General features: G+C 38.4%; 102 protein-coding genes, 12 tRNA genes, 3 rRNA genes, 1 other RNA gene and 2 other annotated features (1 of these 120 running past the window's edge). Of the genes, 26 read left to right on the plus strand and 92 right to left on the minus strand.

What is annotated here, in order from left to right; genetic code table 11:
- The 25 genes from BN986_RS00005 to spoIIE form a co-directional block, all read right to left on the minus strand.
- A tRNA-Ala gene (locus BN986_RS00005) sits at positions 1-73 on the minus strand.
- A 25-nt stretch (positions 74-98) separates the two neighbouring features.
- Positions 99-175 (minus strand) — tRNA-Pro (locus BN986_RS00010).
- A gap of 1 nt (position 176) precedes the next feature.
- Positions 177-253: transfer RNA gene (locus BN986_RS00015), tRNA-Arg, on the minus strand.
- A gap of 3 nt (positions 254-256) precedes the next feature.
- Positions 257-345, minus strand: a tRNA-Leu gene (locus BN986_RS00020).
- 6 nt (positions 346-351) lie between these two features.
- Positions 352-426 (minus strand) — tRNA-Gly (locus tag BN986_RS00025).
- Between the two features lie 23 nt (positions 427-449).
- Positions 450-534 (minus strand) — tRNA-Leu (locus BN986_RS00030).
- Positions 535-537: 3 nt separating this feature from the next.
- Positions 538-613, minus strand: a tRNA-Lys gene (locus BN986_RS00035).
- A gap of 15 nt (positions 614-628) precedes the next feature.
- A tRNA-Thr gene (locus BN986_RS00040) sits at positions 629-704 on the minus strand.
- 4 nt (positions 705-708) lie between these two features.
- Positions 709-784, minus strand: a tRNA-Val gene (locus tag BN986_RS00045).
- 11 nt (positions 785-795) lie between these two features.
- Positions 796-911 (minus strand): 5S ribosomal RNA (gene rrf / locus BN986_RS00050).
- A 234-nt stretch (positions 912-1145) separates the two neighbouring features.
- Positions 1146-4068: ribosomal RNA gene (locus tag BN986_RS00055) — 23S ribosomal RNA — on the minus strand.
- A 190-nt stretch (positions 4069-4258) separates the two neighbouring features.
- Positions 4259-5820, minus strand: a 16S ribosomal RNA gene (locus tag BN986_RS00060).
- The 16S, 23S and 5S rRNA genes sit together here with 9 tRNA genes alongside, the layout of an rRNA operon.
- A gap of 459 nt (positions 5821-6279) precedes the next feature.
- The gene (lysS, locus tag BN986_RS00065; protein ID WP_040977614.1) at positions 6280-7761 is read right to left on the minus strand and encodes a lysine--tRNA ligase; all 1482 of its coding nucleotides are present in this window, start codon (positions 7759-7761) and stop codon (positions 6280-6282) included.
- A gap of 101 nt (positions 7762-7862) precedes the next feature.
- On the minus strand, positions 7863-8363 hold the full coding sequence (gene folK, locus BN986_RS00070) for a 2-amino-4-hydroxy-6-hydroxymethyldihydropteridine diphosphokinase (RefSeq protein ID WP_040977615.1): 501 nt from the start codon (positions 8361-8363) through the stop codon (positions 7863-7865).
- The gene (gene folB, locus BN986_RS00075; RefSeq protein ID WP_040977616.1) at positions 8360-8725 is read right to left on the minus strand and encodes a dihydroneopterin aldolase; all 366 of its coding nucleotides are present in this window, start codon (positions 8723-8725) and stop codon (positions 8360-8362) included. Before folB ends, folK begins: the two co-directional genes overlap by 4 nt.
- A gap of 50 nt (positions 8726-8775) precedes the next feature.
- A complete protein-coding gene (folP, locus tag BN986_RS00080) occupies positions 8776-9540 on the minus strand; it encodes a dihydropteroate synthase (protein ID WP_081922140.1) in 765 nt (254 codons plus the stop codon).
- 239 nt (positions 9541-9779) lie between these two features.
- Positions 9780-10709, minus strand: a complete 930-nt coding sequence (gene cysK / locus BN986_RS00085) for a cysteine synthase A (RefSeq protein ID WP_040977618.1) — start codon at positions 10707-10709, stop codon at positions 9780-9782.
- Positions 10710-10913: 204 nt separating this feature from the next.
- A complete protein-coding gene (gene hslO / locus BN986_RS00090) occupies positions 10914-11786 on the minus strand; it encodes an Hsp33 family molecular chaperone HslO (protein WP_040979071.1) in 873 nt (290 codons plus the stop codon).
- 17 nt (positions 11787-11803) lie between these two features.
- Entirely contained in the window at positions 11804-12574 is a 771-nt protein-coding gene (locus tag BN986_RS00095; protein WP_040977619.1) for a type III pantothenate kinase, read from the minus strand.
- A 143-nt stretch (positions 12575-12717) separates the two neighbouring features.
- On the minus strand, positions 12718-14772 hold the full coding sequence (gene ftsH / locus BN986_RS00100) for an ATP-dependent zinc metalloprotease FtsH (RefSeq protein ID WP_040977620.1): 2055 nt from the start codon (positions 14770-14772) through the stop codon (positions 12718-12720).
- A 311-nt stretch (positions 14773-15083) separates the two neighbouring features.
- A complete protein-coding gene (gene hpt, locus BN986_RS00105; protein ID WP_040977622.1) occupies positions 15084-15638 on the minus strand; it encodes a hypoxanthine phosphoribosyltransferase in 555 nt (184 codons plus the stop codon).
- A gap of 15 nt (positions 15639-15653) precedes the next feature.
- Complete coding sequence (tilS, locus tag BN986_RS00110; RefSeq protein ID WP_040977623.1) at positions 15654-17042, minus strand: tRNA lysidine(34) synthetase TilS; 1389 nt, start codon at positions 17040-17042, stop codon at positions 15654-15656.
- Between the two features lie 155 nt (positions 17043-17197).
- Positions 17198-18139 (minus strand): serine/threonine protein kinase, encoded by a 942-nt coding sequence (locus BN986_RS00115; RefSeq protein WP_040977624.1) that lies wholly within the window; start codon positions 18137-18139, stop codon positions 17198-17200.
- Positions 18102-18839: a vWA domain-containing protein gene (locus BN986_RS00120; RefSeq protein WP_040979072.1), complete on the minus strand. Its 738-nt coding sequence runs from the start codon at positions 18837-18839 to the stop codon at positions 18102-18104. The genes BN986_RS00115 and BN986_RS00120 overlap by 38 nt, the downstream gene beginning before the upstream one ends.
- 111 nt (positions 18840-18950) lie before the next feature.
- Positions 18951-21413 carry a stage II sporulation protein E gene (spoIIE, locus tag BN986_RS00125; RefSeq protein ID WP_040977625.1) on the minus strand — a complete coding sequence of 821 codons (2463 nt, stop codon included), beginning with the start codon at positions 21411-21413 and terminating at the stop codon, positions 18951-18953.
- Positions 21414-22145: 732 nt separating this feature from the next.
- On the opposite strand from spoIIE, the gene BN986_RS00130 reads away from it, so the two are divergent.
- A tRNA-Met gene (locus BN986_RS00130) sits at positions 22146-22219 on the plus strand.
- Positions 22220-22396: 177 nt separating this feature from the next.
- Here the strand turns inward: BN986_RS00130 and BN986_RS00135 are convergent.
- The 25 genes from BN986_RS00135 to metG form a co-directional block, all read right to left on the minus strand.
- Positions 22397-22792 (minus strand): S1 domain-containing RNA-binding protein, encoded by a 396-nt coding sequence (locus BN986_RS00135; protein WP_040977626.1) that lies wholly within the window; start codon positions 22790-22792, stop codon positions 22397-22399.
- Between the two features lie 70 nt (positions 22793-22862).
- Positions 22863-23243, minus strand: coding sequence for an FtsB family cell division protein (locus BN986_RS00140; RefSeq protein WP_040977627.1), 381 nt, complete (start codon positions 23241-23243; stop codon positions 22863-22865).
- Between the two features lie 299 nt (positions 23244-23542).
- Positions 23543-24133 carry a spore cortex biosynthesis protein YabQ gene (gene yabQ, locus BN986_RS00145; RefSeq protein ID WP_040977628.1) on the minus strand — a complete coding sequence of 197 codons (591 nt, stop codon included), beginning with the start codon at positions 24131-24133 and terminating at the stop codon, positions 23543-23545.
- A complete protein-coding gene (yabP, locus tag BN986_RS00150) occupies positions 24130-24432 on the minus strand; it encodes a sporulation protein YabP (protein WP_040977629.1) in 303 nt (100 codons plus the stop codon). Before yabP ends, yabQ begins: the two co-directional genes overlap by 4 nt.
- Positions 24433-24493: 61 nt before the next feature.
- The gene (locus tag BN986_RS00155; RefSeq protein WP_040977630.1) at positions 24494-24754 is read right to left on the minus strand and encodes an RNA-binding S4 domain-containing protein; all 261 of its coding nucleotides are present in this window, start codon (positions 24752-24754) and stop codon (positions 24494-24496) included.
- Entirely contained in the window at positions 24741-26222 is a 1482-nt protein-coding gene (gene yabN, locus BN986_RS00160) for a bifunctional methyltransferase/pyrophosphohydrolase YabN (RefSeq protein ID WP_040977631.1), read from the minus strand. The genes BN986_RS00155 and yabN overlap by 14 nt, the downstream gene beginning before the upstream one ends.
- Positions 26223-26311: 89 nt before the next feature.
- Complete coding sequence (locus tag BN986_RS00165) at positions 26312-27919, minus strand: putative polysaccharide biosynthesis protein (RefSeq protein ID WP_040977632.1); 1608 nt, start codon at positions 27917-27919, stop codon at positions 26312-26314.
- 297 nt (positions 27920-28216) lie between these two features.
- Complete coding sequence (spoVT, locus tag BN986_RS00170) at positions 28217-28750, minus strand: stage V sporulation protein T (RefSeq protein WP_040977633.1); 534 nt, start codon at positions 28748-28750, stop codon at positions 28217-28219.
- Positions 28751-28991: 241 nt separating this feature from the next.
- Positions 28992-32510 (minus strand): transcription-repair coupling factor, encoded by a 3519-nt coding sequence (gene mfd, locus BN986_RS00175; RefSeq protein ID WP_040977634.1) that lies wholly within the window; start codon positions 32508-32510, stop codon positions 28992-28994.
- 236 nt (positions 32511-32746) lie between these two features.
- Positions 32747-33055, minus strand: coding sequence for an anti-sigma-F factor Fin (locus BN986_RS00180; protein ID WP_244444910.1), 309 nt, complete (start codon positions 33053-33055; stop codon positions 32747-32749).
- 98 nt (positions 33056-33153) lie between these two features.
- Entirely contained in the window at positions 33154-33717 is a 564-nt protein-coding gene (pth, locus tag BN986_RS00185) for an aminoacyl-tRNA hydrolase (protein ID WP_040977636.1), read from the minus strand.
- A gap of 121 nt (positions 33718-33838) precedes the next feature.
- On the minus strand, positions 33839-34477 hold the full coding sequence (locus tag BN986_RS00190) for a 50S ribosomal protein L25/general stress protein Ctc (protein ID WP_040977638.1): 639 nt from the start codon (positions 34475-34477) through the stop codon (positions 33839-33841).
- Positions 34478-34609: 132 nt separating this feature from the next.
- Complete coding sequence (locus BN986_RS00195) at positions 34610-35563, minus strand: ribose-phosphate diphosphokinase (protein ID WP_040977639.1); 954 nt, start codon at positions 35561-35563, stop codon at positions 34610-34612.
- A 26-nt stretch (positions 35564-35589) separates the two neighbouring features.
- Positions 35590-36957 (minus strand): bifunctional UDP-N-acetylglucosamine diphosphorylase/glucosamine-1-phosphate N-acetyltransferase GlmU, encoded by a 1368-nt coding sequence (gene glmU, locus BN986_RS00200; protein WP_040977640.1) that lies wholly within the window; start codon positions 36955-36957, stop codon positions 35590-35592.
- Between the two features lie 155 nt (positions 36958-37112).
- Complete coding sequence (locus BN986_RS25585; RefSeq protein ID WP_052400555.1) at positions 37113-37640, minus strand: hypothetical protein; 528 nt, start codon at positions 37638-37640, stop codon at positions 37113-37115.
- Between the two features lie 515 nt (positions 37641-38155).
- Positions 38156-38458 carry a septation regulator SpoVG gene (spoVG, locus tag BN986_RS00210; RefSeq protein ID WP_040977642.1) on the minus strand — a complete coding sequence of 101 codons (303 nt, stop codon included), beginning with the start codon at positions 38456-38458 and terminating at the stop codon, positions 38156-38158.
- 309 nt (positions 38459-38767) lie between these two features.
- Positions 38768-39586 carry a pur operon repressor gene (purR, locus tag BN986_RS00215; protein WP_040977643.1) on the minus strand — a complete coding sequence of 273 codons (819 nt, stop codon included), beginning with the start codon at positions 39584-39586 and terminating at the stop codon, positions 38768-38770.
- Between the two features lie 65 nt (positions 39587-39651).
- Positions 39652-40503 (minus strand): 4-(cytidine 5'-diphospho)-2-C-methyl-D-erythritol kinase, encoded by an 852-nt coding sequence (gene ispE / locus BN986_RS00220; protein ID WP_040977644.1) that lies wholly within the window; start codon positions 40501-40503, stop codon positions 39652-39654.
- A gap of 277 nt (positions 40504-40780) precedes the next feature.
- Positions 40781-40957 (minus strand): small, acid-soluble spore protein, alpha/beta type, encoded by a 177-nt coding sequence (locus BN986_RS00225; protein ID WP_040977646.1) that lies wholly within the window; start codon positions 40955-40957, stop codon positions 40781-40783.
- A 287-nt stretch (positions 40958-41244) separates the two neighbouring features.
- Positions 41245-41508, minus strand: a complete 264-nt coding sequence (gene veg / locus BN986_RS00230; protein ID WP_040977647.1) for a biofilm formation stimulator Veg — start codon at positions 41506-41508, stop codon at positions 41245-41247.
- 311 nt (positions 41509-41819) lie between these two features.
- A complete protein-coding gene (gene yabG, locus BN986_RS00235) occupies positions 41820-42695 on the minus strand; it encodes a sporulation peptidase YabG (RefSeq protein WP_040977648.1) in 876 nt (291 codons plus the stop codon).
- A 94-nt stretch (positions 42696-42789) separates the two neighbouring features.
- Positions 42790-43674 (minus strand): 16S rRNA (adenine(1518)-N(6)/adenine(1519)-N(6))-dimethyltransferase RsmA, encoded by an 885-nt coding sequence (gene rsmA, locus BN986_RS00240; protein WP_040977649.1) that lies wholly within the window; start codon positions 43672-43674, stop codon positions 42790-42792.
- Entirely contained in the window at positions 43667-44233 is a 567-nt protein-coding gene (rnmV, locus tag BN986_RS00245; RefSeq protein ID WP_040977650.1) for a ribonuclease M5, read from the minus strand. Before rnmV ends, rsmA begins: the two co-directional genes overlap by 8 nt.
- 40 nt (positions 44234-44273) lie before the next feature.
- Positions 44274-45041, minus strand: coding sequence for a TatD family hydrolase (locus BN986_RS00250; protein WP_040977651.1), 768 nt, complete (start codon positions 45039-45041; stop codon positions 44274-44276).
- Between the two features lie 80 nt (positions 45042-45121).
- A complete protein-coding gene (gene metG / locus BN986_RS00255) occupies positions 45122-47137 on the minus strand; it encodes a methionine--tRNA ligase (protein WP_040977652.1) in 2016 nt (671 codons plus the stop codon).
- A 532-nt stretch (positions 47138-47669) separates the two neighbouring features.
- On the opposite strand from metG, the gene BN986_RS00260 reads away from it, so the two are divergent.
- Positions 47670-47945 carry an AbrB/MazE/SpoVT family DNA-binding domain-containing protein gene (locus tag BN986_RS00260; protein ID WP_040977653.1) on the plus strand — a complete coding sequence of 92 codons (276 nt, stop codon included), beginning with the start codon at positions 47670-47672 and terminating at the stop codon, positions 47943-47945.
- A gap of 95 nt (positions 47946-48040) precedes the next feature.
- On the opposite strand, the gene rsmI is transcribed toward BN986_RS00260, so the two are convergent.
- The 18 genes from rsmI to dnaX form a co-directional block, all read right to left on the minus strand.
- On the minus strand, positions 48041-48922 hold the full coding sequence (gene rsmI / locus BN986_RS00265; protein ID WP_040977654.1) for a 16S rRNA (cytidine(1402)-2'-O)-methyltransferase: 882 nt from the start codon (positions 48920-48922) through the stop codon (positions 48041-48043).
- On the minus strand, positions 48919-49194 hold the full coding sequence (locus BN986_RS00270) for a GIY-YIG nuclease family protein (RefSeq protein ID WP_040977655.1): 276 nt from the start codon (positions 49192-49194) through the stop codon (positions 48919-48921). Before BN986_RS00270 ends, rsmI begins: the two co-directional genes overlap by 4 nt.
- A complete protein-coding gene (locus BN986_RS00275) occupies positions 49184-49927 on the minus strand; it encodes a tRNA1(Val) (adenine(37)-N6)-methyltransferase (protein WP_040977656.1) in 744 nt (247 codons plus the stop codon). Before BN986_RS00275 ends, BN986_RS00270 begins: the two co-directional genes overlap by 11 nt.
- A gap of 100 nt (positions 49928-50027) precedes the next feature.
- Positions 50028-50387: a DNA replication initiation control protein YabA gene (gene yabA, locus BN986_RS00280; protein ID WP_040977657.1), complete on the minus strand. Its 360-nt coding sequence runs from the start codon at positions 50385-50387 to the stop codon at positions 50028-50030.
- A gap of 12 nt (positions 50388-50399) precedes the next feature.
- Positions 50400-51224 carry a PSP1 domain-containing protein gene (locus BN986_RS00285; RefSeq protein WP_040977658.1) on the minus strand — a complete coding sequence of 275 codons (825 nt, stop codon included), beginning with the start codon at positions 51222-51224 and terminating at the stop codon, positions 50400-50402.
- A 4-nt stretch (positions 51225-51228) separates the two neighbouring features.
- Entirely contained in the window at positions 51229-52218 is a 990-nt protein-coding gene (gene holB / locus BN986_RS00290) for a DNA polymerase III subunit delta' (RefSeq protein WP_040977660.1), read from the minus strand.
- A 177-nt stretch (positions 52219-52395) separates the two neighbouring features.
- On the minus strand, positions 52396-52827 hold the full coding sequence (locus BN986_RS00295) for a YaaR family protein (RefSeq protein WP_040977661.1): 432 nt from the start codon (positions 52825-52827) through the stop codon (positions 52396-52398).
- Between the two features lie 46 nt (positions 52828-52873).
- Positions 52874-53203, minus strand: coding sequence for a cyclic-di-AMP receptor (locus BN986_RS00300; protein ID WP_040977662.1), 330 nt, complete (start codon positions 53201-53203; stop codon positions 52874-52876).
- Between the two features lie 193 nt (positions 53204-53396).
- Positions 53397-54038 (minus strand): dTMP kinase, encoded by a 642-nt coding sequence (gene tmk / locus BN986_RS00305; protein ID WP_040977663.1) that lies wholly within the window; start codon positions 54036-54038, stop codon positions 53397-53399.
- Positions 54038-55459 carry an aminotransferase class I/II-fold pyridoxal phosphate-dependent enzyme gene (locus tag BN986_RS00310; RefSeq protein WP_040977664.1) on the minus strand — a complete coding sequence of 474 codons (1422 nt, stop codon included), beginning with the start codon at positions 55457-55459 and terminating at the stop codon, positions 54038-54040. The genes tmk and BN986_RS00310 overlap by 1 nt, the downstream gene beginning before the upstream one ends.
- A 329-nt stretch (positions 55460-55788) precedes the next feature.
- Positions 55789-55986: a sigma factor G inhibitor Gin gene (locus tag BN986_RS00315; protein ID WP_040977665.1), complete on the minus strand. Its 198-nt coding sequence runs from the start codon at positions 55984-55986 to the stop codon at positions 55789-55791.
- A gap of 114 nt (positions 55987-56100) precedes the next feature.
- A complete protein-coding gene (locus BN986_RS00320; protein WP_040977667.1) occupies positions 56101-56364 on the minus strand; it encodes a pro-sigmaK processing inhibitor BofA family protein in 264 nt (87 codons plus the stop codon).
- A gap of 97 nt (positions 56365-56461) precedes the next feature.
- Positions 56462-56668 carry a hypothetical protein gene (locus tag BN986_RS26585; protein ID WP_148417049.1) on the minus strand — a complete coding sequence of 69 codons (207 nt, stop codon included), beginning with the start codon at positions 56666-56668 and terminating at the stop codon, positions 56462-56464.
- 48 nt (positions 56669-56716) lie between these two features.
- Positions 56717-56986 carry a DUF1648 domain-containing protein gene (locus BN986_RS26590; RefSeq protein WP_052400557.1) on the minus strand — a complete coding sequence of 90 codons (270 nt, stop codon included), beginning with the start codon at positions 56984-56986 and terminating at the stop codon, positions 56717-56719.
- An 88-nt stretch (positions 56987-57074) separates the two neighbouring features.
- Entirely contained in the window at positions 57075-57287 is a 213-nt protein-coding gene (locus tag BN986_RS00330; protein WP_040977668.1) for a YaaL family protein, read from the minus strand.
- 81 nt (positions 57288-57368) lie between these two features.
- Positions 57369-57965, minus strand: coding sequence for a recombination mediator RecR (gene recR, locus BN986_RS00335; protein WP_040977669.1), 597 nt, complete (start codon positions 57963-57965; stop codon positions 57369-57371).
- 108 nt (positions 57966-58073) lie between these two features.
- Positions 58074-58388: a YbaB/EbfC family nucleoid-associated protein gene (locus BN986_RS00340; RefSeq protein WP_040977670.1), complete on the minus strand. Its 315-nt coding sequence runs from the start codon at positions 58386-58388 to the stop codon at positions 58074-58076.
- Positions 58389-58413: 25 nt separating this feature from the next.
- A complete protein-coding gene (gene dnaX / locus BN986_RS00345) occupies positions 58414-60123 on the minus strand; it encodes a DNA polymerase III subunit gamma/tau (RefSeq protein WP_040977672.1) in 1710 nt (569 codons plus the stop codon).
- A gap of 268 nt (positions 60124-60391) precedes the next feature.
- On the opposite strand from dnaX, the gene BN986_RS27575 reads away from it, so the two are divergent.
- Positions 60392-60481 (plus strand): putative holin-like toxin, encoded by a 90-nt coding sequence (locus BN986_RS27575; protein ID WP_222860954.1) that lies wholly within the window; start codon positions 60392-60394, stop codon positions 60479-60481.
- A gap of 1035 nt (positions 60482-61516) precedes the next feature.
- On the opposite strand, the gene BN986_RS00350 is transcribed toward BN986_RS27575, so the two are convergent.
- From BN986_RS00350 to tadA, 4 genes are all read right to left on the minus strand, one after another.
- Complete coding sequence (locus BN986_RS00350) at positions 61517-62542, minus strand: NADH:flavin oxidoreductase/NADH oxidase (RefSeq protein WP_040977673.1); 1026 nt, start codon at positions 62540-62542, stop codon at positions 61517-61519.
- A gap of 198 nt (positions 62543-62740) precedes the next feature.
- A complete protein-coding gene (locus tag BN986_RS00355) occupies positions 62741-63184 on the minus strand; it encodes a hypothetical protein (protein WP_040977674.1) in 444 nt (147 codons plus the stop codon).
- Positions 63185-63381: 197 nt separating this feature from the next.
- An RNA gene (gene ffs / locus BN986_RS26025) (signal recognition particle sRNA large type) lies at positions 63382-63647 on the minus strand.
- 65 nt (positions 63648-63712) lie between these two features.
- Complete coding sequence (tadA, locus tag BN986_RS00360) at positions 63713-64204, minus strand: tRNA adenosine(34) deaminase TadA (protein ID WP_040979074.1); 492 nt, start codon at positions 64202-64204, stop codon at positions 63713-63715.
- 103 nt (positions 64205-64307) lie between these two features.
- Between tadA and BN986_RS00365 the strand changes: the two genes are divergently transcribed.
- On the plus strand, positions 64308-64835 hold the full coding sequence (locus BN986_RS00365) for a cysteine hydrolase family protein (RefSeq protein WP_040979075.1): 528 nt from the start codon (positions 64308-64310) through the stop codon (positions 64833-64835).
- Positions 64836-64895: 60 nt separating this feature from the next.
- Positions 64896-66188, plus strand: coding sequence for a glycoside hydrolase family 18 protein (locus BN986_RS00370; protein ID WP_040977675.1), 1293 nt, complete (start codon positions 64896-64898; stop codon positions 66186-66188).
- 47 nt (positions 66189-66235) lie between these two features.
- On the opposite strand, the gene BN986_RS00375 is transcribed toward BN986_RS00370, so the two are convergent.
- The 4 genes from BN986_RS00375 to BN986_RS00390 all read right to left on the minus strand — a co-directional run bounded on the left by BN986_RS00375 (position 66236) and on the right by BN986_RS00390 (position 71370).
- The gene (locus tag BN986_RS00375) at positions 66236-66751 is read right to left on the minus strand and encodes a type 1 glutamine amidotransferase domain-containing protein (RefSeq protein WP_040977676.1); all 516 of its coding nucleotides are present in this window, start codon (positions 66749-66751) and stop codon (positions 66236-66238) included.
- 249 nt (positions 66752-67000) lie between these two features.
- Positions 67001-68716 carry an acetate--CoA ligase gene (gene acsA / locus BN986_RS00380; protein WP_040977677.1) on the minus strand — a complete coding sequence of 572 codons (1716 nt, stop codon included), beginning with the start codon at positions 68714-68716 and terminating at the stop codon, positions 67001-67003.
- Positions 68717-68990: 274 nt separating this feature from the next.
- Positions 68991-70229, minus strand: a complete 1239-nt coding sequence (locus BN986_RS00385) for a dicarboxylate/amino acid:cation symporter (protein ID WP_040977678.1) — start codon at positions 70227-70229, stop codon at positions 68991-68993.
- A 907-nt stretch (positions 70230-71136) separates the two neighbouring features.
- On the minus strand, positions 71137-71370 hold the full coding sequence (locus BN986_RS00390) for a helix-turn-helix domain-containing protein (RefSeq protein WP_040977679.1): 234 nt from the start codon (positions 71368-71370) through the stop codon (positions 71137-71139).
- Positions 71371-71525: 155 nt separating this feature from the next.
- Between BN986_RS00390 and BN986_RS27835 the strand changes: the two genes are divergently transcribed.
- Together BN986_RS27835 and BN986_RS00400 are read left to right on the plus strand one after the other, a co-directional pair.
- On the plus strand, positions 71526-71897 hold the full coding sequence (locus tag BN986_RS27835) for a helix-turn-helix domain-containing protein (protein ID WP_040977680.1): 372 nt from the start codon (positions 71526-71528) through the stop codon (positions 71895-71897).
- Between the two features lie 106 nt (positions 71898-72003).
- Positions 72004-72471, plus strand: a complete 468-nt coding sequence (locus tag BN986_RS00400) for an ImmA/IrrE family metallo-endopeptidase (RefSeq protein WP_040977682.1) — start codon at positions 72004-72006, stop codon at positions 72469-72471.
- Positions 72472-72654: 183 nt separating this feature from the next.
- Here the strand turns inward: BN986_RS00400 and BN986_RS00405 are convergent, their stop codons facing one another.
- Positions 72655-73572, minus strand: coding sequence for a DMT family transporter (locus tag BN986_RS00405; protein WP_040977683.1), 918 nt, complete (start codon positions 73570-73572; stop codon positions 72655-72657).
- Between the two features lie 326 nt (positions 73573-73898).
- Here BN986_RS00405 and pflB point away from each other — a divergent pair, with 326 nt between their 5' ends.
- The 3 genes from pflB (at position 73899) to BN986_RS00420 (ending at position 78240) form a co-directional block, all read left to right on the plus strand.
- Positions 73899-76154, plus strand: a complete 2256-nt coding sequence (gene pflB, locus BN986_RS00410) for a formate C-acetyltransferase (protein ID WP_040977684.1) — start codon at positions 73899-73901, stop codon at positions 76152-76154.
- Positions 76155-76241: 87 nt separating this feature from the next.
- On the plus strand, positions 76242-76982 hold the full coding sequence (gene pflA / locus BN986_RS00415) for a pyruvate formate-lyase-activating protein (RefSeq protein ID WP_040977685.1): 741 nt from the start codon (positions 76242-76244) through the stop codon (positions 76980-76982).
- Positions 76983-77301: 319 nt separating this feature from the next.
- Positions 77302-78240 (plus strand): ATP-grasp domain-containing protein, encoded by a 939-nt coding sequence (locus BN986_RS00420; protein ID WP_040977686.1) that lies wholly within the window; start codon positions 77302-77304, stop codon positions 78238-78240.
- A gap of 55 nt (positions 78241-78295) precedes the next feature.
- On the opposite strand, the gene BN986_RS00425 is transcribed toward BN986_RS00420, so the two are convergent.
- The 3 genes from BN986_RS00425 to proC all read right to left on the minus strand — a co-directional run bounded on the left by BN986_RS00425 (position 78296) and on the right by proC (position 79622).
- Positions 78296-78368: transfer RNA gene (locus BN986_RS00425), tRNA-Arg, on the minus strand.
- A 122-nt stretch (positions 78369-78490) separates the two neighbouring features.
- A complete protein-coding gene (locus BN986_RS00430; RefSeq protein WP_040977687.1) occupies positions 78491-78778 on the minus strand; it encodes a TIGR04104 family putative zinc finger protein in 288 nt (95 codons plus the stop codon).
- Between the two features lie 25 nt (positions 78779-78803).
- Complete coding sequence (gene proC / locus BN986_RS00435; RefSeq protein ID WP_040977689.1) at positions 78804-79622, minus strand: pyrroline-5-carboxylate reductase; 819 nt, start codon at positions 79620-79622, stop codon at positions 78804-78806.
- 89 nt (positions 79623-79711) lie between these two features.
- Positions 79712-79919, minus strand: a binding site (T-box leader).
- A gap of 156 nt (positions 79920-80075) precedes the next feature.
- Between proC and BN986_RS00440 the strand changes: the two genes are divergently transcribed.
- Positions 80076-80822, plus strand: a complete 747-nt coding sequence (locus tag BN986_RS00440) for a GTP pyrophosphokinase (RefSeq protein WP_040977690.1) — start codon at positions 80076-80078, stop codon at positions 80820-80822.
- A gap of 92 nt (positions 80823-80914) precedes the next feature.
- Here BN986_RS00440 and BN986_RS00445 read toward each other — a convergent pair.
- The 5 genes from BN986_RS00445 to guaB form a co-directional block, all read right to left on the minus strand.
- Positions 80915-81007, minus strand: a tRNA-Ser gene (locus BN986_RS00445).
- A gap of 339 nt (positions 81008-81346) precedes the next feature.
- Positions 81347-82285, minus strand: coding sequence for a hypothetical protein (locus BN986_RS00450; protein ID WP_040977691.1), 939 nt, complete (start codon positions 82283-82285; stop codon positions 81347-81349).
- A gap of 101 nt (positions 82286-82386) precedes the next feature.
- A complete protein-coding gene (gene serS, locus BN986_RS00455) occupies positions 82387-83664 on the minus strand; it encodes a serine--tRNA ligase (protein WP_040977692.1) in 1278 nt (425 codons plus the stop codon).
- Positions 83665-83737: 73 nt separating this feature from the next.
- Positions 83738-83969 (minus strand) — a binding site (T-box leader).
- A 67-nt stretch (positions 83970-84036) separates the two neighbouring features.
- Positions 84037-85365 (minus strand): D-alanyl-D-alanine carboxypeptidase family protein, encoded by a 1329-nt coding sequence (locus BN986_RS00460; protein WP_244444911.1) that lies wholly within the window; start codon positions 85363-85365, stop codon positions 84037-84039.
- Positions 85366-85799: 434 nt separating this feature from the next.
- A complete protein-coding gene (gene guaB / locus BN986_RS00465) occupies positions 85800-87272 on the minus strand; it encodes an IMP dehydrogenase (RefSeq protein ID WP_040977694.1) in 1473 nt (490 codons plus the stop codon).
- A gap of 256 nt (positions 87273-87528) precedes the next feature.
- On the opposite strand from guaB, the gene BN986_RS00470 reads away from it, so the two are divergent.
- Complete coding sequence (locus BN986_RS00470) at positions 87529-88479, plus strand: YaaC family protein (protein WP_040977695.1); 951 nt, start codon at positions 87529-87531, stop codon at positions 88477-88479.
- Positions 88480-89406: 927 nt separating this feature from the next.
- Positions 89407-90207, plus strand: a complete 801-nt coding sequence (locus tag BN986_RS00475; RefSeq protein WP_040977696.1) for a VLRF1 family aeRF1-type release factor — start codon at positions 89407-89409, stop codon at positions 90205-90207.
- Positions 90208-90393: 186 nt separating this feature from the next.
- Here BN986_RS00475 and gyrA read toward each other — a convergent pair whose 3' ends face one another.
- From gyrA to dnaA, 7 genes are all read right to left on the minus strand, one after another.
- Positions 90394-92901 carry a DNA gyrase subunit A gene (gene gyrA, locus BN986_RS00480; RefSeq protein ID WP_040977697.1) on the minus strand — a complete coding sequence of 836 codons (2508 nt, stop codon included), beginning with the start codon at positions 92899-92901 and terminating at the stop codon, positions 90394-90396.
- 85 nt (positions 92902-92986) lie between these two features.
- Positions 92987-94912 (minus strand): DNA topoisomerase (ATP-hydrolyzing) subunit B, encoded by a 1926-nt coding sequence (gyrB, locus tag BN986_RS00485; RefSeq protein WP_040977698.1) that lies wholly within the window; start codon positions 94910-94912, stop codon positions 92987-92989.
- 302 nt (positions 94913-95214) lie between these two features.
- The gene (gene remB, locus BN986_RS00490; RefSeq protein WP_244444912.1) at positions 95215-95529 is read right to left on the minus strand and encodes an extracellular matrix regulator RemB; all 315 of its coding nucleotides are present in this window, start codon (positions 95527-95529) and stop codon (positions 95215-95217) included.
- Positions 95530-95691: 162 nt separating this feature from the next.
- On the minus strand, positions 95692-96816 hold the full coding sequence (gene recF, locus BN986_RS00495) for a DNA replication/repair protein RecF (protein ID WP_040977701.1): 1125 nt from the start codon (positions 96814-96816) through the stop codon (positions 95692-95694).
- 3 nt (positions 96817-96819) lie between these two features.
- Positions 96820-97041, minus strand: a complete 222-nt coding sequence (locus BN986_RS00500; RefSeq protein ID WP_040977702.1) for an RNA-binding S4 domain-containing protein — start codon at positions 97039-97041, stop codon at positions 96820-96822.
- Positions 97042-97951: 910 nt separating this feature from the next.
- Positions 97952-99088, minus strand: a complete 1137-nt coding sequence (gene dnaN, locus BN986_RS00510; protein ID WP_040977705.1) for a DNA polymerase III subunit beta — start codon at positions 99086-99088, stop codon at positions 97952-97954.
- A 368-nt stretch (positions 99089-99456) separates the two neighbouring features.
- Positions 99457-100800 carry a chromosomal replication initiator protein DnaA gene (dnaA, locus tag BN986_RS00515; RefSeq protein WP_040977706.1) on the minus strand — a complete coding sequence of 448 codons (1344 nt, stop codon included), beginning with the start codon at positions 100798-100800 and terminating at the stop codon, positions 99457-99459.
- A 1053-nt stretch (positions 100801-101853) separates the two neighbouring features.
- Between dnaA and rpmH the strand changes: the two genes are divergently transcribed.
- The 13 genes from rpmH to BN986_RS00580 all read left to right on the plus strand — a co-directional run.
- Positions 101854-101988 (plus strand): 50S ribosomal protein L34, encoded by a 135-nt coding sequence (gene rpmH / locus BN986_RS00520; RefSeq protein ID WP_040977708.1) that lies wholly within the window; start codon positions 101854-101856, stop codon positions 101986-101988.
- Positions 101989-102172: 184 nt separating this feature from the next.
- Complete coding sequence (gene rnpA, locus BN986_RS00525) at positions 102173-102520, plus strand: ribonuclease P protein component (protein WP_040977709.1); 348 nt, start codon at positions 102173-102175, stop codon at positions 102518-102520.
- A gap of 109 nt (positions 102521-102629) precedes the next feature.
- Positions 102630-103397: a membrane protein insertase YidC gene (yidC, locus tag BN986_RS00530; protein ID WP_040977710.1), complete on the plus strand. Its 768-nt coding sequence runs from the start codon at positions 102630-102632 to the stop codon at positions 103395-103397.
- Between the two features lie 229 nt (positions 103398-103626).
- Positions 103627-104238 (plus strand): RNA-binding cell elongation regulator Jag/EloR, encoded by a 612-nt coding sequence (gene jag, locus BN986_RS00535; RefSeq protein WP_040977711.1) that lies wholly within the window; start codon positions 103627-103629, stop codon positions 104236-104238.
- Between the two features lie 384 nt (positions 104239-104622).
- Positions 104623-105999, plus strand: coding sequence for a tRNA uridine-5-carboxymethylaminomethyl(34) synthesis GTPase MnmE (mnmE, locus tag BN986_RS00540; protein ID WP_040977712.1), 1377 nt, complete (start codon positions 104623-104625; stop codon positions 105997-105999).
- 34 nt (positions 106000-106033) lie between these two features.
- Positions 106034-107920 carry a tRNA uridine-5-carboxymethylaminomethyl(34) synthesis enzyme MnmG gene (gene mnmG / locus BN986_RS00545; protein ID WP_040977713.1) on the plus strand — a complete coding sequence of 629 codons (1887 nt, stop codon included), beginning with the start codon at positions 106034-106036 and terminating at the stop codon, positions 107918-107920.
- A gap of 314 nt (positions 107921-108234) precedes the next feature.
- The gene (gene rsmG, locus BN986_RS00550; RefSeq protein WP_040977714.1) at positions 108235-108951 is read left to right on the plus strand and encodes a 16S rRNA (guanine(527)-N(7))-methyltransferase RsmG; all 717 of its coding nucleotides are present in this window, start codon (positions 108235-108237) and stop codon (positions 108949-108951) included.
- A gap of 826 nt (positions 108952-109777) precedes the next feature.
- Positions 109778-110635, plus strand: a complete 858-nt coding sequence (gene noc / locus BN986_RS00555) for a nucleoid occlusion protein (protein WP_040977715.1) — start codon at positions 109778-109780, stop codon at positions 110633-110635.
- A gap of 452 nt (positions 110636-111087) precedes the next feature.
- The gene (locus BN986_RS00560) at positions 111088-111861 is read left to right on the plus strand and encodes a ParA family protein (RefSeq protein ID WP_040977716.1); all 774 of its coding nucleotides are present in this window, start codon (positions 111088-111090) and stop codon (positions 111859-111861) included.
- Positions 111842-112681: a ParB/RepB/Spo0J family partition protein gene (locus BN986_RS00565; RefSeq protein ID WP_040977717.1), complete on the plus strand. Its 840-nt coding sequence runs from the start codon at positions 111842-111844 to the stop codon at positions 112679-112681. Before BN986_RS00560 ends, BN986_RS00565 begins: the two co-directional genes overlap by 20 nt.
- A 916-nt stretch (positions 112682-113597) precedes the next feature.
- The gene (locus BN986_RS00570) at positions 113598-114557 is read left to right on the plus strand and encodes a metal ABC transporter solute-binding protein, Zn/Mn family (RefSeq protein ID WP_040977718.1); all 960 of its coding nucleotides are present in this window, start codon (positions 113598-113600) and stop codon (positions 114555-114557) included.
- Positions 114550-115323, plus strand: a complete 774-nt coding sequence (locus tag BN986_RS00575) for a metal ABC transporter ATP-binding protein (RefSeq protein ID WP_040977719.1) — start codon at positions 114550-114552, stop codon at positions 115321-115323. Before BN986_RS00570 ends, BN986_RS00575 begins: the two co-directional genes overlap by 8 nt.
- Positions 115298-115343, plus strand: the 5' end (the start) of a protein-coding gene (locus BN986_RS00580) for a metal ABC transporter permease (protein ID WP_040977720.1). It continues 875 nt past the right edge of the window; 46 of the gene's 921 nt are visible here — the first part of the coding sequence; it begins with the start codon at positions 115298-115300; its stop codon lies beyond the right edge, outside the window. Before BN986_RS00575 ends, BN986_RS00580 begins: the two co-directional genes overlap by 26 nt.

A 115343-nucleotide genomic window follows, 5' to 3' on the forward strand; every position in this document is an offset into this window, starting at 1 on the left:
TGGAGCCTAGCGGGATCGAACCGCTGACCTCCTGCGTGCAAGGCAGGCGCTCTCCCAGCTGAGCTAAGGCCCCATGCATAATTAATTCATTTATATAATGGTCGGGAAGACAGGATTCGAACCTGCGACCCCTTGGTCCCAAACCAAGTGCTCTACCAAGCTGAGCTACTTCCCGATGGCGCGCCTGAGAGGAGTCGAACCCCTAACCTCTTGATCCGTAGTCAAACGCTCTATCCAATTGAGCTACAGGCGCTTATGGTGCCGAGGACCGGAATCGAACCGGTACGGTAATCACTTACCGCAGGATTTTAAGTCCTGTGCGTCTGCCAGTTCCGCCACCCCGGCAATATTTGGAGCGGAAGACGGGATTCGAACCCGCGACCCCCACCTTGGCAAGGTGGTGTTCTACCACTGAACTACTTCCGCATATTGCTTTTAGTTTAAAATTATGGTGCGGGTGGAGGGACTTGAACCCCCACGCCCGAAGGCACTAGATCCTAAGTCTAGCGCGTCTGCCAATTCCGCCACACCCGCAAATGGTGAGCCATGAAGGATTCGAACCTTCGACCCTCTGATTAAAAGTCAGATGCTCTACCGACTGAGCTAATGGCTCTTGCAAAAGAAAAAATGGTGCCGGCCAGAGGACTTGAACCCCCAACCTACTGATTACAAGTCAGTTGCTCTACCAGTTGAGCTAGGCCGGCGTTATGGTGGAGGATGCAGGGCTCGAACCTGCGACCCCCTGCTTGTAAGGCAGGTGCTCTCCCAGCTGAGCTAATCCTCCGGATTTAATATGTCTGGCAACGTCCTACTCTCGCAGGGGGAAGCCCCCAACTACCATCGGCGCTGAAGAACTTAACTTCTGTGTTCGGCATGGGAACAGGTGTGACCTCTTCGCTATCGTCACCAGACTTAAAGGGTATCTGTTATTCGGTCTTGTCCACAATTATTTCTATCAGGAAGAATGATCGTAATCCCGTGACATGGACTGTTTTAACCGAATATCCTTATTAATTATGTAACTTGAAGATGTTTCCTGAAAAACAAGGACAAGTTATATTATATGCATTTTAGAATAAAAATGCAACACTTTTTTTAATTTTGCACCCTGAAAACTAAATAAGAGTAACGTGACATAAAAAAACTTAGATAAGTCCTCAATCGATTAGTATCCGTCAGCTGCACGTGTCGCCACGCTTCCACCTCGGACCTATCAACCTCATCGTCTCTGAGGGATTTTACTCACTTCAAGTGATGGGAAGTTTCATCTTGAGGGGGGCTTCATGCTTAGATGCTTTCAGCACTTATCCTTACCACACGTAGCTACCCAGCTATGCTCCTGGCGGAACAACTGGTACACCAGCGGTGTGTCCATCCCGGTCCTCTCGTACTAAGGACAGCTCCTCTCAAACTTCCAACGCCCACGACGGATAGGGACCGAACTGTCTCACGACGTTCTGAACCCAGCTCGCGTACCGCTTTAATGGGCGAACAGCCCAACCCTTGGGACCGACTACAGCCCCAGGATGCGATGAGCCGACATCGAGGTGCCAAACCTCCCCGTCGATGTGAACTCTTGGGGGAGATAAGCCTGTTATCCCCGGGGTAGCTTTTATCCGTTGAGCGATGGCCCTTCCATGCGGAACCACCGGATCACTAAGCCCGACTTTCGTCCCTGCTCGACTTGTAGGTCTCGCAGTCAAGCTCCCTTCTGCCTTTACACTCTGCGAATGATTTCCAACCATTCTGAGGGAACCTTTGGGCGCCTCCGTTACCTTTTAGGAGGCGACCGCCCCAGTCAAACTGCCCGCCTGACACTGTCTCCGAACCGGATAACGGTCCTGGGTTAGAATGGTCATACAGTTAGGGTGGTATCCCACGGATGCCTCCACGTAAGCTGGCGCTCACGTTTCAAAGGCTCCCACCTATCCTGTACAAACTGCACAAACATTCCATATCAGGCTACAGTAAAGCTCCACGGGGTCTTTCCGTCCTGTCGCGGGTAATGCGCATCTTCACGCATAGTATAATTTCACCGGGTCTCTCGTTGAGACAGTGCCCAAGTCGTTGCACCTTTCGTGCGGGTCGGAACTTACCCGACAAGGAATTTCGCTACCTTAGGACCGTTATAGTTACGGCCGCCGTTTACTGGGGCTTCGGTTCAAAGCTTCGCTCCGAAGAGCTAACTCTTCCCCTTAACCTTCCAGCACCGGGCAGGTGTCAGCCCCTATACTTCGCCTTTCGGCTTCGCAGAGACCTGTGTTTTTGCTAAACAGTCGCTTGGGCCTATTCACTGCGGCTCACTCACAAGTGAGCACCCCTTCTCCCGAAGTTACGGGGTCATTTTGCCGAGTTCCTTAACGAGAGTTCTCCCGCTCACCTTAGGATTCTCTCCTCGCCTACCTGTGTCGGTTTGCGGTACGGGCACCTATGATCTAACTAGAGGCTTTTCTTGGCAGTGTGAAATCAGGAACTTCGGTACTCTATTTCCCTCCCCGTCACAGCTCAGAAACATGTCAGACGGATTTGCCTATCTGACTTCCTCGCATGCTTGGACGCACATCCATCGGTGCGCACTCCTTATCCTCCTGCGTCCCCCCATTGCTCAAACAATCATGAGGTGGTACAGGAATATCAACCTGTTGTCCATCGCCTACGCCTATCGGCCTCGGCTTAGGTCCCGACTAACCCTGAGAGGACGAGCCTTCCTCAGGAAACCTTAGGCATTCGGTGAAAGAGATTCTCACTCTTTTTTCGCTACTCATACCGGCATTCTCACTTCAAAGCGCTCCACCAGTCCTCACGGTCTGACTTCACAGCACTTTGAACGCTCTCCTACCATTGTTCGTAAGAACAATCCGCAGCTTCGGTGATACGTTTAGCCCCGGTACATTTTCGGCGCAGCGTCACTCGACCAGTGAGCTATTACGCACTCTTTCAATGATGGCTGCTTCTAAGCCAACATCCTGGTTGTCTGTGCAACGCCACATCCTTTTCCACTTAACGTATACTTTGGGACCTTAGCTGGCGGTCTGGGCTGTTTCCCTTTCGACTATGAACCTTATCACCCATAGTCTGACTCCCAAGTTAAAGTAACTGGCATTCGGAGTTTGACTGAATTCGGTAACCCGGTAGGGGCCCCTAGTCCAATCAGTGCTCTACCTCCAGTACTCATGATCTTGAGGCTAGCCCTAAAGCTATTTCGGAGAGAACCAGCTATCTCTGTGTTCGATTGGAATTTCACCGCTACCCACACCTCATCCCCGCATTTTTCAACATACGTGGGTTCGGGCCTCCAGTCAGTGTTACCTGACCTTCACCCTGGACATGGGTAGATCACACAGTTTCGGGTCTACGACCGCATACTCCTTCGCCCTATTCAGACTCGCTTTCGCTACGGCTCCGTGTCTTCCACTTAACCTTGCATACAATCGTAACTCGCCGGTCCATTCTACAAAAGGTACGCCGTCACCCATTAACGGGCTTCGACTACTTGTAGGCACACGGTTTCAGGTTCTATTTCACTCCCCTCCCGGGGTGCTTTTCACCTTTCCCTCACGGTACTGGTTCACTATCGGTCACTAGGGAGTATTTAGCCTTGGGAGATGGTCCTCCCGGATTCCGACGGAATTTCACGTGTTCCGCCGTACTCAGGATACACTCCGGAGAAAACGCTTTTTCGATTACAGGGCTGTTACCTTCTATGGCTGACCTTTCCAAGTCGATTCATCTAAAGCATTTTTTTGTAACTCCAATGGAATGTCCTACAACCCCAAGAAGCAAGCTTCTTGGTTTGGGCTCTTTCCGTTTCGCTCGCCGCTACTTGGGAAATCGATGTTTCTTTCTCTTCCTCCAGGTACTGAGATGTTTCAGTTCCCCGGGTATGCCTCATCTACCCTATGTATTCAGATAGATGTCCTGTTCCATTACGAACAGTGGGTTCCCCCATTCGGAAATCCTCGGATAATAATGTTTACTTACAACTCCCCGAGGCATATCGGTGTTAGTCCCGTCCTTCATCGGCTCCTAGTGCCAAGGCATCCACCGTGCGCCCTTATTCACTTAACTAAAGTTTTTGAATAAGCTCGTTGATTACAACATGTAATCATTTGTGTCGCTATATTATAGCTTCTTTGCCTTATTTCTAAAGTTTGATGTCGTTGTTACTCTTATTTAGTTTTCAAGGTACAAATAGAGAGAATTACTCTCTCAAAACTGAACCAAACAAACCAGTACAAATTCCGTTAATTATCCTTAGAAAGGAGGTGATCCAGCCGCACCTTCCGATACGGCTACCTTGTTACGACTTCACCCCAATCATTCGTCCCACCTTCGGCGGCTGGCTCCAAAAGGTTACCTCACCGACTTCGGGTGTTACGAACTCTCGTGGTGTGACGGGCGGTGTGTACAAGACCCGGGAACGTATTCACCGCGGCATGCTGATCCGCGATTACTAGCGATTCCGGCTTCATGTAGGCGAGTTGCAGCCTACAATCCGAACTGAGAACGGTTTTATGGGATTTGCTTCACCTCGCGGATTCGCTTCCCTTTGTTCCGTCCATTGTAGCACGTGTGTAGCCCAGGTCATAAGGGGCATGATGATTTGACGTCATCCCCACCTTCCTCCGGTTTGTCACCGGCAGTCACCTTAGAGTGCCCAACTAAATGCTGGCAACTAAGATTAAGGGTTGCGCTCGTTGCGGGACTTAACCCAACATCTCACGACACGAGCTGACGACAACCATGCACCACCTGTCACTTTGTCCCCGAAGGGAAAACTCTATCTCTAGAGCGGTCAAAGGATGTCAAGACCTGGTAAGGTTCTTCGCGTTGCTTCGAATTAAACCACATGCTCCACCGCTTGTGCGGGTCCCCGTCAATTCTTTTGAGTTTCAGCCTTGCGGCCGTACTCCCCAGGCGGAGTGCTTAATGCGTTAACTTCAGCACTAAGGGGCGGAAACCCCCTAACACCTAGCACTCATCGTTTACGGCGTGGACTACCAGGGTATCTAATCCTGTTCGCTCCCCACGCTTTCGCTCCTCAGCGTCAGTTACAGACCAGAGAGTCGCCTTCGCCACTGGTGTTCCTCCACATCTCTACGCATTTCACCGCTACACGTGGAATTCCACTCTCCTCTTCTGCACTCAAGTCCTCCAGTTTCCAATGCACGTTTGCAGTTGAGCTGCAAGATTTCACATCAGACTTAAAGAACCGCCTGCGAGCGCTTTACGCCCAATAATTCCGGACAACGCTTGCCACCTACGTATTACCGCGGCTGCTGGCACGTAGTTAGCCGTGGCTTTCTGGTCGGGTACCGTCAAGGTACGATCAGTTACTATCGTACTTGTTCTTCCTCGACAACAGAGTTTTACGATCCGAAAACCTTCATCACTCACGCGGCGTTGCTCCGTCAGACTTTCGTCCATTGCGGAAGATTCCCTACTGCTGCCTCCCGTAGGAGTCTGGGCCGTGTCTCAGTCCCAGTGTGGCCGATCACCCTCTCAGGTCGGCTACGCATCGTCGCCTTGGTGAGCCCTTACCCCACCAACTAGCTAATGCGCCGCAGGCCCATCTGTAAGTGACAGCAAAAGCCGCCTTTTAACTTATCATCAGGTGATGTTAAGTATTATCCGGTATTAGCTCGCGTTTCCGCGAGTTATCCCAGTCTTACAGGCAGGTTGCCTACGTGTTACTCACCCGTCCGCCGCTCGTTCCACGAACGTCCCTCCGAAGAGTTCTGTTCGCTTCCCGCGCTCGACTTGCATGTATTAGGCACGCCGCCAGCGTTCGTCCTGAGCCAAGATCAAACTCTCCATAAAAGTGTTTGAATACTTTAGCTTTCAGAAGTCTACTTCTGACTTAAATGTTTAAGAAAAACGAGGTTGTTTTTCTTCTTTCGTACTGGTTGTTTTGTTCAGTTTTCAAAGAGCAATTTGTTTGCCGCTGTTTCAAATTGGCGACTTTATTAATTTATCACATCTGCAATTCGTTGTCAACAAATTTTTAAAATTATTTTTTGTGTTAACCTGTTGAATCGTTTGTGTGATGCGTATTGCGTTATGCAACGATAATTAATTTATCATGATTCCAAACTGAAAGCAAGTCTTTTTTAAAATAAATTTACATCAGATAAATATTTCTATAATTCATTTTATTGAAGCATCTTAACAAACCCTCTGTAAACCGCTGTTCATAAAGCTTTTTACTCCATCATACATAAAAAGCACTGCCAGAATAGATTCCTTCCGGCAGTGCTTTTAACACAACAACATCATAAATTAACGGTTTTTCATTTGCGGGAATAATAGTACATCACGTATGGAAGGAGAATTTGTTAATAACATAACCAGACGATCTACTCCAATTCCTAAACCACCAGTAGGCGGCATACCATATTCCAACGCTTCTAAGAAGTCTTCGTCCATATAATGAGCTTCATCATTTCCTTGATCTCTTTCTTTCACTTGCGCTTCAAAACGCTGGCGTTGATCAATTGGATCATTCAATTCGCTAAAGGCATTAGCATGTTCTCTTCCTACAATAAATAACTCAAACCGATCCGTAAAACGATCATCCTCTTTATTCTTTTTAGCAAGTGGAGAGATTTCTACAGGATGCCCAAAAACAAACGTAGGTTGAACAAGTGTCTCTTCTACTTTTTGCTCAAAAAACTCGTTTACGATATGCCCGAATGTCATGGAATCCGTAATTTCAACATTGTGTTCTTTTGCTAATGCACGTGCTTCTTCATCTGATAGATGTTGCCAAAAGTCTACACCTGTCTCCTGTTTAACCGCATCTACCATATGCAGTCTTGTCCATTTTGGTTCCAGGTTTACTTCATCTTCACCATATTGAATAGTTGTTTTTCCATACACTTCTTTTGCAATATGCGCGATGAGGTTTTCAGTAAGGTCCATAATATCATGGTAATCGGCATATGCTTCATATAACTCAATCATTGTAAATTCAGGGTTATGCCTTGTCGATACTCCTTCATTACGAAATACACGACCAATTTCATATACTTTTTCCAAGCCGCCGACAATAAGGCGTTTCAAATGTAATTCAATGGCAATACGCATATATAATTCACTATCTAATGCATTGTGATGGGTAATAAAAGGACGTGCCGATGCTCCCCCGGGAATACTATGCATCATCGGTGTTTCCACTTCTAAATAACCTTGGCCATTTAAATATTCACGCATGGATTGAATAATTTTACTGCGGGCTACAAAGGTGTCTCTGCTTTCTGGATTAGTAATAAGATCCAGGTAGCGTTGACGGTAACGTTGTTCAATATCTTTTAACCCATGATATTTTTCTGGTAACGGACGTAATGATTTCGTTAATAGATGGAATTCTTTTGCTTTAACAGATAATTCCCCAACTTTTGTTTTAAACATCACACCTGTAACACCAACAATGTCACCTAAATCTGCTGATTTAAATACCTCATATGCTTCTTCTCCAATTGCATCTTTACGGACATACAATTGAATCTGTCCACTTAAATCTTGAACATGCGCAAATCCTGCTTTCCCTTTTCCACGCTTTGTCATTAGACGTCCTGCAACGGTTACCTCATCTGTAATTTCCTCTAACTCTTCTTTAGAATATTGATCGTATTTTTCAACTAAATCATTGGATAAATGCGTACGTTCAAATTTTCCGCCAAATGGGTCTAACCCTTTTTCAACATATTCTGTAAGCTTATCGCGTCTTACCTGCATATGTTCATTTAATTCTTCTGACACTGCTACCACTCCACTTCTCAAATAATTAATATCCTATCTTCTAACCCAATTATTCATACAACAGCTGATTTATCTTTACGAAAAATAACCTTCGATGCTTTTTATATCTCTTCCTTCCAGAGCCTGACATCTGTTCGATCCTTCTCTGGAATTTCTTTTAAGTAAGCTTCTACAGATTTCTCATGTACAGGTATAATAAAAGCCGGCGCGATTTCTCCTAACGGGATTAATACAAAAGCACGCTCATGCATGCGAGGATGCGGTATAATCAATCTTTCTACTCTACTATTTTCATGATTAAATGTCAAAATGTCAAGATCAATGGTTCGCGGACCAAATCGAATGTCGCGTTTTCTGCCAAGCTCCCTTTCAATCTGTTGACAAACATCAAGCAGATTCATGGATGACAAACTTGTTTGAAGCTCTAATACCATATTTAAAAAATCTGCTTGATCCTGATAGCCGACCGGGGCCGTTTCATATATAGAAGATTTTTTTTGGATGGATATATATTCATTTGCCTCCAGTAAGTCTAATGCTTGCTTCAAATATTCTTCTCTCGGTTCAATATTTGTTCCGAGTGCAATAAATGCCTGGTTCATTTCGTTCTCTCCCTATAAATTTCTACAGCTACCGATTCATAATAGCCTGGTATCGGTGGATCTGGTTTTGTTACGTGAATCGTACATGCTTCCAGGGACTCAAAGGAAGAAAAAAGTTCCTCTGCGATTTCCTCTGCCAAAGCTTCAATCAGATGAAAACTTTTTTCCTCTACGATATACTTTACCTTTTCATACGCTTCCCCATAATGTATGGAATCCTCCATCGCATCTGATTTTCCTGCTTTCCTTAACGGCAGATAAAGTTCAGCATCAACATAAAAACGTTGTCCCAATGTGTTTTCCTCAGGTAATAGCCCGTGGTATCCATAAAACTGCATTCGTTTCAAAACGATTTTATCCATTCTTGCCCTTCCTTTCTACTACAACCAGTTTTTCTCTATATAAATATTATCTATAACTCTGTATGGTAAATTGCATCCGCTACTTTTGCCGCTTCCAAGTTAGCTTTTACATCATGCACACGAATAATTCGTGCGCCTTTAGCAATTCCAATTACTGTAGTTGCTGCTGTTCCAATGTCTCTTTGATCCGCGGAAACATCTAAAATATCACCGATAAATCTTTTACGGGACGCTGCCAAAAGTACTGGGTAACCAAATGTATTCAGCTCTTGCAGCTCTTTAATCATATATTGATTTTGTTTCATCGTTTTCGCAAAACCGATGCCCGGATCGAGAATAATCTGGTTATCCTCTACACCTGCTTTTTTAGCAATTGAAATACTCTCTTGTAAATCAGCTTTCACATCCGTCATAAAGTCACCATAATCCATGTCCATCCGATTGTGCATAAGAACCATGGAGACCTGGTAACGAGCTGCAATTTCTGCAATTTCCGGCTCTCTTTTCGCTCCCCAAATATCATTTATAATAGAGGCACCGGCTTTTACAGCCTGCTCTGCTACCGCTGCTTTAAATGTGTCCACGGATATAGGTATCTGCAGAGAATCTTTTAAAGCCTCAATGACCGGGATAATTCTTTCTATTTCTTCTTCCGCGCTGACAGGTGTATGTCCTGGCCGGGTAGATTCACCGCCAATGTCAATGATATCTGCCCCGTCTTCTTCCATTTTCTTTCCTTTAGCAACTGCCTTTTCAATATCTGTATATTGTCCGCCATCTGAGAAGGAGTCAGGGGTGACATTTAATATCCCCATAATATGCGTCCGTTTATTTAAAGCTGATTGAAGTTCTTTTGCTTGCTTCACTTGTTTTTCCGCCTCTTTTCTCTCAAAAAGTATCTATTCTACATCCTACCTTAAGAAGTTAAAGAAAAAAAGTAGTAAGCGCTCGTGAAAAAAATAATAATAAAATCATATCCCATTCTTACCTACCACTATTTTACATAAAAAAGAAACCAGTATATCTTTATACTGGTTTCTTTTTTATGCCTATTTTATTCTTCGTCTTCAAATTGATAAAGCGCTGTAGACAGGTAACGTTCTCCGTTATCAGGAAGAATAGCAAGAACCTTCTTGCCCTTTCCTAGTTCTTTTGCTACTTTTAACGCTGCGGCAACGGCTGCTCCTGAAGAAATACCTCCAAGAATCCCATTCGTTGTGGCAACTTTACGAGCTGCTTCAAAAGCTTCTTCATTAGCGATTTGCAGAACTTCATTATAAATAGCTGTATCTAGTACTTCCGGTGTAAAGCCTGCGCCAATTCCCTGAATTTTATGCGGGCCAGGATTTCCTCCTGAGAGTACAGGTGAATCCTTTGGCTCAACAGCATAAATTTTCACATCATTGAAATGGTCTTTAAGTACTTTTCCGGCACCAGTAATTGTTCCACCTGTTCCAATTCCAGAAATGAAAGCATCTAAACCGTCTGACATTTGCTCTACAATTTCTTTACCCGTTGTTTTTGCATGAATTTCCGGATTCGCAGGATTGTTGAATTGCTGCGGCATAAAGTAGCCATTTTCTTCTTGCAGTTCCTTCGCTTTAGCAATTGCACCCTTCATTCCTTCTGCTCCCGGAGTTAAAACTAACTTCGCTCCATAAGCTTTTAATAAATTACGGCGTTCCTTACTCATGGTATCCGGCATAACAAGTATTGCCTGATATCCTTTTGCAGTAGCAACCATTGCTAAACCAATTCCTGTATTACCGCTAGTCGGCTCAATAATTGTATCGCCAGGTTTTAATTCTCCTGATTTCTCTGCAGCCTCTACCATTGCTGCAGCAATACGATCCTTTACAGAACTTCCCGGGTTCATAAATTCTAGTTTGGCATATACCTCTGCACTATCCTGATCAGCAATATTGTGAAGCTTTACAATAGGTGTTCCACCAATTAAATCTGAAATATTATTTGCGACTGTCATATAACCCCTCCTAAAACCAAGTAATTTTATATGATTTATATATAATGTATTTCTTTATTCGCAAAATGTCAATCCTAAAAACAAAAAAAGTGCCTATTTTTTCTATTCCACAAATGCTCACATATTAATCATCCAATTTGATTTATACAAAAACGGTCCATCATACCTTTTTTGTATCATGCTACCGCTAGTCGAATACCTTTTCTAAGATTGCTTAAGTTCTTCTAATTCTTCTTCAGTAAAAGTATATTGTTCATTACAGAAATGACAAGTTGCTTCTGCTCCGTGATCTTCATCAATCATTTGCTGAATTTCATCATTACCCAGTCCAACAATCGCATTTGCGAGTCTTTCTTTAGAGCATTTACATTGAAATTCAATTGGCATTTTCTCTAAGATATTTACATTATCTTTATCAAACAAAGTGTATAGAATTTCTTCTGGTGTTTTCCCTTCCCGAATAAGAGTAGATATGGCAGGGAAAGACTGAATACGGTCTTCTAATCGCTCAATCACTGCTTCATCTGCTCCCGGCATGACTTGCACAATAAAACCGCCAGCAGCTAAAATACTCAAGTCTGGATTAACAAGAACCCCTGCTCCTACGGCTGAAGGAACTTGCTCGGAAGTTGCAAAATAGTATGTGAAATCCTCGCTTATCTCACCGGAAACAATTGGCGTCTCACCCGTGAAATAGTCTTTCATCCCTAAATCCTTGATAACACTAATATTTCCCTCTGTTCCAACTGCTTTTGCTACATCCAGTTTGCCGTTTTCATTTAAATCAAAATCTACATGAGGATTAGTGGCATATCCACGTACATGACCTTTTGCATTTCCGTCTGCAACAATAGCCCCCATTGGTCCATTTCCCATCACTTTAACAGTAATAGAGTCATCTCCTTTTAACATGGCTCCCATCATGGCTGTCACTGTAATCGTACGGCCAAGTGCAGCAGAAGCTGTTGCCCATGTATCTTGTCTTTTACGGGCTTCCTCTACTGTATGCGTTGATGTAATCGCATAGGCACGAATCATATCATTATACGTTGTTGCTTTAATTAAATAATCCTTCACAATCATCATTCCTCCGTTTATTGATAATACGTTTTATAAATAAGATACAGCCCATTCAGCGTAAGATAAGGTTCGACAGCATCAATCGTTTCTGATTCATGTGCAATGAGCTTAGACAAACCGCCCGTTGCGATAACTGTTGAGTTTGTCCCTTTTTCTTGTTGGATTCGTTTGACCAGTCCGTCAATTTGACCAATATACCCATAAAACACACCAGATGTCATTGCCTCGACAGTAGAAGAACCAATTACACGTTGCGGTTTTTGAATCTCAATTTTCGGCAGCTTGGAAGCTCTCGAATTTAAGGCCTCCATCGAAATATTTACACCAGGTGTAATAATTCCTCCTGCATATCTTGCTTCTTCATCCACATAACAATACGTTGTCGCTGTTCCAAAATCAATAATGATTAATGGCGCTCCGTATTTTTCAATACCCGCAATGGCATTAACGATTCGGTCTGCTCCAACTTCAGATGGGTTTGGATAATTCATCTTAATTAGCTTATCATAAGAAGTTTTCCCGATAACCACGGCTTCTATATTAAAATAGTCTCGGCTCATTTTTTCTAAAGCAAACATAATAGGTGGTACAACAGAGGAGATAATCACGCCGGTAATCTCTTTAAAATGAATTCCTTTATATTCGAATAAAGAATGGATAAGCATGCCAAATTCATCTTCCGTCTTATACCGGTCAGTTTTTATCCGCCAGTGATGAATTAATTTATCATTATCAAAAACACCCAAAACTGTATTGGTATTTCCTACATCAAGAACAAATAACATCTGTCACCATACCTTCCTTTGTTTCTCTAAAATTTAATATAACATACTTCTTTTCAGGAAAAACCAAAAAAGCATGCGTACGAACCAAAAAGAAGCAGCCTTTCTATTCCTTTGGCTGCTTCTTATATATCTTTTCCAATCCTTTAGTTTTTACGATCGGAATCGGAGTCATCTTCCTTATTATTATCAGTGTGATCTGTTTCTTTTTCCTCAGAACCACTGCCCATAATTGGGTCATTAATGTAAGAGTCGGATTTCTTTTCCGCTTTTTCTTTTGCTTCCTCAAAAGAAAGGCCTTTTTTATCCTCATCCTCTTTTTCTTCCTTCGAATGGATGCTTACTTTCAAATCATCTGATTCTTCTTCTGGTTCTGGTAACGTTCCATTTTCAAAAAGAGATTTAATTTGTTTTGCATCCAGTGTTTCCACTTCTAATAATGTCTTTGCAATTAATTCTAACTGTGCTTTATGTTCCGTCAGAATTGTTTTTGCACGATCATAACAATAGTTAATGAAATTCTGCATTTCCTGATCAATTTCTTGTGCAATTGCATCAGAATACGTTTGTTCATTCTGAATATCACGGCCAAGGAATACATTTCCTCCACCGCCGTTGGTAAATTGAAGCGGGCCAATCTTATCACTCATACCAAATTCGGTAATCATCTTATTCGCAATACCTGTTGCACGCTGGAAGTCATTCGAAGCGCCTGTACTAACTTCACCAAATATGATTTCCTCTGCAACACGTCCGCCCAGCAAGCCGGTGATTTTATCAAACAGCTCTGGTTTGGTCATGAAGTAACGATCTTCTCTTGGAAGCATGACCGCATATCCGCCTGCTTGCCCCCGTGGAACAATGGTAACTTTATGCACGACGTCTGCATCATCTAAGACCATGCCGATGATTGTATGACCACTCTCATGGTAGGCAACAATATTTCTTTCTTTTTCAGAAATGACTCTGCTTTTCTTAGCCGGACCTGCGATAACCCGGTCAATTGCTTCATCAATATCTAGCTGGCTGATTTTCTTACGATCAGCTCTTGCTGCAATTAATGCTGCTTCATTAAGCAAGTTCTCTAAGTCTGCACCAGAGAATCCCGGAGTACGCATAGCGATTGTTTTTAAATCCACGCTTTCTTCCATTGGTTTATTTCTTGCATGAACACCTAGAACAGCTTCACGGCCTTTCACATCTGGACGGTCCACCATGATTTGTCTGTCAAAACGTCCCGGACGCAATAAGGCTGGGTCAAGAATATCTGCACGGTTGGTTGCAGCGATCATGATAATACCTTCATTCGCTCCAAATCCGTCCATCTCAACCAATAGCTGGTTTAATGTTTGTTCACGTTCATCATGTCCGCCACCAAGACCAGCTCCACGCTGACGGCCAACGGCATCAATTTCATCGATAAAGATGATACATGGTGCATTTTTCTTCGCATTTTCAAATAAATCACGTACACGGGATGCACCAACCCCAACAAACATCTCTACGAAATCTGAACCACTGATGGAGAAGAATGGTGTTCCTGCTTCACCGGCAACAGCTTTCGCTAATAATGTTTTACCTGTACCTGGAGGTCCAACAAGTAGAACACCTTTTGGAATACGCGCTCCTACTTGAGAGAATTTTCGTGGGTCTTTTAAGAATTCTACAACCTCAACAAGTTCTTGTTTCTCTTCATCAGCACCAGCGACATCTTTAAAGCGGACTTTTTTCTTATCTTCGGAGTACATTTTTGCCTTACTTTTACCGAAGTTCATCACACGGCCGCCACCGCCGCCACCTTGTGCTTGACTAAGGATGAACAGTAAGAATAGACCAATCAATAAGAACGGAATAATTCCAGTTAAAAATGTAAGCCAAGGACTTGGCTGCTCTTCTTCTTCGACCGTTAATTCGCTTTGTTCGCTCGCGCTATTTGTAATTTGTGAAACAAGTGCTTCATTATCCGGTACTTGAGCAACAAATTCTGTCTCATCGTCCACTAACGTACCCGTCAAACGAATGATACCGTGTGACGGTTGAAAGGTCAGTTCCTGAATTTCACCATTATTTAAAGCATTCATAAATTGCTGTACATCATACTGCTCCTGATCTTCACTTGGATTATTAAATACTCCAATTACACCAATAATGATAATAAATAAGAGCATCCAAACGAAGACCTTACGAAATATCTGATTCATTGCTTACCTCCTCCCAAATGGGGAAAAACTATAGTAAATCGTATCATAGTAAAATCGCTTTACACAAATAATTTAACCATTTTTGACGAATTATTTTTTTAGAATGTTCAAGAAGTCCAAAAAATTTAACTGTTCTTTGTGATTACGTACTTTTATGAAATAAAATATTGCAAAATTCCTGATGATACCCTCTTAAGGTTATTCTTTCACATTCATTTCCTGAGAGCAAAGGAAATAGCTGTATTTTCCAGTGATTTTATTGCAGGCTGTTTCTTCTTTCCAAATGCAGCTGCCCTATTTTACAGATAACCTCAGCCTCCATAAATTTCTGGTTTAAGAATGCCAATGTAAGAAAGGTTTCGGTACTTTTCTGCATAGTCTAAGCCGTAGCCGACAACAAATTCATCTGGAACTTCAAAACCAATCATGTCTGCTTTGATATCTGCTGTTCTCCCAGCAGGTTTATCCAAAAGCGTCACAATCTTGATAGAGTTGGCTTTACGGTATTTAAAGAGGTCTACTAAGTAACTTAATGTCAGTCCGCTATCAATGATATCCTCTACGATAATTATATCGCGACCCTCTACTTTCGTATTCAAGTCCTTTAGGATTTTTACTTCTCCTGTGGAAGAAGTTCCACCATCATAACTCGATACATCCATAAAATCCATTTCTAAATGTGTTTCTGTGTAGCGAAGAATGTCTGACATAAATGGTAATGCACCTTTTAACACTCCGATAGCTAAAGGAAACCTGCCTTCGTATTCTTCTGTTAATACAGCGCCAAGCTCCTTACATTTTTCTTGAATTTCTTCCTCACTGACTAAAATCTTTTCAATCTCGTCATGAATTGTTCCTTGTACCATTTTTTCTCCTCCTAATTATCGTCTCGAACTAAACGTTAACTTTATATTCATTCCTTTACCATGTTGCGCAGTCTCCGCTTTTTTTAGACCGACGACCCAAAGGATGTCCCCTTTATCATCCACTATAATTGGCCAATTATCCCGTAAATTTTTTGGTATTTTAGCATCAATAAAAATATCCTTCAGCTTTTTTGAACCATTTAATCCTCTTACAGACATACGATCTCCCGCTTTTCTTACTCGGATATGTAGTGGTAATGAAATAGAATCTAACGGAAAAACAAAAGTTGCTTTATCCTCTGCTGAGGCTTCTCTAATCATAGTTGCCTCGACTCTTGTTCCATCAAACCATTGTACTTCACCTGGAACGTTCAATAAAGAGGAATGAGCTAGCTTCGTGGATGGTTGATGACCAAATTGCAGATAAATTTGTCCATATATATTTGTCATACGGAGCCTTAATGGAAAATCTATACTTGAGCTTCCATTCCGGCGCCTTATTAGGTCAAAAAAGTTTACTTCGTGGGTATAGGATAGGTCTTTAGGTAAGGTTCCATATAGATAGTTTAATATTAGATGAAAGGCCCTTCTTTGTAAAGCCTGAGAAAACTCTAAAAAAGCTTCTGCAGCAAAACAAATTTCCCGTTTACCCTTGCCAAATTCCACGACTTTTTCTACCATTTCTTTTGCTTGCTCCTGCAAATAGTTTTCATCCTGAGATAATGTCTCACTAAGGGTCTGTATTGTCTCTGAAATATTTGGATTTTTTTCCTTCAGTAACGGTACAATATTTTTACGGTAATAGTTTCTCGTATACGTATCATCTGCATTTGTTTTATCCACCCGATAGCTTAATTGATACTTTTCCAAATAAGCAAGAATGTTATTCTTTGTTACAGCTAATAAAGGACGAATAATTTCACCACCTGCAAAGTCACGACGCACAGGTATTCCTTTTAAAGCATTCGATGTCGCAATTCTTACCATACGCATAACCATTGTTTCAATTTGATCATCGGCATGATGACCAAGAGCAAGAATATCAGCATTTTTTTCATACATTAGCTCTTGATACACGCTATAACGCAGTTCCCGCGCGGCGACCTCTTCACTGGTACCCTTTGCTTTTTGGTATTGCCTGACATCTACCGCTTTTGCCACACAAGGTATTCCCCATTCCTGGCAAATTTCTTTCACAAACTGGCAATCTTCTGCAGAATCTTCATAACGTAATTGATGATCTACTGTCACAACCACGAGGTTTAATTTCCATTTGGGTGGAAGTTTATGTAGAAAATGTAAGAGCGCAATCGAATCCGGTCCTCCTGAAACTCCGATAAGAACCTTTGCATGCTTTTGAATTAAATGATGCCTTTCGATAAATGCACACACTTCCTTTTCCATTTTATTCTTCCCCCATCCAAATCTTCCGCCTATCATACGGTTATTCTAAATCAGAAAAAATCTGTATGTTGACTATGCTTCTATCATACTCCTTTTTAAGAAACGGTTCAAAAAAGAGGATGCCAAAAAACATATTTTCGTTTCCTTTTTACAAATTAAGGTAACAACATAGAAATAATCCAAAAAACAGACGCCACTAAAGAAATACTAAATGACTCTTTTACAGGGTAAGCCTTCTTTTGCTGTGTCTGTTTACGATATTGACTGCGCCTGTTTTGCACCTGTTTTATTTTATTCATAACATCTTTTTTCATTTCTGTTGCGGTATGGTATTTCCCTTTTAGTGCTTTTTTTAAGACAGGGTGTAACAATTGTAAATCTTTTGCACGATATAGCTTCTTCTCCAATAATTTCTCGGAAGGTTCTCCTGCTATACGATCGAAACGTCTCGGATAATAAATATGGAGAAACACCATCGCAACAGCGAATAAATCATAGCTCGGCTCTGCTTTACGCGTCCCCATTCCCCAATATCCACGGTCAAAAAACTCTGTATATTCTTTAATTGAACGCCCCATCCTTGTTGTACCACCTACATCAACTAACCGAATTCTTGGTGGATTCGACTCAACAAGAATATTATCCGTTTTTAAATCGCCAAAGGTCCAACCAGCCTGATGAAGCTGATCCAGGTCCTCTAATAGCTGGACCATCAATACCCCAAGCCATTTTTTCCCTCTCGTTTGAATAAAAGCACCTAACGTTTGTCCCTCCATGTATTCCATCACATAAAATGAATACACTCTTCCATTTGGCGCCGTCCAATCATCCACATCCAATAAAGAAGGCCCAAGGCGGTACCCTTGAACCTTTTTCAATGCTTTAAGTACATTGACTTCTACCGTTACAGCTGCATCCTGTTCACTCATTTTCAAGGCAACCGGACGCCCGTGGTGCATGCAAAGATACACAGCTCCAATCGCCCCTTCACCAATTTTGCGTACCACGGTGTAAGATTGATGATGCCACTTCCCTATTACCTTTTGCTGAGCATGTAGATTAATACCCGGTTTCTTCCATGTCGAATGGTTCTTCATCCGAATTCCTCCGTAGCTGCTTCTTGCTAAATTGATACATCGCTGCACGTAATGCTGGTCCAGTTGGAGTGATACCGCCACTTGTCAATTTGGGAAAGACTTTTGAAATCCCATCCAACCTTGGCGACCAATCAAGCACAATTTCAATATCATTACGTTTTCCTGGGAATCGATAAATACAAAAACGGTTTTTCCCAACACGTGCATTTAAACTCATCGATAAATCAAAAAGTGCTTCCTTCACGGTTTCTAACTTGTCGCGCATGCTTGCACTGCTATCAACAAGTACAACCACCTCTAAATCACTGGTTTCGCCTAAATCCTCTACGACTTCCATAATTTCTCCGCGTTTTTCAGGATCGAGCTCCTCCATCGACTGCTCTTTTCCTAGGATACTACGCAATTCCTTATTGACAAACCCTTGCAACGTTTGTGTCATTGCTTGTCTTGTTACTATTTGTACGGTTTGTGATAATCGCTCACTATAAACAATTTGGCTAACACCACCACCAGAAACAGCAATATCCTCTACTTCCTGAAGACCTTCTGGCTGCTCTGTCTGATCATCATCTAAAATACCAATGACATTCACAGTAATTCCTTGTTGATTTGCTAAGTTGGCAACTATAGCAGGATCTTCACCTTTATTGGAACAGCCGTCTGTTAATAGCAAAATTTGTTTTAATGTTCCCGCGTTCATTTTATTTATACCTCCCTCATCTTCCATTACCATCATCACCAAATAATACTTTTGATATACGTATTTTTGAGTGATTTCATTAAGAAAAGGGAGCGTAAATGGAAGGCATCTCTACATAGAAAGCACCTTCCCCTGATGAATTGGAACATTTGCCCATTTCGGCGTGTTCTTCTTTACTTTAGCAACTAATACAGTCATATCGTCGTTAATATCTCCTGACCTGGTACGAATCACCTCTTCTAATAGTAAATCAGCTATTTCTTGTGGATCTTCTGTATCCATTTCTTTAATCTTTCTTTTTATCCAAATATCGATATTTTCTACATCTTTCGGTCCATCAAAGATCCCATCACTCATCATAATCAATAAGTCATTCGCCTTTAATTGCTCGCTGACAATATCTACGTCAAATTCCTTGATAATTCCCATTGGCAAATTACTAGCCTCAATTTTTATCATGGAGTTCCCCCTGCGGACAAAGCTTGGTGTCGAACCAATCTTTAAAAATTCAGCAGATGCATTATGCAAATCAACAACTGCTAAATCGAGCGTAGCAAACATCTCATCTGTGGTACGTAAAGCAAGAATAGAGTTGATGGTTTTGATGGCTACTTTTTCTCGTATCCCTGTCTGTAAAATTTGTTGCAGTAAGCGCAACGTTTCTGTACTTTCTTCCTTCGCCCGTTTCCCATTTCCCATTCCATCACTGATAGCTATTGCAAACTTACCAGCACCAAGTTCAATCGTGGTAAAGCTGTCTCCAGATACTAGCCCACCTCCTTTAGCTGCATTTGCTGCTCCTGTCTCAATGGCAAAATCTCTTGCAGAGCTAAAGACAAAATGACTATAGCCGTATGGAAAAGAAGAGATATCCTCCTGTTTTACAACAATCATTTCATCGAGTAACTCGGAAAGGATCGGAGCAATCAATTTTTCTCCTTCTCCGTGATATTCATAAAAACTTGTCGTCAATTCAATATCTACATTTCCTTTCTCTAATTGATAGATATCTAGCCGGACTAATTCGATCCCCATCTGCTTTAAAGCCTGTATGATTTGCGATTCCTGCAACTCATGATGCTGCCGCTCCTTTAATATTTCTTTAGCAAAATCATTCATAACGTCGGATACACCTTGAAGCTGGTCAGATACTAAGCGCTTACTTTCTGTCACCTGTTGTCTAAGTTGTTGATTCGCTTCATAAAAACTCATTTCTGACCGCATAGCATCCATAACCTGACGCGATTTCACACAATGGTTCTCAAATTCCTTTACGATATTTCGGTTAGGATCCTGACCGGCAGTTATATTCTGCTTCATGATTTCCATCAAAGAATAGGTTTTATCAAACTCCTTCTGCCAGCACTTATTTTTTAAAAAGCATCCTTGGCATGTTTTTTCTGTTACCTGACTTAAAAAATAATCTGTATCCCGTTTTTCATCTCTTTGTTCATCACTTAACGTTCTGTCCGTTACAGCAAAACTTTTAGATAGCGCTTCAAAAACACTTGAAAATTGCTCCACTCGTTTCGCTGTCACATTGCGAACCTTTTGAGAATACTGTTCCTGCTCATTGGTATATGCTTCTGTTCCTGGTATATAGCGAGCTATCTGTTCAAACCATGATGCTGGTGTAATTAGAAATAGCATCACTGCGATAAGTGATTCTGTTAAAGATGGTAATAGAGCAACACTTTCACCATAAACACCTATTAAGCCTGTCCCAATTAGAAGACCTAATGCTGTTCCCGGCTTCTTGCCTTCCTTCAATAAACCTCCGAGCACACCCGAAAATGCCAGCAAACTCATTTGATAAAGATTTGCAACATTAGCTAAAGATAAAATCATCCCTGCGACTACACCAACCGTCGACCCAATTGCTGCCCCACCGATAAATGCAAATACTAAAACAAAATATCTTGAAAAGACCTGCTCTAATGATGCTCCATACACTTCCCAACCAATAAATCCAGTTAATACAGAGGCAATAAGAATAATCAAGCAGACAATTTCTTCACTTTTTAAGGCAGGTTTATAACGTTTTGGTGATAATAGTGGAATACTTTGCATAAATATAAGTACAAGAATTGCTCCAAGTATTCCTTCAACAGCTAACATCATCCACTCAAAGGATGTGATGGTGTCTTGAATCGAATATAGAAACATTCTTGGCAAACTCGTAGCAAAAAAGACAGTAATAGGCAGCATCCATTGCTGGTTTTTGATAGACTTTGTTGCTGCCGATATGAAGATAAATAAGATAAAAGCAAGAAAGATATACATTACATGCTGCATAGAGTAGGTCAGTGCTCCTAAAATAACTGCAATCATCGACCGGAATGATTTTTCTCGATGGACAAACCACATACTTGCAATAAATGCCACGGCAAATGGAGATACCGTCTGCAAGATGACAGCTCGTCCTAATAAGAAACCAGTAATATAAAATAGCCAGCCTTGTGCGATTAGTATGTGGTTTACCTTCGCAGTAATCTGTTCTCTCCATTTTCTCTTTTTACTTGCTTTCTCGATTGCAATGCTTCCCGATTCCGCCCTTGGAATTGAACCTATCATTTTATCCACTCCTATCTTTCCAACTAGTAAAACACAGGTCACATTCTTTTTTTGTCAAAAAAACATGGCGATTTCTAAAAATCGTTCGACGTAATTTGGGCAAGTTAACAACATTTTACAAAAAGGGTCCAACCTAAAATAACCGTATATTTTCATTTAAATTGTAGAGGCAGCATCATTTTTCACCCTTAACCTGTACTTTTGATTATTTTAAAGCGCTGCAATTTTTTAGATATCACTACATCATTTGTAGAAAAAATGAGGTAACATGCAGTTCTTTTTTACACGATAGGACAGTATAAAACGAAACTTCATTCAGTGGGAGTTTTTCGACGCACAACTCTTTACGATGGGACGAGTAATCGCAGTCCCAGTCCCAGCCCCAGTCCCAGGACGTCGCTAACTTAGTCTGCTTCCTTCATTCTCCCACTAAATTAGCCTTAGTGATTCAGGGAGGTAGCGCCCGTTATCTCCCGCCTAAATAAATTTATTTTCGCTCTTTATTTTGAGGCGGGAGTTTTACGGGCGCTTCTCCGTGATAAAAAAAGATAGATTTAAGAAACTTCAACTAAGTTTCCCGGTTCTAAAGGAAAACCGTGGATTTATAGATTGAAAAAAGTACACGCAAAGAGACCTAAAAACAAGTTCTAAAAAACAAGCTTAGAAAATATAGGAAGAAACTATTGACACTTTGTTTTGTCTGTTGTATGATTTTTCTTGTTGGTTTCACATGGCGGCGTAGCTCAGCTGGCGAGAGCGTACGGTTCATACCCGTGAGGTCGTGGGTTCGATCCCCTCCGCCGCTATCCTAAATAAGTTAAGAAAGCAGAGAACTTTCCTATCATGTAAAAAAGCTCATTTTCCTAAAAAGGTAAATGAGCTTTTTTTTATGTTTTATTATACTTTTCTAAAATGCAAAAAAGCAGGAAACCGTGTCCTGCTTTTTCATCTATCCTTAGAGCATTATTAATAGACAGCAACTACTATCCTCTTCTAGCACCTCGCCCGCCACGCTTGGATTCTGTGTGCTTTTTCAAAGAGGCTAAACGATCCTCGGAATCCTTAAGGAAACGATTCATTTTGGACTCGAAGTTCTCTGTGCGTTCTTTTTGACTCTTTTGACTTTTTTGACGTGCTTGTGGGCGATCTTTCGCCTTTCTAATGGACAGGCCAATTTTGCCATCCTTTTCAACATTAATGACTTTAACGGTTACTTCATCTCCAACTGTTAAATGCTCATTAATATCTTTAACATAGTTGTCAGCAACCTCACTAATATGAACGAGGCCTGTTTTTCCCTCTTCTAACTCCACAAAAGCTCCAAAATTAGTGATTCCGGTTACTTTTCCTTGCAGCTTGCTGCCTACTTCAATTGACATAAAAGAAATGCTCCTCCTTAAAAGATTAAATGTTCTTCAATATATAGTATATTAATCAAAATAAAAAGTGTCAATATGATGGGTCTTCATCTGGTAATTTAAATATTAATTCTCCTTCATTTGAGAAGAAATAATTAGTCCTGGCAATTTCAAGGACATAATCTTCATCTTGCAGGAGTTCAATTTCATTATTTAAATTAGATTCTTCCTGCTTTAAATCTGCAAGTTGCTGTTCTAACTGTTCATATTCGTCCATTTTATCTGCTTGCGTTGCCCGTTGACTGAAATGGTATATGGACATACTTCCTACGATAACAGCCACAACTAATGCATACAGTAACAGCCTTCTGGTAAGGCGCTGTTTTTTTCTATTCTGTCTCTCTATGTACGCATCGTACTGGTGCACGGATTTAGATTGAAGCTTTGTTACTTTCTTCTTTCTTTCCTCCACAGCTTTTACCTCCTTCGATAAGAGTGAATCCATTTAAGAGATGCTTAAAAAGACTACTTAAAATAACACAGATAAAAACGGAACTTCTAGTAAGCCTGTCCAGCCCTGGGGCGGTTGTAGAATTCATCCCAACACATATAAGCTTATTAGCTTCTATTCGCGTTAAGGGTTATGATTACCTCTCCTGCGATTGAAAGCATATACTCCGCTACTCCACACCGCTGCACGATCTCCTACTTCCCATACACAAATATTATCGGTAGGACAGGTAAACACGAGAGCTTGGCCAGCTGCTCATTTTAATCGTTCTTTTTAAACACGTATTTATAAATTATATTCTTCATTTTACTATAAAATCCTGCTATTTGCAGAAAGAAATTTTGAATAGATTGTGGGAAAAGCCGAAAAAGTCCTTTTCCTATCCATCGGAAAGGAGTAAATAAGAACAGGCATAGCCATGTTATTATTTTGAGAATTCCAATCAGGATTGCTTTTATCATACGATAAAAAGTCAAGAATATCCACTGCAAAGGGGAAATAAACAAAAAATTTATCAATTTTTCTATACCCCGATAAATCGTTTTAAAAACATGAATTAAATATTCTAATATTTTTTTGTATACTTGTTTCGCCAATGCCTGATAAATAGAAAAACCAAGAAGGCACGCTAACACAATATAAAGTCTGAGCTCTCCCTGGTTAACCCGATATAAGATATAAAATAAAATTCCTGCCTGTGTCATCCAAAATAATATTTCTAAAAAATAGGTTAAAAATAGCCGTCCCTTCCAATAAATTGCGAAGCGACGGAAGGTTTCCTGAATAACACCTAAATAAAATCCACTTAAAATCATCGTGATGAGTGTTAAAAATTGTGTTGTTAAAGTCATCGGAATATCTTGCTAAAGAATCCTTTAGCTTTCTCCTGCTGCTGATCATCTACATAGGAAAGCTCGTATATTTTTCCTTTAATGGAAACAACACCTTCTGTCACGTCTAAATTCTTCAATTGCAAATTCTGCCCGCGAATAATTAAATAACCCATGACAGTCTCTAAAAGGAATGCTTCATTATCAAAACTGTCTACTTCTTTGACACCGGTAATTTCAAGGTTTTTTCGTTTGTCTACTTTTACCGTATGTTCTGGTTCCGTATGATTTCTTACATCTCTATTCTCATAATAATTCATATAAAAACCCTCCCTGTCATTAATAGCTTATGACGGGAGGGACAAGTATAGAACTATATTTCTACTGCTCTAATTTCTCTTCTTTCACAATGGTAAACAATGTATCTGCTTCGTCTTTACGGACATTTTCCCGCAAGGAATTTACTTTAACAGTAACCAGCTTTTGTCCAAAACGAATGACAAGTTCATCTCCTTCAGAAAGTGTCGTAGAAGCTTTTGCCGGACTGCCATTTACCGTAATTCTTCCTTGTTCTGCTACTTCTTTTGCTAATGTGCGGCGTTTAATGATACGGGATATTTTCAAAAATTTATCTAATCTCATCTTCATTCTCCTCTCGCAGCTTTATTTTTTTCGCTTCTTCCCAATAATCATCCATCTCCTGCAGAGAAGCGGTCTCAGGCGTCTGATTATTTTCCCGAAGCTTTTTTTCTATATATTGAAAGCGGTCGTTAAATTTCCGATTAGCACGCTCTAACGCAATCTCCGGGTTTACTTTATAGTATCTGGAAATATTCGCTAAGACAAACAATACATCTCCAAGCTCTTCTTCTATATCCGACCATTCCTTTTCCTGAACTGCTTCCATAACCTCATTCATTTCTTCCTTCAGCTTCTCCCAGACTTCATCTACATGGTCCCATTCAAAGCCGGCCTTCCCTGCCTTGGATACAAGCTTATATGCTTTTGCCAAGGCAGGCAAATGCGCCGGTATGCCGTCTAATACAGATTCTCTCTCTTTTCCTTTTTCCTGTTTTTTCAGCTCTTCCCAGTTCTGTAAAACAGCTTCTTCTGTATCTGCTACAGTTGCTTGAAATACATGCGGATGCCGATAGATCATTTTATCGGAAATCGACTGAATCACATCATCTATCGTGAAATAACCATTATCCTCGCCAATTTGACTATGTAATAAAATATGCATCAGCAAATCGCCAAGCTCTTCCACAATATGGTCGTCATCCTCTTCATCAATCGCTTCAATCAGCTCATAGACTTCTTCAATCGTATGATGGCGCAAGGATTCATGGGTTTGCTTCTTATCCCACGGACAGCCATCCGGCCCACGCAGAATTGCCATTATCTCTCGTAAAAATGAGAAAGTATGATGAAGGTATCCTTCTGGAACAGGGGGAATATATAACGTGGTTAAATTGCTTATTTCTATTCTATGGTCCAATTCCTCTAAAGGAACTTTTTCCATTTTTTCCGCGATACTCCCTGTTGCTTCTACGATATAGATCTCATAATCAGGCGGCAAATCTTCTAATAAAGTCAGCTTAACCTCTGATGCGATAAACGTATCATATACTTGGCAAATAAATAAATGATTGCGTAAATTAAGCTGATTGCGCCTGAAATCTGTTCCGTCTACAAATTGAAATCCCTCAATAGGGTCAATCTGAAGCGCTGTAAACATGTCATCTAAGTAACTTTGTCCGCCGGTAATCGACACTTCTACTTCCTTTTGCTTTAAAAGCAGCTGAACCGTTTTCTCTGCCAGCATAGGGTGGCCCGGGACAGCATAAATCACTGAACCGTCGCTTGTTTTAGCTGTTTCCACCAGTTTTTCTGTAATACGATGATAAATAGCTCCAAATTGCTCTTCCTCTTCATAAAGTGAATCAAAGGAAATAAAAGAAACCCCTTCCGCCTCTAACGCTTCAATTACGGGATGATCCAATGTCCTTGCATAAATGGTTTGCTGTGCTTGATTTAATTTTCGATATACACCGAGCGGCAGCTGATCCAAATCTCCTGCCCCCAGTCCAATGACCTCTATTTGCTTCAAGGGTATTTCCTCCTTTTATAACATGAAATTCATTTCCGTTCATTCCGTTTAAACCAATTTACTGCTTCCTGTCTGTTTTGGTGGAAGTTTTACAGACGTTTCCCTCGATAAATACGTAACAGGAATGCTGATTTTGGTAGTATACGAATCTGTGCTTCAGTTAATCCACCGGTCTTCAGTAATACAAAGAGGAAAAGACCTGCTCCCGATACCGAAATAAACAGAACATATACCAGCAATAGCCACCTGATATGCATCACAAATCCAGAAAATATACTTTGCATGATCAAAAGATAAATAATCATTGATACGCTCGCTATCGCCAAACTTTTCCATGATATGGAACGATATAGCGGCATGCCTGGTAATTTTCGATATAACTCCATAACTACGAGCAATAATAACACACTGAGACTCAAGACCGTTGCTATACTCGCTCCATACACACCGTAAAGCGGTATAAGAATAAGATTACTGCATACCTTTACCATAAATGAGATACCGATAAACACAGCTGTCCGCACAATCATTCCCAAGCTCTGCAGAATCGACGAACCAATAATAGAGATTGTAGACATGGCAATAGATAAGATTAATAACCGTAATTCACCTGTCCCTTGCACATTTTTATAAAGTAATTGATTGACCTCTGGAAAGATAATAAATAATCCTAAAACAGCGCCTATTGCAATAAAAATACCAACATGCATGGCAGTTTGAATGTAGTTCATGACTTGTCTTCTTTGCTCTTTTAATTTCTGATAGCTAATTGCTGGTATAATTGCTAAAGCAATCGATGAACCAATAATCGTCACTACTTGAATCAGCGGCTGTCCCCGATCAAACACACCTTTCATTTCTTTAGCAGCTATCTCTTCTACACCATCGGCCATTAATTTTGGTACAAATGTGAAAGCATCTGCAAGCTGCATAAATAAAAGCGTCATATGATTCATAGCAGCAGTAATCCCAAACAATAGCAGGGTTTTCACATATTTTTCCCAAGGGATTGCTTCCTCCGTGGAGGGAGCTTGTACGGCTGGATGAGCATTATTTCGATTTTTATAGTAGAAGCACAATAGCACAACAAGTGCACTAATTCCTCCCAGCAAGGATGCGAGCACTGCTGTTGTCCCAATAGCATACATTTGAAAAACGCCTAGGCTGACCAGCCACGCCCCTGTAATAATCGTACATACTCGAATAAGTTGTTCACCAATTTGCGAAAGTGCAGTAGGAGCCATCTCGTACCTTCCCTGTTGTATACCTCGAAATAAAGCCAAAACAGGTACAATTAAAAACATCGCAGCCGCCAACTGATACATCTCAATAAAATCCTCATCACCAGCTAGTTGAGCTAATAATGGGGCAGAAAAATAAATCAGCGCTGCAAGCAGGATATGGAAGCTGCCTAAAATAAGGAGAACGGGACGGTAGAACCCTTTCCAAGACAGGATATTTCCTTTTTCTAATTCAGTCGCTGTTAACGAGGAAATAGCTGAAGGGAATCCATATAATGCAAGCATCGTTGCAATTCCTAACAACGGATAGAGCTGCTGATATATATAAAAACCAATATCTCCAGTTAAGTTTTGCAAAACAATACGATATACAGCACTAAATACTTTACTTATTAAGCCAGCGATACTTAATAAAAGCGCACCTTTGACCAACTGACTTGTTTCATTATCTGACATTACGAATTTTTCCTTTTCCAAATGAATTTCTCTCAGTATATCACATCAGGAATAAAAGCACTTTATCATTTATACAACGGACTCTTTTTAATACGTGTTCAAAAAGTGCGATAAATAGGACCAAATCGGCTAAATTCGCGACGTCCTGAGACTGCGATTACTCGTCCCATCGTAAAGAGTTGTGCGTCGAAAGTTCAAGGCGGCGCAGCTTTGAGGAAAGTTCATACTAAAAAAGAAGCCTTTACTCTAGATTGGAGGTAACCTAGAGAAAGCTCCTTGTTGCAGTAAACGTTTAGTCTATTCCATTTGTTTTGCAAGGAAAACAGACGCTGTTTCTGCAGCCTTCTGTTCTACTTTATTTAACTTGTCATCTTGAGAAAAAATCATTACACAGCCGATTGGATCTCCATTGGCAATGATAGGATGAATCGTATAAGAGTGCAGACTCTGTTCCTTGCCATCTACAATTTCTATCTGAGACTTATCACCTTCATACACAGGGGAACGTCCTTCAATAATATTCGTAATCCGGCTGCTTAACGGTTTATTTAGATATTCTTTTTTAGACTCTCCTGCTATAGCAATAATTTCATCTCTGTCTGTGATCATAATTGGTGCTTGTAAAGATTGAAACAAGGCTTCAGCGTACTCTTTTGCAAAATGTCCCAGTTCGCTAATTGGTGAATATTTTTTTAAAATAACCTCTCCTTCCCGATCCACAAAAATTTCGAGAGGGTCTCCTTCGCGGATACGCAAGGTTCTCCTGATTTCTTTTGGTACTACCACTCTCCCTAAATCATCGATACGTCGAACTATTCCTGTTGCTTTCATCTAAGTATCCTCCCTTTCTGAATGATGATTCTGAACTGGAAGAAAGGTCTTTTCTTCCATGATTCATCACCGGTTGTTGTTATAGTATTAATCAACCAGAAATAACTATACATTCCAATTGAAATTTTTGTTATTTTTATTGAAATATATAAGAAAAATCATCCACTTCAAGCCTTTTTTCCATAAAAAAAGCTGCTCTCCTATCATAAGAAAGCAGCTATTTCACTGATCTATCGTATCTTTAACGATTCACATCGCTTAATTTTTTAATAAATTCAATTACCGTATCGTGGCGCTTATGGGCTTTATTATCGCTCCATTTAATGCCTGCTTTTAAGTTTTGATTTTCTGTGCCCAGGCTGACTTGACGATCGAACTGATTAGCTACCTCGAACAATTTAGACCCGTCAATTTCTTGGCTTCTTTGTTCATCAATCAGCATGGTAATTTTCTTCGGTGCTTCCGTAATAGATTGAACACGCTGCTTTTTCGCATGCATTCGCATGATGCTTACCGTAAATAAATTCTCAACTTCTGCAGGATAATCTCCGAAGCGGTCAATTAATTCATCTCTCAGGTCTTGAACTGCTTCTGGACTATCCAGATTTTGGAATTGTTTATACATTTCAATTTTTTGCTTCTCATCCTTTAGGTACTCATCCGGAATATATGCATCAATTTTCAATGAAATCTCTGGTTCAAATGGTTTGATGTCCTCGACTTCTTTTCCTTCTTTTCGGGCATCAATGGCATCTTTCAACATTTGAGAGTACATATCAAAACCTACAGAGTCAATAAAGCCATGCTGCTGCGCACCGAGTAAATTCCCTGCACCACGAATGGACAGGTCACGCATCGCAATCTTAAATCCAGACCCGAGTTCTGTAAATTCTTTAATTGCCTGTAATCTTTTCTCAGCAACTTCTGTTAGCACTTTATCACGCTGATATGTGAAATAAGCATAAGCTACACGGTTGGATCGTCCGACACGTCCTCTCAACTGGTAAAGCTGACTCAGCCCCATATGATCTGCATGATTGACGATCAAGGTATTTACATTCGGAATGTCCACACCTGTTTCAATAATAGTCGTGCTGACTAAAATATCAAATTCTCCTTCAATAAATCCGAAAATAACATTCTCGAGCTCTGACTCATTCATTTGTCCATGCGCAATAGCTACTCTTGCGTTTGGCACTAGCATACCAATATCGCGAGCAATTTTTTCAATATTTTCCACCCGATTGTGCAAGAAGAAAACCTGCCCGCCTCTAGACATTTCCCGATCAACTGCTTCCCGGATAAAGGATGGATTATATTCCATCACATAGGTTTGAATTGGAAATCTGTTTTCAGGTGGGGTTTCAATCACAGATAAATCTCTGACCCCAAGCATCGACATATGCAGTGTTCTTGGAATAGGTGTTGCTGTTAACGTTAAAACATCGACATTGGTTTTTAGCTGTTTTATTTTTTCCTTATGCTTCACGCCAAAACGCTGTTCTTCATCGACAACAAGCAAGCCTAAATCCTTATACTTCACATCTTTTGATAACAGACGATGTGTTCCTACAACAATGTCCATATTTCCATTTTCTAGACCCTTTATCGTTTCATTAGATTGCTTACGCGTCCGGAAACGACTTAATAAACCAATATTTACCGGATAATCCTGAAATCTTTCACGAATGGTTTCATAATGCTGCTGTGCCAAAATCGTTGTGGGTACAAGGATAGCAACTTGCTTTCCATCTGCCACTGCTTTGAAAGCGGCGCGAATAGCAACCTCTGTTTTCCCATATCCTACATCTCCGCAGAGCAGACGGTCCATTGGTTTTACTTTTTCCATGTCTTCTTTAATTTCTGCTATACAACGCAACTGATCTTCTGTCTCCTGATAAGCAAAAGAAGCTTCAAATTCACGCTGCATTTCAGAATCTGGAGAAAATGCATATCCTTGCCGGGCTTCACGTTCTGAATAAAGCTTGATTAAATCATCAGCAATGTCTTCCACAGAGCGTTGTACTTTCCGTTTTACCTTTGTCCACTCTGTACCGCCCAATTTATATAGCTTGGGTTCCTTTCCTTCTGAACCAACAAATTTCTGAACTAAATCAATTTGATCAATTGGCACGAAAAGCTTATCGTCACCGGAGTAACGAATCAGCATGTAGTCCTTATGCAGCTTATTGACTTCTAAAGTTTCAATTCCAAGATATTTCCCGACACCATGATTGGCATGGACAACGTAGTCGCCTACTTTCAGCTCTTGATAGTTCTGAATTCGTTCTGCATTCGTGATCTTTGGCTGTTTCCTGGAACGTTTCACCTGCTTTTTGAACAGCTCGTTTTCCGTAATAATTGCGAGTTTATGCATTGGGAATTCAATTCCCGAATGCAGATGACCCACGATAATTGTCGGCTTTTGTATAGGCAGCTTTAATACTTTTTCCACCTGTGTCTCAATATCATAATCTTCTAAAATAGAATGCACTTTTTGCGCGCGCTGTTCATTCGGTGTGAGAATAACAACAGAATAATCACCCTTTTCCCAACGCTTCAATTCATTTTTAAATAAAGGCATCTGCCCATGAAATTCCTGCATGGTTCTTGTCGATAGATTAATAACGTTTTGCGGATTGGTATTGGGAATATGTCGCATAAATACAGACATATATACACGGGAATGCGAAACACCTTCTATCAGTGTATTCCAACCGAAAGAAAATTGACTGCCCCGGACCATTTTATTTCCTTCCAACAGTCCGGTATACCATTCCAGTTCCTCATGGTCTAAATTAGTCGCTGTTTCTTGAATACGGCTCATTTCATCAAAAAAGACAACACCGTTCCGTGGCAAATAGTCTAATAAACTAGCGGGCTCATCGTATATATAGCCAATGTATTTATACATCCCCTGGAAACGGTTTAATTGTTTAAATTGATCAATATCCTGTTCAATGACCTCCACGAGTTCTTCTTTGTCATCCGGTTTTTTGACTTTTTTCAATGTATCTGAAAGCGCCTCTTCTATTCTTTCTGCTGCTTTCACCATTTCTTGTTCATCTATTAATAACTCCGTTGCAGGGTCAATCGTTACCTCTGCTACTTTGTCTAAAGAACGCTGTGACTCCGCATCAAAATAGCGGATAGAGTCTACCTCTTCATCAAATAGCTCAATACGGATTGGATGCTTCTCCGTAATCGGATAAATATCAATAATCCCGCCCCGCTGACTGAATTCACCGGGAGCTGTAACCATCGATGCACCCTCATATCCCATTTCCACGAGAGAACGCAGATAGGCCTCTACTTCAATGTCTTTTCCTACTTGAAATAGAAGCTGATATTTATCCCAATATGCTTTGGGAGGCAGTATCCTTTTTAATGCAGCAACAGGTGCTATTAATATTCCTTTATCCTTCTGTATCCAGGCAGTCAATGCTTCAATCCGCTGTGCACGCAGTTCTGGACTGGCAACAGCCATTTCAGAAGCTATTAACTCGTTGACAGGGTAAAGATATATCCCTTCCTCGTTGGTCAGCTCTGCTAAATCATCATATAGCTGCTGAGCTTGGGCGAGTTGATGTGTAACAATTAATAAAGGACGGTTCATGGATTGGTGTATGGTGGACAAGAGCAAGCTTCTGGCAGAACCACTTAAACCAGCTACCATCTGCTCTTTCATGCCAGCAAGCAATCCATCCATAATAGACTGAATATCTTCCTGTGATTTTAAATAATTATGAATTGCTTTCATTCGTATTTCCCCTCTAAATTGTTAAAGTATTTTATAAAACATGAGAAAACTACACTATCGGATTGGAAAATATACCGTGTTAGTGAATGTTTTTCGGCAGGCGAATAATCATAGTCCTCATAAAGGCGCTGCCTCACCGTTTTTTAAAGGCTTTATTTGCAACATTTTCTCTATAAAATGGTATATACGGTTATAGGTCCATCAAGAAAATGATTATCAGACTGGGACCCATTCAATTATTGTAAAAAATGGTCCAATTCATGATAATCAGGATGCGCATCAAGAGCCTGCTGACAGTATTCACAAATGACTTCTAAGCGGAAATAGCCATCTTTTTCAGAGACTACCATTTCTGCCATATCCTGTTCCTCCAAAAGCTTGAGAAAACGTAAGGATATATCGATTTCTGTATGATTCAATACACCAAGCTCTTTTCCGCAATGTCGACAACCATAGTAGATAACCATCTCATTCACCTCGATTAAAATACAAAAAGTTAGAGCGCAGCCTGTTCTTCGTTTAGAGAGGATATCTGCACTTTTCATTTAGTTTTAACCGAGAGGAATAAGAATATACCCTGCTTCCATTTCGTGTTTAAAAAGTTCGGTAAAAAGGAACTTCTCCCTAAAACCAAAGGTATGCTTTATTGGTTAAAATCATTCATTACTTCTATAAAAGGTTTGCCGCCTGCCCATGCTTCAATAGCATCAGCTGCTTCTTGAACACTTTGTTCAACGGCCTCTTTTTCATCTTTTGGGAACTTTCCTAATACATAATCTACGACAGGCATTGCATTTATCGGGCGTCCTACTCCTAGACGTACTCGTTTAAATTCTTTCGTCCCTAAATGATCGATCGTGGAACGAACACCATTGTGACCGCCATGGCCGCCTTTTTGCCGTAATCTGATTTTCCCAGTTGGTAAATCTAAATCATCATAAATAACAACAATATCATCTGTCTCTATATCATAATAATCCATCAACGGACGAATAGACTCGCCTGATAAATTCATATAAGTTTGGGGCTGTAATAATATCATCTTTTCTCCATTGAAATGTTCTATAGCATAATCACCATGAAATTTGGAGTTGTTTAACTTCCAGCCATGCCGATCTAATAGCGCATCAATTGCGCGGAAGCCAATATTATGACGTGTCTTCTTATATTTTCTTCCTGGATTTCCTAGTCCAACAATTAACTTCATCACCATACCCTCACTTTTTCCGAAGCCCTTTTTCTTTTAAACGCAATAACCCTTCTTTACGCATACCTGTATGGTATGCGTAAAGAAGGGAGGTATTACTTCTATTCGATTAACTTAAAAATTAATTTTCCTCTGAGTCAGATTTTTCTTTGATAACTTCCGGTTCTGCATTTTCATCTTCTTCTGTTTCTGTATCTAAATCTTCTTCTGTAGTTGGAGGAACAACGGAAGCAATTGTTGTATCCGGATCATCTAAAAATTCATAGTTCCCAGTTACTTCCAAATCAGAAATAGATAAATTTTCGTTTACATCCAGGTCAGAGACATTTACCACGATTTCCTCAGGAATATCTTTTGGTTTTGCACGAACTTGAATTTCATAAAATGGCTGCTGTAGTACGCCGCCTTCTTTTTCGCCTTTTGATTCACCTTCAAGACGAACAGAAACATCAACGTCCATTTCTTCAGCCATATTTACGATATAGAAATCGGCATGAAGTAAATCATCTTTGATCGGATCTATTTGATAATCATGCAGCATCACCTCTACTGTGTCGCCACCTTCGACTTGAAGTGAAATAATTGCATTTCGTCCTTCATCCCGAACGGTTTTCACTAAGTCAACGCTATCTACAGAAACGGTCTTAGAATCTTTATCCTTCCCATAGACAACCGCTGGAATTCTGCCGCTTTTTCTAATTTCGGTTGTTGTTGATTTTGCAAGATCTTCTCTTTTTTGTGCGTTTAATTTTACTGCCATTCGTATCACCCTCCAAGTTTATTAAAAAAATAATATGAAACATCGTTACTGCGTATGTTGCATTATTTCTTTTTCTAAATAAAATAAAACGGTCAATATAATACATACCCTAAATTGGAACAAGTTAAACCCCTAATCAAAAAGAATACTTACAGATTGCATTTCATGAACACGGACAATCGCTTCTCCGATAAGGGAAGCAACCGATAATTCCGTAATTTTATCAATTCTCTTTTCTTCCGGCAAAGGAATTGTATCCGCGATAACTAATTCTTTAATCTTTGAGTTGTCAATACGCTCAATTGCGGGGCCTGAAAGAACGGGATGTGTACAACAAGCATATACTTCTTTTGCGCCACTTTCAATTAATGCGTTCGCTGCTAATGTAATTGTACCAGCAGTATCGATTAAATCATCTATTAAAATCGCTGTTTTGCCTTCGATATTACCAATGATATTCATTACCTCAGAAACATTCGGTTTTGGACGGCGTTTGTCAATAATACCAATTGGTGCCTTTAGACGATCAGCCATTTTTCTTGCCCGGACCACTCCACCATGATCCGGCGAAACAACAATCACATCATCCAAATCTTTTTGCTCAAAATAAGTTGCTAAAATAGGAACACCTTGTAAGTGATCAATTGGAATATCGAAGAAGCCCTGAATTTGTGGTGCATGCAAATCAAGTGTAATCATGCGATTTGCTCCTGCTTTTTCAATTAAATCAGCTACTAATTTGGCTGTGATTGGTTCACGAGATCTTGCTTTACGGTCCTGACGCGCGTAACCATAATATGGCATAACGATGTTAATGGACTTTGCAGATGCACGTTTTAACGCATCAATCATAATAAGTAATTCCATAATATGCTGATTTACAGGGGAAGAAGTGGATTGTATAACGTAAACGTCAGATCCACGCACACTCTCCTCTATATTAATTTGGATTTCTCCATCACTAAATTGTGTTACTGTACATTTTCCTAATTTCGTTCCGATTTGAGCTGCAATTTTTTCTGCTAAGGCTGGATTCGAATTCAAAGAAAATACTTTCAACGAAGCGTCCTTATAGTTGGATGACATTCCTTTAACCTCCATGATTTTGTAATCTATTTTTTAAACTTTTTTGCATATCCTTCTTTATTTGTCTGCTTGGATCTTGCAATGGACAATGCTTCATCTGGCACGTCCTTTGTAATGGTCGATCCCGCTGCTACATAAGCGCCCTTACCAACTGTAACTGGAGCAATTAAATTTGAGTTGCATCCAATAAATGAATCATCTTCAATGGTTGTCAGGAATTTATTTTTTCCATCATAATTTACTGTAATTGTACCACAACCGACATTTACACGCTCTCCTACATTAGCATCTCCAATATAGCTAAGATGGGAAACCTTACTATTATCGCCAAGATCAGTTTTCTTTAGCTCTACAAAATTGCCGACTTTGGTATCATTTCCAACATTGGAGGCTGGACGAATATGAGCATATGGTCCAATATTCACCCGATTCCCAATACGACTATCTGCAGCAATACTAAATCGAATAATAGTATCTTCCCCAACTTCGCAATCTTTCACCTCTGTATGCGGACCAATTTCTGAACCAGCCGCAATAGACGTTTTACCTTTTAGAACAGTTCCTGGATGGAGGCACACGTCCGCAGCAATTTTTACATCTGGATCGATATATGTATTATCTGGATCCACAATAGTCACACCGTTACGCATATGCAGCTCATTAATACGCCTTTTCATAATTTTTTCCGCTTCACTTAAAGCAACACGATCATTAATACCTATTGTTTCATTAAAATCTTCTGCCACAACTGCGCTAACACGCCCGCCTTGGTCACCTAAAATTTTAATAACATCAGGTAAGTAATACTCTCCTTGAGCATTGTCATTAGAAACTAATTTTAAAGCTTCAAATAATGCTTTGTTGTCGAAGCAGTAGGTCCCTGTATTAATTTCTTTTACTTCTAATTCTGCTTCACTAGCGTCCTTATGTTCGACAATTTTCTCCACTTGTCCTGCTTTATTGCGAATTACTCGACCATACCCAGTTGGATCATCTGCGATAGCTGTCAGGATACTTGCTTTAGAATCCGTTTGTTCATGATGTTCAAACAATTTTTGGAATGTTTCTGCACGAATCAAAGGGGTATCGCCGCAAGCTACAATCGTTACCCCTTCCTTATCCTGCAATAATTGGTCAGCCTGCATCACAGCATGCCCTGTACCTAGTTGTTCCTCTTGCACTACAAAGTCACTGGACTCTCCAAGCTGAGTTTTTACTTGCTCTGCGCCAAAACCAACAATGGTAACCAGCTGATCTAATTTCGTTTGTTGCAATTGATCCACAACATGCTGTACCATTGGTTTGCCAACTACAGGATGAAGCACCTTATATAACTTTGATTTCATCCTTGTTCCTTGTCCTGCTGCTAAAATAACAGCAAATCGATTCGTCATTAGGAAACCTCCATCATCTCTAAATATCCATTTAAAAATATATCGTAAAAAAATCTTTATTTCAATAAAATTAAAGGTTTTATTTCTAATGTCTATGTTATCATATTTTTATTTTTTTCGTTGCATCGCTTTACCAAAACACGAAAAAAATTTCATCAGTAATCCAATAACCTTAGATAAAGTAAGACATCCTTATTTTCCTTTAGTACAGCTTGGTAGCTTTTAATTTTGCTTTCTACTTTTAATTCTTGTTTCTCTCTCTTACTGAAAAGATTCATGATTTGATATATAACTTCTCCGGCTAACAGCGCCAGCCCTCTTGATCCCAACTGGAACCCCATCGTATCCTTTTCTGATAAACTTGTTCCTGCAGCACTCTCCACTTGTCGTGCATAATCTCCTTTTACGATAATATAAGGTTCTTTTCTTTTGAATGCAGTCAGCAGTTCCTCTTGAGTATACACCTTAAAAGGGGTTTTTTCTTTTTCTAACATTTGAAGTTCTTGATGCACTGTTTCTGTATCTTGATCCACTGTAATGGATAGTGCCTTAATGATTTCGGCATGATACGAAGCTGCCTCCTGATTCAAATTCAATTTTTGCGTTTTTTCCATATTTGACTGCTCTATGACGTCCTGGCGCGTCTTATCATATTTTTGAAGATATACATCAATCAATCCCATTCTGGCGTCCTCCCTTTCTTTTTTATTCTTTTCCCTATCAACAAATGAATTAATACTGTTATGCAATAACTATAACAGCTCCATAAATTTTATACATAAGAAAAAACGCGTACATCCGTTCATCTTTTAGCGGATGCATGCGTTTTTTTCTTATGACTACGGTTATTCTTTATAAAGTGAAACTTCCTTCAGTGTTTTTTTCGACGCACAACGCTTTACGATGGAGGAGTAATCGCAGCAACGGTTTTAATAGACCGAGTAATCGCAGGTCTCATTGTTGTCAGGTTAGTGCGACCACTGCGACGGGTTATGGTGGGGTGAGTAATCGCAACCCCAGAAAAACACTACGCTTTCCACGTGCCCCGAGCTCATCTCCTCGGTAAAAAGAAGAACACTTTTTCCCTGCGGGGTCTTCCCACTGGGACTGCGATAAAAGATATATTTTTCTTACAAAAAAGAAGGCAAACCTTTATTCAGATTTCTACCTTCTTGTCCATTTACCATTTAATATATCTTTAGGAAACGCCAGCTTCTTCTTTGTAGCCTAATCCTTCTTCTTCGTTCTCACGTTCGCGATGATACTCCTCTAAAACAGCTTCTTGAATTTTTGAGCGTGTTCCAGAATTAATAGGATGAGCAATATCCCTAAATTCTCCATCTGGTGTGCGCTTAGACGGCATCGCAACAAATAATCCACTATTCCCATCAATAACACGGATATCGTGGACAACAAACTCGTTGTCTAATGTAATTGAAGCAATGGCCTGCATTCTTCCATCTGTTTTTACGCGGCGTAATCTAACGTCAGTTACTTCCACGATGTTTCACCACCTTTTTCCTAATTCAAAAATCACCCTTTATACTTATATTACTTCAACATAAATTACAAAAATCCTTCTTATAAATACCAATAAATTAAAATATTTTAAATTCACTCTCCCGTATACCTAAAAATTATTTTGTTATCGACATTTTTAGTCATTATTATCCACCTTTTTCTTCCAAACACGAATATCGTCTAAACAACGGGAATAAGGTGGTTTGGTAATATATGTAAAAAAAGACCTTAATCTGTATATTAAATTAAGATCTGTTCCAAATGCTTATCCGTTATTACATTCTTTTATTTATGACTCCATTTGATAATTCCCTGGCTGTACAGAAACTTGATGATTCTGAATATCAACAGGAGAAATTTTTAACAAAGAGGTATAATCCGTAATTACTCTTTCGTCTTCCTCATCATCAGCTTCTGCTAATACACCAACAGCTTGTACTGTTGCAGAGAATTCTTCTAAAAGGCTCTTTATTCCTGTGATTGTGCCTCCAGCTTTCATAAAATCATCTATAATACACACTTTAGAACCATCAGGTAAACTACGTTTTGGCAACACCATTGTCTGAATTTTCCTAGATGATCCAGAAACATAGTTAATACTTACAGAAGATCCCTCTGTTACTTTTGGATCCCTACGCGCTATAATAACTGGAACATTTAAAAAGGAAGCTGTTGCATATGCTAAAGGAATTCCTTTTGTTGCAACTGTTACAATCGCGTCGATCTCTAAATGTGCAAAACAAGAAGCAAAAACACGGCCAATTTCACGGACCGTAGACGGATCACCAAGGATATCACTCATATATAGATATCCTCCTGGAAGTATACGGGCTGGATCTTCTAATTTCTTCTGAAGCGTAGATATAAATGCTTCACTCTCTTCCACAGAGCTGGTAGCGATATATTTCACGCCCCCACCTGCGCCAGTTGTTCTCTCCAAATATCCTAATCCTTTATTTTGAAATACCTCATGTATAATATCTAAATCCTCGCTTATGGATGACTTTGTGGTGTCACAAAGCTCTACAAAGTAAGGCAATTGAATATGTTTCCTCGGGTTTTCCAGAAAGTATTCAGTTAACACAACCAATCGATTACTTCTTTTCAAAATCACACCTCAAATCCGAATGTTCTTAATATAATATAGCATTTTCATATGAATTTTAGCAATGCTTAGCCTAACATTCGAATTAATTGTACGTCCTTACAAAAGCCTCGCATGCTGTTGTAGATTCGCAGCGCTTTTCGATGATGCTTCAATAATCCAAACACGGTTGGCCCGCTTCCGCTCATCATCACACCTTCTGCTCCTGCAAGTCGCATAGCTTCTTTCAGCCTTGCAACCTCTGGATGCATAGAAAAAGTTATTGGCTCCAGTGCATTTCCTAAATGATTACATAGCTTTAAAAAATCACCTTCATCTAAAGCTTCTAACACTTGTTTCGTATTCGGGTGCTGTAATTCAGGGATTTTAATTTGTTCAAATATCGTATAAGAAGATACACCAATATCTGGTCTAGCAATAACAACCCAGCAGGCAGGCGGTGCAGGTAGAAGTTCAATAAACTCTCCATATCCTTTTGCTACCGCTGTTTTACTATGCACACAAAAAGCAATGTCCGCTCCTAATTTTGATCCCAAATCAGCTAATTCAGTTAAAGGTATATTTAGCCCCCATAATCGGTTTAGCCCCCGTAAAACAGCTGCAGCATCTGCACTTCCACCAGCTAAACCTGCTGAAACTGGAATGGATTTATCGATTCGGATGTGAACACCTTTTTTTATTTTATATGTTTCTTTAAATAAGACCGCTGCTTTATATGCTAAATTTCTTTCATCACTGGGAACATAACGGCTTTCCAAAGATAATTGTATCTTATCTGTAGGTAACTCCTGTAATTCTAAACGATCTGCTAAATCTATTGTTGTCATTACCATTTCAACATCATGATAGCCATCTTCCCGCTTATTTAATACATCTAATGACAAATTTATTTTAGCAGCCGCTTTCTCCATTACAAGCATCTTCAATCACATCCTCAAAGCGTTGGAAATTCGTTCACCTTTTTGAAACCTTACTTACGTCCGTAAAAATATGTTTTATTGTATCATAATCAAAACACTGAGGCTAATTTTGTATAGGTAATGAAAACTTTGGGCTTTCAAGTTCTAACCTTGTCTTATCTGCACTTTCATCGACGAAAAGGGATTACTTCCTGAAACAGTGAATAGAACTACGCTTCTTCGTCTCACCAAAAAATTAGTTAAATCATTCTTCTATAATGAAAAAAAGCAAGCCCGATCAGGACTCGCTTTTTTTCATACTCTCTTCTGCCATTTCTATCGCCCGTTTCACCATATTACCGGCATCACGAGCTTTTATTCCTCCCCAGCCTTCCTGCTGTACCGTATCGTAAAACCCTAATTCTTTCGCTATTTCTTCTTTCATTTGCGTGGACATAATCCCTCGTCTACCCATATAAAAGCTCCCCTTTACGAATGAATGTATTTCTCGATCGGCAATCATAGCTTATGTATTTTCTCTTCATTCACCCGGTAAAGAATTAACCAGGAAAACCATTTCTTGCTTTATTTTTTCCATCAGAAAAACTTGGAAGAGCTCGCACTTTACTAACCATTAGGATATATTTACTTGTTGAATAAAAAGAGCTATAGCAAATGTTGAAGCGGGGATATCGAATCATCATTCGCTATAATTGCTTTATACTTTCTAAAATTTTAAAAAAGCAGTAGACAAGTGCTTGTCTACTGCTTAAAAATTACCGCTGAACTTCCTTCAACAAAATTCAGCTCTACCGTTTCTGTCAATATGTCTGTATAGCTGTATGAAACTCGTTCGAATGCATTCTCGTCCTGGTCAAGCTCAACAATGAAAACAGAGGGATATGTCTCCGCTAGAACACCGCATCTTTCAACGGTTTTCCGTCTTCCACCATTCGCTCTGAGCCTTAACCGTTTACCTACCTGACCATCTAGACCTTGCTTAATTTCGATCAACGTTTTGCCCACTACACTCCACCTCACATATATTTATTTTAGCATATATGCCGATGAAAAGTCAAGTAAAACAAATAATTATATCAGCATATGTTTTTGGTTGTCAACTATTTATTTTGTCTATTTCTGATATTATTTGTCATACCTCTATTTTTATACATAAATTGTCACAAAAAAATGTATAATAGGCTGATTTTATAAAAATTACAAAAAAACAACTAATCTAAATGGTCTAATTAGTTATTTCATTTCATTGGAAAGAAGGAGGAAAAAAAGCATACCTGTGATTCCATTAACTCCTCCTTTTCAAGCATGAGTTTCTACTATATTTCACTTTCATTTTCATTGATTAAGTAAGGCATGCCTGTTCTTAATAACCCTCTTGTCTGTATTCCTCCCAACCCTTTTTCTCCAGTTAATGTGTTACGCAGCGCCTCCCATACAGATACACTCTCCATAAATGAAGTGTAAGCTACTTTTGCAACAATATACACTGGGTCCAGCGCATGTATATTAACTCTAGATGGGGAACTGGCAAAATTAGATCCAGCACGAATTAATGACTCAAAATGGGATTGGCATGCTCCCGCAAAAATAACGAGCTGATCCAAATTAGGATAGATACTTCTGGCTTCTCGTACAGCTTCTACAAAGTATTTTGAATGACGGTATGCACTTAAATCATTCTTCGTTCCTTTATTATGTGAATAGGCATCGTGGCCAGTAATTACCATTATATCTGGTTGAATTTTCTCCAATAGATCTTTTATTTGAAATGACATTTCAGTCTCTACTAAATGAACGCCATGCACTTGCAGCCCAATACGTTGATATAATTGGATACACTTTCTTAAATAAGATGGGTCTCCATCGATATGAAGTACCTTTGCTGGTAACTGGAAATAATTCGCAGAATCTGTATAACCCTCTGTCGCTTCATAATTTCTTTTTTCTTTCATCATTTGATAATCCTGACGAAATAAACGATAGGACGATTCTTGTTTTTCCCGGTCCATCGCTTTTCTTTTTTTATGCTCTCTTTGGTCCACTATCGTTAAATCGGATAGAGTCGCGTCTGCTTTTAATCGGAGTTCTTCCCCATGAAGGATAGCAACTCCTTTTTTTATCTCTGCCACACGGAATAATAAATCATGATGATATGATTTTCTTGTTACTAACGCACCATTCTGTATATCCATCGCTGCACCTCTCACCTTTTACTCTTTCTCATTGTATGAATAAAAGCACAGCTCTGTTCCATCTAAAAAGCTAATCAAAAGATATATCTTTTGATTAGCTTTGCGGCATTTCTTTATAAATAAGGTTGGATAAGATTGCAAATTCCTCCATGGTTAATGTTTCGCCACGTCTGCTTCCATCTATCGCTGCTTTTTCAAGAAGTGTTTCTAGTTGCTGTTTTTCCAAATTCTCCTGCAAGAACCTGTTTAAATTATTACGGAGAGTTTTTCTTCGTTGAGCAAAGCTTGCTTGGATCAATTCAAAGAAGAAATCCACATTATCTACATGAACAGGCGGTTCTTTACGCATCACAAGCTTTAAAACACTGGAATCCACATTAGGCTGCGGCATAAACACTTGCTTTGGCACATTTAATACGACACTTGCCTCCGTATAGTATTGTACAGCAATACTAAGCGAGCCGTAGCTTTTTGTATTTGGCACAGCTGCCATTCTATCTGCTACTTCTTTTTGAATCATCACAGTCAGGCTTGTAACTGGAAGCTGATCACGAACAAGCTTCATCAAAATTGGCGTCGTAATGTAATAAGGAAGATTCGCAACGACATGAATATCCTGACCTTCCTCAAAATGTGTTCGAATCACTTCTTCCACGTTTGCTTTTAAAATATCATGATGAATAATTTCTACATTATCGTAATCTGCTAACGTCTCTGCTAAAATAGGAAGCAGGCGCTGATCAATCTCAAATGCAACGACCTTATCTGCATGAATAGCTAATTGCTCTGTTAAAGCACCCATTCCAGGACCAATTTCAATGGCTCCTGTTTCTTTTGTAATCCCAGCCTGATGAATGATATTTTCTAATACATTCACATCAATTAAGAAGTTTTGCCCTAAGCTCTTCTTAAAAGCGAAACCATATTTGTTCAGCAGTTCTTTCGTTTTCGATGGGGTGGCAATATATTTTTTAGTCATCCTGCTCCTCCTGCTCTATAATTTCCATGGCTTTATCAACTTGTTCCTTGGAAATCTGGAATTGGGTAAGGCGTTTTAACAGTTGCTTCCCGTTCGTATGACCAATATGCAAAAGTTCTCCTAAACGTTTTCTGCGCCCGGAAGCTTCCTTGCCTCCAATTAATCCGTAATTAATCAGATTCTCTTTCGTAATATCATTCTCCCAAACGTCTGCTAATTCATAGACATCTGCAAGTGCTTTTTGAATATCCTCCACAGAAGCATGTTCAATTCCTAAGCTCTTATTTCTGGAATGCTTTGCTTTTGCTTGATCCCTACGTAAAAAAGCATGTTTACAACCAGGAACAGCCTGATTAACCAAGTGTCTGATCCGTTCACCCGGGTAATCCGGATCTGTAAATACAATTACTCCGCGCTTTTCCTTTGCAAGGCGAATTTTATCGAGCGTTGCCTTATTTACTGCAGAACCATTTGTTTCAATCGTATCCGCATCCACAGCCAGCCTGATTCGTACTGTATCATCTCGTCCTTCTACTACAATCATTTCTTTTATCTTCAATCGATTTCCTCCACTTTATTCTACAATACGAGGGAATGTATTATTTAATTTTAAAAAATCGTTTCGCATTCTCTGTGGTAATATTTCCAATCTCTGCTACTTCCATTTCACGTAATGCCGCAATATCTTCTGCTACACGAGCAACATAAGCCGGTTCATTTCTTTTTCCACGGTATGGATGCGGCGCTAAAAATGGCGCATCCGTTTCAATCAGTAATCGGTCTAAAGGAACCTGCTTTGCCACTTCTTTTGGTAATGGAGCATTTTTAAAAGTTACTGGACCGCCTAAGGAAATATAAAAATTCATATCCAGACATGTTTGGATATATTCGACAGAATCATTGTAACAGTGCATAATACCACCAACTTCTGCAGCATTTTCTTCCTGCAGGATAGCAATAATATCCTCAGTTGCTTCCCGGTTATGAATAATAATCGGCATATTTACTTTTTTTGCAAGTGCTATTTGCTGACGAAAGACTTTCTTCTGCACATTTTTTGGTGATTTATCCCAATGATAATCTAAGCCCATTTCTCCAATTGCTACTACTTTAGGATGTTCTGCCAATTCTTCAATCCATGTTAACTCTTTTTCTGTCATATCGATTGCATCAACAGGGTGCCAACCAACTGCAGCATAAATATTCTCATTCTCTTCAGCGATCTGTATAGCAAGCGGAATGGTTTCATGATCAAAACCAACCACAACCATATATTCCACACCTGCATCTCTTGCACGTTGAATCGTCTCTTCTCTATCTTCAGCAAACTGCCTTGCATTTAAATGAACGTGTGTGTCAAATAACATTTTAATCATCCTTTTTGGTTCTCTTCTATCGAAAAGGAAGGAGCTGACATGATGACAGCTCCTGTTCCATTTATTATTGATTAAGAAATCGGTGATCCGTTTGGTACACTTTCCGGCGCTGGTACGATTTCTAATTTCCCATCTTTCTCTGCAGAAAGGATCATTCCTTGACTGATCTCCCCACGCATTTTACGCGGCTTAAGGTTCGCCACGATAACGACCTTTCTACCAATCAATTTTTCCGGTTCTGGATAATATTCCGCAATCCCTGATAAAATTTGTCGATCTGCCTTATCTCCGGCATCTAAGCGGAATTTTAATAATTTATCTGCGCCTTCGACTTTAGTGCAGTCTTTTACCTCTGCAACTTTTAGCTCAACTTTATCAAACACATCATATTTGATTTGTTTTTCTTTAGTGGAAACAAGCTCTGTTTCATTCGGATCCCAATCTGTTTCTGCTTCTTCATCCACTGTAGCAGCTCCGCCCATTTGAGAGCGAATATAGTCAACTTCCTCTTCTACATCTAAACGAGGAAAAATTGGTTTTCCTTTTTTCACAACCGTAATGCCTTCCGGGAAATTGCCAAAATGAATATTTTCCCAAGATAATGCCATTTCCGGATCTAAACCAAGCTGCTCAATAATTTTCTTCGGTGCATGTGTCAGACAAGGCTGCAGCATCGTTGCAACCACACGCAAGGTTTCTGCTAAGTGTGCCATGACACTTGCCAGTTCAGCACGCTTTTCCTCATCCTTGGCAAGAATCCACGGCTGCGTTTCATCAATATATTTGTTTGCGCGGGAAATCAGCGTCCATACTTTCTTCAAGGCATCACTAAATTCCATTTGATCCATGTATTCCTGATAATCTTGAATAACAGACGATGCTGTCTTCTGTAAATCCGCATCTTCTTTATTAATAACACCTTTTACAGTAGGTGCTTTTCCATCAAAATATTTATTAATCATCGCTACCGTACGATTCAATAAGTTTCCTAAGTCATTTGCTAAATCATAATTCATTCTGGAAATAAAATCCTCTGGAGTAAAGACACCATCGCTACCAAAAGCAACTTCTCTCATTAAATAGTAACGTACAGCATCTAAACCATAGCGTTCGACAAGCATTTCAGGATATACTACATTCCCTTTAGATTTCGACATTTTTCCATCTTTCATCAACAACCAGCCATGTCCAAAAACTTTTTTAGGAAGTGGCAAGTCTAAAGCAATTAACATAATTGGCCAATAGATGGTATGAAAACGAACAATTTCCTTTCCAACCATGTGTACATCAGCCGGCCAATATTTTTGAAAGTTCGCGTCATCATCCGTACCGTATCCTAATGCAGTAATGTAGTTAGCCAAGGCATCAATCCATACATAAATAACGTGTTTTGGATTACTTGGAACCTTGACCCCCCACTTAAATGTTGTTCGGGATACAGCCAAGTCCTCCAAACCTGGTTTAATGAAGTTATTAATCATTTCATTTTTACGAGATTCCGGCTGAATAAAATCCGGATGATCTTCGTAGTATTGCAATAATTGATCTGCGTATTTACCCATGCGGAAGAAATAAGATTCCTCTTTAATCAGCTCAACAGGATGTCCGCTATCTGGCGATTTTCCACCAATAATATTTCCATCTTCATCTTTTTCAATATCTACGAGCTGTGTTTCCGTATAAAAAGTTTCATCAGGCACGGAATACCAGCCTTCATATTCATCCAGGTAGATATCTCCTTGTTGTAAAAAACGTTCAAAAATATCCGCCACAACTTTTTGGTGTTGATCATCTGTTGTACGAATAAATTTGTCATGACTTATTTCAAGTGTCTTCCATAAATCTTGCATTCCAGCTGCCATTTTATCAACATATTCTTGAGGTGATATGTTCTTTTCCGCTGCTTTTTGCTCAATCTTTTGACCATGTTCATCACTTCCTGTTAAATAAAACACATCAAACCCGAGCATACGCTTATATCTAGCCATCGTATCACAAGCTATTGTTGTATACGCATTACCAATATGTAATTTTCCGCTTGGATAATATATTGGTGTTGTAATGTAAAAAGTACTTTTGCTTCCCATCCGTCTTATGCCTCCTAGATTTCTTCCTATTTAAAAAATCTTACCTCGGAATATACAAATGCCGCTTTGCTTTCTCACACCATCTTTATTTAAGTGGATATATGCTATGCAACAAGCATTGCCACCTCATCCGAAAAAGATTCAAAATTAACTTTTTTGTTGATTTATTCATATATTTTACACCATAAACCTAAAAATGTTCACTCTCCATTGTAGCTATTATAACGTAATTTGCCAAATTGTGTACCTATTCACCTATTCTTTAGAAATTACACAAGAAATGATATATAGAAGAAACACTCTATCGTCTAAAACGATAGAAATGTATCAAATTCCTGAATATTTATAAAAAAGAGTTAAAACTTTTCCTTTTACAGTAAAATTGTATTGACAATACCAAATATTGTTGCTATTCTAAGATTATTAGTAACGACGGGGAACGACATTTTTTGTAAGTTATCTCACTATTTGAAAAATGTATAGCTCATTTATTCTCAAAATTCTATTAATCTACTATTGGAGGAATGAAGAAATGAAATCTACTGGTATTGTTCGCAAAGTTGATGAACTTGGTCGCGTAGTTATTCCTATTGAATTACGTCGTACACTTGATATCAAAGAAAAAGATACAATGGAGATATACGTAGATAACGATCGTATTGTATTGAAGAAATATCGTCCAAATATGACTTGTCAGATCACTGGAGAGTTAACAGATGACAATCAGACGCTGGCTGATGGCAATCTTATTCTAAGTCCTGAGGGCGCAAAAATTTTGCTGGAAGAAATTCAAAATCGTTTTAAATAATAATTGTTGTTTAAAAGGCGAAAAAGGGGTGACCTCTTCTGATTTCAGAGATCACCCCTTTTTCGCCTTTATAATATATGAAGCAATGGAAAGTCCTATTCAATATGGTAATTTTGATAAACTTCTCTTTTTGGTAAATTCCTATCTATTGCTGTTTGCTTAATTGCTTCTTTGCTTGATAAATGGTCCTTATACATTAATGCCTCTACATGTTCTTTCACGGATAATGCTTCCCACCAACTGGATTCTTGTCGAAATTGTTCTAAAGCAGACTCATTTTGTCCTTCGATGACAATAACAAACTCTCCACGCATCTCATTTTTCTTACTCCATGAAAAAAGTTCTTGAATGGTACCTCTAACAAATTCTTCAAATTTCTTAGAGATTTCTCTTCCTATTGCTGCCTGTCGCTCGCCCAGAACCTTTTCCATCACTTCCAACGTATCCTTGATCCGGTAGGGAGATTCATAAAAGATTAAAGTAGAATTTAAAATTTTTAATTTCTCCAGAGTTTCTTTTTTGTCTTTTTTCTTCCTGGGAAGAAAACCATAAAATGTAAAAGGTTGTGCCGTTAAACCAGAACCAACCAGTGCTACAAGAGCTGCATTGGCACCTGGTAAAACGATGACATGCAGCCCTTCCCGAATAGCTGCTTGTACCAGTTCTGAACCAGGATCAGAAATCGCTGGCATTCCCGCATCACTAACAACAGCAATGGATTCTCCATTACGGATCTTATCTAAAAGCTGTTTTTCTCTTTCCTGATGATTATGTTCATGATAGCTGACGAGAGGGGTATGAATCTCAAAATAATGAAGCAGTTTTTTCGTATTTCTGGTGTCCTCTGCAGCAATCAGCCTACATTCCTTTAAAACCCGGATAGCCCGGAACGTCATATCCTCCAAGTTTCCGATAGGCGTTGGGACGACATATAGTGCAGCATGTTCCTCAGATTGATAACTATTTTGGATGTTCATTCATCGCACATTCCTTTCTCATAGCCTTGAATCATTACCAGCTTCTCTTCACGAGTCAGCCTTTTCACTCTATACTCCGCACGCAAGGCATCTGATTTATTTTCAAATGTACATGTATACATAATTTCAAAAGGACCTCTGCCTCTTGTATATTTTGCCCCTTTTCCCGCTTCATGCATACGGATTCGGTATTCTAAATTATTTGTATATCCTGTATATAGTGTCCCGTCCTTACATTTTAAAATATATATCAAATGTTCTTCACTGGCCATATATAACTTCCTCTGCCTGTTGTGTGTAAGAACCATCCTGTTCATAAATGTAAAATGGCGGCAGAATTTTCACATCTGCTTTCCCATCACGGGTTCCTTCAACCAAAAGCATATTTGCTTCTTTACCCTGTTTAGGATAAACAAATTGTATTCGTTTAGGTTCAATACGATATTTTCTAAATTGCTCTATGATATCAACTATACGTCCCGGACGATGTACCATTGCCACTTTTCCTCCAGGTTTGACATACCTTTTGCATGCCTTCACAACGTCTTCTAATGTACAGTGCAGTTCATGTCTGGCGATAGTAAGGTATTCATTTTGATTGTGCTCTGTAGGAGAAGGCGTTTTAAAATACGGAGGGTTAACAGTAACCGTATCAAACGAACTGTGTTCAAGCGTCGTCTCCATTTCTTTTAGATCTCCATGAATCATTTGTAATTGATCATGTAAATTATTTAAAGCGACATTTCTTTTCGCCATCTGAAAAATTCGTTCCTGAATCTCCACACCTGTCATTTCTGCATTGGATTTTTTTGAAAGCAATAAAGGAATAACACCGTTTCCTGTGCACAAATCTAGAATCTTTCCTCTTTTTTTAGGGATCGAACTAAAATGAGCTAATAATACTGCATCCAATGAAAAAGCAAAGGCAGTCGGACTTTGAATAATTTTCATTGTTTCATCTGCTAATAAATAGTCCAATCGTTCATCATCATATAGCTCCACCATCGATTTATCACATCCTTATCTTCACTCTGAAAAGTCGTGTCAGAAAAAGAGCTGCCTTCATAAGGAAGACAGCCATCCAATACGATACACTTATCGCAGCTTATTTCGTTTTATCAAAAAAATCTAAGCAAAAAATACAATCTTCATTTCTTCTCGGACTGCCAAATTCCAAGCTGCAAATATGAAAACCTTCTTCGTAAAGACGAGCTAAATTATCATATCCTTCTCCTGGAAAGATCCCTTTTTGCTGTTTAGAGTCACTTTGTTTTTGCTCATTTTCCACAGATTCTTCTGTAAAATTATCCAGGTGATTGCGCAAATGATGATTTTCGTGAGCTAACCGGTGATTTTCTTCAAGCAAATCACTTAGCTTTCCTTTTAAATCACCTAATTGCTCATATAATTCACCAATTTGCTTCTCCATATCGGAAACTTGATCAAATATCTCTCTGTTTCCCACGATTGATCACCTCTATTCTGTGACTTGTGCTACAATTCCTTTTTCAATTAATTCATCTAATGTATACTCCACAACACGTTCTTTGTCTAAAAGTTCAATTTGAATCATTTTCTCTAATATATTCAAGCCAACAACCTTTCCTTCTCCGTGTGGTGTCGGCATTGTTTCTCCAATATCAGGTAAGTCTCTTTTTGCAGTTTCATACTCATCATTTTCATATTTTAAGCAGCACATTAATCTTCCACATAAACCGGATATCTTTGCTGGGTTTAAAGAAAGATTTTGATCCTTTGCCATCTTTATCGAAACTGGTTCAAAGTCTCCTAAAAATGTTGAGCAACAAAGCATACGCCCACAAGGACCGATTCCTCCAAGCATTTTTGCTTCGTCTCTGACTCCAATTTGTCTAAGTTCAATACGTGTTTTGAACATCGATGCAAGATCTTTTACAAGGTTTCTAAAATCAACTCTTCCGTCAGCTGTAAAATAGAAAATGATTTTATTACGGTCAAACGTATATTCTACATCTACTAGATTCATATCTAGCTGATGTTGCGTAATTTTATTGGTACATATGTCAAAGGCTTTTTTCGCCTGATCTTGATTTTCTACAACGGTTCGCTTATCCTTTTCATTTGCAACCCGAATTACTTTCTTTAAAGGTAAAACTACGTCTTCTTCATCTACTTGCTTTTCCGTGATGACTACTTTTCCAAATTCTATTCCTCTTACTGTCTCCACAATCACATAGCTATCTGGAGTTACCGGATAAGAGTCTGGATCGAAATAGTAGATTTTACCAGCTTTCTTAAAACGTACGCCAATAACTTCTAACATTTTTTCACCTCTGTATTTGAAGCGCTAGTTGTTCAATAACCAATGTTGGCTGAACATTTGCCTTTAATTTTCTTTTCGCCATTAAAATCTGATTTAAAATAGTCAATAATTGAGCTTGCGAAAAAGTGATGAGCCTCTTTTCCAGCTTGGATGGATCATTGGATAATAGTATCGTATTGGCGTCTGTATATATATGTTGATGTAATATATCTTTAAATCCTAGTATTAATAAGTCCAAACCTCGTTCTTGACTTTCTCTGTCTTTAAAATGAGGTATCCAATATTGATGGATATATGTGTAAATATCCTCAGGCTGTGTAGTATACATTTCTACCCATTGTATCACTATTTTTCGCGCCCCTGCAAACCAATCATCTTGGGCAAGTTCAAGTGCTTCGGTTAAACTATTCGTCAGTACGCTCAAAAGCTTAGCGTCCATCTCATTTAACCCTTCTTGCTGTAATTTTTCTTGTAAGGTTCCTGGTGCAAGCGGTTGTAAATCAATAATCTGGCAGCGTGATCGAATGGTGGACAGCATAGCATGACCATTCTCTGTAAGCATCATAGCAGTTGTTTCTATGCTTGGCTCTTCTAAAAATTTCAATAGACGGTTGGCAGCATTTACTGTTAATGTATCTGCATCCTTAATGATATAAACTTTCTGATTTGATTCCATTCCGGAATACGTAAACTCTTTCTGCAAATTTCGTACCTGTTCTATCTTAATAGAGGCTCCGTCTGGCTCAATCCAATGCATATCCGGATGATTTCCAGAGTCAATCCGCTGGCAATTGATACAGTTATTACATGGATTGACTCCCTGCCGATTCATACAAAACAAATATTTTGCCAGCAGAAGTGCCATTTCTTTTTTGCCGGTTCCTCTATCTCCTTGGAATAAATAAGCATGGGAGATACGATTTTTATTTATACTGTTCATAATGGTTCGACTTGCCACAGGTTGTATTTTTTCGATCTCTTCCCATGTCTGCATAATTACTTCCACCTTTAAACATAAGCTTCTTCTATTCATGTCACAAAAAGCTAAGCTTCTTCTTGTTCCGTTTTTTTGTCCTTTGGGAACACATATTTATGGGTACCATAGCCGAAATTCCTTTAAATCCATTGTTTCTCTACTATTTTTCTATCATGCAAAACAGGGCTTAATAACTCATGTATAAATATTAACTAACAACCCTTTAATCTCTCCAATTAATCCAAGAATATCAATGGTTTTCTTTTCTTCATCCATTAAATCTTCTGCTAATTGGGCAATTTTATCATCGATGACTTTTACCAAAGACAATTGTCTGCTTCCTTGCATGCTAAAGCTTTGTTTTTTCTCTAAAAGATACCCTTCTGATGTTGCTTTTTCCAGAAAACCTTTTACCATTCGCTTAAACTTCACTAATTCACGAAAGGAACGATAACGGCTCAGTTTATCACCCTGTTCCGCAATCTGCTTCACCATTTGCGTGAATTCCTGTGTTTTCAGCTGTTCCGATTGGGATTGAACAAGATTTTGAAAAGAGGTGTTATTTGTCTGCGCCGGGCGCTTCAAGTTGCCATCTCTTGGTGTTAATATCTCACTGGAAATCTTCATTGTTCTCCCCCTCTCGTTTGGTCATGTGTAAAAGCGATTCTATCTTTTAAAATTGGTAAAAGGACTCGATAGGCAAGATAAACACCGTAGCTCCGCCAACCTCTACTTTCACTGGTTTTGGAATATATGAATCGGCATTTCCTCCCATTGGAGAAATTGGTGCAACCATCTGTTCACGATGCGAGCAATTATCACGAATGATTTCAAGCGCATCATTCACATACTCATCCTCACAACCAATCATCAGCGTTGTATTTCCTTCCTTTAAAAATCCGCCTGTTGTTGCTAATTTTGTGGTTTGAAATTTATTTTCCCCTAATGCGTTTACTAAGCGATTAGAATCTTTATCTTGAATAACAGTAATAATTAACTTCATGATTGATCAGCCCCTTTTGGCTTATTTATTTTAGAAAATCTTGTATTCGCTCACTTTTTACTTATACAAGAATGTACCGACTTCAATGTCCCAAAAATGTCTTCTGTAGGACGAGTAATCTTAGTAATGTTGTCAGTTAATGCGACCGCTACGGGCGTAGAGAACAGTCAAAATTCCTTAAATATATCGTTTTTTATACCTCTCTATCGTGTAAAAAGGTAGTAATTCTTTCTAACACATCGTGATAGACTACTTCAAGCGAACGTTCCGCATCCACTGTTTGAAAACGCTCTGGAAAACGAGACCTAATTAACTGATATCCCTCATACACTTTCTCATGAAATTCAAGCGTTTCTAAATCCAAGCGATTTTTCTCTCTATCTGCATTTGCTGATATGCGCTCCAGCCCTTTTTGAGGGCTAATATCAAAATAGAAGGTTACATCCGGCATACAATCCTGAATGACAAATTTATTGATAGCATATACCTCATCTACCCCAATACCTCTTGCATATCCTTGATATACCAGACTGCTATCTACAAAGCGATCACATAATACAATTTTTCCTTTTTCTAATGCAGGAAAAACCTTTTCTACAAGGTGTTGCCTTCTTGCTGCTGCATATAATAATGCTTCTGTTCTTTCTTCCATTTCAAGATGGAGAGGGTCATGAATAATCTCTCTAATCTTCTCAGAAATATGGATACCGCCTGGTTCTCTCGTTTTGATTACCTCTATTCCCTGTGCCGTCAGTTCTTCATAAACTTGATTTAGAATGGTAGTCTTGCCAGCTCCCTCGCCGCCTTCAAATGTTATAAACAAACCAGTTGTCATCATCGTTCCCCTTTATTTCTATATATGCGTAGCCTCGAGTCCCTATGCTGTATTCGAACACCTTGTTCCACTAATTTTTTTAATTGCGTTATATGAACCTCTTTGATTTTTTCTCCTTTTAAAAGAAGTGGAATACCGGGCGGGTAAGGTATAACCGCCTCAGCAGCTATTTCTCCTACACTTTCCTCCATTGAGACCTGGTACGTTGAATAATAGTGCATTTCTTGATAAGACAAATCTAATTCCTGAATCTTTTCTGGAAAAAAATTTGTCCTCTCTATTGTAGCATGATTTGGTGATTTTTTTAATGGATGGCCCATTGTTTTCAACCTTTTTTCTAACCTATCTGTTTGTTCAAACGGAGCAAGCCCATGAACAAATAAAATTTGCTCTTCTGTAGCAAGTTCCGGGAAAATCTCTGCTTTTTCGAGTAACTGCACCACCGATTTTGTCGAAAAAGAATGTTTCACGTGGAACGTTAGCTTTAATGGATCAGCTGATGGAACAAACTCCCAAAAAGGAAAAGCAGAAAGGATGTTTTTTATATGTTCGACACTTTTTATCGTTTTTAGTTGATTTTCTTCTGAAAAATTTGCTAAAAAGTACCTTGCTATATCTAAAGAAGCCATAAGCACATACGATGGACTGCTCGATTGAACAATTTGTAAATAATGCGCCAGCTGAGATAAATTAATACGTGATGTCATAACATGTAAATAGGAGCCCATTGTCATTGCCGGGGCCATTTTATGAGCGGAATGTACCACAGCATCAGCCCCTAACTGAATCGCTGATACAGGAAAAGCATCCCCCAATGAAAAATGAACACCATGCGCTTCATCTACTAGTACAGCTATATTATGCTGGTGGGCTTTTTCAATCATTGCTTTCAGGTGATAGGTTTGCCCGAAATAATCGGGATATGTAAGGATTAATGCTTTTGCCTCCGGATGCTGTTCTATAGCTGCTGCTACCGTTTCGTAGCTTGGGCTGGTAAATCTTTGTACATTTTCTTCCCAATCCGGTGCTAAAAAAACGGGCTTGGCACCTGCTAACTCTACCCCATTCATGACAGATTTATGGCAATTACGCTGAACAAGAATTTTATCTTCCTGCTTACAAGTGGCAAGTATCATCGCCAAATTTCCCACTGTCGATCCACCAATGAGAAAGAAAGTGTGCTGCGTCTTAAAAAAATCTGCTGCTAAGCTTTCCGCTTCCGCAATGACACCTGTAGGAGCATGTAAATCATCCATTCCTGTAATTTCTGTTACATCCCACCGGAGCAGCTGTTGAAACTCCGCGAGGTAGGCAGACGCAAATACTTGTCCATGCTTATGACCTGGCACATGGAAAGAGATTGGATTATTTTTTGCAAATGCTTGTAAATGCTCTGCTAATGGCATACGCTGTTGATCCATTTGTTTGCCTCATTTCTTTTTATATCTAAATAAACAAACCAATTCATTCAAACTGATTTGTTTATTTTATATTTCACTTTATTATAACAAGCAGAGATAGTGGAATAAAAATTAAAAGAATAACTACAGTATATAATGAAATCCTATTTCTACCAGAATAGCTAAACTGGTACACAGACCCTGAATAGCTTGGGATTGATCGTCTTCGATGTGCTTATATTTAGTACTTAATCATTTTACTGCATCAAAATCTTTAGGGGCTAAAATATATACTTTTCCACTATGAAAAAAAGCCTTTGCACGCAAAGACTTGTTAAAAGGGGATTATTTTAAGAGTGTAATGTTGATTGATTAATATTTTTTAACTTTGAGAGATAGTATTGATACTTTTCTTCCCGCGGTTCCGTATGAATCATATTATGCTCACATTCCTTACATAGAAACATAGCGTACAAGTGAATCCCATCTTCCTTTGGTTCCTCACAAATTCCACAATATTCATATTCTTGAACCTTTTGCTGTTTCATTTCTCCACCTCCGTTAAAAATAGTATCTCCTAATCTAACGGATGTTATACCTGAAAAATATATTATGAAGCAATATTACTAGTGGAAGAAATATAAGGGCAGCCAAACAGCGTCTCAAAGAATAAATAAATGAATAGCTGCAAGAGAACCAACACCAAATACACCAAGAAATCCAGAAACCAGAACCGTAAATAGATTAATTGGAATATGCAGACCCACAGCCCCTCCAAATACATTCAAGAAAAACAGCAATAGTACGCCTATCCCTATCCTAACCGTTGCTTTTCCAACATACTTCATTGGTTTTACTGGCGCACCTACGATAAATAAAAGAATAATTAATCCAATAATCGTTCCAATAAATAGTGTTGAACTCATCCCTCTCCCCACTTTCCATACATCGCTTTTACCTATTTCTATGATTGGAGCGAAACGATTAGAACAGATTTAACAAGTGGATAAGTCTATTTATATTCTATTCCGTCTCATTGGCAGATTTCTTCTTCAACTGCTGAGAACGAATGATAAATAAAGTTATCGTCCCTGCAAACAGAAGAATAATAAATAGTAAAGACCATGTATTCATATAAGACGGAAAGCCTTTCGCAACACGAATACTATTTAAAGTGATTATAAAAGGAAAAAGAATGGCTATTTCATTTTTTAACAAATTCACTAACATTCTAGAATTGATATATTGATCTTTCACATTTGCTTCTGTTAGATTCCTCTAATTAAATAAATGTGGAAACCTCTCCAGAATGGTCATTCCAATCCATAACAGTAACCCAATGGCTAAAGGAATGAATAGCTCTTCTCTTCCTCCCCATCGTGTTACTTCACCAGACGCATTATAATGACCCGGTATCTGACTTGGAATGGAACTCCATGTGAAAATAATATAAAAAATCACCCCGGCGAAACTCACGAAGCCAAGAGTATTGAAAACTTTTTCTATAAAGGTTATTTTTAATTTAAGAATTGGCGGATTGTTTTCCATAATAAGCATCACCTCTTCTTTTTTGGGGCAGTAAAAAAGAATCAAGCAGCTTAACACATACATGATTCTTTTACAAAATTAGATTCTTTTAAAACCGTGTCGCCTTCACATTTCGAATTCGAGCTTCCTTTAACAGCATCATATATTTCGATCTTGCTATTAAAATTTCTCTCTCTCCATTTTGCGAAGGATCGATACTTTTTCGAACAAAATCTTGAAGCTGTCTCCACTCGCCTTCCACTTGATATAAAGCATTTAGAAGCTCTTGGTCCATATCTTTTTTCTTTAATTTCTTTGCCATATTTCCCACCAAACCTCATTATAAAAATAGATTTCATCCTAAGAAGAATTTATCCTCTTCACAGATAATTAGAAATAAAAGTTAGACATCTCTTCTTCCTTCTAACGCTTTTGACAACGTCACTTCATCCGCATATTCTAAATCACCGCCGACTGGCAGCCCATGGGCAATGCGTGTTGTACGAATCCCTGAAGGTTTTACTAAGCGAGAAATATACATTGCTGTTGCTTCCCCTTCGATATTTGGATTAGTAGCAAGAATTAGCTCTTCCACTTCTTCATCCTTCAAGCGATTGATTAAATCTGGTACATTAATATCTTCTGGGCCAATCCCATCCATTGGGGAAATAGCTCCATGCAGGACATGATATTTGCCTCGAAACTCTTTCATTTTCTCCATGGCAATGACGTCTTTCGGATCCTGGACAACACAAATAACCGATCCATCCCGGCTGGTATCCTGACAAATCGCACACGGATCTTGATCCGTAATATGCCCGCAAACCGAACAATGGGTAAGCTCCCGTTTCGCATTTACTAATGCATTAGCAAAATTCATCACGTCATCGTCTTTCATATTTAACACAAAGAAAGCCAGGCGTGCGGCTGTCTTCGGACCAATTCCCGGTAATTTGGAGAAACTATCCATTAGCTTCGTTATCGGCTCTGGATAATACATACTTTCTTACCTCCTCATGAAAACCCTCAATTAACAAATTCTATCCTTGGCGAAAATAAGACGCCTTGGCAAACAAGCCAGACGTCTTATCTTTAAATGAAAAAGGAATTAGAACATTCCTGGCATATTCATTCCTTTTGTAAATTGTCCCATCGTATCATTTGTTTTTTCATCGATTTGTGTTAACACATCATTTGTAGCCGCTAAAATCAGGTCTTGCAGCATTTCGATATCATCCGGGTCAACAACCTCTTCTTTGACCTCTACATCTGTAATTTCTTTTTTGCCATTTGCACGGACAGTTACCATACCGCCACCAGCTGAAGCTTCAAAAGACATTTCATGTAATTCGTCCTGTGCTTTCATCATTTTCTTTTGCATTTTCTGCATTTGCTTCATCATGTTATTCATATTTCCCTTCATGGAAAATACCTCCTTTTAGTTTAAGTTAATCATGAATTTCTAAAAGATCATCACCAAAGAGCTTTCGAGCCTCATCTACAAGCGGATCTCCTTCTGGTTTCTTTGGTTCATCAGGTTTTTCTTGCTTTTGAATATATTCACTACGCAAATCATTCCATTCTTTCTCCGGAATTGGAATAATCGTGCGATGTTTATCTAAATTACCTAATATGGATTCTACCATTTCTCGATGGTCAAGGAATAAAGAGCAGTGAATCTCATATTTAAATGCAACAATTAGTGTATCTGCGGATGCCGCTGCAGGTTTGCTGTCCTGAATTGTAGCATGTGCAGGTGCGTTCGTTGTTTTTAATTGATTTAAGAAGTTTGCCCATTGTGCATGAACATCTTTCAGCTCTTTTTTCTCTGCCTTCCCTAGTGTATCACGAATCCGATCAAATGGAATCTTATATGTGTTTCGTGTATTTCTAGAATTAGGACGGCGTCTTTCAGGTGCAGAAGCTGAACCTCCAACCTCCTGCTGCTGCGGCGGAGCTTCTTTTAATTTCGCTATATCGCGCTCCATCGCCTGCAATTTCTGCTGAAGCTGCCCGACAACAGCTGACTGTTCCACTGCTTCTGACTGGATTTGCCCCGGTGCTTGCGTTTTTCCAAATTGATCTGTAATGGATAACAGCGCCACCTCAATAAAAATTTTCGGACTGTTGGACCATTTCATTTCCTGCTGGCATTGATTCAGTTCTATAATCGCATGCTGGATCCAACTATTTTCAACCTGTTCAGACAATGCTTCAAAAGCTTCATTTGCTACAGCCCGCTCTAATAAGTTACCCAATCCTGGCGAACTTTTATATAAAAGTAAATCACGCATAAAGTAGATTAGATCCTGCACAAACTTCCCTGGATCTTTTCCTGTTTGAATCATCTGGGCCAATCCATTAAGCACTGTCTGTACGTCCTGCCCAATCATTGCACGAACAATCTCCGTAAGGACCTCTTGAGATACCCCGCCGGTTACGGCAAGCACATCTTCTAACTCCACCTGTTCCTCACTATAGGAAATAGCCTGATCTAAAATACTCAAAGCATCACGCATACCGCCTTCTGCTGCTAATGCTACAGACTCTAAAGCTTCCTCTGTAACAGAAACATCCTCTGCATGCATAATTTTCTGCATTCTATCCACAATGGCCTGGTTGGAGATCGGTTTAAAATCAAAACGCTGACAACGGGAGATAATCGTTAATGGTATTTTATGCGGTTCTGTCGTTGCAAGGATAAATACCACATGCTTCGGCGGCTCTTCCAATGTTTTCAAGAGCGCATTAAATGCATTGACAGATATCATATGCACCTCATCAATAATATACACTTTATAAGGCACAGCGCTTGGCGCATATTTTACTTTATCGCGGATATCACGGATATCATCAACACTTGTATTCGATGCTGCATCAATTTCAATGACATCAGAAATAGAACCATCCTGAATTCCCCGGCATGCCGCACACTCATTGCACGGTTCATTGACGGGTGCATGCTCACAATTGATCGTTTGCGCAAAAATCTTTGCAGCACTTGTTTTCCCTGTTCCTCTTGGGCCAGAGAATAGATAAGCATGCGAGAATTTATCTTGGGTAATGGCATTTTGTAACGTTCTCGTGATATGCTGCTGTCCTACAACATCTTCAAATGTTCTTGGTCGCCAGACGCGGTATAAAGCTTGATAACTCATGATTTCGATTCCCCTTATTTGTCTCGTTTCTATTATACCCGATTAGAGGGTTGAATGAAAACCTTGGAATAGATTATCTGGAAGTAATTTATGCATGCAGATAATTATTAAAGAAATTAATTTTTATAAAATTTATTAAGGGATAATAAAGATCTACAACGAAAATATAGAACTAATGTTCCTATTGTGGTATAATACCTATAAATACGCACAGTGAAAAGTTTAACAACGGAAGGTACCATCTCCTATAGGAAAGGAGGTGATGCCTATGGCTACTTTTGAAGCCCTTTCTCTGATGATTAGTTTTGGCTTGCTTATTATAGCCATTCTTTCGTTTCACGATAAAGACCAAAAGTAAAACCACCCTTCGCTTGCCGGCAAATAGGGTGGCTTCGTCACTTTAAAGCAGCCTTCCCTCTCTAAGAGAGAAGTAACTGTGTGTATGATTAGGGGAGTATGCTTTAGCATACTGCCCCTTCTTATATGATATGCTTTTCAACAAAATTATATCACATACCTTGTTTCTAGTACAATTTTACTTATTAAAAGATTAAATGAAGTTCCAGCTGTTATCCGCTAGTTCTTTTGCTAATTAAAATATATATTTTATTTCATCATTACTCAACTTTTGCACCTAAAAATAAGCATATATATCTTGCTATTTCAGGAAGAACATATTCTCCATTACCATGCAGCATGAAAAATAAGTTCTATTTGATCAAACATCTATTGGGTGAGTTGTTTTCCACGTATAGAACACTTACTAGCGGAGGCGGACCGTTTTGACTCCTGAGGGATCAGCACCATCTGAAGATCCACTTTTGCCAAGCGTTCTTGTTGGCAAAAGTTAGCTGAAGAGCGTGCCCCTAGGCAGACTAAAGTCGCAACGTCCTGGGGTTGGGGCTGCGATTACTCGCCCCATCGAAGAGCTTTTGCGATTACTCGCCCCACCGAAGAGCTTTTGCGGTTACTCGCCCCTTCGAAAACATTTGTACGTCGGAAAGCAAAACGGTCCGCCGCAGCGGTGCTTTACACTTCACCTTCTATTCATTATTTAGGGAGTCATCAAAGGAACGATCAACTCCCGTTTCTATGGAAATGAAGTTACTTTTAATATACGAAAGTTGACTTCATTATATGGATGTTCATATAGCTTATGTTCATCAATAACAAATCAACCGTTGATAAATGACTTAAGGTCGCAATATGATAAGGAAAAGTAAGTGGATGAATCATTAAAAAATGGAATATACACTACGATTAAAATAAACTTAGAAAAACAATGTGATAATGAAGTTATAGCTTCATTATCACATTGTTTTTCTATACGTGGCAGATTCATTTTTATTTATAGTACCTTATTTGACTTTAAAACAAGCAAATCATGATATGTTCACTTCCTCGGATAAGCCCGCTTATATTGCCTTGCCGGTTCCATGGTATCTCCAAGCTGTTCACTTGCCCGAATTGCCCAATAAGGATTTTTTAACATCCCGCGGCCGATAGCAATTAAATCCGCATCTCCATTTCCAATAACAGATTCTGCTAGTTCAGGGTCTTCTAAGATTCCTACAGCAATGATGGGCATATCCAGTTCTTCTTTATATCTGCGTGCAAAAGGAATCTGATATCCGGGGTTGGTTGCTGGTTTTTGTTTTCCAGGAGGTGCTTCTCCCCCACTGGAAATATGGAACATATCGATACCAGCTGCTTTGTATTTTTTGGCTATTTCTAATGAATGATCTATATCGTAGCCGCCATCCATATATTCAACAGCTGAAATCCGCATTAACAATGGCATATCCTCAGGAATGACATCTTTAACCGCTCGGATAATTTGTACCCCAAAGAAGGATAACTCTTGATATTCATCCTCTCGCTGGTTGATTAGCGGAGAATGGAATTGATGAATCAAGTAGCCATGTGCTCCATGTATTTCAATCGTATCGAATCCAGCTTCAACTGCCCGTTTTGCTGCATCCTGAAATTGTTGAATCGTATCCCTGACTTCTTCTGTAGTTAAGGCGCGGGGCATTTTACTGTCTTCCGTAACAGGGATTGCCGATGGGGCAACTGGCGGGTTCGCATCTTCCGCCTTTCTGCCGGCATGCGCAATTTGAATACCTATTTTAGCACCTTGCCGGTGAACAGCATCAACCATTTTTTTATAGGCTGGAATTTGTTCGTCTGACCAGAGACCAAGATCATTATCGGTAATACGCCCATCCGGGTCTACATCTGTCATCTCAACTAAGATTAAACCAGTACCGCCCACTGCACGTGATGTGTAATGAACAAAATGCCAGTCATTTGGAATCCCGTCCTTAGCATCAACGGAATATTGACACATTGGAGCCATAACAACTTTATTTTTTAAGGTTAAATTTTTTAATGTAAAAGGTTGTGTTAATTGAGCCATTTTCGCACCTCACTTATAAATTTCGAAGTAATTCATAGCATATGCTTTCTTATTATTTCGTGCAAATAATCTGTTTATCATGGTAATGAAGCTTTTCAACCTGTACAACCAAAAACGAATGGGAAGAATTACAATAATCTAGGATAGAGGAAAAATAAGCCATTCGCTTGCAAAAGCTTATTTTAATACACATTACATCTAATTTTTTAGTCTATCTATTCCCCAAAATACGGTACTTGGGTAAAAACTGATTAGTATAAAAGCTCCAATATCATAATTATTCGTCATAACAGGACTAAATCCAGAACCAGTAATAAAGCTGATAAACCATATAACTGCAAATCCGGAAAAAAGATATAAAAGAAACCTGACAGTTTCTTTAACTTTAGAATTCTTTAATTTACATACTATCTTGTCAATAAATATGGACACTGTAATTCCTATTATAAAAACAACAGGGCCAACGTATACGATAATAATAAGGAATGCAAATAACATTATATTCTTTAAATATTCCAATAAGTTTGTATCGGCAGATTCCGTTGAATAAGCATAGAGCATAAATACAAACGCACAATTAATTGTTGTTATTATTGCAGGCAACCATTTCTTACGTAATATGGTTTTTATTTTTTCAGACATCCGGCATCTCCTCATTCTCTTTTTCATATAGTGAAAATTATCCTGAGGTAAACGCTGTAGCAAGATTGATTTCAGCTGCAAAAAATCAGTCTAAACAAATCCATTCACAAATGGAATAACAAATACCTTCAAGCAAAATCCTATAATTAGAGATAAAAAAAAGAACTGCATTCACAGTTCTTTTTCTTTCATATGTAACGTGCACCTGCTTTCGATGGAATGACCATATGCGCTACATAAGTTCATGGCTCAGCCCAGGTTTCCCTGCGGCACACAAGAATAACCACTTACTGCTGCTTCCTTCCGGACCTGACAGGGTTCATGGGTTCCTGTTGCGCAGGACCCGAACGTCAACACCAATCCCTTATGTCAGACCATACAGTCATCCCACCTGGAGCAGGAATTCGGCCTCGCTATAGCGGATTGCGAGTACAGGGCACCGCTACCTCCCCGCTTAGCACGTAATTAATATTATAGCTTCCATGTCCTAAAAATGCAATGAAAAATGTATCTTTTTCGATACACGCTCTATTCTTCAGCTTCAGAATCCAAGTCATTCTTTTTCTGCCGCAGCTCTTTAAAAAAATTCTTTAAAACCGTACTGCATTGTGGCTCAAGCACACCAGATTTCACTTCGACCTGATGGTTAAACCGCGGCTCTTCTAATAAATTCATTAAGGTTCCAGCGCATCCGGCCTTTGGATCACTAGCCCCGTAGACCACACGTTTAACCCTTGATTGTACAATTGCTCCGGCGCACATGGGACACGGCTCCAATGTAACATACAAGGTGCAATCCTCTAACCGCCAGCTGCCCACCTTTTGATTTGCATCTTGAATAGCAAGTAGTTCTGCATGAGTTAACGTCGTCTGCATGGATTCACGTAAATTAAAACCTCTGCCGATAATTTCTCCATCCTTCACGACCACTGCACCAATGGGAACTTCATTTAGGATCCACGCCCTGCGTGCCTCCTGCAGAGCAGCTGCCATATACTTTTCATCTTGACTTACAGACATTTCTTCTATCATTTTTATCACATCACTTTATTCTCGTTTTAATAATTGTTTAGCGGGAATACTATATAAACCTAGTTCTTTAAAAAAGGAGAAGCTCATGAATATAACAGCAGAGAATACAGCACTTGTATTTATCGACTTAATCAATGATTTTAAATTTGACGGCGGCGACAATCTTCTTGCAAATACAGAAGATATTCTTCCAAATTTAATAAATCTGCGCCATTTTGCCAAAGAAAAATCGATACCCATTATCTACGTTAACGATCATTATGGTTTATGGCAAGCAGATTTCCGGGAAATTATCAAATATTGTAAAAACGAAAAGAGTGCAAACATCATTGATAAAATCAAACCGGATGATGACGATTATTTCCTAATTAAACCACAACACTCCGCCTTTTTTCAAGCTCCCTTACACGCTCTTTTAACAGATTTAAAACGAACGCATCTCATTTTAGCAGGAATTGCTGGTGATATTTGCATTCTGTTTACAGCAAAGGACGCCTATATGTACAAATTCAGCCTTTCCATTCCTAAAAACTGTCTCGCTTCCGAGGGAGTGGATAATAATAACTATGCCCTTTACCTGATGGAATCGGTCATGGATGCAGATATTACAGCAATTTAGCATATAACTTTCTCCCTCTTCATATAGTGAGTAAGAAGCACTCTGAAGGGGGTTATTATTTTGCAAATATACGTTGTTGAACAAGGGAATACGCTCGAGCAAATTGCAGATACATACGGTTCCTCCGTTCAAGATATTATCAATGCCAACGAATTAAATGCACCAGACCAATTAGTTATCGGGCAGGCACTTGTTATTCCCATTGTCGGCGAGTTTTACTTTGTACAGTCTGGTGATACGCTTTCTTCCGTTGCTGCCCAATTTAACATCCCTGTGGAGGAATTAGCAACGGTTAACGGATTAAATGCCAACCAGATTATTTATCCCGGACTTCGCCTTTATATCCCACCCGCTCCAAAAGAACCGATCACTTCCAATGCGTATGTCGAACCAATGGGAGAGGAGGTTTCCCAGACATTAGAAACAGCAGCAAGCACGTATTCGCCTTTTTTAACGTATCTCACCTTATTTAGTTATCGCGCTAATCGGGATGGGACACTGACAGCTCCGCCAACAGGGAATCTTATCACCTCTGCACAGGAAAACAATGCCTCCATTGCGATGGCTATTACCAATTTAGAAGAAGGGGCATTCAGCTCAGAGGTCGGTCATATTATCTTAACAGTGCAGGCTGTCCAAAACCGGTTATTAGATGAAATTATTAATATCGCAACAGAACAAGGATTTCGTGATGTACACTTTGATTTTGAATTTCTTCCGTCAGAAGATAGAGAGGCTTATAATAGCTTTCTGCGTACAGCAAAAGACCGTCTTTCCCAAGCAGGACTGCTGATTTCAACAGCCCTTGCGCCAAAAACAAGCGCAGAGCAGGCAGGGCAATGGTATGAGGCACATGATTACCGGGCCCATGGAGAGATTGTTGATTTTGTAGTGTTGATGACTTATGAATGGGGCTACAGTTACGGTCCGCCGATGGCTGTCTCTCCTCTCAATGCCGTCCGCGATGTGGTGGAATATGCTGTCTCCGAAATTCCATCAGAGAAAATTTTACTCGGTCAAAATTTATATGGATATGATTGGACCCTTCCTTTTGTAGAAGGAGGAGAAGCTGCGCGGGCTATCAGTCCGCAGCAGGCCGTTCAAATCGCCTGGGAAAATAATGCAGCAATTCAATACGATTCCACGGCCCAAGCGCCCTATTTTATGTATGCAGATGACTCCGGACAAGAGCATGAGGTTTGGTTTGAGGATGCCCGTTCCATTCAGGCAAAATTTGATTTAATTCGTGAGTTTCAGCTTTTAGGTATTTCTTATTGGAAATTAGGGCTGGCTTTCCCACAAAATTGGCTGCTTTTAAATAACGAATTTGATATTCGAAAATTAGATGGATAATAAAAAGAGCGCTCCAAATTTTAGGAGCACTCTTTTTCTATTATTAATTAACCAAGTACCTTCACAGATTCACGATTAAATGCTGGAAGATCATCCGGTGTACGACTTGTTACTAATTGATTTTGGCAAACAACGACTTCTTCATCTTTGAATTTCGCGCCTGCGTTTACAAGGTCTACTTGAATGGATTTAAATCCTGTTGCTCCACGGCCATCCAATGTTTTTGCATTAATAAGAAGCTGCGGTCCATGACAAATTGCCATTACCGGCTTTTTCTCATCCATAAAGTGTTTTGCAAATGCTACAAAACGGTCATCTGCACGTAATATATCTGGAGAGAAACCACCAGGAATAAATAAAGCATCAAAATCTTCTGGTTTTACATCATCAATACCTTTATCGATAGTTACGTTGGTATCTTCTGATTTGCCTTTTACTGTATCTCCTTGTTTATTTCCAATGGTAACCAGCTCATGTCCAGCTTCTTCCAATGCTTTTTTAGGGCTTGTAAATTCTACATCCTCAAATAAGTCTGTGATGACTGTTGCAATTTTTTTACCCATGAATTATTCACTCCTTTAATATTGGTTACATCCTATATCTTCCCAAATAGAATTTATTTAAAACATATGAATTTATATTCCTTTCCAATATTCCCGAACGATACTTTTTTGTATGAATCCATATCCACACATTCTTTTATTCTTATTTGCACACAAAAATAGTGGCTTTTCATCTGTATGGATAGGTGAAAAGCCACTATATGCACATTTAATTTAAAGTATTTTCTGTCCTATTTAAAATAAGTAACATTATTCCTCTAATGTCGAAGTATCTCCTGTCGGCAGCCCTAATTCCCATGATTTTAACAGACGGCGCATGATTTTACCGCTCCGTGTCTTAGGAATAGAGTCTTTTACTTCAATTTCTCTTGGAGCTGCGTGTGCACTTAATTCCTGTTTAACAAATCGGCGAACTTCTTCTAACAGCTCATCACTTTTTTCATAGCCTGGATTTAAAGTAATAAACGCTTTAATAATTTCCCCGCGCTCAGGGTCCGGCTTCCCAATCACACCAGCCTCTGCAACAGCCTCATGCTCAATCAGCTTACTTTCTACTTCAAATGGTCCAACGCGCTCCCCAGATGTATTAATAACATCATCCAGGCGGCCCTGGAACCAAAAATAGCCATCTTCATCCCGATAGGCACTATCGCCCGATACATACCATCCGTTAATAAAATAACTTTCATACTTTCCTTTATTATTCCAAACCTCACGCATCATAGATGGCCAACCAGCTTTAATTGCTAAATTTCCCATTTGATTCGGAGGAATTTCATTACCTTCATTATCAACAATCGATGCCTCTACTCCAGGAATCGGTTTCCCCATCGAACCTGGTCTTATTTCCAGTGACGGGATGTTTACAATAACTTGTGCGCCTGTCTCCGTCATCCACCACGTATCATGAATACGCAGGTCAAATGCCTTCAGCCCCCAAGTAATAACTTCTGGGTTTAATGGCTCTCCAACACTCAAAATATGTCGTAGAGATGATAAATCATATTCTCTAACTTTTTCCTCTCCGTGACTTACAAGCATTCGTAAAGCTGTTGGTGCAGTGTACCATACAGTAACATTATTATCTTGTATTGTTTTGTACCAATCATCTGGAGAAAAACGCCCACCACGGATTACATTGGTCACACCATGCAGCCAAGGTGCAAAAATACCATAGCTCGTTCCTGTTACCCAGCCTGGGTCAGCTGTACACCAATAAATATCACCATCTTTTAAGTCTAACACCCACTCCCCGGTTGCATAATGTTGGATCATTGCGTTATGCACATGCAAAATACCTTTTGGTTTTCCAGTTGAGCCAGATGTATAGTGAAGCAGCATGCCGTCTTCTCTATCTACCCAAACAGTATCAAAATCATTGGACGCGATTTTCATTTCTGAATGAAAATCGATATACTGATCTCCCTGTTCCTCATGCTCACCTACTAAAATAATTTTTTCTAAATTCGGCAGCCGATCTTGAGGGATACGATAGAGTAAATCAGGTGTTGTGATTAAAACTCGCGCCTCACTATTTTCTAAACGATCTCCAACAGCTTGCTCCATAAACGCCTCAAACAGTGGCCCTGCAATGGCACCAATTTTTAAAATACCAAAAAATGCTTGATAGAACTCAGGACTTCTTGGCATAAAAAGAAAAACACGGTCTCCTTTTTGTACATCATATTTCTTCAGCACGTTTGCAAATTGATTGCTTTGCAAACGGAGTTCATCAAAAGTTATTTTTTGTTCACGGTCTGGATCAGAATATAGTAATGCAATCCTATCCTTTGTATTAGGATTATCCGCATGTTTATCAATTGCTTCATATGCCATGTTCACTTTTCCTGTTTCATGCCAGGAAAAGTTCTTTTCTACCTCTTCCCAAGAAAAAGTCTTTCGAAAATCCTCGTAGTTTTTTAAATTATGATTCCCTTCACGTGCCGGTATTGCTTGCATATCCATCAAATCACCTCATTCATCTTAATTGGAAACGATTACAAATAGAATTAAAAAAAGGATTAAAATATTTTGTTAACTATGTCTATTTTAGAACATTCTGTGACATTTTTAAAGAGTTTGTTTCTAAATTTACAAAATAAAGGAGATATTTCTGTGATGGATACCAGATAAGCTATGGTTTACGGCTATTTATCAGGATAGAAAAATCCGAACCCATTATCAATATTCTCTCTTTAGAATTCAAATGAGTTCGGATTTCACTTAGTAAAAATTTAGTTTATGCATTCTTTGCTTTTTTCTCTTTCCGTGTTTCCCGCTCAGATATAATATACGCACAAGCAGCATCTCCGGAAATATTTAAAGATGTTCTTAGCATATCAAGGATACGGTCAATACCAATGATCAATGCAATTCCTTCGACAGGAAGTCCTACTTGGCCAAGCACCATAGCCAGCATCACCAGTCCGACGCCAGGTACGCCTGCTGTACCAACACTTGCTAATGTGGCGATAAGAACAACCATTAATAAATCCGTAAAGGTCAGCGGAATATCATACACTTGAGAAATAAATACTGTTGCAACAGCCTGCATAATCGCCGTACCATCCATATTAATGGTCGCACCGAGCGGCTGCACAAAACTGCTGACAGCTTTCTTTACACCTAGTTTTTCTTGAGCTGTCTTCATTGCTACAGGAAGTGCCGCATTAGAACTGGATGTACTAAAACCAACTACCATTGCCGGGAAGAATACTTTAAAAAATGTAATTGGATTCCCGCGTCCGATCAACCAGATAGCAAGAGAATAGATAATAAGCGCATGAAGCAGCAATCCTGCAATTACTGTTAACATATAACTCAGCATGGAGCCGAGCGCATTTAGACCAGCATCGCCAATTGCAGAGGCGATTAATGCAAACGCACCATAAGGAGCAAATCGCATAATCACTGTGATCAGCCAATTTAAGATTTCACTTGCCTGCTCAAATAAATTATATATTCCTTTTGTTTTATCACTTAAAAATGCCAAACCAACTCCAATAAAGATAGCAAACGCAATAATCTGCAGCATTTCTCCAGATGCCAATGCTTCAATTGGATTTTCAGGAATAATATTAATCAATGTATCCATAATTGGTGGTGCTTCCTCTGCACTGTATTCTGCATTTGATGTATCAAAAATCCCTGTTGACCCTGGCTGAATCAAATAACCCAGCCCTAGCCCTAAGCTGATTGCAATTGCCGTCGTAGTTAAGAAAAAGCCAACCGCAAAAACACCGATTTTCCCTAATTTTTTCGGGTCCCCGAGTCCTGCTGTTCCTAATACAATAGATACAAATACAAGCGGAACTACTAACATCATAATAAGATTAATAAATATTTGACCAATTGGGTCTAATACATATTTATCGAGAGGTCCAAAAAAACTTTCTGGAGCAAATGTCAGAGCAATACCAGCAGCTGCACCAGCAATCAAAGCTATTAATATTCTTCTCGTTAATTTTTTAGAATCCATATACCTTCTTCCTTTCACTATGTTTGTGGGGTTAAAAAATATCCATCTGAAAATAAAAAATTAATAGAGATTTCTACGCTAATATTTTCACCTTACTCTTAGGCTAATCAGTCTTAACTCTTGATAAATTCTTAATTTCCATTGGATATAAACATAGATTTATTGGATTTGTCTTTCTTTGGCAGGTAATAAAGTATAACCTTTCTTACTGCTTACGTGCAACTAAAGTTATCACTGAAAGGCTTAGTGATAATCAAGTTTTCTAGTAGTTGAGGCGACTACATTTTACAGGGATTATTTCTAAATTGTAGAGTGAGCAAGATAAATTTTACCATAAATGCAAGGTATTTGAATAGATTTTTTTAAAATATTACATTATATTCCATATAACTTAAAGATTTTACAGACTATACCCTGATTTTTATTTATTAAAACGCTACTTCTTTATAAAGCAAAGAACAAAAGCGCAGAGCGCCTGTTTAAAAACGTAGAGATTGCGCCCCCGGTTTTTGGGGGTGGTTCGACTTTAGTCGAACTTCCTTTATTCTTGAGATAAAGGAAACACGGTGAGGTGACGAACCGATGTTGACTTATCGTAGGGCGCGTCGTGAAATCTCCTAGTTTTTGGCGCTCGGAGCTGGACGTGGCTGTTTTACTATAAATAGTTATCCACAAGGCAATAATTCTATAATTTCCTATGCAATAAAAAAACTACCTCCTTTAAAAATGAGGAGATAGAACGTAAAATTAGTTATTTTACCAGGATAATATTTTTTTACCGAGAGATTTTTCTATGAGGAAATAGTTAAGTGGTGCTCTTCATAATAGTAATAATATTATTTAAGCTCTTTGAGGTATTGTTTTATCTAGGTTGTATAAAATCTCTTAACCTTTTTATTTTGTTATTTTATAAAAGCTCTTTGCATTTGTTTAATGCATCATTTAACTCCTTATCAAATAACATCTTCACATCAATTTCTAATGCAGCTGCTATTTTTTCCAAGGTATCTACATCTATTTTTGTCTTCCCTTTTGAAATATTTGTATACCAGGCAGGAGTCTTGGAGCATTTTTTTGCAATTTGTGTTTTTGTTATTTGTTTTTGCTGTCTAATAAATTCAACTTTCTCATGAATTTCCACTAAATCACTCCATCCATCTTTTGGTTTTTTCTACTTAAATTATAATTAAGCGTTTTGCATAAGTCAATATATTAATACATTAAAATTTGCATTTCGCTTAAAAATAATATTGTTTTTATTAAAAATGGTATTATCTCTATATTGAGGTGGATACTATGAAAATTCTTTCCCAAAGATTAAGAGAAGCACGAGAAAAAGCTGGGTTAAAACAAATTGAAGCGTCGAAGCTTCTTGGTATTTCAAATGGTACTTTATCTGGGTATGAAAGAGAATATCGTGACCCTGATACGGACACTTTACATAAAATGGCTGAGTTATATGGTGTTTCCGTGGATTGGCTGTTAGGCAAGTCTATGTCTCCCTCAACAAAAGATACTTCTCCACCTGAGCCAATGTCGGAACAAGATACGTTAATGTTCCGTAATTGGAAACGTATGACAGAGGAAGAAAAACAAGAGGCGTTAAATGTGATACAATATATTCTATATAGAAAGAAATCCAATAACGGAAATACTGATCAAAAATAATAATATTCAATTTGTTAATGATGAATATAAAAACAGGTGTACTTGCTGCACCTTATTTTTAGCACTTCAAACAGAACTTACATTCTTAATAAAGGAGGAGAATCTGGTGAGTTATTTGGAGGTAGAAAAGTTTGTCGAAGCCTTGTATAAGCGGTTGAATATCCAAAATCCTGAGGAACTTTCCATTTCGACTATAGCAGAAGCTTTAAAAATTGAAATAATTTATTCTGAGACTATTAGCATGCGAATAGATAACTTTATTGTACTTCCACACTCGTCCGATCAAAATATATGGCAAAACTTTGGACATGAATTAGGCCACTATTTTTTCCATGAAGGAGATCAGCGTTTTATGCATTCTCTTTTTATTGACTTACAAGAAAATCAAGCCAATCATTTTGCATATCATTTCTGTATTCCAACGTTTATGCTTCACCAGCTTCAAATTGAAAATGTATACGATATTGTACAGCATTTTCCAGTTGAATTTCCCTTTGCACTTCATAGACTGGAAATGTATCGAAATAAACACATTACCCTATATGAAAAACCTGCTTTCTACCTGGCAGGTTAAATGTTAAAAAATTTGTTTATCCTTAAAATAAAAGATAGATTAGACATCCTAGGTTAAAGTCGACATATCCTTGTCATTTAACAGCACAAGGATATGTCGACTTTAACCTGCATCCACACAACATAATGATTTTTGGTGGGAGTTTATTAGCTTGCTATTTTTCATTTGATAACTTGTTGAGCACTAAAAGAAATTTAATAACGCAATACCACTAATAATCAGAACAACAGCAATTATTCTTCTTTGATCAATCGGATATTTTGGCAAGTTAAACATACCAAAATGGTCAATTATCAGTCCCATGACAATTTGCCCCAAAATCGTGGACATCATGGTTAGGGTTACGCCCAGGTAAGGCATTAAGCTGATATTAGATGCAATATATGCCGCACCAAGTAAACCACCAGCAAAATGCCACGTTTTTAATTTAAATTCTCCAACATGAAACGTTAGCTTAATTCCCTTATTAATCACCATTGCCAAAATAAATAACACGATGGTACCTACTAAAAATGATATAAAAGCGGCATAAATAAAAGAATTTACTTCATATCGTAATCCACTGTTGATCGCTGTTTGCATTGGCGGCATCATTCCTGTACCTAATCCGAGCAATATCCAAAGACGAGAATGTCCTTTTGCAACATTGCCCTTCTTTTTGGCATTCATATATATAATTCCAGCAATTAAAAGAAGTACACCAACAAGATGCATCATATGTAATTCTTTTACATCTGCATCAAACCAACCAAATGTATCGATTAAAATACCAATGATCATTTGTCCGGTAACCGCAGCAATTACAGTCAATGCTGCACCAATTCGAGGTAATAAAATAATATTTCCTGTAAGAAAAATAACGCCGAGAATACCACCCGCAAACCAAACATAGGAGAATGATTGTGATGCAAAAAACGATAGTGTAAATTTGCCAGGATCCATTATAAAATTGATGATAAATAAAATGATACTCCCTGATAAAAAGGAGTAAAAGGATGTCCGCAAAACAGCTTTTGTAAATAAAGTAAGCCGATTATTTACGGCCGTCTGCATAGGTATCATCATTCCTGCAATTATTCCTAGGATAATTAATATATACAAAAAAGAAACCTTCCTTCTTAGAAAAACTTGTATTTACCCGTTCTTCTCTGATACAGGGATACTAGTAGTTGGAACTATTCATCCTTCAACTTTTCATTCTTTCTGAAGTATAAAAAGGATATTTACATTTTTACAATATATTTATTTTAAGCAAAGATATGAGAGAAAACAATATTCCTGCTTCCCCTTGCAAATTTAAAATTTGAACATTATAAGAACTTTCTATATTTGTGAAGTATTTCACTTGTTTTATTTTTTGAAAACGTTATAATAAAAGTAGATATAATTGTGAATTTATTCACAATTATTAAAAGGAGGTTTTTGTTATGAAAGTAGCAGATGAAATGGTGAAAAAAGTTCCTTGGGATGGCTTTGTTGAAGGTAATTGGCAAAAAGAAATTGATGTTCGTGATTTTATTTTACAAAATTATCATTTATATGAAGGAAATGAATCCTTCTTAACAGGTGCAACCCAAGCAACAAAAGACCTGTGGGATCAAGTCATGCAATTGACCAAAGAAGAACGGGAAAATGGCGGCGTATATGATTTAGATACAAAAATCGTATCCACAATTACCTCTCATGGCGCTGGTTATTTAAATAAGCCGTTGGAAAAAATCGTCGGCGTGCAGACAGATGCGCCTTTTAAACGTGCTTTAATGCCATTTGGAGGTATCCGTATGGCAGTTGCCGCTGCAGAATCCTATGGCTACAAAGTGGATGATGACGTTGTCCATACCTTTACAGAACACCGTAAAACGCACAATCAAGGCGTCTTTGATGCCTATACCCCCGAAATCTTAAAAGCAAGAAAAGCAGGAATTATCACCGGGCTTCCAGATGCATACGGCCGTGGGCGTATTATTGGAGATTATCGCCGGGTTGCGCTATATGGGGTAGATCGTTTAATTGAAGAAAAGAAAAAAGACCTGCAATTGATTGGTAACGGAACGATGACGGAAGATATTATTCGTGAACGTGAAGAAACATCAGAACAGATTCGTTCCTTAGAGGACTTGAAGAAGCTCGGAGAAAAATATGAATTTGATATTTCAAAACCGGCAACAACTGCTCAGGAAGCGTTCCAATGGCTCTATTTAGCATATTTAGCAGCGATTAAAGAACAAAATGGAGCTGCTATGAGCCTTGGCCGTGTTTCTACATTCTTAGATATTTATATAGAGAGAGATATTGAAAATGGGGTTATGACAGAGGAAGAAGCGCAAGAACTTGTCGATCATTTTGTGATGAAGCTGCGTCTCGTTAAATTCGCAAGAACACCAGATTATAACGAATTATTTAGCGGAGATCCAACTTGGGTAACAGAATCATTGGCAGGAATAGCGGAAGATGGTCGACCGCTTGTCACAAAGAGCTCTTACCGTTTTCTGCACACATTAGATAACTTAGGACCGGCACCAGAGCCAAACTTAACGGTACTTTGGTCCACCAAATTGCCGGAAAACTATAAAAAATATTGTGCGAAGATGTCTATTAAATCCAGCTCTATTCAATATGAAAATGATGATATTATGCGCCCGATTTATGGTGATGACTATGGAATTGCCTGCTGTGTATCAGCAATGCGCATTGGTAAACAAATGCAATTCTTCGGTGCACGCGCAAACCTGGCAAAAGCACTTCTGTATGCGGTCAATGGCGGCGTGGATGAAAATCTAAAAATGCAGATAGCTCCAAACTATGCACCGATCACATCAGAATATCTGGATTACGACGAAGTGATGGAGAAATATGATAATCTCTTAGATTGGTTATCTGGCTTATACGTCAACGCATTAAACATTATCCATTATATGCATGATAAATACAGCTACGAACGTTTGGAAATGGCCCTGCATGACCGTGACGTATTACGTACCATGGCTTGTGGTGTGGCAGGACTATCTGTTATTGTCGATTCCTTAAGCGCCATTAAATATGCGAAGGTAAGAACGATTCGTGATGAAGACGGACTTGTCGTTGATTATGAAATAGAAGGCGACTATCCGAAATACGGCAATAATGATGATCGTGCCGATGAGATTGCTGTGAATCTAGTAAAAGGCTTTATGAATAAGATCAAGAAACACCATATGTATCGTGATGCCGTACCAACACAGTCTATCTTGACGATTACTTCCAATGTGGTTTACGGGAAGAAAACAGGAAATACACCAGATGGACGAAAAGCTGGAGAACCTTTTGCACCGGGAGCAAATCCACTGCATGGACGCGATAAAAATGGCTCATTAGCTTCTTTAAGCTCTGTTGCAAAATTGCCTTATAAATACGCACTGGATGGTATCTCCAATACCTTCTCTATCGTACCAAAAGCATTAGGAAAAGATGAAGAGACAAGAACAGCAAACTTAGCCGGTATACTAGATGGCTACGCAGCTAAAAAAGGGCATCATTTAAACATCAACGTATTTGACCGGGAAACCTTATTAGATGCGATGAAGCATCCAGAAGAATACCCGCAGCTGACCATCCGGGTCTCTGGATATGCAGTAAACTTTATTAAGCTGACAAGAGAGCAGCAAATTGATGTAATTAATCGGACATTCCATGAAAGCCTGTAAGAAATTTAATAGCAAGCGTCCATAAAATGAATTGGGCACTTGCTGCTGAATCGTTTTTCAGCATATGAAGTGAGGGGGAAAAGCATCATGAAAGAAGGAAGAATTCATTCAATAGAAACGTGTGGAACCGTAGACGGACCTGGATTACGTTATGTGATTTTTACCCAGGGTTGCCTATTACGCTGTCAATTTTGCCATAACCCCGATACGTGGAATATGGGAGCAGGAAAGAAAATGTCTGTACAAGAACTGGTGCAAGACATTAAAAGCTATCTCCCATTCTTCCAGTCAACCAATGGAGGAGTAACTGTCAGCGGCGGGGAGCCTTTGCTTCAGGTTGAATTTTTACTGGAATTATTCACCGAACTGAAAAAATTAGGAGTACACACAACCATTGATACTTCTGCCGGATGCTTTAACCGTTCTCCTCACTTTATAAAAAATTTAGATAAAGTATTAGAATTAACCGATTTAGTATTACTTGATTTAAAGCATATTAATCCAGCAGAGCATAAAGAACTCACTGGTCTATCAAATGAACATATTCTCGATATGGCCCGCTATTTAGATGACAAAAATGTTCCTGTCTGGGTCCGTCATGTGCTTGTCCCTGGTGGCAGTGATAATGATGAATATTTGCAACAGCTCTCAGACTTTATTGCTACGTTAAATAATATCGAAAAAATAGAAGTCTTACCTTATCATAAATTAGGAGTTTATAAGTGGGAAAATCTCGGTTTGGACTATCCGTTGGAAGGCGTGGAACCGCCGACAGAAGACCGCGTGAAAAATGCGGAAAATATTTTAAACCGAGTCATTGTACGTTAACCATATTTCTTATATAATACTATAAAACAAAATCCTGCCTAAACCAACAAAGTGGCTTTCTACTCAAAACTGGAAAGCCGCTTTGTTTTGTGATGAACAAAATTTAAAACCAACTAAATCAATGGGCTTAATTGAAATGTAAGCAGATTTCAATTAAAATAAGTTTAGATTAGAGAATGTTGCTCCTGCTGCAGAATTTTCAGATTTGCTTGTTATTAAGAAAAAACGTACTGCTTGCTATAATGATTCAAACATGAACAAACAGGTTAATTAGAAGAATCAAATTGCTTTTACAGCGTATATAAAAGAGGTGTTATCATTGTCAAAAATATATATTTTACATGAAAATGATGATTGGACAGTGCACTTAACCAATCGTTTAAAAGAGTTACATTTACCTTATGAAACCTGGCATTTAGATAAAGGCGTGGTTGATTTAACAGCAGAACCGCCTGAGGGAATATTTTATAACCGGATGAGTGCCTCCTCGCATACAAGAGATCATCGCTTTGCACCCGAACTGGCAGGAGGTGTTCTATCTTGGTTAGAAATGCATGATCGCACGGTCTTTAATGGTTCACGGGCACTTGATTTAGAAATTAGTAAGATTAACCAATATACAGCGCTTGAAAAGCATGGTATAAAAACACCGAAAACAATTGGAGCAGTCGGATCTGAACAAATTGTAGAAGCTGCAAAAAGGTTAGGTGAATCACCTTTTATTACAAAGCATAACAGAGCTGGTAAAGGATTGGGAGTGCAACTTTTCCATTCTGTTGATGCACTTGAAGCATATGTAAATGGACCGGCGTTTGAAGAACCTGTTGATGGTATTACACTTATTCAGCAATATATTCAATCCCCTGAACCTTTTATAACGCGAGCAGAATTTGTTGGTGGAAAATTTATTTACGCCGTGAAAGTAGATACTTCAGGAGGGTTTGAATTATGTCCTGCAGATGTATGCCGGATAGAAGATTCTTTTTGCCCAGTTGGCGAAGAAGAAAATCCACCCATGTTTGAAATTCTTGAAAATGGGATGGACCCTGAACAAATCACGCGTTATAAAAACTTCTTGAAAAATAGCGGGATTGATGTTGCAGGAATTGAATTTATTCGTGATATGCATGGCGAGGTTTACACATATGATGTCAATACAAACACAAATTATAATTCGGAAGCGGAAGAAAAAGCAAATAGATATGGCATGTTAGAATTAGCAACGTTTCTAGGAGATGCCTTAAAGAAAAATTTATAATTAACAAAAAGCGTTCCCCTGAGCAAGGAGAACGCTTCTTTTCAACTATAAATAATGCCCCCGGCAGGATTCGAACCTGCGGCACATGGTTTAGGAAACCAATGCTCTATCCCCTGAGCTACGGGGGCTTTGCACATAATCAAACAGTGGTATTCACCCGTTGATATTTCCTTATCCGCTCATCGAAAAATAAACGAACAATCGTATTATACTAAATCCTACCTATTTTGCAAAGTACAATGTTTTCAATTCATTTTCCTGCTTTTTGCAATCTCGTCCGATAAGGAATCGTTAAGATATGAAGAATCATTAACAGACAGCCAATAAGAATAATCCCAGTAGAAGATAAATTTAATAGTATAGCTAGCCCTAGAAAGATAGGTATTGCTAATAAAGGAAGCCAGCCACCTTTTTTATTCGCATCGTAATAATTTTCTTTCCCACAATGCGGACAAATCATTCTAATTTTGAATACTTGTTTAAAGGTCTGTCCATAACTCCATTTTTCCCCACAGTAGCTGCATTCTGGTGTATGCATTTGTTTTCCCTCTTCTCTTTAAAAATTATTTCTGGGCATTCGTAATTTCGACAGATCGTTTTCTTGCACCTTCTACACATGCTTTAATGACCTTATCAAATCCATTCTCCATTAATTGATTTAAACCAGCCTCTGTCGTCCCTGATGGACTAGTAATATTAATACGCAGCTGTTCTGGATCTTCACCAGATGACTCAAGCATTTTCCCAGCGCCAATGACTGTTTGGGTCAATAACTCTAACGCAGTATCCCGATCCAGCCCTGCTTCTACTGCTGCGTTTTCCATTGCTTCCACCATATAGTAGAAAAATGCCGGACCACTGCCTGCAATGGCAGTAATCGTATGCATGTGTCCTTCATCTACGATTTTTGTTGTACCTACTGTTTGGAATAGTTCTTCTGCTAAATAAAGCTGGCTAAGCTCGACATTCGACCCCTTTGAAATAGCAGTAGCTGACTGGCCAATTAAGGCAGATGTATTTGGCATCGTCCGAATAACAGGAATATCTTCCCCAAGCGTTTTTTCCATCTGCTCGATCGATAACCCTGCAATAACCGAAATAACAATGTGATGCGGCTTTATATAGTCTTTAAGCCAATTTAAATAATCTCCTGCATCCTTAGGCTTCATAGCTAAAATAATAATGTCTGCTTCCTGAACCATTTCTTCTTTACTCCGCTTACATGTAACTCCATATTTTTCAGCAATTAAATCTAACCGTGCTTTATCACTGCGATTCGCCACAAGCACCTGTTCTTTGGTAACAACATTGGTTCTTGTAATCCCTGCAATAATCGCCTCTGCTAAATTTCCTGCTCCAAAAAAAGCAATTGTCTTATCCATGTATTCTCCTCCTGTATTTATCTTTGCTTATTTGTTATTTATGCCATCGATACTCCCGGAACAATAAAAAAACTGATTACACGTCCTTTGTAAAGGACGGAATCAGTATTATTCCGCGGTACCACCTTTTTTTGATAAAAGTTATCCACTCTCATTGATAATGCAGCATGCTGCAATTAGCATATGCTAATATACTCCCGGATAGGTTCATTAAGCCATTTACAGGAATCTTACAGCCACTGAATTCCCTCTCTTTGGTAAATATACATTAATTACTGGTCCGTTCAACGTATTTCGTTATTAATATATTGAATTGTACTATAAGGCCTTGCCATACTTTTGTCAAGACTGTATCAATTAAGATGAAATGAGACGTCTTTTTATCTGCTATACAAAATAATCTTTGCTATACTTATATTGTACACGAATGAAAGTCAGAAAGGAATTTTATCAATGGATGATGGAAAACAAATAAATCAATTAAAAGTCGTTCGAAAAGAACTGACACGTTTTATGCTTACCTATAAATTTGCATTGGATGAAATGAACACAAAACTGAATATCCTTCAAGAAGAATTTGAGCATATCCATGACTATAATCCGATTGAACATTTAAAATCACGCATTAAATCACCAGAAAGCATTTTACGAAAATGTCAGCGTAAAAACATTCCAATTACCCAAAATTATATCGGTAATCATATTAAGGATATTGCAGGAATCCGAATCGTTTGTTCCTTTATCTCTGATATTTATAAGATTAGTGAAATGATTCAAGGACAAAAGGATATTAAAGTGATTGAAACGAAAGATTATATTAAACATCCGAAGCCAAATGGATATAAGAGCCTTCATCTGATTTTATCCATTCCTGTCTTTTTCTCTGATCGTCAAGAAGAAGTTTTTATTGAGATTCAAATTCGTACTGTTGCCATGGATTTCTGGGCAAGCTTAGAGCATAAAATTTACTATAAGTATGATGGTGAAGTGCCGGCTCACCTCATTGAGGAATTAACCACCAGCGCAAATATTGCGAATCAATTAGATGAGAAGATGGAAGTACTTCATGCGGAAATCAATGAAGCAAAAGATGATAAAAATTCGGAAAGTCAGATGGATTTTCTTCCCCTTGACAACAAGCGCTATCCATTACCGAAACAGTTATTAGAATCACTGATGGAGAAGAGTAATAAAGAATAAACAGATATAGTACAGCTTAATGTAAGCTATTAGAAAACCCGCAGCTCGGAAGCTGCGGGTTTTTATCTCCAATTTTTTACGTTTGTTTTAAATGGAGGAGGTAGAGGGATTCGAACCCCCGCACGGTTTGACCCGCCTCTCGGTTTTCAAGACCGACCCCTTCAGCCAGACTTGGGTATACCTCCGTGTACTTTTAAAAGTTCTCGCTTTAACGAACAAGACATACTATACCATCCAAATAGATGCTTTGTCAACACATTTTATATCTCCATTTGCCGTCTCACACATTTTTCCTGTTGTCGGACAAGATCAAGACACATTTCCTTTATAATGATGCACGACATCTTTTGGTTTCCCAGAAAAACGGGTTGTCTCCCATCCTTCCAATTCACAAATACATTGTTCGCTGTAAGAATATTTAGTACCAGAGACTTTTATGACAGAATAAGCTACAGGAAGCTTGTAGGCGGCATCAATGATCAGATGGATATAATCCTTTTTTTATCATTAATGCCTTTGATTGTTTAATCCCGGTGATGTCCATCGCCTTCTATCATTTTCTTTTGTTTCTCCACAAACTCATAGATTTGTTTCGTTGATATTTGAACTTCATCTAAACAAGCTAAGGCTTCTTCCAATCTATTATTTTCATACAAAGCTGTTGACTTACTTATATAAAAGGCATTTTTTGCTTGTTTCCCTTTTGGTTTATATGGCAAGTTATTTAACCTCTCTAAGAATTCTTCTGCATCGTTCTTTTCCATGTGGTCTTCTACAATTTGATTGTACGCTTTGTAAAATTTCCTGTTTATTAACTTATCTATGTAAATCCAAGCCAAGAACAAGATGATCAAATGTAATACAGCTACAAAGATTGAAATAATAACGATGAGAGTAAAAAATAGAGCACTATCCTGATGGAAATTGAACAAAATTCTTAACGCAAGAAGTTCAAAGGCTACTAGCGTGATGACATAAATAAAAGAAAACAGTTTATCATAGAGGACCCTTTTTCTATAACTGCGGTTGCTCATATTGTGCAAATCCTGTTTTTCCATCATTGATATGACATATGACAAATTTTTATTCTGGTTAGGGAATCCCTTCATCTTACGTTTTTCAAGTTGAAATTCATAGTTCATTCCATTTGTAAATTGTAATGTTATGTACACACTAAATTTTTTATCTTTTATTTTGATACCCTGCATATCCGCAAATCGAAAATAAAAATGTTCCAGTATTTTATCTTTTTTTAATCCACTAAATAAAACCACCAATAACCCATGTTCTTCTACATCAAGAATACAGTTAGTTTGACGCTCGTCTACATTTTCTTTTTTCAGATAACCAAAAACAAGATGTTCTAAAGGAAACGAAGCTGCTTCCTCAGATACGTTCTCATCCGTAAACAACTGCTGTTTAATGATGTCTGTTAAATACTGCTCCGAATATCTTTTTTTCAATTTCATATCTCCTTAAAGATAATCTTTAACAATGTACCCACGCATATTTTTAGGAAAAATAAGAGACCCTCCCAAAAAAGGAAAGCCTCTTACGTTCCCTGTTATTTACCAATCACTTCTACGCCGCCCATGTAAGGACGTAAAACTTCTGGTACTGCCACACTGCCGTCTTCCTGTTGACAATTCTCCAAAATTGCTGCCACGGTACGTCCTAGGGCTAGACCAGAACCGTTTAGCGTATGGACAAACTCTGGTTTTCCATTTGCTTCACGACGGAAACGAATTCCAGCACGACGGGCTTGGAAATCTTCAAAATTAGAACAAGAAGAAATTTCACGATACGTATGTTGGCTTGGAATCCATACTTCGATATCGTATTTTTTTGCAGCTGTAAAGCCTAAATCTCCTGTACACATGCTCATCACACGGTAAGGCAGTTCTAAAAGCTGTAATACTTTTTCCGCTTCATTCGTCAGTTCTTCCAGTCTTTCATAAGATTCTTCCGGTTTCACAAAGTTTACAAGCTCTACTTTATTAAATTGATGCTGACGGATTAAACCGCGTGTATCTCTTCCGGCAGATCCTGCTTCAGAACGGAAGCTGGCACTGAATGCAACATATTTTTTCGGCAGTTCATCTACTGTTAAAATTTCATCACGGTGATAATTGGTTACAGGTACTTCTGCTGTTGGCACGAGAAAATATTCCCAGTCTTCCAACTTAAATGCATCCTCTTCGAATTTAGGAAGCTGTCCCGTACCTGTCATGCTCATACGATTCACAATATACGGAGGAAGCATTTCCTGATAGTCATGATGATCCGCATGCAAATCCATCATAAAGTTTAATAATGCACGTTCTAATCTTGCTCCTAACCCCTTGTAAAAGACGAAACGGCTTCCCGTTACCTTAGCTGCACGTTCAAAGTCCAAAATATCTAAATTTGTAGCAACGTCCCAATGAGGCTGTGCTTCAAATGAAAATTCCGGCACTTCTCCCCATTTGCGTGCTTCTACATTATCATCCTCATCTTCACCGACAGGCACGCTCTCATGAGGCAGATTTGGGATAGAAAGCATAATATGCTCTAATGTTTCTTCAATTTCTTTTAGTTCTTTATCGAACTTAGAAATTTGGTCTCCAACTTCACGCATTGCAGCGATAGCTGATTCCGCATCCTTTTTCTCACGTTTTAAAACAGAAATTTCCTTAGACACTTCATTACGCTTTGCCTTCAACTGTTCTGTCTCTGCAATTAACTCACGTCTTCTTACATCCAGCTCACCAAATTTGTCTAAATCCCCAAGATCTTCTCCACGATGTGCTAACCTGTTCTTCACTTCATCAAAATTATTTCGGACATATTTCATATCCAACATAATGATTACCTCCTATATTTTAATATTTTAAAATACCTTTTTTAACCATTAAAAAACCCCCGTCCCTTATAAAGAAAGGGACGAGAGTATATTTCCCGCGTTGCCACCCTAATTAAAGAATCTAATGAGATTCTTCCGGCTTTCCATACGAATAACGTCGTATCTCCGTGCTTACTTACATGAATGACTCACTTTTATAAGCATGCTCCAGGATGGATTCACTGCATTCTAACACTAATTCACACCACACATTAGCTCTCTATAGATAGAATCAAACAGCTACTATTTCCTATCAACGCTTTATTTTTTCAATGAATGATTGTATATCATCATAAGCTATTTCCCATCAGGTTGCAAGGTTTCCTATGAAAATTAGCTAAAAAGTCCCTTTACCCAATTAAATGCGCCTTGGAACATATTCACAAAGAAATCACCGATGGATTGTAACGTAAGCATAAACCAATTGGATTGTTCTACGTCATCCATCGCAACTAAATCGTAGCTTTCCTCACTTGCTTCATCGGAAATATAGCCAAAGTCCTCTTCTTCTCCATCATAAACCACGGTAACTGTTCCAATTACTTCATCTGCTTCAACAGGAGCTTCTAACTCTCCGTCATCATTCAGCCTGTCCTCATCGATCGTATACTCTAAATGATACAGCTCTTCCTCGCCTGTTTTCACAGGAACATGGATACCTTCATCGATACCAATATTTACTTCATTTTCTTTCCCTCTTGATACAGGAGCTGTTTCTTCGCCTTCTTCCTGATAGCCGGCAGGGAATAATTCCTGAACCTCAAATTCATCAAACCCATAATCAAACAGTTTTGCAGTCTGCTCAAAGCGGGCATTCTCACTATCTGTTCTCATGACCACAGATATAAGACGTCTTCCATCACGTTCTGCTGTGCCGGTAAAAGCGTATCCAGCAACCGTGGTGAAACCTGTTTTCAAACCATCTACACCTTCATAGTAATGCTGCTGTAGGTAATCTGCATCATGATCCAGCATATAATTCCAATTCCGGATTTCCTCTTCATCAAATTCCGTATTCGGCACGCTGGAAATATCCAATGCTTCCGGGTAATCATTCACCAAAGCAGCTCCTAAAATCGCTGCGGAACGGGCTGATAATAAGTTTGTATCATTAGGACTTGTTCCTTCTGGATAATTATCCCCTAAACTCTCATTATCTAATCCGCTGGAGTTCACAAAACTATAATCCGGCATCCCTAACTCTTCTGCCTTCGCATTCATCATTTCAACAAATTCACTCTCTGAACCTGCAATTAACTCAGCCAATGCAATCGTGGTCGCATTATCCGAATTAATCGCCATTGCTTCATATAACTCTTCTACTGTGTAGTCTTGTTGTTGTCTTAACCCAACACCTGAAAAATCATCGTTGCTGGATATTTCATATGCATAATCACTAATTTGTGTTGTTGTATCCCAAGAAATATCTCCATTTTCGACTGCTTCCCAAACAAGATATTCTGTCATTATCTTCGTCATGCTAGCAGGAGGCAATGCCACGTCTGGGTCTTTCGCGTATAAAATTTTACCCGTTTCTGCATCCACTAAAATAGCAGACTCCGCCTCTAAATCTAATCCATCTGCATAAACAGACATGGATGGTGTAACAAAAGATGTTAAAACAAGCGCTGCTGCGGCCACCAAAAGAAATAATTTATTCATAGACTTCCTCACAATTTTGTACCTCCGTTTAATAATATAGCTGCTTACATAAAACGAAACTTTATTTCGTATGGTTTTCCACGAAATATTAGTTGAGTCTATCAGGAAATGAACCAGCTTTTTTTCGCCAAAATAAATGTATTGTCTATTTCTGTTTCAAAAAAGCGAGAGATTTACAGTTCATTTTCCAAGATAAAACAAAACTATATTCAGTGACTTTTTCGCTCTGTTTCTCACTGAACAGGGTCTCTGATTACCTATTCCACCCCAAAAGCGTAACACTGTGATAAGTTCTATGTATTCTGCTAAGCACGCTTCACATTTTACCATAAAAATTCATAAAAAAATAGATGGAGCAACGTGCTCCATCTATTTTTTTTACGACCGTATGACACAAATTTGTCATCATATTAAATGCATGATGTTTTCATTCCTTATTGCATAAAATAGTTCGGTGCTTCTTTGGTAATTTGTACATCATGCGGGTGGCTTTCTTTTAATCCTGCACCTGTAATACGGATAAACCGGGAATCATTTCTTAAACTCTCTAAGTTTTTAGTTCCGCAATATCCCATACCAGAACGTAAACCGCCGGCAAGCTGGTGGAAAGTATCTCCCAGCGATCCTTTGTAAGCAATTCGTCCTTCAATCCCCTCTGGCACAAGTTTTTTATTTTCTGATTCAGATTGGAAATAGCGATCTTTGGAACCTGCCTGCATCGCTCCAACAGACCCCATGCCGCGATATACTTTATATTGACGTCCTTGGAAAATCTCTGTGTCTCCAGGGCTTTCCTTGGTTCCTGCAAAAATACTTCCCAGCATCACAGCATGGGCTCCGGATGCCAATGCTTTCACAATGTCGCCGGAGTATTTGATTCCACCATCTGCAATCACAGGAACACCGTATTCTTTTGCTGCGCGGGCACAGTCATACACTGCTGTGATTTGCGGTACACCGACTCCAGCTACTACTCTTGTGGTACAGATAGACCCCGGTCCAATACCTACTTTGACAACAGAAGCTCCTGCTTCAATCAAAGCTCTCGTTCCATCCTCTGTTGCAACGTTTCCTGCAATAATCGTCAAATTGGGATAGGTTTCGCGAATGTATTTTAATTGATCCAGAACACCTTTAGAGTGCCCATGAGCTGTATCAATCACAATAGCATCTACACCGACATCCACTAATTTTTCAATTCGCTTCATCGCATCGCCTGTCACACCAACTGCAGCTGCTGCAATCAACCGTCCTTGTGAATCCTTTGCTGCATTAGGAAATTCAATGACCTTTTCAATATCTTTAATCGTAATTAATCCTTTTAAAATTCCTTGATCATCCACAAGAGGCAATTTTTCAATTTTATACTTTTGCAGCAGCTTTTCAGCTTCATCCAATGTTGTTCCTACTGGTGCTGTTACTAATTCCTCTGTAGTCATCACTTCCGAAATCAGAATAGAATAATCCTCAATAAAACGTAAATCACGATTGGTCAAGATACCGACGAGCTTTTGTTCTTCAGTATTGTTTACAATGGGAACTCCAGAAATGCGATATTTCCCCATTAAATGCTCTGCATCATATACCTGATGTTCAGGTGTTAAGAAGAATGGGTTTGTGATAACACCACTTTCAGAGCGTTTTACACGGTCTACTTCTTCTGCCTGCTGCTCAATAGACATGTTTTTATGAATAACTCCAAAGCCGCCTTGACGTGCCATAGCAATTGCCATTTCTGCTTCTGTTACAGTATCCATTCCAGCACTGATAAATGGTGACTTCAATTTTAGATTTGCTGTTAAATCTACACTTAGATCCACCTGGTTGGGTAAAACTTCTGATTCTGCCGGAAGAAGTAATACATCATCAAACGTTAAACCTTCTTTTGCAAATTTGTCTTCTCTCATTGCTAGCTCATCCTCCAATCATTGAATTTACAACATCGTTTCACTTTATTTGGTTGGTATTATACCGTTTTCAAGGTATATCTTTATATATTCTCGGAAAAACTGCTTAAAATAATACCAACCTTATGAAAGTAGTAGCAAATATCTATTTTTACTTACATTACTCTATCTTTTACGCTTTTTCAAGCACCCAACATAGAAGTAGAAAAAGAGGATAGATTCAAAATATTTCAATAGTTATGGAGATGGAGAAATAATGCGTCATGAAGATGTCTATTTATTTTTAACCGCAGAGGAAAATGCACAGCGTTATCTTAAAGGAAGTTATTCCTTTTTAGATGATGCTGTAATAAAAAGCTATCAAAACAGTTCTACTTTTATTCATTATATAAATAATGGCATGATTTTTATGGAATCAAGCAGACAGAGCAATATTCTGGTGCAGCCAGTCCTTTCATTTTATGGAATGACTCATTTTTTAAAAGGATGGCTGTTGACCAAACGTCCTGATTATCCGGAAACAACAGCAGTTCTTGCACATGGTCTGACTGCCCGCAAAAGAAAACGTAAAGATTACCGTTTTATGGAGGATGAAGTTAAAATTCAACAAAGAGGATTATTTCCGTATGTTTGCCGTTATTTGTTTTCCCTTCATCCTTTTCCTTTAGATCGTGTTTCGATGCGTCTGTTATTATGTTCCATTCCGGAATTAAGCAATCTATGGCAGCTCAATCAGGAAGAATCCATGGTGGTTATCGGAGAAAAAAACAGTAGACACCTTCGTTTTCCAAATCGGATTTTAGATGGATTTCATTTAAAAGAAGAGACCTTTGTAGAGCGTATCCGTTTATTCTTGCCCCCAATCAAGGATATTCAACAACTAGATGAATCATTGCAGATTCATTTGACAGAACCCATTCAAGATTGGAACGGCCCTTTTCGTTATCGTTTGGATAATGAATTGCTCTATTTTCCGGCTAATCGAGCAAACTATTTTCCTTATTCGGAAATTCTCGTACATTATCTTCTTTTGTTTCACCTAAGCATGATTTGTCGCTATGAAACAGAATGGTGGGGCGAATTGATGCAAATGAAGACGGATAAAGAATACCCACTCATCAAGCATTTTTTAAAAATAACTCATGAAAAAACACCATTACTTATTGGACAGCATTTATTGAAGAATGTAGATTCCCAAAATAAATAACACACTCAACTTTCACACCTTAAAAAGTAACTTTATTTCCATAGAAAGAGGAGTTGATTGTTCCTTTGATAACTCCCTAGATAAAGGATAGAAGGTGGAGTGTAAAGCACCGCTGCGGCGGACCGTTTTGCTTTCCGACGTACAACGGTTTTTGATGGGGCGAGTAATCGCAATGGTTTTCGATGGGACGAGTAATCGCAGTCCCAGCCCCAGTCCCAGGACGTACTAGTGCAGACGTTGCAACAACTCTTTTCGATGGGGTGAGTAATCGCAGCCCCAACCCCAGGACGTTGCGACTTTAGTCTGCCTAGGGGCACGCTCTTCAGCTAACTTTTGCCAAGAAGAGCACTTGGCAAAAGTGGATCTTCAGATGGTGCTGATCCCTCAGGAGTCAAAACGGTCCGCCTCCGCTAGTTAGATGTTCTATACGTGGAAAAAATAGCTCATCAAAAATAAGTTCTATCAGATAGAACTTATTCATCCTGAAATATCAAGATATATATGCTTATTCTTAGGTGCGATAGTTGAGTAACGGATTAAAAAGCGACAAAATAAACCACAGGCAGGCTGTAAAAGGAATAGCCTGCCTGTGGTTTATTTCCAGTTATTATTTCTTACATAACGTACGACATTCTTACCTGCATTAGTTCTCCGGCTCCTAATTTCTCCCCGCTTATAAGGGATCTTGAGAATCTGTCGATTATTGTCGATCTTGTATAAAAAAGTAGAAAGAATATGATTCCTATTTCATGTATAGCGTCTGTTGCATTAAGCTTGATTTCATTTGATGTTTAACGCTCTGCACGTAGAGGGTACAACAGCTGAGCAGCCCTTCTTTCTATGAAGAAGCTTTTTAGCTGATAATGTTCCGTGAACAAACAATGGAAATAACGATATGATTAAAAAATCTGAAGGAGGAAATACAGCATGCTTTTACAAGATAGAATCAAAAAACTCAAACAAATCAGTTACGAGGATCCAAAAAAGGTACTTTCGGTGTATCTGAACACGGACCACCGTGATCCTGAACAACAAGGCGGAGCATGGAAAATCGAATTAAAAAACGGATTGAATGAACTGGCAGATGCAACACAGGAAAGTAACTCCCATGAAGAAAAAAAACAGTCCCAGACAATCCGGAAAAAGGTAGAGAAAGAGGTCTACAGAAGAGAAGAGGAAAAAGATTTATTTAGAGGTTTCGTTCTCTTCGGCACAGCAGATGAAGACCTATGGTTTTCACAAGCCCTGCACATTCCTGTTAAAACGGAATTTCATTGGGAAAATAAGCCCATCCTCGACCAACTGAAAACATTAGAGAAAGATTATCCTTACACAGGTATCATCGTTATTCAACAAGACGAGGTTATCGTTCTGGAAACAGAATTAGGGACATTGTTAGATCAGACGCATTATACCCTGGATATGAATACCGATGACTGGCGTCAACATCAAGGACCTCAAGGCAATGATATTACACAAGGCGGCGCGAAAAGAGATGAATATAAGGAACGCGTTAAAGAACATCAACAACGTTGGTTCAAAGCTCTTGTCACTAAACTGGAAAAAAGAGCCGGTCAAAGAGGCTGGGAACAAATTTATCTTGTCGGTGAAAAAAATGAAGTGGAACCATTAAAATCCTATTTCAATAAGAATATTGACAAAACCGTTCCCCGTAACTTATTAAACAGTGAGGCAGATAAAATTCTGGCTGATGTACTGGAAGACTGATCCGAAAGAAAACGGCCGTGAAAATCAGATTCTCACGGTCGTTTCTTCTGTCTGTTCTTATTAAAAAAATCTCCTGTATATTTGTCTGAGGGACAAATATACAGGAGATTTTTGTATTTATTAGATAGATATCTGGTTCTATTAGACGCTTATGCCTTCCGATAACAAAACCATTCTAAAACGCAGTTATTCCTCGTTATTATCGTCAGCTGACGTATCCTCTTCAGATCCGGAAGCTTCTATTTCCTCTATCTCTTCCTCTTCTTCTTTCTCAATCCGCGCTACAGTTGCCACTTCTTCTTCATCCTGCAGACGAATCAAGTGTACCCCTTTCGTATTTCTGCCTGTTTGCGAAATATCGGATACCTGAATACGAATCAGAACACCTGCAATCGTGATAAGCATTAAATCTTCATCGCCCTGAATAGCTTTCACATCCACAACATGTCCTGTTTTTTCATCCAGTTTACAAGTGAATACACCTTTACCGCCCCGATTAATACGGCGATATTCATTTTCTGGTGTCTGTTTTCCAAAACCTTTACTGGTTACATGAAGAATTTTGGACCCTTCTTCCAGTATTTCCATGGAAACAACCTCATCATCTTCGCGTAAAGAAATACCTTTGACACCTGCTGCTGTTCTTCCCATTGGCCGCATTTGCTCTTCTTCAAAACGAATCAAATAACCATTTTTCGTAGCGATCATCATTTCTTTTTCGCCATCGGTCATGCGGACAGATATTAATTCATCCTCTTCCCGTAGATTTACAGCAATCAGACCGCCTTTACGGATGTTTTGGAATTTTTCAAGAGACGTACGCTTTGCAATCCCATGCTTCGTTGTGAAGAATAAGTAGTGCTCTTCATCAAACTCAGATACTGAGATGACAGCATTTACCCACTCTCCCTTTTCTACCTGCAATAGATTAATAATTGGAATCCCTTTAGCAGTACGGCTAAATTCTGGAACCTCGTAACCTTTTGTTTTATATACCTTCCCTTTGTTCGTAAAGAAAAGAACGGTATCATGGGTCGAGGTAGATACAAGATGTTCTACAAAATCGTCTTCATTGGTTCCCATCCCTTGAATACCTCTGCCACCGCGACGCTGTGTCCGATAGGTAGATGCCGGTAATCGTTTAATATAGCCCTGATGTGTCAGTGTGATAACAATATTCTCTTCTGGGATCAGATCTTCATCTTCAAAGAAACCTGCCCCGCCTGCCACAATTTCTGTACGGCGCTTGTCACCAAACTTCTCCTTAATTTCTGTAAGCTCTTCACGAATGATTTCCAATACTTTCTCTTCATCAGCTAAAATTGCTTTTAATTCAGCAATTAATGCTTGAAGCTCTTTGTACTCTTCTTCAATCTTTTCACGTTCCAAGCCTGTTAAACGTTGTAAACGCATGTCCAGAATTGCCTGAGCCTGTTTCTCTGATAATTGGAAACGCTCCATTAATTCTGTTCTTGCGATATCTGCTGTTTTTGAATTACGGATTAAGGAAATAACCTCATCTAAATGATCCAAAGCAACACGTAAACCTTCTAAAATATGGGCACGTGCTTCTGCTTTATTTAGCTCAAAAGCAGTACGACGCTTAATAATTTCTTTTTGGTGTTCTAAATAATACTCTAAACACTGCTTAACGGTTAATACTTGTGGACGTCCATCCACAAGCGCCAGCATATTAATCCCAAAAGTTGTTTGTAACGACGTATGCTTATATAAATTATTCAATACTACATTGGCATTGGCATCTCTTCTAAGCTCAATCACAATCCGCATTCCATTACGGTCTGACTCATCACGAAGATCTGTGATCCCGTCAATTTTTTTATCGCGGACAAGTTCAGCTATTTTTTCAATCAATTTAGCCTTGTTCACTTGATATGGAAGCTCTGTCACAATAATTGTTTCTTTATCATTTTTTCCTTGTTCAATATTGAGTTTAGCACGGATCGTAATAGATCCTTTTCCAGTTTCATAAGCTTTTCGAATACCGCTTCTTCCTAAGATTTGTCCTGCAGTAGGGAAATCCGGACCTGGAAGATAACTTTCCATGATTTCATCTACAGTTAAATCCGGATTTTTACTGATTGCCAGTACTGCATCAATTGTTTCACCTAAATGATGCGGCGGGATATTTGTTGCCATCCCGACCGCAATCCCGGACGTTCCATTAACAAGTAAATTAGGAAATCTTGCAGGGAATACAATTGGTTCACGTTCAGCACCATCATAGTTATCTTGATAATCAATCGTATCTTTATTAATATCACGAAGAAGTTCCATGGAAATTTTAGACATACGTGCTTCTGTATAACGCATTGCTGCTGCGGAATCGCCATCGACAGACCCAAAGTTCCCATGCCCGTCCACGAGCATATAACGATAACTAAAATCCTGTGCCATCCTTACCATTGTTTCATAAACAGCCGAATCACCATGTGGATGGTACTTACCAATAACTTCTCCAACGATACGTGCTGATTTCTTAAATGCTTTGTCAGAGTGCATTCCCAAATCATTCATAGCGTAAAGGATACGGCGGTGTACAGGCTTCATTCCATCCCGGACATCAGGTAATGCACGGGATACGATAACACTCATTGCATAATCTAAGAAGGATGTACGCATCTCATTACTAATATTTATTTCTTGGACACTCGGACGATTTTGCTCTGCCATAGTCAAATAACCTCCCAATCACTATGATGTTAGTGATTCATCAAATCTTTCTTTATAAGTTGTCTTTATCTAAAGGATGTCATCGTTAAATATCCAGGTTTTGTACATACTGGGCATTTTCTTCAATAAAGTTACGGCGTGGTTCCACTTTATCGCCCATTAACATATCAAAAACTTGGTCCGCATCGATCGCATCACTAAGCTCAACCTGCAATAGCGTGCGTGATTCCGGGTTCATCGTTGTATCCCACAGCTGATCTGCATTCATTTCGCCTAAACCTTTATAACGTTGAATACCAGGCTTTGGAGCCTTTGGAAGCTCTTCAAGAAGCTCATCCAGTTCTTTATCAGAATAAACATAATGAACTGCTTTTCCTTGCTTGATTTGGTAAAGTGGCGGCTGCGCAATATAAATATAACCATATTCGATTAATGGACGCATATATCGATAGAAAAAGGTTAATAATAAAGTTCTAATATGAGCTCCATCGACATCGGCATCTGTCATGATAACAACCTTATGGTAACGTGCCTTCGTTATATCAAATTCTTCGCCAATACCTGTTCCTAACGCCGTAATCATAGCTCTTACTTCATTATTTGATAAAATTCGATCCAGACGTGCTTTTTCGACATTTAAAATTTTTCCGCGTAGAGGAAGAATCGCTTGATAGTGCCGGTCCCTTCCTGATTTTGCAGAACCGCCGGCAGAGTCACCCTCAACAATATATAACTCACTCTTAGAAGCATCTTTGGAAGAGCAATCAGCCAGCTTTCCAGGCAGACTTGTTACGTCCAGTGCGCTTTTACGGCGTGTTAGTTCTCTTGCTTTTTTGGCAGCCAAACGTGCTCTGGAAGCCATTAATCCTTTTTCCACAATAATTTTCGCTGTGGTTGGATTTTCATAGAGAAACTTGGAGAAGGACTCTGAAAATACGCCATCCGTAATCGTACGTACTTCACTGTTACCCAGTTTTGTTTTTGTCTGTCCTTCAAATTGTGGATCTGGATGTTTTACAGAAACAATCGCTGTTAATCCTTCCCGTACATCCTCTCCAGATAAATTAGATTCATTATCTTTCAATAAGCTGTTCTTTTTCGCGTAATCATTGATAGCACGGGTCAATCCTGAACGGAAGCCAACCTCATGCGCACCACCTTCATACGTATGGATATTATTCGCAAAAGAATATAAATTTGTTGCAAAACCATCGTTATATTGAATCGCAACCTCTATAGCTATTCCCTGATCTTCTCCTTCAGCAAAGAACGGATCATGTAATACTTCTTTATTTTTGTTTATAAATTCAACATAAGAGCTGATTCCACCCTCATAGTAATACGTGGCAGTCTCTTTATCAGAACGCTTATCTTCAATGGAAATACGCAACCCTTTATTTAAGAATGCAAGCTCTCTTAAACGCTGCTCCAATGTGTCATAGTTATATTCGTTCGTTTCTGTGAAAATTTCCCGATCAGGTATAAAATGAGTGACTGTTCCCGTAATATCTGTTTCACCGATTACTTTAATTTCACCCTCAGGAACCCCTTTTTTAAACGAAAGGTAATAAATTTTTCCATCCCGATGCACAGATACCTCTAATTTACTAGAAAGAGCATTTACAACAGACGCACCAACACCATGAAGACCACCGGAAACCTTATATCCGCCACCGCCGAACTTCCCGCCAGCGTGAAGCACTGTCATGATAACCTCTAAAGCTGGGCGACCTGTTTTCTTCTGTATATCTACCGGAATTCCACGCCCATTATCCGTCACTGTAATACTGTTGTCTTCTTCAATAGTGACTTCAATATGATCACAATAACCTGCTAATGCTTCATCGATACTATTATCGACAATTTCCCAGACAAGGTGATGCAATCCTTTCTCACTTGTAGAACCAATGTACATACCCGGTCTTTTACGAACTGCTTCAAGACCTTCAAGAACTTGTATCTGATCAGCATCATAGGCTTGGTTTTCTGTAACTCTGTCTTCCATTGACATCTTCTCACACTCATTTCTATATGAATTACAATTCATCAATCTATATTTAAAAGAGGGTGTTCTGCTTATTCCTGAGCAGAAATCTCTTGATTTTATTTACAATACATATTTAAAAAGCAGCCAAAAACAGGCAGTCGATTAAGGCTTTAACGTTTTGTCGCCAATGTTGGAAAAAACACGTCAACGCATTTCCAGCGTGTTGTGGTGATTTTTACATCTGCCACATGACGTGAGCATTCTTAGCAGAAGATCATTATCTCACCTTTTATCATTCGGAAACTTTTTAAACATCCTCTTAAAAATTACTCTTCATAATAATCTTCTAAGTTACTGATTGTTGTTAACATACCAGATCTCTTTCTCAAAGTACCTACAGATAAAGAGCTGAAAAAAATATGATCTTCCGTAATCATAATGGATTTTGCCTTTTTTTCGGGACCGGAAACTTTCTTTTGCTGCTTCCATTCTTGTATCATTTGATACATTCCTGAAGCATTCGTATATAAATCGTAATCAATGATCCCAATCACTTCCTGAGACCGGATAACATTGTCATTGCCAATATGAATGAACACGATCAATCGCTTCCTTTCTTTGTTAAACCAGACTTTTTCCATTCCCAGGTTTATATTTAGAAAAACCCGGGCATTCGCTCGTCCTTTACTAACACAAGAGTATGCTGACTTCGTTGTTCCCACAAGGACAATGGGAACTTAGCCGAAGTTCTTTTAAATCGACCGTTTCCTTTCTATTTTTCTAACATGTAAATGAACAACAGATTAAGACTCTTTGGTATTTGTCGTAACTCCCTGATGGACATAAAACAACTCTGCATTTTTCAATGTTTCATGGTGAATGCCGTCGACATTTGTTGTAGAAACAAAAGTTTGTACCTTTCCTTGAATGGTATTCAATAAGTGAGATTGGCGATAATCATCCAATTCACTTAATACATCATCAAGTAATAAAATCGGATATTCGCCTACCTCTTGGTAAATTAATTCGATTTCAGCAAGCTTAATAGACAATGCGGTTGTCCGTTGTTGCCCCTGTGATCCATACGTTTGTACATCTTTTCCATTCACACAAAAAAGAAGGTCATCCCGGTGCGGACCAACCAACGTTGTGCCGCGTTCAATTTCTTTTTCTCGAATGTTTTTAAAGGAATCTTGGTATATAGTAGTTATTTTCTCCTTATTTGCTTCTTCTGATACCTTTATTGTCGCATCATATTGGATTTCTAAGTTTTCTAGATTACGACTGATGCCTTCATGAATTGGCCCTGCCCATTTCCTTAACAAATCAAGGTAAACAAATCGCCTCTCCAATAAAAAAGAAGCATGCTCAACCAGTTGGTCTGTCAAAACATCCAACATTGTTTCATCAACGCTGCTCCTGCGTTGCAGTTGCTTTAATAAGTGATTTCTTTGCTTCAATATTTTTTGATATTGAGATAAATGGTATATATAGGTTGGCTGGATTTGGCCTAACTCCATATCCATAAAACGACGACGAATTTGCGGAGATCCTTTTACAATGGTTAAATCCTCCGGCGCAAACATAACCACATTAACCGCACCAATATAGTCGCTTAACCGGTGCTGCTCTAAATGATTTATTTTTGCTTTTTTCCCTTTGGATGAAATGGAGATTTGCAGGGGAATGGATTGATTTCTTTTTGTAATCCTACCCTCTATTGTAGCATAATCTGAATCCCAGCGAATGAGCTCTTTTTCCCGCATTGTTCGATGAGAACGGGTAAAAGAGAGTACATAAATTGCTTCCATCAGGTTGGTTTTTCCTTGAGCATTCTCGCCAATGATGACATTCACCTTATCATCAAACGTAATATCCAATGCTTCATAATTACGGTAATTGGTTAATTTTAATTGTTCAATATGCATTCTTTATTCCTCTTTAAGAATGATAAATGATCCTATCTCATCAATTTCAAGGGTATCTTCCGGATATAATTTTCTTCCCCGACGGTGTTCACGTTCACCATTAACAACAGCACCTATATCTTGAAGATATGCTTTGACCATTCCACCAGAATCTAAAAAATTGATCAGCTTGACACATTGTCCAAGCGTAATATAATCCGTATCTATTTTTATCTGCTCATGCATAGATATCACCAAATACTTTCTATTTGTTTTATCTGCCTTTATTTTTCTAAAGGAGATACGTTTATTTTTTCTTCTATTATCTATTTTACTAAAGATTGATTAAAAAAGGAAGAATAGGCCTCAAATAATTACAAAAAGATACGTTATAGCGTTCTTGGGACATTTTTAATGGGGGAATTCTTATTGACCTATTCTCTTCTTAGAGTGCGTTTTCTGTTAGTTTTTAGAAGTATAAGTCGAATTTGATATTTGATTCTTTTTCACGGAACTTTCGGAATACGCACTTCTACTAAAAATTTCTCTTACACAATCGAAAAAGCTCTTTCTTTATCAAAAGAGCTTTTCAGAATTATCGAGTATAAAACGAAACTTTATTCAGTGGGAGTTTTCAACGCACAACTCTTAACGGTGGGACGAATAATCGCACCAATGTTGTCAGGTTAGTACGACCGCTGCGGAAAAACACTACGCTTTCCACGGGCTTGAGGTCAGCCTCCTCGGTAAAAAGAAGACCACTTTTTACCTGCGGGGTCTTCCCACTGGGACTGCGATTACTCGCCCCACCGAAGACATTTGCGCTTTCCCGTAGGAGTCTCCGTGTTTTTCCTCCGCTAGATAGTTTTTTTCTATCTGTATTAAATTCAAGTAAATTCATTAACCTGACAACATTGATAATCGCACTCCCAACCCCAGGACGTCGCGAACTTAGTCTGCTTCTTTACTCTCTCTGAATTTAGCCTGAGTGATCCAGGGAGTTAGCGCCCGTTACTTCCCGCCTAAATAAATTTATTTTCTCTCTTTATTTGGAGGCAGGAGTTTTACGGGCGCTTCACTGTGATAACTTTTACTTATCACAGTATTCATGAGTTTTTTAACGCGTTATGCATAAAAATCAACTATCAAACCACTCTTAGTACGTTCTTACGGGTAAGATGAGTTGCAAAATGGAGTCATTTTCTATTGGACGAATGACAAATGGGCGCATTGCCCCCGTAAATTCAATAATTACTTCATCATACTCAATTGCTTTGAGAGCGTCGATCATATATTTTGAGCTGAAGGATATTTTTAAATTCTCCCCATCTATTTTATCTGCTGTCACTTCTTCCTCGACATTTCCGACTTCTGGAGAGTTACTTGAAATTTGAATTAAGGCATCATCGTTACTTGTAAATTTAACAACATTATTTCTTTCTTCTTTTGCCAGTAAAGAAGCACGTTCAATTGATCTTAGAAGTGGTGTTGTTTTAATTTGAATCGTTGTTTTGCTATGATCCGGAATTAATCTTGATGTTTCTGGATAATTTCCATCTAATAATCGAGATAAGAAATTTAAATGTTTTGTACGGAAAAGAATTTGGTTATTCGTAACACTTATTTCTATCGTTTCCTCTGAATCATTTAAAATTTTATAGAGTTCGTTTAAACTTTTTCCAGGCACAACAACTTGTTCAATAGAAACATTTGTCCCTGATACTGGAACTTCTCTTTTTGCTAGACGGTGGCTGTCTGTTGCTGTGAATATAAGATTTTGGTCTTCTAATTTAATATTTACCCCCGTTAAAATTGGTCTGGTTTCCATGGTAGATACTGCAAAAACAGTCTGCTTAATCATGCTTTTTAATAAATCAATGGGCATTTCAAAACTATTTTCTGTTTCTACTTGTGGAAGTAATGGATACTCATCTGCACTTTGTCCATTTAAATTAAATTCTGATTTTCCAGAAGTAATTTTCACATTAAATTGCTCATCAACAACGATATCTACTTGCGCTTCAGGAAGTTTTCGTACAATTTCAGGGAAGTATTTGGCCTGTAAGACAATTGTTCCTTCTTCAATATTTTCAACATATACTTTGTCTTCATCCTCTGCTGGAATATACGATTCAATCGAAATATCTGAATCACTTCCAGTCAGTGTTACTCCATGTTGTTTCACTTCAATTTTCATTCCAGTTAATATCGGTATAACTGTTCTGGAAGAGATTGCTTTCATTACATCTTGTACACCAGCAATGAGTTTCTCTCTTTGGATTGTAAAACGCATGTTATATCCTCCTTCATTTTAAAGAAAAGCTTTGCGGTAGCTATTTAAATTTTTTTTCTTAAATTTTTTAAAAGGGGTTCTATTATTTATTAATTATAATATAAAAACCAGTAATAATAGTAATAAGAGCTGTGGTTACTGTGGATAACTTAAATAAGTATTAAAACAACAGAGTTTTCCACATGTGTATAAACTGTTTATATGTGGTTCTAACTTTTCACATTGTTCACAGCTATTTACTTACAAGATAGGAACGTAGAAAATTTTAACCTAGAAGGACTTCGCTATTATTGAAATTTTTACATACCAAATCTAAATGAGTCTAAGGTAAACCGTGTCCTTGAGATTTGGCTTGCTATGTTTTCACTTTATAATGATTTAAGTTTTTCTTTTAGCTCTTCAATATCCCGATCTAGCTCCGTATCTGTTTCGAGCATCTTTGAAATTTTTTCATGTGCGTGAATGACTGTTGTATGATCTCGCCCGCCAAATTCTTGACCAATTTTAGGTAGCGATGCATCTGTGAGCTCCCTTGATAAATACATTGCAATTTGTCTTGGAAACGCAATGGATTTGGTTCGTTTTTTAGCAGGAAAGTCTTCAAGACGAATATGATATCGATCTGCTACCACTTCTTGTATTGCAGGAATAGTAATTTCTTTTGGCTTATTGCTAGGAATAATATCCTTTAGTGCATTTGCTGCCAAAGAAGCGTCAATATCTTGATTTACTAAAGAAGAATAAGCAACCACACGTATTAGTGCACCTTCTAATTCCCGGATATTTGTATTAATTTGATTAGCGATATATAGCATGACCTCATTCGGTATATCTAATCCTTCTGCCTTCGCTTTTTTGTTTAAAATAGCAATTCTTGTTTCTAAATCAGGAGGTGTAATATCAGTAATCAATCCCCACTCAAATCGTGAACGCAAACGATCCTCTAATGTAGGAATCTCTTTTGGTGGCCTATCACTGGAAATAATAATTTGTTTGCTTTCCTCATGTAAGGCATTGAAAGTATGGAAAAATTCTTCCTGAGTTGATTCTTTTCCAGCAATAAATTGAATATCATCAATAAGAAGGACATCAATATTGCGATATTTATTACGGAAATGATTCGATTTATTATCCATAATGGCATTAATAAATTCATTGGTAAATTTCTCAGAAGTTAGGTAAACCACTTTTGCGTCTTTATTATGCTCTCTTACATAATGACCAATCGCATGCATTAAATGTGTTTTCCCTAAACCGACACCACCATATATGAATAATGGGTTATATGCTTTAGCGGGAGCTTCCGCCACTGCTAAAGATGCTGCATGTGCAAAGCGATTTCCTGCGCCAATAACAAAAGTATCAAATGTATATTTATCATTAAGCATTGATTTAGGGGAGTCTGTCGCTTTTGTATCAATATTCGGTTTTGGCATGGCTTTTTGCTCTGACAGTTCTTCTACAGAATCTGGAATAATAAATTTTGCATGCAAATTAGTGCCAGTGACTTTCTCTAAAGTCTGCGTAATTAAATCTGTATATTGTGTCTCTAACCAATCCTTTGTAAATTCGTTTGGAGCTGAGATAACCAATGTATTTTTTTCTAAGTGAAGAGCTTTTGTATTTTTTAGCCAAGTGTCAAAGCTAGGTTTACTCAATTTTTCTTTAATGATGTCCAGCGTTGCATCCCACAGTTCTTCAATATTTTCCAAAGTTACTTTCACTCCTTTCAGTTAGTTTTATTGCAATAGATAATCATATGAAAAGTGCTCTTAATTCCTGAGTGAAATATTGATTGCTAAAGTGTCTCTAGATCCTTTTTACACGATAGGAAGTGTTAAAAAACAAATGAATACGAATTTTTCTAATGAAACTTCAGGAGAAGAAAAAAGCCTCTCTCAATCTATCTCAAGGGTTAGACGGAAAGGCAGACGTATAAAAATGAATAAAAGGCTGTGGATAATATAAAAAATGGATTTAGTACCATCAAAAAAAGACAATGTAAAAGAAATGAATAATCTATAAACTCTATCCACAATCCTGTAGACAACTTTATCAAAAATAAGTGGAAAGAATATCCACAACTTATCCACATTTTGTGCATAAGTTTTTTATCCTCAAATTATTTCCACAAACTAAAACATAAATATAATATCAAATAAAACCGAATAAATCAATGACTTTCAAATAGTTATCCACATATTCTACGGATTGTGTGTTTTACTTATAAACATTGCTGTATTTTGTGTTTAACTTGTTTATTTTATGTGTGGATAGAAAAAAGGAAGAATAAATTATTCGTCATGGACTGTGGATAATGGAGAGTGATTTCTAAAATAGAAATTCGTTATCAACTGTATCAATTGCTGTATCAATTTCAGAGGTTATGTCAATTTGATTTATTTCAACGATAAAGAAGAAAACCGCTGCACTTATACAGTATTCCTTGAATCCTTTATATTTTTTAAAGTGTAAAAAAGTATCTTAAAATGATCCGTATAAGTATAAGAAAAGAAAATGATACTATATAAGTGTAGGTTAGAAATTATTTTATTACAGAATAGTTTTTCTAAAGATGTGGATATAATGAATAAAAAATAGGCATCGAAAATGTGTGAGGAAGAAAAGAGATTGGAATTTTATTTAATAGCTGGTTGACAAAATGAATATTTTTTTCGTATAATATCAAGGACTGTCTAAAGGATAAGTTATAAGCTATTTTAGTTTAAATATGAAACTTGGATTTTCCAAGGAGGTGCACACTCATGAAAAGAACGTTTCAACCAAATAATCGCAAACGTAAAAAAGTTCACGGCTTTCGCGCGCGTATGAGCACAAAAAATGGTCGTCATATATTGGCTCGTCGTCGTCGTAAAGGGCGTAAAGTTTTATCTGCATAAGCCACTGACAACTATCAGTGGTTTTTTTCTGTTGTTTAGAGGATACTGTTATTCACATAGAATTACATATTTTTGTACCACAATAGGAAAATATAAGAAAACAATGGGGAAAGTAGGACAAGCTTTTAATAGAACATAATGAATAAACGAAGATCTATGTGGGCTAAATTAAAAGGTGATGACGGTGAAAAAACAATTTCGAATAAAAAAAAATGAAGAATTCCAAGCAGCTTTTAAACATGGAAATTCTTTCGCGAATAGGCAGCTGGTTATATATTATAGAAAGAAAGATGATCAGGACCATTTTCGGATAGGTTTATCTGTTGGGAAAAAAATTGGAAATGCCGTTGTCAGGAATCGAATCAAAAGGCTGTTGCGAGCGTCTTTTCAAGAGTTAGAACAGGATATTAAACCTTGCTATGATATAGTTATCATTGCTAGAAATCCAACCAAAACAATGGATTACGAATCGATGAAAAAAAGTCTCTCGCATTTATTATATAAAGAGAAATTATTTAAACATTCTAAGTAAAAAACAAAAAATGTATAGTTTCTTATCTGACAAGTTTAAGATAGAATTCACAATGTAAATAAGCTAAAATAGCTAATAGAATCATTGGGAATATTAAGGAGGAAACACTTTGCGTAAAAAATACGGGATTTTAATCACTTTTCTCGTGATAGCGGTTATTTTAGCTGGTTGTACCCAGGTAGATGAACCGATTACATCCGATAGTGAAGGATTTTGGAATACAATCTTTGTTTATCCGTTATCTTGGGTTATTACAACAATTGCAAGTTATTTCCCTGTACACGTTGACTTTGGATTGGCAATTATTTTAGTAACTGTAGTTATCCGTTTAATATTGGTGCCATTAAACGTAAAACAAATTAAAAGTACAAAGGCAATGCAGGAAATTCAGCCGCAATTACAGGAGCTTCAAAAAAAATATGCATCTAAGGATGCAAATACGCAACAGAAATTACAACAGGAAACGATGCAATTATTCCAAAAGAATGGAGTCAATCCATTAGCGGGTTGTTTACCGATTCTTGTACAGATGCCAATATTTATCGCAATGTATCATGCGATTATGCGTACGAGAGAAATTGGTGAACATGATTTCTTAGGGTTTATCCAACTTGATGAGCCCAATGCTATTTTGGCAATTTTGACGGCATTATTTACTTTCCTGCAACAGAAATTAATGATGTCTACAAACTCAAGTGCAAATAGTAATCCACAAATGAAGTTGCAGCTGCAGATTATGCTGTATGTAATGCCAATAATGATTGGTGTCATGGGATTCATTCTCCCATCAGCATTGGCATTGTATTGGGTAACAGGTAACGTATTTATGATATGCCAGACGCTTCTTATTAATAAGCCAATGATGGCAAAAAAATAATTTTTTATAATGGGGGAAGAGATTCCCCCATTAATAATAAGAAAAATAATTAAACATTTTACATTTTTAAGAAAACCTTTATATAGCAATCAGTAAGCTCGCCAGAAATCTTGATTTAAGCTAATCTAAAGATATAGCGACCGTTTTCCCTCACAACATTGTATATTATTTCTTTACCAAATTAGGGAAATTACGGACACTCATGCTGTGAAAAATGGAGGGGAGACTTTTGAGAGAAGTAACTGCAAGTGGTCAAACAGTTGAAGAAGCGATTCAATCCGCTCTGGAGCAATTAGGAGTGGAAGAGAATCAAGTAGATGTTGAGGTCATTGATGAAGGTAAAAAAGGAGTATTTGGGATCTTTGGATCCAAGCGTGCCTATGTAAAAGTAACGGTAGCAAAGGATCCGATTGAAGAAACAGCTCAATTTATCAAAGAAGTTACTAGCAACATGAATCTCTCAGTAAGTATAGATACAGAAGTAAAGGAAAACCATGTAACCTATACGATGCATCATGAAAATATTGCCAAAATTATAGGGAAACGTGGACAGACGTTAAATGCGCTACAGTATTTAGTGCATTTAGTCATTAATAAACAAAGTGATACGTATTATACCGTAACATTGGATGCAGAAGGTTATCGTGCGAGAAGAAAAGAAACATTAGAGTCTCTTGCAATAAAGATGGGGGATAAAGCGCAAAAAACAAAGAAAAAAGTTGTGCTGGAGCCAATGCCGGCATTTGAGCGTAAAATTATTCATAGTGTCCTGCAAGATAAAGAAGTTTCTACTTATTCTGATGGTGTCGAGCCGCATCGTCATATTGTAATTAAACCATAAAATGAAAGCCTGAGAGAATACGCTCTTGGGCTTTTTTACGTGATACAAAAGCATGAGAAACCAAACTTTATCACAGAGAACCGCCCGTAAAACTCTGGCAGAATGAAGTTTCTTATTATATTCTTCTTATTATTCTAATGATTAAAGTTCTAGAATGTTGGGAAGATGGCATTTTTATGTGAAGGAGTTCTCCATAATTGGAATATGGACACTGCAAACAAAAATGTTATGCACATGTGGATAACAAAGGTGGTATATAGATATTTTTTATTCGTGTGGATAAGTTTCTTTTTTTCAAAATCTATGGTATTCTTGGTTGTTAGTGATAATAAAACTAAATGCATTAATGATAGATATAGAATGAAGAGAAGGCAGGTGAATAAGATGGATACAGATACAATAGCAGCGATATCTACTCCAGTGGGCGAAGGTGCTATAGCAATTGTGCGTCTAAGCGGACCAGAGGCTCTTCCCTTAGCTTCTGATGTGTTTGAAGGAAAAAGCCTGAAAGAGGTTGATTCTCATACGATTCATTATGGAAAAATCATTGACCCTGTAACGAAAGAGTTCGCAGAAGAAGTGATGGTATCCGTGATGCGTGCACCTAAAACATTCACTCGTGAAGATATTGTTGAAATTAATTGCCATGGGGGATTAGTGTCCGTAAACCGTGTGTTAGAGATTATGCTCGCAAAAGGAGCACGGCTGGCTGAGCCTGGTGAATTTACAAAACGTGCCTTTTTAAACGGCCGTATTGATTTATCACAAGCGGAAGCAGTCATGGATTTAATTCGTGCCAAGACAGACAAAGCAATGAATGTAGCATTAAAGCAAATAGATGGTCGCCTGTCGAAGCTTATTCAGACGTTAAGACAAGAATTATTAGAGACAGTTGCTCATGTCGAAGTCAATATCGATTATCCAGAGTATGATGATGTAGAGGAAATGTCGCACACCTTGATGGAGGAAAAGACCAAAGAGGTGGGAGAAGAAATAGAGAAGCTGCTGGAAGTTGCAGCACAGGGGAAAATTTTGCGTGAAGGCTTAGCAACAGCGATTATTGGACGGCCAAATGTAGGAAAATCTTCTTTAATGAATACTTTGGTGCAAGAAAATAAAGCTATTGTTACAGAAGTTCCAGGAACAACAAGAGATATTATTGAAGAATACGTAAACGTCCGCGGAGTACCTTTACGTTTAGTAGATACAGCGGGAATCCGGGAAACAGAGGATATTGTAGAACGTATCGGTGTGGATCGTTCCCGACAAGTATTGAAGGAATCTGATTTAATTTTATTCGTATTAAATTATAATGAACCTTTGAGCGAGGAAGATAAAAAATTATTTGAAGCTGTGCAAGGTTTAGAGTATATTGTCATCATCAATAAGACAGACTTAGAGCAGAAATTAGATTTAGAAGAGGTACGAGCATTTGCAGAAGGGAAGCCTGTCGTAACAACTTCTTTAATCGAAGAACAAGGCATTGATCAATTAGAGCAAGCAATTGCTAATACCTTTTTTTCTGGTGAAGTAGATGCAGGGGACCTGACCTATGTATCTAATGTCCGTCATATTCAGCTGCTAAAGCAGGCGAAACAAGCTTTAGATGACGCTCGTGAAGCGATTGAACTTGGGATGCCAATGGATATTGTACAAATTGATGTGACACGTTCATGGGAGTTTATGGGAGAAATTATTGGTGATACAGCAAGTGACAGCTTGATTGATCAGTTATTCTCTCAGTTCTGTTTAGGAAAATAATGGATATGTTTATTATAAAGAAAGGAAGAGCAAAATGACTTACAACGCAGGAAATTATGATGTCATTGTTGTTGGAGCCGGTCATGCCGGAATAGAAGCTGCGCATGCTTCTGCCCGGATGGGGGCAAAAACATTAATGTTGACATTAAACTTAGATATGATTGCATTTATGCCTTGTAACCCGTCCATCGGCGGACCTGCCAAAGGAATTGTAGTACGGGAAATTGATGCACTTGGCGGAATAATGGGGAAAATTATTGATAAAAGTTATATTCAAATGCGTATGCTGAACACCGGAAAAGGTCCAGCTGTACAAGCTTTACGTGCGCAAGCGGATAAGCCGGTATATATGCAGGAAGTGAAGAATCTGGTTGAAAATGAAGAGAACTTAACCGTTCGCCAAGGAATGGTAAATTCGCTTATTGTCGAGGACGGCATTTGTAAAGGAGTTATCACAGAAACGAAAGCAGCTTATTATGCGAAATCGGTTATTGTGACTACTGGAACTTTTATGCGCGGAAAAGTGCTGATGGGTGATTTAGAATATGAAAGTGGCCCAAATAATCAGCGTGTTTCTGTTAAGTTATCAGAGAACCTGGAGGAATTAGGTTTTAACTTAACACGTTTTAAAACAGGAACACCTCCACGTGTAAACAGTCATACGATTGATTATTCCCAAACAGAAATTCAGCCTGGAGACAAGAACCCGAAAAGCTTCTCTTATGAAACGACGGAAGTAATTAAAGATCAAATTCCTTGCTGGCTAACGTATACAAATGAATTTACACATGAAGTGATTAATGAAAATTTGACGTTATCTGCCATGTATTCCGGAATGAAGCGGGGAACTGGTCCAAGATATTGTCCTTCCATTGAAGATAAAATCGTCCGTTTCAATGACAAACCACGTCATCAAATTTTCTTGGAGCCGGAAGGAAGAAATACAGAAGAAGTTTATGTGCAAGGCCTATCAACATCATTGCCAGAGTCTGTGCAGCATGAAATGGTAAAATCTGTTCCAGGTCTGGAAAATGCAGAAATTATGCGTGCCGGCTATGCGATCGAATATGATGCTGTTGTACCAACTCAGCTCTGGCCGACATTGGAAACCAAACGTTTGCCGGGATTATTCACAGCCGGTCAAATTAACGGAACATCCGGTTATGAAGAAGCAGCTGGCCAAGGATTGATGGCTGGCATGAACGCAGCGGCAAAAGTAACAGGAAAAGAAGCAATTATTTTAGACCGTTCGCAAGCTTATATTGGTGTCATGATTGATGACCTAGTGACAAAAGGAACAAATGAACCATATCGCTTACTGACTTCACGTGCAGAATATCGCTTATTACTTCGTCACGATAATGCTGATTTGCGTCTTACAGATATTGGATATGATTATGGATTGATTTCTGAGGAAAGATATGCAGCTTTCACGGCGAAGAAAGAGCAGGTAGAAGCCGAAAAGAAACGTTTAAATAAAATTGTTGTTAAACCAACAGAAGAAGTACAAAATGTGATGAAATCTGCTGGTGCTGCACCGATGAAAGAAGCAGTGAAAGCATATGACTTATTAAAACGACCGGAATTAACGTATGAATATATCGATCAAATGATTGAAACAGATGAGAATGTCAGTGATGATGTAAGAGAACAGGTAGCGATTCAAATTAAATATGAAGGTTATATTAAGAAAGCAAAAGAGCAAGTAGCAAGAATGCTTAAAATGGAAGATAAGAAAATACCAGCAGATATTGATTATAATGCGATTAATGGAATTGCCACAGAAGCAATTGAAAAACTGAAAAAAGTTCGCCCGCTTTCCGTTGGCCAAGCATCCAGAATTTCTGGTGTTAATCCAGCTGATATTTCTATCTTACTTGTTTATATTGAACAGGGAAATATTGCTCGAATTGCAAACTAATATTAGAAAACTTGTCATTCATCAAAGGGAGTCTAAAAAAGTGTATGTTACTTTATGAGAATCCCTTAGTTACCAAAAAATAGGCGGCGTTATTTATACGTCGCTATTTTTCTAAATAATATATAGCGCTTTCTATGTTAATGCATTAATATAGAATGTATTTATCACGGAGAACCGCTCGTAAAACTCCCACTGAATGAAGTTTCGTTTTATAAGGAGAGGGGAGTACTTTCACTCCAATAAAGCAATACATAACAAACAGATAATCTGTTTTAAAATTACATAAAATACCATTTATATAAAAGGAGACTACAATGAAACCAGAACAATTTGTCCAAGCATTGGCTGAAAAAGGAATAACATTAAATGAATCGCAACAAAAAGCATTTGATATTTATTTTAAAGAGCTTGTGGAATGGAATGAAAAAATAAATTTAACAGCGATAACAGAAGAAGAGGAAGTATACGAAAAACATTTCTATGACTGTATTACTGCTGCTTTTTATACAGATATGACACAAGAACTATCAGTTTGTGATATTGGTGCGGGTGCAGGTTTTCCAAGTATTCCATTGAAAATATGTTTTCCTCATTTAAAAATAACCATTATTGATTCTTTGAAAAAAAGAATTACTTTCCTAAATCACTTAGCAAATAAATTGGAACTAACTGATGTCGCATTTTATCATAATCGTGCTGAAAATGCAGGAAGGGACGAGGCATTTCGAGAACAATATGATTTAGTAACTGCTAGAGCAGTAGCCAGAATGTCCGTGTTGAGTGAATTGTGCTTACCATTTGTGAAAAAAGGCGGTTACTTTGTTGCAATGAAAGGGTCGCAAGCAAAAGAAGAATTGGAAGTGGGGGAAGCATCGATTGAATTACTCGGGGGAGAAGTAGAATCTATTGATACTTTTACACTTTCTGAGGAGGCTGGAGAACGTTCTATTGTTAAAATTACAAAGAAACGAAAAACACCAAAAAAATATCCTAGAAAAGCAGGAGTGCCAAATAAAGAACCGATTGAATAATGAATTTTATACAAGGTAGAAAGGTTTTACAAAAGGCAAATGCGTACTCTTTGTAATATTTAAATTCATTTTATATTTTTTCCGCGGTAGGTATGATAAAATAGTAACTATACATATCGACTGTTCGTTGTTGTATTTTATAAAGTATAGATGCTATTATATGAATGTTATATAAATGGAAAAGCTCCTATATAATAAATAAATTATTAATAATGTTTCACGTGAAACATTATCTTTAAATTAGGAAGTAAATAAGAATGTTAATATAGACTAGACACTTTTTTATGTTAATTGTGCCGTATAGTTTTGATCTTTCAATTTACGATTGGAAAGCACGATGTAACTAATCTTAGCTGATGAAAGAAAAACTACGGATTAAAAAGAATCTCAGATAAGGGTTCTTGTTTTTTGGGACATAGGGGCTGCGATTACCAATGTTGTCAGGTTAATGATTTTTTTAATATTTTATTGGTTACAGATAGATAACAACAACTATCTAGCGGAGGAAAAATACGGAGACTCCTGTGGGAATGCGCAGTGGGAAGACCCCGCAGAAAAAAAGTGCTCTTCTTTTTTTCGAGGAGGCTGAGCTCAAGCCCACGGAAAGCGTAGTGTTTTTCCGCAGCGGTCGTACTAACCTGACAACATTGCTGCGATTACTCCTCCCACGGAAGCCCTTTTGCGTATTCTCGTCTCCTTGAAAATATTTTAAGGAATGTCGAAGTCAGCATTTTCTTGTACAAGAAATAGATAAATAAATACGAGTTTTACTACTAATAGATTTGATAATGAATAGTTTGTTAATTTTAGAAGGTGGTGTCAGCAAGTGGTGAGTCCTTTTAATCGGATATTTGGAAAAAGCGATAAGGATCCTATCGATACGGATAAGGTCTCCTATTCTTCAGATGAAGTGATTCAAATCGATATCGATAAAATTCAGGCCAATCGCTACCAGCCACGAACGATTTTTCAGGAAGAAAAAATAAAAGAATTAGCACAAACCATACACACACATGGAATGATTCAACCAATTGTCGTTCGTAAACTAGATGATGATTCCTTTGAATTAATAGCAGGGGAGAGAAGATGGAGAGCAGTTCAGCATCTGGGCTGGAAACAAGTATCCGCAATTATTCGAGAAATGAGCGATACAGAAACAGCCTCTGTAGCTCTCATTGAAAATTTACAACGTGAAGAATTGACTGTAATTGAAGAAGCTATTGCATATAATAAGTTGCTTGAATTGCATGATTTAACGCAAGAAGCATTAGCGCAGCGCCTTGGTAAAAATCAATCTACTATAGCTAATAAGCTGCGATTATTAAAATTACCACAAGAGGTGCAGGACGCTTTATTGGAAAAATTGATAACAGAGAGACATGCCCGTGCTTTAATTAAGTTAAAAGATGAGGAACAGCAGCTTCTCGTATTAAAAGAAGTTCTTGAGAAAGAATTGAATGTGAAACAAACAGAAGAGCGAATTGCTAAACTCAATGCCCCGAAAGAAGAAAAGAAGAAGACAAAACCTAAATTGAAGGGTGTTAATAAAGATGTTCGGATTGCTATGAATACAATCAGGCAATCTCTTAATATGGTCTCAGATACGGGTGTCGATGTAGAATCAGATGAACAAGAACTCGACGATTATTATCAAATAACGATTAAAATACCTAAGCAAAAATAGTTGCAGAATTATTAGCATACAGTTTTTGCCCATCTTACGAATAGATGGGTATTTTATTTTGAAAAAAGTAATATACGTAATCACCGGTGGTACTTTGAATATTTTTATATTAAAATTAAATTAAAAAAATACTAGAAAGCATCTTATTTTATAAATAAATGCTATGATAGTGAATAGGAAAGTGATTGCTCAAATTTTTTTGGTAAAAAGAAATTACTAGATTTATTCGATTTATCAGAGAGTGAGTGTACGTAAAAAACCGCTAACTTTTAAAAGAGAATCTGATAAGAAAGAGATAAGAAACTTGAATTTACAGATTCAATTAAAAGTGATTTTAGTGAAGGGGATGATTGCAATCCTCAGACATGGGGAAAATGCGGCGTTCCTCCTAGAATGAAGTTTCAATTTATCAGAAAAAATTTGAACAACCTCCGAGTAAGGTAGGTGTCAACATGGGGAAAATTATATCCATCGCAAATCAAAAAGGTGGCGTTGGAAAAACTACATCATCTGTAAATGTTAGTGCTTGTTTAGCTTCATTAGGAAATAAGGTATTACTCGTTGATACAGATCCTCAAGGAAATGCAACAAGTGGAGTTGGTGTAAATAAAGCAGATGTCAATCAATGTATATACAATGTGTTAGTAGAGGACACACCAGCAGCAGATGTTATTGTTCCTTCTAATTTGGAAAACTTAGATATAATACCTGCGACGATTCAGCTGGCAGGATCTGAAATTGAACTTGTTCCCATTATATCAAGAGAAATTCGTTTGAAATCTGCATTATCTGAGATAAAAAACCAGTATGATTACATCATTATTGATTGTCCGCCATCGTTAGGCTTACTGACAATTAATGCTTTGACTGCATCAGATACGGTAATGATTCCTGTACAATGCGAGTATTACGCATTAGAAGGCTTGAGTCAGTTATTGAATACTATAAGATTAGTGCAAAAGCATTTAAATAAAGAATTAATGATCGAAGGGGTTCTTTTAACAATGCTGGATGCACGTACGAACCTTGGGATTCAAGTGATTGAAGAAGTGAAAAAATATTTCCAAGACAAAGTATTTGAAACCATTATTCCAAGAAATGTTCGTTTAGGGGAAGCACCTAGTCATGGCCAGCCAATTATTTCTTACGATTCCAAATCTCGTGGTGCAGAGGTATATCTTGATTTAGCGAAGGAAGTGATGACAAATGCCGAGAGGGTTAGGTAAAGGAATTAATGCGTTGTTTCCAGAAGTTGAAAAAGACAGTAAAGACACGATTCAAGAAATTGAATTATCTAATTGTCGTCCAAATCCTTATCAACCAAGGAAGAGTTTTCAAACCGATTCGATAGAAGAGCTGAAGGATTCTATTAAAGAATATGGTGTTATTCAGCCGATTATTGTGCGAAAAAGTCTTAAAGGTTATGAAATTGTTGTTGGTGAAAGAAGATACCGAGCTGCAAAAGAAGCAGGACTTGAGACAATTCCTGCTATTATTCGAGAATTAACTGATGAACGCATGATGGAAGTTGCATTGTTAGAAAACTTGCAACGAGAAAACCTGACTCCAATTGAAGAAGCGCAAGCCTACGCTAATTTGGTGGAAAAGCTAAATATCACACAGAATGTACTGTCTGAGCGGTTAGGAAAAAGCCGTTCCCATATTGCTAATATGATTCGTCTATTATCATTACCGGATGAAGTGATTACTTATATTAATAATGGTGAACTGTCGATGGGTCATGGACGTGCACTTCTGGGATTAAAGGAACGCGAAGCCATTCTTGCTTTAACGAATAAAATACGCAACGAGAAGCTAAATGTACGCCAAGTAGAAAAACTTATTATTGCCATGAACGAAAAACAAGTAAAGCAACAGAAGAAAAAGCCAAAGAAAGATGTATTCATCCAGGAAAGAGAAACAGTGCTTCGTGATACGCTTGGAACAGCTGTTCATATTCATAAAGGGAAGAAAAAAGGAAAAATTGAAATTGAATTTTACAATGACGATGATTTAAATCGTATTTTAGAATATCTTGAAAAATAAAAAAGCCGATATATTGCTTTGCATAAGCAATATATCGGCTTTTTTCACTTTAAGAAAGCAAAATATATTCTTTAAAGCCTCCCTTTAACGAAAGCCAAGTTTTCTTTATTGTCTTAGCAGGGAAAGCAATGTGTCTTCGGAGAAAACATGTAAAAATAATTAGAATAAAATTAGCTATTTTAACTCAAAACTAAACTGACTTATTTTATCGCAATGTAACTGGCTGGGGATGCGATTACCAATGTTGTCAGGTTAATACGACCGCTACGGAAAAACACTACGCTTTCCGTGGGCTTGAGCTCAGCCTCCTCGAAAAAAGAAGTTCGCTTTTTTCTGCGGGGTCTTCCCTCCGCGCTTTCCCACAGGAGTCTCCCTGTTTTTCCTCCACTAGATAGTTGTTGTTATCTATCTGTAACCAATATAATATTTAAAAAATTCATTAACCTGACAGCATTGATGCAATTACTCGCCCATCGTACAGAGCTGTGCGTCGAAAACCCCCACTGAATGAAGTTTCACTTTATTATGGTAGAAAAGTTATATAGAAGAAGGGCCTGGAGAAAAATAGCTTCAATCCAATATATCATTTTTGAAGATTGCATTGATCCATCTTACTCAAAAAATATTTTCCGTTACTTTGAAGCGGTCTTATCTTTTGCGTGTAAGGACAAACAAATACAAGTTTTCTCTAATAAAAATTTTTCACGGAAAATAGGTAACTATACAGCTTGATTATTCTTATAAAATTCTTTTAAATGAATAATGTAAACGTTAACTGTAATTTAATGTAAATAAAGTTTCCTAAAGGAAAAATAGTAGACTAGCTAAAATTTACTTGACAAAACGAAATACAATGCATAAAGTAGGGAATAGATAATAAAGTTTGCCTTATGCAAAAAACGAGGGAGGAAGAAAGATGAAGAAAGCTTGGAAGAAATTACTGGGCTTTGCTATAATAATAGGAGTATTATTTTTAGCAGCTTGCGGTTCAGATAATGCAAGTGAAGGGGAAGAAGGTTCATCAGGTGACGAACCAATTGAAATTGTCACAACAATTGCGCAAATCGGGGAGCCAATATCTCAGATTGGCGGAGACCTTGTAAATGTAGAGACTTTAATGGGACCTTCCGTGGACCCGCATTTATATGATCCAACACAGGGTGATATAGCTACGTTATCAGAAGCAGATGTCGTCTTTTATTCTGGTTTACATTTAGAAGCGAACATGGAGGAACCGTTGGAATCGATCAGCTCAGAAAAACCAGTGTTGGCAATTGGGGAAACATTGCCTAAGGATGTTCTTTTAGAAGATGAAGAAGAACCTGGAGCTCCAGACCCACACATATGGTTTGATTATAATTTATGGCAGGATGCATTAGATGCTGCAGTAGAAGAATTAAAAGAGTATGCTCCGGAACATGCAGATGAATTGGAAGAAGGGAAACAGGAATATTTTGCACAGTTAGAAGAATTAGATGAAGAAGCTGCAAAATTACAAGATATCCCTGAGGAGCAGCGTGTTCTTGTAACAGCACATGATGCATTTAATTACTTTGGTCAGCTGCACGATATGGAAGTAGTTGGTCTGCAGGGAATCAGTACAGAAAGTGAAGCAGGTGTGTCTGATGTGAATGATACCATTTCTATCATTGAAGAACATGAAGTTCCGGCAATATTTGTGGAAAGCAGTGTAAACCAGGACACAATTAATGCCGTTATTGAAGGAGCTGCCGATAATGGAATGGAAGTAGAAATCGGCGGAGAATTGTTCTCTGATGCAATGGGTGAAGAAGGAACAGAAGAAGGCACATATATTGGAATGTATAAGCATAATATAGACACGATCTATGAAGCATTAACTGGAGGAGATGAGTAAGGTGACATCATCTGTAATACGCGTAGATGATTTATCAGCTTCTTACCAAAAAAATAAAGTATTGAATGATGTAGGTTTTGAAGTGAAAGAAGGAACGATTACAGCGATTGTCGGTCCTAACGGTGCCGGTAAATCAACGTTAATTAAGACCATGTTAGGACTTCATCCCAAACTGACAGGAAATGTCAGCTTTTGGGGTAGTCCTTTTAAAACGGCAAAGAAGAAAATCGGTTATGTCCCACAGCGCGGATCGGTGGACTGGGATTTTCCGACGGATGCACTGGATGTAGTAACGATGGGTCTATATGGAAAAATCGGCTGGTTTCGTATTCCTTCTAAAAAAGATAAAGAAAAAGCAATGGATGCCTTAAAGAAAATGGGCATGGAATCTTACGCACATCGTCAAATCAGTCAGTTATCAGGAGGACAGCAGCAGCGTGTATTCTTAGCGCGTGCACTTGCTCAAGATGCTGAACTATACTTTATGGATGAACCATTGGCAGGAGTAGATGCGTCTACAGAAAAAGCAATTATGACGATTTTGAAAGAATTAAAGAGCAATGGCAAGACCGTATTGGTTGTCCATCATGATCTGCAAACAGTCCCTGAATATTTTGACCATGTCTTATTTTTAAATAAAACCGTATATGCTCATGGACAGACGGATGAAGTGTTCACAACAGACAACATAGCAAGAACGTATGGTGGAGATATGCAATGGGTTGGAAAGGGAGATCAATATGTTATCCAATCTTCTTCACATTAATACACTATGGGTGATGGCAA

It is taken from the genome of Oceanobacillus jeddahensis, assembly GCF_000750635.1.
In the GTDB taxonomy this organism is placed as follows: domain Bacteria; phylum Bacillota; class Bacilli; order Bacillales; family Amphibacillaceae; genus Oceanobacillus; species Oceanobacillus jeddahense.

What these genes read in the sequence shown, in the direction of transcription:
- folK (WP_040977615.1), bottom strand. Translation starts at nt 8,363, where the DNA reads ATGAACCAGGCATTTATTGCACTCGGAACAAATATTGAACCGAGAGAA.
- folB (WP_040977616.1), bottom strand. Translation starts at nt 8,725, where the DNA reads ATGGATAAAATCGTTTTGAAACGAATGCAGTTTTATGGATACCACGGG.
- folP (WP_081922140.1), bottom strand. Translation starts at nt 9,540, where the DNA reads ATGGGGATATTAAATGTCACCCCTGACTCCTTCTCAGATGGCGGACAA.
- cysK (WP_040977618.1), bottom strand. Translation starts at nt 10,709, where the DNA reads ATGACAGTCGCAAATAATATTTCAGATTTAATTGGTGGAACACCTATT.
- BN986_RS00095 (WP_040977619.1), bottom strand. Translation starts at nt 12,574, where the DNA reads ATGTTATTTGTTCTTGATGTAGGAAATACCAATACAGTTTTGGGTGTT.
- ftsH (WP_040977620.1), bottom strand. Translation starts at nt 14,772, where the DNA reads ATGAATCAGATATTTCGTAAGGTCTTCGTTTGGATGCTCTTATTTATT.
- hpt (WP_040977622.1), bottom strand. Translation starts at nt 15,638, where the DNA reads ATGGTACAAGGAACAATTCATGACGAGATTGAAAAGATTTTAGTCAGT.
- tilS (WP_040977623.1), bottom strand. Translation starts at nt 17,042, where the DNA reads ATGGAAAAGGAAGTGTGTGCATTTATCGAAAGGCATCATTTAATTCAA.
- BN986_RS00115 (WP_040977624.1), bottom strand. Translation starts at nt 18,139, where the DNA reads ATGAAGAACCATTCGACATGGAAGAAACCGGGTATTAATCTACATGCT.
- BN986_RS00120 (WP_040979072.1), bottom strand. Translation starts at nt 18,839, where the DNA reads ATGAACGCGGGAACATTAAAACAAATTTTGCTATTAACAGACGGCTGT.
- spoIIE (WP_040977625.1), bottom strand. Translation starts at nt 21,413, where the DNA reads ATGATAGGTTCAATTCCAAGGGCGGAATCGGGAAGCATTGCAATCGAG.
- BN986_RS00135 (WP_040977626.1), bottom strand. Translation starts at nt 22,792, where the DNA reads ATGTCAATTGAAGTAGGCAGCAAGCTGCAAGGAAAAGTAACCGGAATC.
- yabQ (WP_040977628.1), bottom strand. Translation starts at nt 24,133, where the DNA reads ATGACTTTAACAACACAATTTTTAACACTCATCACGATGATTTTAAGT.
- yabP (WP_040977629.1), bottom strand. Translation starts at nt 24,432, where the DNA reads ATGAATTATTATGAGAATAGAGATGTAAGAAATCATACGGAACCAGAA.
- BN986_RS00155 (WP_040977630.1), bottom strand. Translation starts at nt 24,754, where the DNA reads ATGAGATTAGATAAATTTTTGAAAATATCCCGTATCATTAAACGCCGC.
- BN986_RS00165 (WP_040977632.1), bottom strand. Translation starts at nt 27,919, where the DNA reads ATGTCAGATAATGAAACAAGTCAGTTGGTCAAAGGTGCGCTTTTATTA.
- spoVT (WP_040977633.1), bottom strand. Translation starts at nt 28,750, where the DNA reads ATGAAAGCAACAGGAATAGTTCGACGTATCGATGATTTAGGGAGAGTG.
- mfd (WP_040977634.1), bottom strand. Translation starts at nt 32,510, where the DNA reads ATGAAAGCAATTCATAATTATTTAAAATCACAGGAAGATATTCAGTCT.
- BN986_RS00180 (WP_244444910.1), bottom strand. Translation starts at nt 33,055, where the DNA reads ATGAAAAGTGCAGATATCCTCTCTAAACGAAGAACAGGCTGCGCTCTA.
- pth (WP_040977636.1), bottom strand. Translation starts at nt 33,717, where the DNA reads ATGAAGTTAATTGTTGGACTAGGAAATCCAGGAAGAAAATATAAGAAG.
- BN986_RS00190 (WP_040977638.1), bottom strand. Translation starts at nt 34,477, where the DNA reads ATGGCAGTAAAATTAAACGCACAAAAAAGAGAAGATCTTGCAAAATCA.
- BN986_RS00195 (WP_040977639.1), bottom strand. Translation starts at nt 35,563, where the DNA reads ATGTCATCCAACTATAAGGACGCTTCGTTGAAAGTATTTTCTTTGAAT.
- glmU (WP_040977640.1), bottom strand. Translation starts at nt 36,957, where the DNA reads ATGACGAATCGATTTGCTGTTATTTTAGCAGCAGGACAAGGAACAAGG.
- BN986_RS25585 (WP_052400555.1), bottom strand. Translation starts at nt 37,640, where the DNA reads ATGGGATTGATTGATGTATATCTTCAAAAATATGATAAGACGCGCCAG.
- ispE (WP_040977644.1), bottom strand. Translation starts at nt 40,503, where the DNA reads ATGCTTGTAATGGAGAAAGCGGCTGCTAAAATAAATTTGTCATTAGAT.
- BN986_RS00225 (WP_040977646.1), bottom strand. Translation starts at nt 40,957, where the DNA reads ATGGGTAGACGAGGGATTATGTCCACGCAAATGAAAGAAGAAATAGCG.
- yabG (WP_040977648.1), bottom strand. Translation starts at nt 42,695, where the DNA reads ATGGATATACAGAATGGTGCGTTAGTAACAAGAAAATCATATCATCAT.
- rsmA (WP_040977649.1), bottom strand. Translation starts at nt 43,674, where the DNA reads ATGACTAAAAAATATATTGCCACCCCATCGAAAACGAAAGAACTGCTG.
- BN986_RS00250 (WP_040977651.1), bottom strand. Translation starts at nt 45,041, where the DNA reads ATGTTATTTGACACACACGTTCATTTAAATGCAAGGCAGTTTGCTGAA.
- metG (WP_040977652.1), bottom strand. Translation starts at nt 47,137, where the DNA reads ATGGGAAGCAAAAGTACTTTTTACATTACAACACCAATATATTATCCA.
- BN986_RS00260 (WP_040977653.1), top strand. Translation starts at nt 47,670, where the DNA reads ATGAAATCTACTGGTATTGTTCGCAAAGTTGATGAACTTGGTCGCGTA.
- rsmI (WP_040977654.1), bottom strand. Translation starts at nt 48,922, where the DNA reads ATGAACATCCAAAATAGTTATCAATCTGAGGAACATGCTGCACTATAT.
- BN986_RS00270 (WP_040977655.1), bottom strand. Translation starts at nt 49,194, where the DNA reads ATGGCCAGTGAAGAACATTTGATATATATTTTAAAATGTAAGGACGGG.
- BN986_RS00275 (WP_040977656.1), bottom strand. Translation starts at nt 49,927, where the DNA reads ATGGTGGAGCTATATGATGATGAACGATTGGACTATTTATTAGCAGAT.
- BN986_RS00285 (WP_040977658.1), bottom strand. Translation starts at nt 51,224, where the DNA reads ATGTTAGAAGTTATTGGCGTACGTTTTAAGAAAGCTGGTAAAATCTAC.
- holB (WP_040977660.1), bottom strand. Translation starts at nt 52,218, where the DNA reads ATGCAGACATGGGAAGAGATCGAAAAAATACAACCTGTGGCAAGTCGA.
- BN986_RS00295 (WP_040977661.1), bottom strand. Translation starts at nt 52,827, where the DNA reads ATGAAGATTTCCAGTGAGATATTAACACCAAGAGATGGCAACTTGAAG.
- BN986_RS00300 (WP_040977662.1), bottom strand. Translation starts at nt 53,203, where the DNA reads ATGAAGTTAATTATTACTGTTATTCAAGATAAAGATTCTAATCGCTTA.
- tmk (WP_040977663.1), bottom strand. Translation starts at nt 54,038, where the DNA reads ATGACAACTGGTTTGTTTATAACATTTGAAGGCGGCGAGGGAGCTGGC.
- BN986_RS00310 (WP_040977664.1), bottom strand. Translation starts at nt 55,459, where the DNA reads ATGGATCAACAGCGTATGCCATTAGCAGAGCATTTACAAGCATTTGCA.
- BN986_RS00315 (WP_040977665.1), bottom strand. Translation starts at nt 55,986, where the DNA reads ATGAAACAGCAAAAGGTTCAAGAATATGAATATTGTGGAATTTGTGAG.
- BN986_RS00320 (WP_040977667.1), bottom strand. Translation starts at nt 56,364, where the DNA reads ATGAGTTCAACACTATTTATTGGAACGATTATTGGATTAATTATTCTT.
- BN986_RS26585 (WP_148417049.1), bottom strand. Translation starts at nt 56,668, where the DNA reads ATGTTAGTGAATTTGTTAAAAAATGAAATAGCCATTCTTTTTCCTTTT.
- BN986_RS26590 (WP_052400557.1), bottom strand. Translation starts at nt 56,986, where the DNA reads ATGGAAAACAATCCGCCAATTCTTAAATTAAAAATAACCTTTATAGAA.
- BN986_RS00330 (WP_040977668.1), bottom strand. Translation starts at nt 57,287, where the DNA reads ATGGCAAAGAAATTAAAGAAAAAAGATATGGACCAAGAGCTTCTAAAT.
- recR (WP_040977669.1), bottom strand. Translation starts at nt 57,965, where the DNA reads ATGTATTATCCAGAGCCGATAACGAAGCTAATGGATAGTTTCTCCAAA.
- BN986_RS00340 (WP_040977670.1), bottom strand. Translation starts at nt 58,388, where the DNA reads ATGAAGGGAAATATGAATAACATGATGAAGCAAATGCAGAAAATGCAA.
- dnaX (WP_040977672.1), bottom strand. Translation starts at nt 60,123, where the DNA reads ATGAGTTATCAAGCTTTATACCGCGTCTGGCGACCAAGAACATTTGAA.
- BN986_RS27575 (WP_222860954.1), top strand. Translation starts at nt 60,392, where the DNA reads ATGGCTACTTTTGAAGCCCTTTCTCTGATGATTAGTTTTGGCTTGCTT.
- BN986_RS00350 (WP_040977673.1), bottom strand. Translation starts at nt 62,542, where the DNA reads ATGGCTCAATTAACACAACCTTTTACATTAAAAAATTTAACCTTAAAA.
- BN986_RS00355 (WP_040977674.1), bottom strand. Translation starts at nt 63,184, where the DNA reads ATGTCTGAAAAAATAAAAACCATATTACGTAAGAAATGGTTGCCTGCA.
- tadA (WP_040979074.1), bottom strand. Translation starts at nt 64,204, where the DNA reads ATGTCTGTAAGTCAAGATGAAAAGTATATGGCAGCTGCTCTGCAGGAG.
- BN986_RS00375 (WP_040977676.1), bottom strand. Translation starts at nt 66,751, where the DNA reads ATGGGTAAAAAAATTGCAACAGTCATCACAGACTTATTTGAGGATGTA.
- acsA (WP_040977677.1), bottom strand. Translation starts at nt 68,716, where the DNA reads ATGGATATGCAAGCAATACCGGCACGTGAAGGGAATCATAATTTAAAA.
- BN986_RS00385 (WP_040977678.1), bottom strand. Translation starts at nt 70,229, where the DNA reads ATGGATTCTAAAAAATTAACGAGAAGAATATTAATAGCTTTGATTGCT.
- BN986_RS27835 (WP_040977680.1), top strand. Translation starts at nt 71,526, where the DNA reads ATGAAAATTCTTTCCCAAAGATTAAGAGAAGCACGAGAAAAAGCTGGG.
- pflB (WP_040977684.1), top strand. Translation starts at nt 73,899, where the DNA reads ATGAAAGTAGCAGATGAAATGGTGAAAAAAGTTCCTTGGGATGGCTTT.
- pflA (WP_040977685.1), top strand. Translation starts at nt 76,242, where the DNA reads ATGAAAGAAGGAAGAATTCATTCAATAGAAACGTGTGGAACCGTAGAC.
- BN986_RS00430 (WP_040977687.1), bottom strand. Translation starts at nt 78,778, where the DNA reads ATGCATACACCAGAATGCAGCTACTGTGGGGAAAAATGGAGTTATGGA.
- proC (WP_040977689.1), bottom strand. Translation starts at nt 79,622, where the DNA reads ATGGATAAGACAATTGCTTTTTTTGGAGCAGGAAATTTAGCAGAGGCG.
- BN986_RS00440 (WP_040977690.1), top strand. Translation starts at nt 80,076, where the DNA reads ATGGATGATGGAAAACAAATAAATCAATTAAAAGTCGTTCGAAAAGAA.
- serS (WP_040977692.1), bottom strand. Translation starts at nt 83,664, where the DNA reads ATGTTGGATATGAAATATGTCCGAAATAATTTTGATGAAGTGAAGAAC.
- BN986_RS00460 (WP_244444911.1), bottom strand. Translation starts at nt 85,365, where the DNA reads ATGAATAAATTATTTCTTTTGGTGGCCGCAGCAGCGCTTGTTTTAACA.
- guaB (WP_040977694.1), bottom strand. Translation starts at nt 87,272, where the DNA reads ATGAGAGAAGACAAATTTGCAAAAGAAGGTTTAACGTTTGATGATGTA.
- BN986_RS00470 (WP_040977695.1), top strand. Translation starts at nt 87,529, where the DNA reads ATGCGTCATGAAGATGTCTATTTATTTTTAACCGCAGAGGAAAATGCA.
- BN986_RS00475 (WP_040977696.1), top strand. Translation starts at nt 89,407, where the DNA reads ATGCTTTTACAAGATAGAATCAAAAAACTCAAACAAATCAGTTACGAG.
- gyrA (WP_040977697.1), bottom strand. Translation starts at nt 92,901, where the DNA reads ATGGCAGAGCAAAATCGTCCGAGTGTCCAAGAAATAAATATTAGTAAT.
- gyrB (WP_040977698.1), bottom strand. Translation starts at nt 94,912, where the DNA reads ATGTCAATGGAAGACAGAGTTACAGAAAACCAAGCCTATGATGCTGAT.
- remB (WP_244444912.1), bottom strand. Translation starts at nt 95,529, where the DNA reads ATGGAAAAAGTCTGGTTTAACAAAGAAAGGAAGCGATTGATCGTGTTC.
- recF (WP_040977701.1), bottom strand. Translation starts at nt 96,816, where the DNA reads ATGCATATTGAACAATTAAAATTAACCAATTACCGTAATTATGAAGCA.
- BN986_RS00500 (WP_040977702.1), bottom strand. Translation starts at nt 97,041, where the DNA reads ATGCATGAGCAGATAAAAATAGATACGGATTATATTACGCTTGGACAA.
- dnaN (WP_040977705.1), bottom strand. Translation starts at nt 99,088, where the DNA reads ATGCGTTTTACAATCCAAAGAGAGAAACTCATTGCTGGTGTACAAGAT.
- rpmH (WP_040977708.1), top strand. Translation starts at nt 101,854, where the DNA reads ATGAAAAGAACGTTTCAACCAAATAATCGCAAACGTAAAAAAGTTCAC.
- mnmE (WP_040977712.1), top strand. Translation starts at nt 104,623, where the DNA reads ATGGATACAGATACAATAGCAGCGATATCTACTCCAGTGGGCGAAGGT.
- mnmG (WP_040977713.1), top strand. Translation starts at nt 106,034, where the DNA reads ATGACTTACAACGCAGGAAATTATGATGTCATTGTTGTTGGAGCCGGT.
- rsmG (WP_040977714.1), top strand. Translation starts at nt 108,235, where the DNA reads ATGAAACCAGAACAATTTGTCCAAGCATTGGCTGAAAAAGGAATAACA.
- BN986_RS00560 (WP_040977716.1), top strand. Translation starts at nt 111,088, where the DNA reads ATGGGGAAAATTATATCCATCGCAAATCAAAAAGGTGGCGTTGGAAAA.
- BN986_RS00565 (WP_040977717.1), top strand. Translation starts at nt 111,842, where the DNA reads ATGCCGAGAGGGTTAGGTAAAGGAATTAATGCGTTGTTTCCAGAAGTT.
- BN986_RS00570 (WP_040977718.1), top strand. Translation starts at nt 113,598, where the DNA reads ATGAAGAAAGCTTGGAAGAAATTACTGGGCTTTGCTATAATAATAGGA.
- BN986_RS00575 (WP_040977719.1), top strand. Translation starts at nt 114,550, where the DNA reads ATGAGTAAGGTGACATCATCTGTAATACGCGTAGATGATTTATCAGCT.